General features: G+C 60.1%; 93 protein-coding genes, 2 tRNA genes and 1 riboswitch (2 of these 96 only partly in view). Of the genes, 68 read left to right on the forward strand and 27 right to left on the reverse strand.

Annotated elements, in window-relative coordinates; all coding sequences use genetic code 11:
* The 5 genes from trkA to BM036_RS09070 form a co-directional block, all read left to right on the forward strand.
* A protein-coding gene (trkA, locus tag BM036_RS09050) for a Trk system potassium transporter TrkA (RefSeq protein ID WP_091850698.1) crosses the window boundary here: on the forward strand, positions 1-220 show its 3' portion. Its footprint begins 1154 nt before the window's first position; the window shows 220 of its 1374 coding nt (coding positions 1155-1374); its start codon lies beyond the left edge, outside the window; its stop codon occupies positions 218-220.
* A 40-nt stretch (positions 221-260) separates the two neighbouring features.
* Complete coding sequence (locus BM036_RS09055) at positions 261-1709, forward strand: TrkH family potassium uptake protein (RefSeq protein ID WP_091850700.1); 1449 nt, start codon at positions 261-263, stop codon at positions 1707-1709.
* A gap of 132 nt (positions 1710-1841) precedes the next feature.
* Positions 1842-2834: a glycine--tRNA ligase subunit alpha gene (gene glyQ / locus BM036_RS09060; protein WP_091851011.1), complete on the forward strand. Its 993-nt coding sequence runs from the start codon at positions 1842-1844 to the stop codon at positions 2832-2834.
* A gap of 2 nt (positions 2835-2836) precedes the next feature.
* On the forward strand, positions 2837-4915 hold the full coding sequence (glyS, locus tag BM036_RS09065) for a glycine--tRNA ligase subunit beta (protein ID WP_091850702.1): 2079 nt from the start codon (positions 2837-2839) through the stop codon (positions 4913-4915).
* A gap of 89 nt (positions 4916-5004) precedes the next feature.
* Positions 5005-5081 (forward strand) — tRNA-Pro (locus BM036_RS09070).
* A 10-nt stretch (positions 5082-5091) separates the two neighbouring features.
* Here the strand turns inward: BM036_RS09070 and BM036_RS09075 are convergent.
* The 5 genes from BM036_RS09075 to BM036_RS09095 form a co-directional block, all read right to left on the reverse strand.
* The gene (locus BM036_RS09075; RefSeq protein ID WP_091850704.1) at positions 5092-5679 is read right to left on the reverse strand and encodes a GNAT family N-acetyltransferase; all 588 of its coding nucleotides are present in this window, start codon (positions 5677-5679) and stop codon (positions 5092-5094) included.
* Positions 5680-5715: 36 nt separating this feature from the next.
* Positions 5716-6207 (reverse strand): pyridoxamine 5'-phosphate oxidase family protein, encoded by a 492-nt coding sequence (locus tag BM036_RS09080; protein ID WP_091850706.1) that lies wholly within the window; start codon positions 6205-6207, stop codon positions 5716-5718.
* A 28-nt stretch (positions 6208-6235) separates the two neighbouring features.
* On the reverse strand, positions 6236-6676 hold the full coding sequence (locus BM036_RS09085) for a GNAT family N-acetyltransferase (protein ID WP_245742549.1): 441 nt from the start codon (positions 6674-6676) through the stop codon (positions 6236-6238).
* A 137-nt stretch (positions 6677-6813) separates the two neighbouring features.
* Positions 6814-8715 (reverse strand): carboxylesterase/lipase family protein, encoded by a 1902-nt coding sequence (locus BM036_RS09090; protein ID WP_177186034.1) that lies wholly within the window; start codon positions 8713-8715, stop codon positions 6814-6816.
* Between the two features lie 151 nt (positions 8716-8866).
* Positions 8867-9826, reverse strand: a complete 960-nt coding sequence (locus BM036_RS09095) for an alpha/beta hydrolase (RefSeq protein ID WP_091850712.1) — start codon at positions 9824-9826, stop codon at positions 8867-8869.
* 593 nt (positions 9827-10419) lie between these two features.
* Between BM036_RS09095 and BM036_RS09100 the strand changes: the two genes are divergently transcribed.
* Complete coding sequence (locus BM036_RS09100; RefSeq protein WP_091850713.1) at positions 10420-11706, forward strand: sensor domain-containing diguanylate cyclase; 1287 nt, start codon at positions 10420-10422, stop codon at positions 11704-11706.
* Here the strand turns inward: BM036_RS09100 and BM036_RS09105 are convergent.
* Positions 11697-12131, reverse strand: coding sequence for a MaoC family dehydratase (locus BM036_RS09105; RefSeq protein ID WP_091850715.1), 435 nt, complete (start codon positions 12129-12131; stop codon positions 11697-11699). The genes BM036_RS09100 and BM036_RS09105 overlap by 10 nt on opposite strands.
* Before the next feature lie 109 nt (positions 12132-12240).
* Here BM036_RS09105 and BM036_RS09110 point away from each other — a divergent pair, with 109 nt between their 5' ends.
* Positions 12241-13671, forward strand: coding sequence for an NAD-dependent succinate-semialdehyde dehydrogenase (locus BM036_RS09110; RefSeq protein ID WP_091850717.1), 1431 nt, complete (start codon positions 12241-12243; stop codon positions 13669-13671).
* A 6-nt stretch (positions 13672-13677) separates the two neighbouring features.
* On the opposite strand, the gene BM036_RS09115 is transcribed toward BM036_RS09110, so the two are convergent.
* Positions 13678-15495 (reverse strand): ABCB family ABC transporter ATP-binding protein/permease, encoded by a 1818-nt coding sequence (locus tag BM036_RS09115; RefSeq protein WP_091850718.1) that lies wholly within the window; start codon positions 15493-15495, stop codon positions 13678-13680.
* Between the two features lie 327 nt (positions 15496-15822).
* Here BM036_RS09115 and BM036_RS09120 point away from each other — a divergent pair, with 327 nt between their 5' ends.
* From BM036_RS09120 to nuoN, 14 genes are all read left to right on the forward strand, one after another.
* Complete coding sequence (locus BM036_RS09120) at positions 15823-17508, forward strand: ABC transporter transmembrane domain-containing protein (protein WP_245742551.1); 1686 nt, start codon at positions 15823-15825, stop codon at positions 17506-17508.
* A 467-nt stretch (positions 17509-17975) separates the two neighbouring features.
* Positions 17976-18383, forward strand: coding sequence for an NADH-quinone oxidoreductase subunit A (ndhC, locus tag BM036_RS09125; RefSeq protein WP_091850722.1), 408 nt, complete (start codon positions 17976-17978; stop codon positions 18381-18383).
* A gap of 70 nt (positions 18384-18453) precedes the next feature.
* A complete protein-coding gene (locus BM036_RS09130) occupies positions 18454-19131 on the forward strand; it encodes a NuoB/complex I 20 kDa subunit family protein (protein ID WP_091850724.1) in 678 nt (225 codons plus the stop codon).
* 39 nt (positions 19132-19170) lie between these two features.
* Entirely contained in the window at positions 19171-20937 is a 1767-nt protein-coding gene (gene nuoC / locus BM036_RS09135; RefSeq protein WP_245742553.1) for an NADH-quinone oxidoreductase subunit C/D, read from the forward strand.
* 2 nt (positions 20938-20939) lie between these two features.
* Complete coding sequence (nuoE, locus tag BM036_RS09140; RefSeq protein ID WP_091850726.1) at positions 20940-21452, forward strand: NADH-quinone oxidoreductase subunit NuoE; 513 nt, start codon at positions 20940-20942, stop codon at positions 21450-21452.
* Positions 21449-22831: an NADH-quinone oxidoreductase subunit NuoF gene (nuoF, locus tag BM036_RS09145; RefSeq protein ID WP_091850728.1), complete on the forward strand. Its 1383-nt coding sequence runs from the start codon at positions 21449-21451 to the stop codon at positions 22829-22831. Before nuoE ends, nuoF begins: the two co-directional genes overlap by 4 nt.
* 43 nt (positions 22832-22874) lie before the next feature.
* Positions 22875-25601, forward strand: a complete 2727-nt coding sequence (gene nuoG / locus BM036_RS09150; protein ID WP_091851017.1) for an NADH-quinone oxidoreductase subunit NuoG — start codon at positions 22875-22877, stop codon at positions 25599-25601.
* The gene (gene nuoH, locus BM036_RS09155) at positions 25598-26575 is read left to right on the forward strand and encodes an NADH-quinone oxidoreductase subunit NuoH (RefSeq protein WP_091850730.1); all 978 of its coding nucleotides are present in this window, start codon (positions 25598-25600) and stop codon (positions 26573-26575) included. The genes nuoG and nuoH overlap by 4 nt, the downstream gene beginning before the upstream one ends.
* An 8-nt stretch (positions 26576-26583) precedes the next feature.
* Positions 26584-27153 carry an NADH-quinone oxidoreductase subunit NuoI gene (nuoI, locus tag BM036_RS09160; RefSeq protein ID WP_091850732.1) on the forward strand — a complete coding sequence of 190 codons (570 nt, stop codon included), beginning with the start codon at positions 26584-26586 and terminating at the stop codon, positions 27151-27153.
* A gap of 15 nt (positions 27154-27168) precedes the next feature.
* Positions 27169-27708 carry an NADH-quinone oxidoreductase subunit J gene (gene nuoJ, locus BM036_RS09165; protein WP_091850734.1) on the forward strand — a complete coding sequence of 180 codons (540 nt, stop codon included), beginning with the start codon at positions 27169-27171 and terminating at the stop codon, positions 27706-27708.
* On the forward strand, positions 27705-28013 hold the full coding sequence (gene nuoK / locus BM036_RS09170) for an NADH-quinone oxidoreductase subunit NuoK (RefSeq protein ID WP_091850736.1): 309 nt from the start codon (positions 27705-27707) through the stop codon (positions 28011-28013). The genes nuoJ and nuoK overlap by 4 nt, the downstream gene beginning before the upstream one ends.
* The gene (nuoL, locus tag BM036_RS09175) at positions 28010-29878 is read left to right on the forward strand and encodes an NADH-quinone oxidoreductase subunit L (RefSeq protein ID WP_091850738.1); all 1869 of its coding nucleotides are present in this window, start codon (positions 28010-28012) and stop codon (positions 29876-29878) included. Before nuoK ends, nuoL begins: the two co-directional genes overlap by 4 nt.
* Entirely contained in the window at positions 29875-31407 is a 1533-nt protein-coding gene (gene nuoM / locus BM036_RS09180; RefSeq protein WP_091850740.1) for an NADH-quinone oxidoreductase subunit M, read from the forward strand. The genes nuoL and nuoM overlap by 4 nt, the downstream gene beginning before the upstream one ends.
* The gene (gene nuoN / locus BM036_RS09185) at positions 31407-32843 is read left to right on the forward strand and encodes an NADH-quinone oxidoreductase subunit NuoN (protein WP_091850742.1); all 1437 of its coding nucleotides are present in this window, start codon (positions 31407-31409) and stop codon (positions 32841-32843) included. The genes nuoM and nuoN overlap by 1 nt, the downstream gene beginning before the upstream one ends.
* Positions 32844-33359: 516 nt before the next feature.
* On the opposite strand, the gene BM036_RS09190 is transcribed toward nuoN, so the two are convergent.
* Positions 33360-33683 carry a DUF3135 domain-containing protein gene (locus BM036_RS09190; protein WP_091850744.1) on the reverse strand — a complete coding sequence of 108 codons (324 nt, stop codon included), beginning with the start codon at positions 33681-33683 and terminating at the stop codon, positions 33360-33362.
* A 275-nt stretch (positions 33684-33958) separates the two neighbouring features.
* Between BM036_RS09190 and BM036_RS09195 the strand changes: the two genes are divergently transcribed.
* On the forward strand, positions 33959-35434 hold the full coding sequence (locus BM036_RS09195; RefSeq protein ID WP_091850746.1) for a flavin-containing monooxygenase: 1476 nt from the start codon (positions 33959-33961) through the stop codon (positions 35432-35434).
* 270 nt (positions 35435-35704) lie between these two features.
* Positions 35705-38062, forward strand: a complete 2358-nt coding sequence (locus BM036_RS09200; RefSeq protein ID WP_143066588.1) for an NHL repeat-containing protein — start codon at positions 35705-35707, stop codon at positions 38060-38062.
* A gap of 4 nt (positions 38063-38066) precedes the next feature.
* Here the strand turns inward: BM036_RS09200 and BM036_RS09205 are convergent, their stop codons facing one another.
* The 9 genes from BM036_RS09205 to BM036_RS09245 form a co-directional block, all read right to left on the reverse strand.
* Positions 38067-38672, reverse strand: a complete 606-nt coding sequence (locus BM036_RS09205; protein ID WP_091850751.1) for a response regulator transcription factor — start codon at positions 38670-38672, stop codon at positions 38067-38069.
* 13 nt (positions 38673-38685) lie between these two features.
* Positions 38686-40860: a sensor histidine kinase gene (locus BM036_RS09210; RefSeq protein ID WP_177186035.1), complete on the reverse strand. Its 2175-nt coding sequence runs from the start codon at positions 40858-40860 to the stop codon at positions 38686-38688.
* A 410-nt stretch (positions 40861-41270) separates the two neighbouring features.
* Positions 41271-42062 carry a sulfite exporter TauE/SafE family protein gene (locus tag BM036_RS09215; protein ID WP_091850755.1) on the reverse strand — a complete coding sequence of 264 codons (792 nt, stop codon included), beginning with the start codon at positions 42060-42062 and terminating at the stop codon, positions 41271-41273.
* An 88-nt stretch (positions 42063-42150) separates the two neighbouring features.
* On the reverse strand, positions 42151-43722 hold the full coding sequence (locus BM036_RS09220) for a gamma-glutamyltransferase family protein (RefSeq protein WP_091850757.1): 1572 nt from the start codon (positions 43720-43722) through the stop codon (positions 42151-42153).
* The gene (locus tag BM036_RS09225; RefSeq protein WP_091850759.1) at positions 43719-44474 is read right to left on the reverse strand and encodes a GntR family transcriptional regulator; all 756 of its coding nucleotides are present in this window, start codon (positions 44472-44474) and stop codon (positions 43719-43721) included. Before BM036_RS09225 ends, BM036_RS09220 begins: the two co-directional genes overlap by 4 nt.
* Positions 44467-46128, reverse strand: a complete 1662-nt coding sequence (locus BM036_RS09230; RefSeq protein ID WP_091850761.1) for a dipeptide ABC transporter ATP-binding protein — start codon at positions 46126-46128, stop codon at positions 44467-44469. Before BM036_RS09230 ends, BM036_RS09225 begins: the two co-directional genes overlap by 8 nt.
* 10 nt (positions 46129-46138) lie before the next feature.
* Positions 46139-47041, reverse strand: a complete 903-nt coding sequence (locus BM036_RS09235; protein ID WP_091850763.1) for an ABC transporter permease — start codon at positions 47039-47041, stop codon at positions 46139-46141.
* A gap of 1 nt (position 47042) precedes the next feature.
* Complete coding sequence (locus tag BM036_RS09240) at positions 47043-48071, reverse strand: ABC transporter permease (RefSeq protein WP_091850765.1); 1029 nt, start codon at positions 48069-48071, stop codon at positions 47043-47045.
* Between the two features lie 25 nt (positions 48072-48096).
* Positions 48097-49710 (reverse strand): ABC transporter substrate-binding protein, encoded by a 1614-nt coding sequence (locus tag BM036_RS09245; RefSeq protein WP_091850767.1) that lies wholly within the window; start codon positions 49708-49710, stop codon positions 48097-48099.
* 356 nt (positions 49711-50066) lie between these two features.
* Here BM036_RS09245 and BM036_RS09250 point away from each other — a divergent pair, with 356 nt between their 5' ends.
* The 8 genes from BM036_RS09250 (at position 50067) to BM036_RS09285 (ending at position 58333) form a co-directional block, all read left to right on the forward strand.
* Positions 50067-50801, forward strand: a complete 735-nt coding sequence (locus BM036_RS09250; RefSeq protein WP_091850769.1) for a VC0807 family protein — start codon at positions 50067-50069, stop codon at positions 50799-50801.
* A gap of 303 nt (positions 50802-51104) precedes the next feature.
* On the forward strand, positions 51105-52718 hold the full coding sequence (locus BM036_RS09255) for a long-chain-fatty-acid--CoA ligase (protein ID WP_091850771.1): 1614 nt from the start codon (positions 51105-51107) through the stop codon (positions 52716-52718).
* Positions 52719-52886: 168 nt separating this feature from the next.
* Positions 52887-54116, forward strand: coding sequence for an ABC transporter substrate-binding protein (locus BM036_RS09260; protein WP_091850773.1), 1230 nt, complete (start codon positions 52887-52889; stop codon positions 54114-54116).
* 78 nt (positions 54117-54194) lie between these two features.
* Entirely contained in the window at positions 54195-55064 is an 870-nt protein-coding gene (locus tag BM036_RS09265; protein ID WP_091850775.1) for a branched-chain amino acid ABC transporter permease, read from the forward strand.
* Positions 55061-56008, forward strand: a complete 948-nt coding sequence (locus tag BM036_RS09270) for a branched-chain amino acid ABC transporter permease (protein WP_091850777.1) — start codon at positions 55061-55063, stop codon at positions 56006-56008. Before BM036_RS09265 ends, BM036_RS09270 begins: the two co-directional genes overlap by 4 nt.
* The gene (locus BM036_RS09275) at positions 56001-56774 is read left to right on the forward strand and encodes an ABC transporter ATP-binding protein (protein WP_091850779.1); all 774 of its coding nucleotides are present in this window, start codon (positions 56001-56003) and stop codon (positions 56772-56774) included. The genes BM036_RS09270 and BM036_RS09275 overlap by 8 nt, the downstream gene beginning before the upstream one ends.
* Complete coding sequence (locus BM036_RS09280) at positions 56771-57475, forward strand: ABC transporter ATP-binding protein (protein WP_091850781.1); 705 nt, start codon at positions 56771-56773, stop codon at positions 57473-57475. The genes BM036_RS09275 and BM036_RS09280 overlap by 4 nt, the downstream gene beginning before the upstream one ends.
* Positions 57476-57595: 120 nt before the next feature.
* Positions 57596-58333, forward strand: a complete 738-nt coding sequence (locus BM036_RS09285; protein WP_091850783.1) for a TetR/AcrR family transcriptional regulator — start codon at positions 57596-57598, stop codon at positions 58331-58333.
* Positions 58334-58413: 80 nt separating this feature from the next.
* Here the strand turns inward: BM036_RS09285 and gyrB are convergent, their stop codons facing one another.
* From gyrB to dnaA, 5 genes are read right to left on the reverse strand one after another with little or no spacing between them, the layout of a single operon-like run.
* The gene (gene gyrB / locus BM036_RS09290) at positions 58414-60828 is read right to left on the reverse strand and encodes a DNA topoisomerase (ATP-hydrolyzing) subunit B (protein WP_091850785.1); all 2415 of its coding nucleotides are present in this window, start codon (positions 60826-60828) and stop codon (positions 58414-58416) included.
* Positions 60825-61985 (reverse strand): DNA replication/repair protein RecF, encoded by a 1161-nt coding sequence (recF, locus tag BM036_RS09295; RefSeq protein WP_091850787.1) that lies wholly within the window; start codon positions 61983-61985, stop codon positions 60825-60827. Before recF ends, gyrB begins: the two co-directional genes overlap by 4 nt.
* Positions 61985-63268, reverse strand: a complete 1284-nt coding sequence (locus BM036_RS09300; RefSeq protein WP_091850789.1) for an ABC1 kinase family protein — start codon at positions 63266-63268, stop codon at positions 61985-61987. Before BM036_RS09300 ends, recF begins: the two co-directional genes overlap by 1 nt.
* A 39-nt stretch (positions 63269-63307) precedes the next feature.
* Positions 63308-64411 (reverse strand): DNA polymerase III subunit beta, encoded by a 1104-nt coding sequence (gene dnaN / locus BM036_RS09305; RefSeq protein ID WP_091850790.1) that lies wholly within the window; start codon positions 64409-64411, stop codon positions 63308-63310.
* A gap of 45 nt (positions 64412-64456) precedes the next feature.
* Complete coding sequence (gene dnaA / locus BM036_RS09310) at positions 64457-65938, reverse strand: chromosomal replication initiator protein DnaA (protein ID WP_091850792.1); 1482 nt, start codon at positions 65936-65938, stop codon at positions 64457-64459.
* Positions 65939-66601: 663 nt separating this feature from the next.
* Here dnaA and rpmH point away from each other — a divergent pair.
* The 8 genes from rpmH (at position 66602) to BM036_RS09350 (ending at position 74954) form a co-directional block, all read left to right on the forward strand.
* A complete protein-coding gene (rpmH, locus tag BM036_RS09315) occupies positions 66602-66736 on the forward strand; it encodes a 50S ribosomal protein L34 (protein ID WP_008172542.1) in 135 nt (44 codons plus the stop codon).
* Positions 66737-66749: 13 nt separating this feature from the next.
* Positions 66750-67133: a ribonuclease P protein component gene (gene rnpA, locus BM036_RS09320; protein ID WP_091850794.1), complete on the forward strand. Its 384-nt coding sequence runs from the start codon at positions 66750-66752 to the stop codon at positions 67131-67133.
* Between the two features lie 5 nt (positions 67134-67138).
* A complete protein-coding gene (gene yidD / locus BM036_RS09325) occupies positions 67139-67396 on the forward strand; it encodes a membrane protein insertion efficiency factor YidD (RefSeq protein ID WP_091850796.1) in 258 nt (85 codons plus the stop codon).
* 4 nt (positions 67397-67400) lie between these two features.
* Positions 67401-69104: a membrane protein insertase YidC gene (gene yidC / locus BM036_RS09330; protein WP_091850797.1), complete on the forward strand. Its 1704-nt coding sequence runs from the start codon at positions 67401-67403 to the stop codon at positions 69102-69104.
* Positions 69105-69176: 72 nt separating this feature from the next.
* Positions 69177-70547: a tRNA uridine-5-carboxymethylaminomethyl(34) synthesis GTPase MnmE gene (mnmE, locus tag BM036_RS09335; protein ID WP_091851020.1), complete on the forward strand. Its 1371-nt coding sequence runs from the start codon at positions 69177-69179 to the stop codon at positions 70545-70547.
* A gap of 118 nt (positions 70548-70665) precedes the next feature.
* Positions 70666-72897 (forward strand): TonB-dependent receptor domain-containing protein, encoded by a 2232-nt coding sequence (locus BM036_RS09340; protein WP_091850799.1) that lies wholly within the window; start codon positions 70666-70668, stop codon positions 72895-72897.
* Between the two features lie 145 nt (positions 72898-73042).
* Positions 73043-73735, forward strand: coding sequence for a DUF2959 domain-containing protein (locus tag BM036_RS09345; RefSeq protein ID WP_091850801.1), 693 nt, complete (start codon positions 73043-73045; stop codon positions 73733-73735).
* A 163-nt stretch (positions 73736-73898) separates the two neighbouring features.
* Positions 73899-74954 (forward strand): cytochrome-c peroxidase, encoded by a 1056-nt coding sequence (locus BM036_RS09350; protein ID WP_091850804.1) that lies wholly within the window; start codon positions 73899-73901, stop codon positions 74952-74954.
* Between the two features lie 78 nt (positions 74955-75032).
* Here BM036_RS09350 and thpD read toward each other — a convergent pair whose 3' ends face one another.
* Positions 75033-75965: an ectoine hydroxylase gene (gene thpD / locus BM036_RS09355; RefSeq protein ID WP_091850806.1), complete on the reverse strand. Its 933-nt coding sequence runs from the start codon at positions 75963-75965 to the stop codon at positions 75033-75035.
* A gap of 212 nt (positions 75966-76177) precedes the next feature.
* Between thpD and BM036_RS09360 the strand changes: the two genes are divergently transcribed.
* The 19 genes from BM036_RS09360 to BM036_RS09450 all read left to right on the forward strand — a co-directional run bounded on the left by BM036_RS09360 (position 76178) and on the right by BM036_RS09450 (position 96554).
* Entirely contained in the window at positions 76178-76756 is a 579-nt protein-coding gene (locus BM036_RS09360) for a DUF3833 domain-containing protein (protein ID WP_091850809.1), read from the forward strand.
* 27 nt (positions 76757-76783) lie between these two features.
* Positions 76784-77875: an efflux RND transporter periplasmic adaptor subunit gene (locus tag BM036_RS09365; RefSeq protein WP_091850812.1), complete on the forward strand. Its 1092-nt coding sequence runs from the start codon at positions 76784-76786 to the stop codon at positions 77873-77875.
* A gap of 3 nt (positions 77876-77878) precedes the next feature.
* Positions 77879-81031, forward strand: a complete 3153-nt coding sequence (locus BM036_RS09370; RefSeq protein ID WP_091850815.1) for an efflux RND transporter permease subunit — start codon at positions 77879-77881, stop codon at positions 81029-81031.
* 405 nt (positions 81032-81436) lie between these two features.
* The gene (gene mnmG / locus BM036_RS09375) at positions 81437-83323 is read left to right on the forward strand and encodes a tRNA uridine-5-carboxymethylaminomethyl(34) synthesis enzyme MnmG (RefSeq protein ID WP_091850818.1); all 1887 of its coding nucleotides are present in this window, start codon (positions 81437-81439) and stop codon (positions 83321-83323) included.
* A gap of 12 nt (positions 83324-83335) precedes the next feature.
* Positions 83336-83998, forward strand: coding sequence for a 16S rRNA (guanine(527)-N(7))-methyltransferase RsmG (rsmG, locus tag BM036_RS09380; RefSeq protein WP_091850821.1), 663 nt, complete (start codon positions 83336-83338; stop codon positions 83996-83998).
* Positions 83999-84000: 2 nt separating this feature from the next.
* A complete protein-coding gene (locus BM036_RS09385; RefSeq protein ID WP_091850824.1) occupies positions 84001-84795 on the forward strand; it encodes a ParA family protein in 795 nt (264 codons plus the stop codon).
* Positions 84796-84850: 55 nt separating this feature from the next.
* Positions 84851-85723 carry a ParB/RepB/Spo0J family partition protein gene (locus BM036_RS09390; protein WP_091850826.1) on the forward strand — a complete coding sequence of 291 codons (873 nt, stop codon included), beginning with the start codon at positions 84851-84853 and terminating at the stop codon, positions 85721-85723.
* Between the two features lie 227 nt (positions 85724-85950).
* On the forward strand, positions 85951-86343 hold the full coding sequence (locus BM036_RS09395) for an ATP synthase subunit I (RefSeq protein WP_091850829.1): 393 nt from the start codon (positions 85951-85953) through the stop codon (positions 86341-86343).
* Between the two features lie 16 nt (positions 86344-86359).
* On the forward strand, positions 86360-87214 hold the full coding sequence (gene atpB / locus BM036_RS09400; protein WP_091850832.1) for a F0F1 ATP synthase subunit A: 855 nt from the start codon (positions 86360-86362) through the stop codon (positions 87212-87214).
* A gap of 52 nt (positions 87215-87266) precedes the next feature.
* Positions 87267-87494 carry a F0F1 ATP synthase subunit C gene (gene atpE / locus BM036_RS09405; protein ID WP_091850834.1) on the forward strand — a complete coding sequence of 76 codons (228 nt, stop codon included), beginning with the start codon at positions 87267-87269 and terminating at the stop codon, positions 87492-87494.
* 85 nt (positions 87495-87579) lie between these two features.
* Entirely contained in the window at positions 87580-88050 is a 471-nt protein-coding gene (locus BM036_RS09410) for a F0F1 ATP synthase subunit B (protein ID WP_091850837.1), read from the forward strand.
* Positions 88051-88062: 12 nt separating this feature from the next.
* Complete coding sequence (locus BM036_RS09415; RefSeq protein ID WP_091850840.1) at positions 88063-88599, forward strand: F0F1 ATP synthase subunit delta; 537 nt, start codon at positions 88063-88065, stop codon at positions 88597-88599.
* Positions 88600-88627: 28 nt separating this feature from the next.
* Positions 88628-90172, forward strand: coding sequence for a F0F1 ATP synthase subunit alpha (atpA, locus tag BM036_RS09420; RefSeq protein WP_091850843.1), 1545 nt, complete (start codon positions 88628-88630; stop codon positions 90170-90172).
* 69 nt (positions 90173-90241) lie between these two features.
* Positions 90242-91102: a F0F1 ATP synthase subunit gamma gene (atpG, locus tag BM036_RS09425; RefSeq protein WP_091850846.1), complete on the forward strand. Its 861-nt coding sequence runs from the start codon at positions 90242-90244 to the stop codon at positions 91100-91102.
* 55 nt (positions 91103-91157) lie between these two features.
* Entirely contained in the window at positions 91158-92552 is a 1395-nt protein-coding gene (atpD, locus tag BM036_RS09430) for a F0F1 ATP synthase subunit beta (protein WP_091850849.1), read from the forward strand.
* A gap of 40 nt (positions 92553-92592) precedes the next feature.
* Positions 92593-93015, forward strand: coding sequence for a F0F1 ATP synthase subunit epsilon (locus BM036_RS09435; RefSeq protein WP_091850852.1), 423 nt, complete (start codon positions 92593-92595; stop codon positions 93013-93015).
* A 141-nt stretch (positions 93016-93156) separates the two neighbouring features.
* On the forward strand, positions 93157-94527 hold the full coding sequence (glmU, locus tag BM036_RS09440) for a bifunctional UDP-N-acetylglucosamine diphosphorylase/glucosamine-1-phosphate N-acetyltransferase GlmU (RefSeq protein ID WP_091850855.1): 1371 nt from the start codon (positions 93157-93159) through the stop codon (positions 94525-94527).
* Positions 94528-94552: 25 nt separating this feature from the next.
* A complete protein-coding gene (gene glmS / locus BM036_RS09445; protein WP_091850858.1) occupies positions 94553-96385 on the forward strand; it encodes a glutamine--fructose-6-phosphate transaminase (isomerizing) in 1833 nt (610 codons plus the stop codon).
* 93 nt (positions 96386-96478) lie between these two features.
* A tRNA-Thr gene (locus BM036_RS09450) sits at positions 96479-96554 on the forward strand.
* 25 nt (positions 96555-96579) lie between these two features.
* On the opposite strand, the gene metE is transcribed toward BM036_RS09450, so the two are convergent.
* The gene (gene metE / locus BM036_RS09455) at positions 96580-98856 is read right to left on the reverse strand and encodes a 5-methyltetrahydropteroyltriglutamate--homocysteine S-methyltransferase (protein ID WP_091850861.1); all 2277 of its coding nucleotides are present in this window, start codon (positions 98854-98856) and stop codon (positions 96580-96582) included.
* A 105-nt stretch (positions 98857-98961) separates the two neighbouring features.
* Here metE and BM036_RS09460 point away from each other — a divergent pair, with 105 nt between their 5' ends.
* From BM036_RS09460 to BM036_RS09495, 8 genes are all read left to right on the forward strand, one after another.
* Positions 98962-99852, forward strand: a complete 891-nt coding sequence (locus BM036_RS09460) for a LysR family transcriptional regulator (RefSeq protein ID WP_091850864.1) — start codon at positions 98962-98964, stop codon at positions 99850-99852.
* A gap of 50 nt (positions 99853-99902) precedes the next feature.
* A riboswitch (cobalamin riboswitch) is annotated at positions 99903-100129 on the forward strand.
* Positions 100130-100428: 299 nt separating this feature from the next.
* Positions 100429-103182, forward strand: a complete 2754-nt coding sequence (locus BM036_RS09465) for a ribonucleoside-diphosphate reductase subunit alpha (protein WP_091850867.1) — start codon at positions 100429-100431, stop codon at positions 103180-103182.
* Between the two features lie 172 nt (positions 103183-103354).
* Positions 103355-104413 (forward strand): ribonucleotide-diphosphate reductase subunit beta, encoded by a 1059-nt coding sequence (locus BM036_RS09470; protein ID WP_091850872.1) that lies wholly within the window; start codon positions 103355-103357, stop codon positions 104411-104413.
* An 81-nt stretch (positions 104414-104494) separates the two neighbouring features.
* Positions 104495-105268, forward strand: coding sequence for a CLCA_X family protein (locus tag BM036_RS09475; protein WP_091850875.1), 774 nt, complete (start codon positions 104495-104497; stop codon positions 105266-105268).
* A 155-nt stretch (positions 105269-105423) separates the two neighbouring features.
* Positions 105424-105774, forward strand: a complete 351-nt coding sequence (locus BM036_RS09480; protein WP_091850879.1) for a DUF3147 family protein — start codon at positions 105424-105426, stop codon at positions 105772-105774.
* Between the two features lie 31 nt (positions 105775-105805).
* Positions 105806-106339, forward strand: a complete 534-nt coding sequence (locus tag BM036_RS09485; RefSeq protein ID WP_091850881.1) for a hypothetical protein — start codon at positions 105806-105808, stop codon at positions 106337-106339.
* Positions 106340-106370: 31 nt separating this feature from the next.
* Positions 106371-107042, forward strand: a complete 672-nt coding sequence (locus BM036_RS09490) for a lysoplasmalogenase (protein ID WP_091850884.1) — start codon at positions 106371-106373, stop codon at positions 107040-107042.
* Between the two features lie 90 nt (positions 107043-107132).
* A complete protein-coding gene (locus tag BM036_RS09495) occupies positions 107133-108482 on the forward strand; it encodes a hypothetical protein (RefSeq protein WP_143066589.1) in 1350 nt (449 codons plus the stop codon).
* Positions 108483-108601: 119 nt separating this feature from the next.
* Here BM036_RS09495 and BM036_RS09500 read toward each other — a convergent pair whose 3' ends face one another.
* Entirely contained in the window at positions 108602-109054 is a 453-nt protein-coding gene (locus BM036_RS09500) for an Lrp/AsnC ligand binding domain-containing protein (protein ID WP_091850890.1), read from the reverse strand.
* Positions 109055-109350: 296 nt separating this feature from the next.
* Here BM036_RS09500 and putA point away from each other — a divergent pair, with 296 nt between their 5' ends.
* Both putA and BM036_RS09510 read left to right on the forward strand, forming a co-directional pair.
* On the forward strand, positions 109351-112977 hold the full coding sequence (putA, locus tag BM036_RS09505; protein ID WP_091850893.1) for a bifunctional proline dehydrogenase/L-glutamate gamma-semialdehyde dehydrogenase PutA: 3627 nt from the start codon (positions 109351-109353) through the stop codon (positions 112975-112977).
* Positions 112978-113076: 99 nt separating this feature from the next.
* Complete coding sequence (locus tag BM036_RS09510; RefSeq protein WP_091850896.1) at positions 113077-113517, forward strand: YqaA family protein; 441 nt, start codon at positions 113077-113079, stop codon at positions 113515-113517.
* Here the strand turns inward: BM036_RS09510 and atzF are convergent.
* Together atzF and BM036_RS09520 are read right to left on the reverse strand one after the other, a co-directional pair.
* Entirely contained in the window at positions 113509-115302 is a 1794-nt protein-coding gene (gene atzF / locus BM036_RS09515) for an allophanate hydrolase (protein ID WP_091850899.1), read from the reverse strand. The two genes, BM036_RS09510 and atzF, sit on opposite strands and share 9 nt — an antisense overlap.
* A 10-nt stretch (positions 115303-115312) precedes the next feature.
* Positions 115313-115343, reverse strand: partial view of an ABC transporter ATP-binding protein gene (locus BM036_RS09520; RefSeq protein WP_091850901.1) — the end only. 755 nt of this gene lie beyond the right edge of the window; only the last 31 of its 786 coding nucleotides appear in the window; its start codon lies beyond the right edge, outside the window; its stop codon occupies positions 115313-115315.

Raw genomic sequence — 115343 nt, forward strand, 5'->3', positions numbered from 1 at the left:
TGGCGATCACCGCTCATCCCGGGTGGTGGGCAAGCGGCTGGACGAGATCAAGCTGCCCCAGGGGACCACCATCGGCGCCATTGTTCGCCACAACGAGGTGCTCATCGCCCATGACCACCTGCGGGTGCAGCCGGACGACCACGTTATCCTGTTCCTGGTGGACAAGACCCGTATCCGTGAGGTGGAAAAACTGTTCCAGGTGGGGCTGACCTTCTTCTGATGATGACCAGGCCAATCGCAACCCAGGAGCGACGCTGACCATGCGCCTGCCGGTAATCGCCAAGGTACTCGGGCTGCTGATGATGCTTTTCAGCCTCACCATGCTGCCGCCCCTTGGTATCTCCCTGCTGTATGACGACGGCCAGTGGCAACGCTTCAGCAACGGCCTGCTGATGGTCATGATCGGCGGCCTGGTGGTGTGGCTGCCGTTCCGCAAGGTGGCGGGGGACCTGCGGGTACGCGACGGCTTCCTGATTACCACCCTGTTCTGGGTGGTGCTCAGTGTGGCAGGCTCCATCCCCTTCTATCTGAGCAACAACGCGCCCTACACCTATGTGGACTCACTGTTCGAGGCGGTGTCGGGCCTCACCACCACCGGCGCCACGGTGATCACCGGCATCGACTCCCTGCCCGAATCCATGCTGTGGTATCGACAGCAGTTACAGTGGCTCGGTGGCATGGGGATCATCGTGCTGGCGGTCGCCATACTGCCCATGCTCGGCATCGGTGGTATGCAGCTGTACCGGGCCGAGGTGCCAGGGCCAGTCAAAGACAACAAACTGACCCCTCGCATCGGGGAGACCGCCAAGGCCCTCTGGTACATCTATGTGGCCCTGACCGTGCTATGCGCGCTCGCTTACTGGGCCGCCGGCATGAGCTGGTTTGATGCCATCGGCCACAGCTTTTCCACCATCGCTATCGGCGGCTTTTCCACCCACGACGCCAGCATTGGCTATTTCGACAGCGCCCTGATTGAAATGATCGCCGTGGTCTTCATGATCATCGCCGGCGCCAACTTCGCCCTGCACTTCATGGCCTTCCGCCAGCGCAGCCTGAAATCCTACTGGCAGGACTCGGAGTTCCGGTTCTATTTCAGCATGCTGGCCGGGGTCAGCCTGATTACCGTACTGGTGCTGATCTACACCGCCACACTGGACCCCTCGACAGCGATCACCAAGGGCATCTTCGAGGTGGTTTCCATTGCCACCACCACCGGTTTTGGGGCGGCGGATTTCAGCCAGTGGCCGCTGATGCTGCCGTTCATGCTGTTCGTACTGGCCTTCATGGGCGGCTGTGCGGGCTCCACCGGCGGTGGCATGAAGGTGATGCGTGTTTTGCTGATCTACCGGCAGGGCTCCCGGGAAGTGAAACGTCTGTTACACCCCAATGCGGTGATACCGGTAAAACTGGGTAACCGGCCGGTATCCGACCGGGTGCTGCAGGCGGTATGGGGCTTCTTCTCGGTGTACATGTTCATGTTCGTCGCCATGCTGATCATCCTGCTGGCCACCGGCCTGGACCAGGTCACTGCCTGGACGGCCGTCGCCGCCGCCATGAACAACCTTGGCCCCGGCCTCGGTGAGGTGGCCTACCATTACGGCAACATCAATGACATCGCCAAGTGGGTACTGTGCTTTGCCATGCTGCTGGGCCGGCTGGAGGTTTTCACCCTGCTGGTACTGCTCACCCCCGCATTCTGGCGAAGATAACGTCACAGTCTTAGAAATACCCGGCCTTGACGCGTATAATACCGGCCTTTCGATGCGGGCCGGCTCCGTGCTCCTGTCTTCCAGCCTTCCCGCAACACTCAGACCGAACAGCAGGCAAACGTCGTGACAACCATGGCATCACAACCGTCAAAACCGGATCTGAAGACCTTCCAGGGTCTGATCCTGGCACTGCAGAATTTCTGGGCGCAGCACGGCTGCGTGGTTCTCCAGCCGCTGGATATGGAAGTGGGGGCCGGCACCTTTCACCCTGCCACCTTCCTGCGCTCTATTGGTCCGGAAACCTGGAACGCCGCCTACGTGCAGCCCAGCCGCCGCCCCACTGACGGCCGTTACGGCGAGAACCCCAACCGCCTGCAGCACTACTACCAGTTCCAGGTTGTGCTCAAGCCGTCCCCGGACAACATCCAGGAGCTGTACCTGGATTCCCTGCGGGCGTTGGGGCTGGACCCGCTGGTGCACGACATCCGCTTCGTGGAAGACAACTGGGAATCCCCCACCCTTGGAGCCTGGGGCCTGGGCTGGGAAATCTGGCTGAACGGCATGGAGGTGACCCAGTTCACCTACTTCCAGCAGGTGGGTGGCCTTGAATGCTACCCGGTCACCGGCGAACTGACCTATGGCCTGGAGCGCATCGCCATGTACCTGCAGGGTGTGGACAGCGTGTACGATCTGGTGTGGACCGAGGGTCCGGACGGTGTGGTCACCTACGGTGACGTGTTCCACCAGCAGGAAGTGGAAATGTCCACCTACAACTTCGAGCATGCGGACACCGAGTTCCTGTTCCACAGCTTCGATGTGTATGAACGCGAGAGTGCCCGCCTGATCGAAGCTGGCCTGGCCCTGCCTGCCTATGAGCAAGTGCTCAAGGCGTCCCATACCTTCAACCTGCTCGACGCCCGCCACGCCATTTCAGTCACCGAGCGGCAACGCTTTATCCTGCGGGTTCGTACCCTGGCGCGGGCCGTGGCACAGGCCTACTTTGACAGCCGCAAGGCCCTGGGTTTTCCGCTGGCGCCGGAAGCACTGCGCAAGGAAGTCCTGGCCGCTGACGAGAACGCCGGCAAGGGCAAGAAAGGCAAAAATGCCAAGAAGGGGAACGCGTAATCATGGCTACTCAGGATTTTCTGGTCGAGCTGGGCACCGAGGAGCTCCCTCCCAAGGCCCTCAAACCCCTGTCTGATGCATTTGCCGAGGGTATCCGCAGCGGTCTGGAGGAGGCTGGCATTGTTTTTGACGAGGTCGAAGCCTTCGCCGCTCCACGTCGACTGGCTGTGCGAGTGCGCAAGCTGGAAGACGCCCAGCCGGACAAGCCGGTGGAAAAGCGTGGCCCGGCGATCAAGGCCGCCTTCGACGATGATGGCAACCCCACCAAGGCCCTGAATGGGTTTGCCAGCTCCCTGGGCGTTACCCCGGAGCAGCTGGATACCCTGGAAACCGATAAGGGCGCCTGGGTCGTCTACCGCACGGTAGAGCAAGGCAAGGCCACCGTTGAATTGCTGCCACAACTGGTAGAGCAGGCCCTAGCCGGCCTGCCGATTCCCAAGCGCATGCGCTGGGGCGCCCACCGTACAGAATTTGTCCGGCCCGTCCACTGGCTGGTCTTCATGTACGGCAATACCGTGATCAACGCACCCATCATGGGCCTGGAGCCGGGCAACACCACCCGTGGTCATCGCTTCCATTGCCCACGCACGCTGATCGTACCGACCCCCAACGATTACGAGATCGTCCTCAAGCAGGAAGGCTATGTGATCGCCGACTTTGCCGAACGCCGGGCAGTGATCCGCCAGGGCGTGGCCGAGATCGCCGAGAAAGAAGTTGGTGGCAAGGCCGTGATCGACGAGGACCTGCTGGATGAGGTCACCGCCCTCAACGAGTGGCCGGTGCCCCTGCTGGGCCGATTCGAGGAGCGCTTCCTGGAAGTCCCCGCCGAGGCGCTGATCTCCTCCATGAAGGAACACCAGAAGTACTTCCACGTGGTGGACCGCGACGGGAAGATGCTGCCGGTCTTCATCACCCTGGCCAACCTGGAGAGCAAGGACCCGAGCCAGGTCATTGCCGGCAACGAAAAGGTTATCCGCCCACGCCTGTCCGACGCCGCGTTCTTCTATGAGACGGATCGCAAGACCCGGCTGGAAGACCGTATCGACCAGCTCAAGCCGATCGTGTTCCAGGAGAAGCTGGGCAGCATCCACGACAAGTCCGTCCGGGTAGCTGCCCTGGCCGCCAGGATTGCCGGGGCCATCAACAGCGACCCGGCCCTGGCCGAGCGTGCCGCCATGCTGGGCAAGACCGACCTGGTCACGGAGATGGTGCTGGAGTTCACCGACCTGCAAGGCATCATGGGCCAGTACTACGCTGCCAATGACGGCGAGCACGAGGATGTGGCCAAGGCCCTGAACGAACAGTACATGCCCCGCTTTGCCGGAGATGACCTGCCATCCACCCTGACCGGCTGCGCCGTGGCCATCGCCGACCGGATTGATTCCCTGGTGGGCCTGTTCGGCATCAACCAGCCACCTTCCGGCACCCGTGATCCCTTCGGGTTGCGCCGGGCATCCCTGGGTGTGCTGCGCATTATCATCGAGCGGGAACTGCCCCTGGACCTTCAGCAACTGTGCGATTGGGCCGAGCAGAACTTCAGCCAGCTGACCGAGGCAAACACCGCCAGCACCGTCGTGGACTACATGCTGGAGCGTTTCCGGGCTCACTACGAAGAGCAGGGCATCAGCGCCGAGGTCTACCTGGCGGTTCACGCCCGTCGTCCGACGCGTCCCCTGGACTTCGACCGTCGGGTGAAGGCGGTGGATGCCTTCCGCAAGCTGCCAGAAGCCGAAGCCCTGGCAGCCGCCAACAAACGGGTATCCAATATCCTCACCAAGCAGGGTGGCGATTCCATCGGTGAGCATGTGGATAATGCGCTGCTGCAGGACAAGGCGGAAATTGCCCTGTCAGAGCAGGTCAGCGCGCAGGCGGAGAAAGTGGTGCCACTGTTCGACCAGGGCGACTACGCCACGGCCCTGAGCTCCCTGGCCAGTCTGCGGGCGCCGGTAGATGCCTTCTTTGACGAGGTGATGGTGATGGCAGACGACGAGGCGGTACGCAACAACCGCCTGGCCCTGCTGAACCGCCTGCGCAACCTGTTCCTGCGGGTAGCGGACATCTCGGTGCTGCCGGGCGCCTGATAGGCAGAACCCGCAACGCCACCCCCCGGAAATTCCCGTTCCGGGGGGTGGTAAAGCGATCCGATTTACGTATAATACCGCCCGTGATTCGGCGTGTGGCGCAGTCTGGTAGCGCACTTCGTTCGGGACGAAGGGGTCGCAGGTTCAAGTCCTGCCACGCCGACCATTCCTTCCCGCTATTCCAGTTTTCCCAGCAGTCCTTTTTTGATCTTCGGCCAGTCCAGGTCCGTGATGCTGTACATCACCGAGTCCCGCACATAGCCATCCTGAACCACCATATGCCGCCGTAGTACACCTTCCCTTTGAGCGCCCAGCCGTTCGATGGCTTTCTGCGAACGCAGGTTCCGTGCATCCGTCTTCAGCTCCACCCGGTAGGCACCCAGTTCCTCAAGCGCATGCCTGAGCAGCAGGTACTTGGCCTCGGTATTTACCGGCGTGCGCTGGTAGTCGTGTCCCAGCCAGGTGTAACCGATCTCCAGGACATGGTCCCGGGGACGGACATTCAGGTAACGGGTACTGCCCATAAGAACCCCGGTATCCGGACTAACCAGCACATACGGGTAGTGCAGCTGCTTACTCGCCAGGTCCAGCGCCTGATGTACCCAACGCTCGGCATCGGGCCGGCTGGTGAAGGCGCCGGTGGGCAGGTACGCCCAATCCTCCTGCCTTTGGCCGATTTCGAACAGACCGTCCACGTGAGCTGCGGTCAGTGGTTCCAGCCGTACGTGTCCGCCTTCAAGAACCGGTTGTTCAATCCTGAGCATAACTCGACCTTTTTCCGTTTTCCTTGTGAGAATGACTTATTGCCAGAGTCCGTCACACATCACCGGATAGGTCGCCGGAGCAAAGCCGTCAAATCGGATATCCCGCACCCGGTTCAGGTCAGACCAGATCAGTTGGTGACCCTTCAACCGGCGGGTAATGCCGATTCTCTGCTGAAGCTTTTCGGCTTCCTCCGGAGTAGCGTCACGGACCTCGCCCACCTCCCCGAACAGGCGGACAGCCGGCGCAGAACAGAACTGCCCCCGGAACAGCGACTTCAGCCAGAACCCGGTACTGCTGTTGACCCCCATCAGGCAAATCCGCTTATTGTGCTCAAAGTTCTCCGGCATCGCCTTCGAGTAGGCATCGAAGTAATAGCCGGTCATATCGCCTCGGAAGAACACATGACCGATGGGGGTTACGTGGGGATTGCCGTCAACATCGACCGTTGCGATGGAGAAAAAGCGGTTTGATTTCCGAGCATTGTCCAGAACCTGCAGAATGGCAGGCCAGTTCTTTTGCAATTCCATTTCCTGGTCCTTCAGATTTCAGTTTCTATTACTCGCGCTTGAGCTGGTACACGATGAAATCACTGGGCCCACCGGTGTAGCGATCATAGAACCCGCGACCGCGTTCGTTGAAGTGCTGGGTAATCCAGCGGAGGGCACTCCAGCCGCGCTCCTGCGCCAGTTTGCTTAAACGTGAAAAGATGGCATCAGCGGCCCCCGTACCCCTCGCTTCCGGGGCTACGAACATATCGTCAAGAAAGCCGAGATATCCCCCGGCCAGCGAACGGGGACAGGCACGAACATGGGCAATCCCCAGCGCCTTGCCCCTCTGGTCGCGGGCGATCAGCCCCTCAAGTTCATGGGCAGGATCCAGCAGCCAGTCCCAGACCTGGTCGGCGATCTGGTCAGTGATGGAGGTTTTATAGAATTCGGCGTAGCCGTCAAACAGGGGGCGCCAGTCCGGCTTGTCGTCGGCGGTTACGAAATCCACCCGGAATCCTTCCATGATTCTTTATGCCTTTTGCCTGTGGGAGACACAAAGATTGGCACATTCCGGGGCACATTAGAACTTTGCAGGTCAGGTTGCTAGTCCGGGGGCTGACTATTCAGCCCCCGAAGCAGGCCAGGTCAGGGGGTTGGAATGGGGAACGAGATTTCCGGAAACGCTTCATCCAGCCCGGTTTCCACCGCGGGGGTCAGGTCGATGCGCAGGTAGGTATCGTTCTCGGCTGTGTACGCCGGCCAGTCCTGGCGGTCGATGGACGGGTCGCCGTTCCTGGCAAAGGAGGCCCACAGGTCCAGGGACAGTTGGCTGACGTGGTCGTATTCCGCGGGGTCGATGCCGGGGTTGTCCGTGGTGGCGAACTTCTCCGGTGTCGGGTCCGGGTGGCCGGTCAGGCCCAGCAGGTAATGGGCGACGAAGCTGCCCGGGTAGTCAAACATGTAGACCAGCTCCACCCCGTGATAGGCGGAGGTACCGAAGTTGCGCCAGCCCGCCGGTACATGGTCGAACACATAGGCGTACACGCCTGACTCGTTGTACTCGGCCATCCACGGCATATACCACTTGAGCCCTTCCACAAGCGGAGGCAAGTCCCCGGTGTTGGCACCGGCCATTATGGGTACGTCGTGGTGTTCGCCGGCCTCGAAGGGATCGCGGATACCCATGGTCTGGTACCAACCATCGATATTGGGCCGGGCGGCAAAGCGGGCCTCGTTGGCGGCGGCCACGATCTCGGGCCAGGGAACCTGCCGCATGGCGGCCAGTACATCCGGCTCATCAGCGACGCCCAGAGCCTCCGCCAGCTTGATACCTTCTGCCTCCTGCGCTTCCAGCGGATTTTCCACCGGAATGGTCTGGTCAGAAGGCGCTGCCATACCGCTCTGCACAATGGCCTTGTGGAACAGCCCCTCCGCCAGCGGTGAATGCAGCAGCGAAAGGGTCTTGCCACCGCCACCGGACTCACCAAATATGGTCACGTTGTCCGGATCACCGCCAAACCGGCTAATGTTCTCCTGCACCCACTGCAGCGCGGCCACCAGGTCCAGCTGACCGTAGTTGCCGGACGCATTGTTGTCGGATTCGTCCGTCAGTGCCGGATGGGCCAGATAGCCGAAGGGGCCTAGACGGTGGTTAACCGTCACCACAATGGTGCCTCTGCCTGGCAGTGAAGTGTTGTTGAAGCCCTTGGTGTTGCCGGTCAGGATGGCAAAACCGCCCCCGTGGAACCAGACCATGACCGGCAGAGGTTCATCGCCGGCATCTTTGGGAACGGTGACGTTCAGGTAGAGGCTGTCTTCACTCATGCCGCCTTCGCCGAAGGCCTCATTAGCCGGGTCCTGGGCGGACTGGTCGGCCCAGGCGATAGCCTCGCGCACGCCCCGCCAGCCGTCATGGGCTACCGGCGGCTTCCAGCGCAACTCACCTAGGGGCGGTTTGGCATAGGGAATGCCATAGAACCCCCAGGCCTGGTCATCCGTAGTGGTGAACCCCCTCAGCACACCGAGGCTGGTACGCACCACCTTGCGGTCACTCTGGGCCCGGGCTACCAGTTCCACTGCCTCCTCGGCATTGCGCAGTCGGCGAGGCCTGGGGTCCGTATCGTTGAATACCTCTTCGCCCGCGGCATTCAGCGCCGCCATTAGCTCCGCAACCGCCGTGCTACGGGCGAACTCTTCCGGTGGCTGATCCATCGTAAGCCTGTCGGCGTACCCGGCGACAATCTTCGCGGCCGCCCGGGAGACATCAATGCCATTGTTCAGGTCGCCATCGTGGTCAAGGGTCTGGATAAGCACCGCCAGGTTGGTGGCCTTGTCATCAAACGCTTCGGCATCGGGAAAGTGGTTCCATGCCGAGAGGTTACGGATACTGTCCAGCCGCTCCAGCCGGATACGGTCCAGGGCGTCCCTGATCTTTTGAAGACGTTCACCCGGGTTCCAGGCGGAACGCTCATGGGCGCGGTCCGAGGCCTGGTCCGACAAGGCATGGACGGTCGTACTGAGGCCACCAAGGGACAATCCGGTTGCCACGCAGGATATCAGGGAGGCCCGTCTGATTTGTCTGAACAGCCGTGATTTGCAGGAAGGAGCCATGCGTCTCTCCGTTTATCATCGAGAGGGGGGAATATCGGGACCGACGGCGTAACAGCCCCGGGTTGTATGAGCCAGAGCCGGCCAGGTGTTACGGGCTACCACAGCCTTCGGTATTAACGAACATCATCGGCAGCGTCAGGTGCAGCATGCGACGGAAGCTGTCCATGTCATGCCCGCCTTCATATTCTTCCTGGAGGTTGACCACGCCGTACTCATCCAGAATGTCGATGGTTGCTTCGGTATTGCTGTAGGCAATGTCGTCGTAGCCTGCACCCATCACGATCGGAGCATTCAGCCGATGGTTGGTCTGCGGATCCTCCAGTACGGATTCGAATTCCCGCTCGAACGCCCTGCGGGAGGTGGAAAACCAGCCCGAACCGTAGATGAAAACGTGGCTGAACAGGTCCAGGTTACCCAGGCCCACGTTGAAGGCCACGAAGCCGCCCTGGGACAGGCCTGCAATGGCGCGACTGTCACGGTCGGTACGAACGTTGTAGTTGGACTCCACATAGGGCATCAGCGTGTCCTTGAACAGACCGACGCAGCCGCCACGGGTGCCGGGGCTGACCGGGCTGCCAGAGGCACAGCCACTGGTATCCGGCATGACCACCACCATCGGGTCGATACGGCCTTCCGCGATGGCGTTGTCCAGGATCAGGTCGGCGCTGCCGCCCCAGTCCTCTTCACGACTGGTCCAGTTGGAGTCGTCCTGGCCGGCGCCGTGGCTGAGGTAAAGGACGGGATACCCGTTCGGATCGGATTCGCTGTAGCCCGGCGGGGTATAGATATGGACTCGCTCTCCACCGAAGCGGCCGCCAATAGTCACCACCTCGACGTTGCCATCAGGCACCTCCGGACGGTCCTGGTAAAACCCGGTGGCACCCCGGGGCAGCATATCCGGGGTTTCCGTCGGGCAGGAGGCAGGCACGTCCTCGGGAATACCATCGTCGCCGCCAGGTAGTCCGCCACCTCCACCGAGAGCAAGGGCGGAACCGGTCATGGCCAGTCCGCAGGTCAGTACGAGTGATCTCAAGCCGTTGCGTTGCATTGTTCTAACCCTCCAATGGTCGTTTCGAAATTGCGCCGGAACCCGGGAGAGGATTCCGCAGCTGGCAGCCAGCCAGGTGCCCGAGAGTTATAGCGCTGGCGCCAACCCGGTTCAAAATGTCCGGAATTTCATGCAGAAAGCTAAGGGTTCCGGTTTCGACTGATACTTGACTGTCTCTGTGAAGCCACTGGTTATGGAACCGAAGCACGCCAGAAACAGGCCAGTACTCACAGACCATTACGGGAAGCATGGGCGGTTACTGCAGGAGTGGACCCACCCGGCGCAGGAGCCTCAGGTCACACGAAAAGGCATGAAAGTCTCAGGAAATCAGCCGTTGGTGCTGTTCAAAACACACGGATGTATTACGCTTGAGTAACAAAGGTGTGCATAATTTGCATCAAATAATAATTCGGGACGCCGCCTCATTTGATCAGTTTGTGAGGCAGATCTCTGGCACATGACCTGACTCACTGCAGCTGCGGGGAGCCGGTGCTGGCTGACCGGAGGCCAAAGTACCCCGTGTATTGGCCCGGGCGCCAGGTTCTGGTCGAATGGCAACCGGGTTAATCAATAAGAGCAGACCGGAAGGTTTCATGGACAACGCCCCCCAACTTTCACCAGAAGCACGGCTCCAGGCCATCCTGGACGGCACCCGTGCAGGTACCTGGGAATGGAACCTTGATACCGGTGAAGTGCTCGTCAACCATCGCTGGGCCGAGATGCTGGGTTATGAGCCTGATGAACTGATGCCCATGACCTATGAACTCTGGCAGTCCCTCAGCCATCCCAGTGACCGGGAGCGCGCAAAAGCCCTTATGGCGCGGCACCTGCGCGGAGAAACACCCTATTTTGACTGCGTGGTCCGGCTACGCCACAAACGGGGCCACTGGCGCTGGATCCATACCCGCGGTCGCCGCCTGTCGGACAGCGATCCGGCCATCAACTGGGTGTGCGGCACCCACCTGGATATTTCCGGAGAAAGGGAAACCCAGCACCGTCTGCAACGACTGGCAGAGTCCCTGCCTGGCGTTATATACACCTTTGTGATGAAAGTGGATGGGAGCTTCGGGTTCAGTTACGTCAGCCAGAAGAGTATCGATTTTTACGGGATACCTCCGGAACTCGCACTGCAGGATCCTGACGCCATTTTTGACATCATCGTTAACGAGGATCTCGGCCACGTCCATGCATCAATAGAGCGTTCCGCCAGGAATATGGAGGAATGGCGCTGTCAGTATCGGGTGCAGCTGGCAGGTGAGGTCAGATGGATGGAGGGCGTAGCCCAGCCGGAAAAAGACGAGGTCGGGCAGATCATCTGGCACGGCATGATTACGGAAATTACCGAGCGTAAGCAGCTGGAGCTGGAGCTGGAGAGGCTGTCGATCACCGACGAGCTGACCGGACTGTATAACCGGCGCCATATGCTGCGAACCCTGGAAGAGCAGATCGCCCGTGCCAAACGCTATCAGGAGGTGTTCTCGGTCATCGCGCTGGACGTGGACCACTTCAAGCAGATCAATGACTCCTGGGGCCACCTGGTCGGTGACCAGGTGCTGATCCAGTTTGCCGGTGTGCTGTCGGCAAGGGTACGGCGGACGGATGTGGTGGCCCGCACTGGCGGCGAGGAATTCCTGATCCTGTTACCCAACACCACTAACCAGGATGCACACCGGGTTGCGGAAGCCCTTCGGGAAGCCACCGAGCGGGAAGACTTCCGCAACGAAGATAGCGAAACCTTCACCGTGACCATGAGCGGCGGTGTGGTGACCTGGGACGATGGCCTGGCTTCCATCCGTGAACTGTTGTCTCGATGTGACCAGAGACTGTACCAGGCCAAGCGCGAAGGCCGTAACCGGATCGTTGTTTCCGATCAGCCCTGAGGACGGCGGTCCACCATGTTGGTGGCGTAGCCGTCGGCGACGACCTTGCCCTTCACCGTACACACCGTCTTCACCTTGACCCTGCGACGGCGCTCGTCGATCTCTTCTATCGTAGCCGTGGCAGTCACGGTATCGCCAATATGCACCGGGGCCTTGAACCGCAGTTGCTGGTCCACGTAAATAGCGCCGGGGCCAGGCAGGCGCGTACCCAGCACGGTGGAGATCAGCCCGGCACTGAACATGCCATGGACAATGCGCTGGCCGAAGGCCGTTTCAGCGGCGAACTCCGCGTTCATATGGACCGGGTTATCATCGCCGGTAATACCGGCAAACAGGACTACGTCCGCTTCGGTGATAGTCTTGGCATAGCTGGCGCTCATGCCCACTTCCAGGTCTTCCAGGTAATAGCCGTGGAGGTCACTCATGCTCGTTTCCCTTGGTACGGTTGATCTTGGAATGGATTAGTAGGATGTTTATATAGGCGCTGACCTGCAGCGCAGCCCCCACCAATCCATAACAACACGGTAGCGAAGTATGTATATAAACGGCACCTGGGTCGACACTGACCACACCTTCGACGTCACCAACCCCGCCAATGGCGAAGTTATCGGCCAGGTGCCGGATGCCAGCGCCGCGCAGATTGACGAAGCCATCGGTGCAGCCCACGAAGCCTTCTTCAGCTGGCGCCGGACCACCGCCTACGAGCGCTCGGCCCTGCTGTACCGGGCCTGGCAGCTGATGATGGAACAGAAACGGGAACTGGCGGAACTGATGACCCGGGAGCAGGGCAAACCCCTGAAAGCCTCCCTGAATGAAGTCCAGTACGGCGCCGACTTCCTGCTGTGGTTTGCTGAAGAAGCCAAGCGCCTCTACGGCCAGAGCATCCCTTCCGCGCGCCCGGACCAGCGCTTCTGGGTGCAGCAGCAACCGGTGGGCGTGGTCGGCGCCATTACCCCCTGGAACTACCCCATTTCCATGATCACGCGCAAGGTGGGCCCGGCCCTTGCTGCCGGCTGCACCGTGGTACTCAAGCCTGCGGAAAGCACCCCGCTGTGCGCCATGGCCATGTTCCGCATCTTTGAGCAGGCGGGCTTTCCCAAGGGCGTGGTCAACCTGATCACCAAGAAGGACCCGGTGCCCGTGGGTACGGCCCTGTGCGAAGACCCCCGGGTACGAAAACTCACCTTCACCGGCTCCACCGCCGTGGGCAAATTACTGAACGAGCGGGCGGCCCGGCACATGAAGCGGGTGTCCATGGAACTGGGCGGCCACGCCCCGGCGCTGGTGTTTGCGGATGCAGACCCGGTCCATGCCGCCAAGGGCCTGTCGCTGGTGAAGTTCCTCAATACCGGCCAGGCCTGCATCAGCCCCAACCGGATCCTGGTGCAACGAGAGGTGATGGGGCCGTTCCTGGAGGAGCTGAGCAAACGCATCAACACCATGAAAGCCGGCAACGGTATGGAGGAGGGCGTTCGCATCGGGCCGCTGATCAATGACGTGGCCGTACGCAAGGTGGACAACCAGGTGAAGGACGCTGTCGCCAAGGGCGCCCGGGTACTGAACGGCGGGGAGCGACTGCAGACACCGGAGCTGGCCGGCGGTCACTTCTACGCACCCACGCTGCTGGCCGACGTCACCCCGGAAATGCTGATCTACCGGGAGGAGACCTTCGGCCCGGTGGCCGCAGTCATTCCCTTCGATACCGAGGAAGAAGCCATCGCCATGGCCAACGACACCCGGTACGGCCTGGCGGCGTACATCTATTCCGAGAACCTGTCCCGCTGCATGCGGGTGTTCGAGGCGCTGGATTTCGGCATTATCGGCATTAACGACATCAACCCCACCAGTGCTGCGGCGCCCTTCGGTGGTATGAAGGAAAGCGGCCTGGGCCGGGAAGGCGCACAGGAAGGCATCCAGGAATACCTGGAAACCAAGCTCGGCGGTATCGCCGTGGCCGGGGCCTGAACCCGGTCAGTCAGGTCCTGTCGGTGAGGCCCCGGCCTCGCCGTCTTCCTGCTGGCGCAGCCACAGATCCGCGTAGCGCCCGCCGGCAGTGAGCAGCTCCCGGTGGGTGCCCCGCTCCACAATCCGGCCTCCGTCCATCACCAGAATGGTATCGGCATCCCGCACCGTCGACAGACGGTGGGCGATGACCAGGGTGGTACGCTGTTCACTGACCTCCCGCAGGGCTTCCAGGATCACCTGTTCCGATACCGAGTCCAGGGATGACGTGGCCTCGTCCAGGATCAGGATTGGCGGATTCTTGAGGAATACCCGGGCGATGGCCACCCGCTGCTTCTCTCCCCCGGACAGCTTCAGACCCCGCTCACCCACCCGGGTCTGATAGCCCTGGGGCAAGGATTCGATGAAGTGGTCCAGGTGGGCCAGTTTCGCGGCCCGCCGCACCTCTTCCTCACTGGCACCCGGGCGGCCATAGGCCAGGTTCTGGTACAGGGTGTCATTGAACAGCACCGTGTCCTGGGGCACCACACCAATGGCGGAGCGCAGGCTGTCCTGGGTGACGGTGCGGATATCCTGGCCGTCGATGGTGATACGCCCGCCATCCACGTCGAAAAATCGGAACAGCAGCCGGGCCAGGGTGGACTTGCCGGCCCCGCTGGCCCCCACCACCGCCACCTTGTGGCCGGCAGGGATCTCGAAGCTCACATCATGGAGAATGGTGCGGTCGGGCTGGTATCCAAACCGCACTGACTCGAACCGAACCGAGCCACCCGCGGCACCAAGCTGGCCCGCATCCGGGGCGTCAGTCACCGCCGCAGGCTCGCCCAGAAGCCCGAACAGCCGCTCCACATTGACCAGCGCCTGGCGAATTTCCCGGTACACAAAGCCCAGGGCATTCAGGGGAATAAACAACTGGATCAGGTAGGCGTTGATCATGGTGAAGTCCCCCAGGGTGATGGCACCACTGGCCACCTCCTGCACGGCCATGGCCATGATGACGATCAGCGCCACGCCGATGATCAGGGCCTGGCCGGTATTAAGCGCGGCCAGCGACAGTCGGTTATTCAGCCGTGCCCGCTCCCACTCCTGCAGGTCCTCGTCGTAGCGCTGAGCCTCGAATTCCTCGTTGTTGAAATACTTCACCGTCTCATAGTTGAGCAGGCTGTCCACCGCCCGTGAGTTGGACTGGTTGTCCCGGGCGTTAGCTTCCCGAACAAAGCGGGTGCGCCATTCCGTGACGCGGATGGAGAACACCACATACACCACCACCGCCACCAGAATGGCCAGCACATAGCCGGGGCTGAATGCCCACAGCAGGATGGCAGACACCATCAGGATCTCGAGGATGGTGGGGATAATATTGAACAGGGTGAAGCGCAGCAGGAAGCTGATACCGTTGGTGCCCCGCTCAATGTCACGGGCCAGGCCGCCGGTCTTGCGATCCAGGTGAAAGCCCAGGGCCAGCTGATGCAGGTGACGGAACACCCGCAGCGACACCCGCCGCATGGCACGCTCTGCCACCCGGGCAAACACCGCATCCCGCAGCTCACTGAACAGGGTACTGCCAAACCGTAACAGGCCATAGGCCACCACCAGCATCACTGGAATCCACAAAAGGATCTGCTCTGAACTGGTAGTATCCAGGTAGTCAACGATGTACTTGAGCGCTACCGGCGTAGCCACGGTCGCCAGCTTCGCCATCACCAGCAAAACCACAGACAGCACCACCCGGCCCCGGTACTCTGCCAAATAGGGCCAGAGCCCGGCGATGATCTTCCAGTCCGGCTTGTGGTTGGCGGGGTAGTCGTTGTCGGCGTAGGCTCGCAAGGGTCAGTTCCGGTCAGAGGGTGGATCAATCGGGCATGATAGACCGTAGAATAGCGGTATACGACCCTGGATCCGATATCGGCAAACACCAAAGCGATCGCACGACAGTCCAGTAGAACGGGTCCGTGGAGGGCTTTCCGGAACAGTCAGAAAAACCCAAGTTTTTCGTTCCGGAAGGCCCTCCCCGGGACCGTTCCACCCCCAAACCAACAGGCGAAACAAACCAAAACCCGGACAGGAGTCAAAACCATAATACGCCAACACAGAAGCGCCTTCGCCCTGGCCCGGAACTTCATCCTGCCCTACCGCAAGGCCGTAGCCGGCGCCATGACCGCACTGGTGATCACCGCCGGTATCACCCTGTCCCTGGGGCAAGGTCTGCGTATCCTGGTGGACCAGGGCCTGGCCACCCAATCTCCTGAAATGCTGGCACAGTCGGTCGGGCTGTTCTTCCTGCTGGTACTGGGCCTGGCCGTGGGGTCGTTTACCCGCTTCTACCTGGTCTCCTGGATCGGCGAGCGGGTAGTGGCCGACATCCGCAAGCAGGTATTCAACCACCTCATAGACCTGCACCCGGGCTTCTACGAACAGAACCGCAGCCTGGAAATCCAGTCCCGGTTTACCGCCGATACCACGGTGTTGCAGTCGGTGATCGGCTCCACCGTATCCATCGCCCTGCGCAACCTGCTGATGCTGTTCGGTGGCATCGCCCTGCTGTTCATTACCAACCCCAAGCTGGCCAGCGTGATCATCTTCGGTTTTCCGGTGGTAATCGTGCCCATCCTGTTCTATGGCCGGCGGGTGCGCAAGCTCTCCCGGCTAAGCCAGGACCGGGTGGCGGATGTGGGCAGTTACGTGGGCGAGAACCTGGCCCAGATCAAGACGGTCCAGGCCTTCAACCACCAACCGGTGGACCGGGAGCGATTCGCCGCGGTGGCAGAAAACGCCTTCGCCATCGCCCGGGACCGTATTCGCCAGCGGGCCTGGCTGATGACCATCGCCATAACCCTGGTGATGGGTGCCGTCGGCATCGTGATCTGGATCGGGGGACTGGATGTGATCGCCGGGCGAACCAGCCCCGGAGAACTGGCCGCATTCGTGTTCTACAGCCTGCTGGTGGGCGTCTCCGCCGGCGCCCTCAGCGAGGTGATCGGTGAACTGCAACGGGCCGCCGGCGCCGCGGCCCGCATCTTCGAGCTGTTACAGACACAGACGGAGATCGACCCTGAGGCCACGGGCTCACGGACGCTGACCGAACCTGTGCAGGGCGAGATCGAATTCCGCAACGTGAGCTTTCGTTACCCCGCCCGCCCTGACGTGACCGTGATTCGGGATCTGTCCGTCACCATCCGGGCCGGCGAGACCATTGCCCTTGTCGGTCCATCCGGAGCCGGTAAATCGACGCTGTTTGATCTGCTGCTGCGATTCTATGACCCGCAGGAAGGACAGATCCTGATCGACGGCTTCGATTCCCGCCACCTCACCCCGGCGGACCTGCGCCGCTGCTTCGCCCTGGTACCCCAGACGCCGGCTCTGTTCCACGGCACCATCGCCGACAACATTCGCTACGCACGACCCGAAGCCAGCCTTGAAGAAGTCATCACCGCCGCCCGCACGGCCCATGCCCATAAGTTTATCGAGCGGCTGCCGGCGGGTTATGAGACCACGCTGGGCGACGTCGGCCTGGGCCTGTCCGGAGGACAGAAACAACGCCTGGCCATAGCCCGGGCGCTGCTGGCAGATGCGCCCATCCTGTTGCTGGATGAGGCCACCAGCGCCCTGGATGCAGAAAGTGAATATCTGGTGCAGCAGGCCATGCCGGAACTGATGGCTGGTCGCACCACCCTGGTGATAGCCCACCGGCTGGCTACAGTTCGACATGCGGACCGTATCCTGGTGATGGATCAGGGACAGCTATTGGATGCAGGGCGGCATGATGAGCTGGTTGGGCGTAACAGTCTTTATGCTCGCCTGGCTGCTCTCCAGTTTCGCGATTCTGCTGGGGAATCCTGAGTTTTCGACTTGGGGGTAGTGGGGTGTCGGGGGGGTAGGGGTTCAGAACGAAAAACTTATGTTTTTCTGACTGTTCTGAACCCCTACCCCCCGACACCCCACTGCGAACTTCGGTGCCAAGCCCGCTAAAAAACCAAAATTACTCCCGCCAAAGCGATCCCTCTGAAGTCTCCAGGAATGGGTCTGGGGGAGGCCTTCCGGAACAGTCAGGAAAACGTAAGTTTTTCGTTCCGGAAGGCCTCCCCCAGACCCATTCCACCCGCAAACCCTGCAGGCTACGAGGCCAACGAAAAGCAAAGAACCACCCACCCAATGATTCAAATCAACGAATAACCCACCAACAGGTTTGCCCATTCCCCAACCCGTTGCTAGATTTTTAACCAACAGACACCGAATTTAAACGCTCCGGAAGCAACCAGGGCGCCACCGTTAATCTCAACGACCGCCACCACGGTCACGGAGAGCACATGGCGGACACGGTTACCGATTTGCTGGCCCGGTACTGGGCCACCGGCTTCTTTATTGTCGCTACTCTGGGCCTGTGCGCCTTTATGGTAGGGGCCTCCAGCCTGCTCGGTGGTCGTAGCCGGGGAGTCAGCAAAAACCTCCCTTTCGAATCCGGCATCGTCGGCACCGGCGATGCCCGCCAACGGTTTTCCGTCAAGTTCTACCTGGTCGCGATGCTGTTCGTGATCTTCGATATCGAAGCCGTGTTCCTGTTCGCCTGGGCCATTGTGATCCCGGACGTGGGGTGGACCGGTTTCTGGGGCGCGGCGGTATTCATCTTCATCCTGCTCGCCGGCCTGCTCTACGACAGCCGCACCGGGGCCCTGGACTGGGCTCCGGAGGCGTCCGGCCGCAAACCGGCTGACTGAACCAACGTATCACCGGACGCATCCCGCGGTGGTCATGGGGCCACTGCAAGGGGTGTCCATGGAGGCACCAATGGCCTACACCCTGACCCGGGCAGAAGAACATCCGGGCGGCGACCGGCGCTACCCCACCGGTCACCGTGAACCGGCCGAGGATCCGGTAAAGCGCCAGCTTGAGCGCAATGTGTTCACCGGCAAGCTCAGCGAGGTGCTCAACAACGCCGTCAACTGGGGTCGCAAGAACTCCCTGTGGCCCTATAACTTCGGCTTGTCTTGCTGCTATGTGGAGATGACCACCGCCTTCACCGCGCCCCACGATATTGCCCGCTTCGGCTCGGAGGTCATCCGGGCCTCACCCCGGCAAGCTGACTTCATGGTTATTGCCGGCACCTGTTTTATCAAGATGGCGCCGGTGATCCAGCAACTGTACGACCAGATGCTGGAGCCCAAGTGGGTAATTTCCATGGGCTCCTGCGCCAATTCCGGCGGCATGTACGACATTTACTCGGTGGTTCAGGGCGTCGACAAGTTTCTGCCGGTGGACGTTTACGTGCCCGGTTGTCCGCCCCGGCCGGAGGCGTTCCTGCAGGGGCTGCAGCTGTTGCAGGATTCCATCCAGGAAGAGCGCCGGCCGCTGTCCTGGGTGGTGGGCGACCAGGGGGTGTACCGGGCGGAGATGCCTTCCCAGCGAGAGAAGTGGCGGGACCGGCGCATCCAGGCTACCGAGCTGAGGACACCGGACAAACTCTGACCCATTGCAGACCGACAACCCAGGGAATGGATCAGCACCATGACCACAGGCACCGTCGACAACCCGCAGGCTAACGCCGATAACGGCCACCTGCTGGACCAGTTCCGGGAGGATGTGCTGCACGTGCAGTCCACCCTCACCGGTATGCCTGTGTTCTGGGTACGCCGGGAGAGCCTGGTGGATATCCTTGCCCACCTGAAACAGGTACCGGCGCCGTTCAGCATGCTCTACGACCTGTCGGCGGTGGACGAGCGACTGCGTAGCCACCGGGATGGGCTGCCCGCATCGGATTTCACCGTGTTCTACCACCTGCTCTCGGTGGAACGGAACGAGGACCTGATGCTCAAGGTCGCCCTGGACGAGTCGGACCTGCGGGTGCCCACGGTCACTGGCGTGTTTGCCAATGCCAGCTGGTACGAGCGGGAGGTGTGGGACCTGTTCGGCATCCATGTGGAGGGCCACCCCCACCTGGCACGTATCCTCATGCCTCCCACCTGGGAAGGCCACCCGCTGCGCAAGGACTATCCCGCCCGGGCGACAGAATTCGATCCCTACACCCTCACCGTGGAAGGCCAGGGTGAGGAACAGGAGGCCATGCGCTTCGAGCCGGAAGCCTGGGGCATGCAACGGGAGCGGGACGGCGCGGAGTTCATGTTCCTCAACCTGGGGCCCAACCACCCCTCTGCCCACGGCGCCTTCCGTATCGTGCTGCAGCTGGACGGTGAGGAGGTGGTCGACTGCGTGCCCGATATCGGCTACCACCACCGGGGCGCCGAGAAAATGGCCGAGCGCCAGTCCTGGCACAGTTTCATACCCTATACCGACCGCATCGACTACACCGGCGGGGTGATGAACAACCTGCCCTATGTACTGGCGGTGGAAAAACTGGCCGGCATAGAAGTACCGGACCGGGTGAAAACCATCCGGGTGATGATGGCGGAGATGTTCCGCATCACCAGCCATCTGCTGTTCCTGGGCACCTACCTGCAAGACCTGGGGGCCATGTCGCCGGTGTTCTACACCTTCAGCGACCGCCAGCGGGGGTACGAAGTGATCGAGGGTATCACCGGCTTTCGCATGCATCCGGCCTGGTACCGCATCGGCGGTGTTGCCCAGGACCTGCCCCGGGGATGGGAAAAGCTGGTGCAGGGCTTCCTGGACTGGATGCCGCCGCGGCTGCGGGAATACGAAAAGGCGATGATGGAAAACGCCCTGGTGCGGGAGCGTACCCGCCACGTGGCCGCCTTTAACACCGCTGAGGCGCTGGAATGGGGCGTCACTGGCCCCAACCTGCGGGCCACCGGCTGCAACTTCGACCTGCGCAAACAGCGACCCTATTCCGGCTACGAGCATTTCGATTTCGAAGTGCCCCTGGCCCAGAACGGCGATGTATTCGACCGGGGCCAGCTACGCATCGACGAGATGCGCCAGAGCCTGCGCATCATCCAGCAGTGCGTGGACCACATGCCCACCGGCGACTACAAGGCCGACCATCCGCTCACCACGCCTCCACCCCGGGAGCGCATGCTGCAGCACATAGAAACGCTGATTACCCACTTCCTGCAGGTGTCCTGGGGGCCGGTGCTCAAGCCCCAGGAGTCCCTGCAGATGGTGGAGGCCACCAAGGGCATCAACAGTTACTACCTGACCAGCGACGGCAACACCATGAGTTACCGCACCCGTATCCGCACGCCGAGTTTTCCGCATCTGCAGCAGATACCGGCGGTGATGCGGGGCGGCTTCGTGCCGGACCTGATCGCCCATCTGGGCAGCATCGATTTCGTAATGGCAGACGTGGACCGCTAACCATGGCAGAGCCTGTAGCCACATCACAGATTATCGGCAGCGACGGCTTCGAGCTGCACCCGGCAGACGAGACCGCCATCCTGCGGGAACTGGAACATTACGAGCAGCCCCAGGCCGCCTGCATCGAGGCCCTGAAGATTGTCCAGCGCCGCCACGGCTGGGTACCGGATGAGGCGATCCCGGCGATTGCGCGGGTGCTCGGTATCGGCCCCGGTGCGGTGGAGGGCGTGGCCACCTTTTACAGCCTGATCTTCCGACAACCGGTAGGGCGCCATGTGATCCTGGTCTGTGACAGCAGCTCCTGCTTCCTGACCGGTTTTGACGAACTCAAACAGGCCCTGGTGGATCAGCTGGGCATCGATTATGGCGAGACCACTAACGACAGCCGCTTCACCCTGCTGCCGGTTTGCTGTCTGGGGGCGTGTGACGGTGCCCCGGCACTGATGATCGACGACGATACCTACGGGCCGGTGACTGCCGACGACCTGCCCGGCCTGCTGGAGGGCTACCCATGAGCGAGTCCATACCCAACCAGCGCCGGTCTGTGGGCTATCGCAGCCGGCTAATGCAAACGGAGGCTGAACGCCGTGCCGACACCCACCCGCTCACCTGGCGGCTGCGGGACGACGGCGAGGCGGTCTGGCTCGACGAGTACCTGCGCAAGGACGGCTACCAGTCCGTGCGCAAGGCGCTGTCGGAAGGGGACCCACATGCCATTATCGCCACCATGAAGGAAGCCAACGTCCGCGGCCGTGGCGGTGCGGGCTTCTCCGCCGGGCTCAAGTGGAGCCTGACCCTGCAGGGGGGCGATAGGCCCCGTGGTTACCTGATCTGTAACGCGGACGAGATGGAACCAGGCACCTTTAAGGACCGGTTGCTGATGGAACAGCAGCCCCATCTGCTCATCGAGGGCATGATCCTCGGCGCCCTGGCCAACAACAGCCGCTATGGCTACATCTTCCTGCGCGGCGAGTACGTGGAGGCCGCCCGGGTGCTGAACCGGGCCATTGAAGAGGCCAGAGAGGCCGGCTGGCTGGGGCCGGACATCAACGGCAGCGGGTTCGACTTCGACATTGCCGTACACACCGGCGCCGGGCGCTACATCTGCGGCGAGGAAACCGCGCTGATCAACTCCCTGGAGGGCAAGCGCGCCAACCCCCGGGCCAAGCCCCCATTCCCGGGGCAGTCCGGTGCCTGGGGCAAACCCTCGGTGGTCAACAACGTGGAAACCCTGTGCAACGTGCCGGCGGTGATCCTTAACGGCGCTGGGTGGTACCAGGGCCTGTCCGGCGACCGCACCGACGATGGCGGTAGCAAGCTCTACGGCTGTTCCGGCCCGGTGGACAACCCTGGCCTGTGGGAACTGCCCATGGGTACCACCGGGATGGAGATTCTCGACCGCGCCGGGGGTCTGCGGGACAACCGCCAGCTCAAGGCCTGGCTGCCCGGGGGTGCCAGCACCGGCTTCCTGCTGCCAGAGCACCTGGAGCTGCCCCTGGACTTTGACACCGTGGGCAAGGAGGGCAGTCGTCTTGGTACCGGCCTGCTCACGGTGGTGCCGGATGACATGAGCATGGTGTCGCTGATGCGCAACCTGGAGCAATTCTTCGCTCGGGAATCCTGTGGCTGGTGCACGCCCTGCCGTGACGGCCTGCCATGGGTCGTCAAGCTGCTGCAGTCACTGGAACAAGGGCAGGGCGAGCCTGGCGATATCGAGCTGCTGGACAAGCTGGCGGCGGACTGCGGTCCCGGCCTGACCTTCTGCGCCCATGCCCCTGGTGCCGCCATGCCGTTGCAGACGGCGCTCAGACATTTCCGCCATGAATTCGAACAAGGCGTGGGCAAGCCCAGGGGCGAAGCCCACCAGGACCCGATTCCGGTGGGGGAAGTATGAGAACAGAACACCCGGCTACGAACACAGGCGAACGGGAATGACCATGGCCATCATTCATGTGGACGGACAGCAATACGAGGTAAACGGGGCCCAGAACCTGCTCCAGGCCTGCCTGTCCCTGGGCCTGGACATTCCCTATTTCTGCTGGCACCCGGCCATGGGCAGCGTCGGTGCCTGCCGCCAGTGCGCGGTGCGTCAGTACAAGGACGCGGACGACGACAAGGGCATGCTGGTGATGTCCTGCATGAGCCCGGCGACAGATCAGACCCGTATTTCCATTGACGATGCGGAAGCGAAGGCCTTCCGCGCCAGCGTGGTGGAATGGCTGATGATCAACCACCCCCACGACTGCCCGGTGTGCGAGGAGGGCGGCCACTGCCACCTGCAGGACATGACGGTGATGACCGGCCATGACCGGCGCCGTTACCGCTACCGCAAACGCACCCGCCGCAACCAGTACCTGGGGCCGTTCATCGCCCATGAGATGAACCGCTGCATCACCTGTTATCGTTGTGTGCGCTTCTACAACGACTACGCCGGCGGCAGCGACCTGGGCGCCTTCGGCGCCAAGGACAATATCTATTTCGGGCGCTACGAGGATGGCACCCTGGAAAGTCCGTTCGCGGGCAACCTGACCGAAGTCTGCCCCACCGGCGTCTTCACCGACCAGAGCCATTCCGACCACTACACCCGCAAGTGGGACCTGCAGTTTGCGCCGGGCATCTGCCACCAGTGCTCCCTCGGCTGCAACATCAGCCCCGGGGAACGCTATGGCACCATCCGCCGCATCGAGAACCGCTACCACGGTGAAGTGAATGGTTACTTCCTCTGTGACCGCGGCCGTTTCGGCTATGGCTACGTAAACCGTAACGACCGCCCCCTGGTGCCCCTGTGGCGAGAAGGGGCCGGGCACCCGGCGGTAACGCTGGAAGTGGACACGGCCCTGAACCGCATCACCGATGCCCTCCGCCATGCCCGCAGGATTATCGGCATCGGCTCTCCCCGGGCCAGCCTGGAGAGTAATCACCAGTTGCGGGAACTGGTGGGCGCTGACAACTTCTCCACCGGTATCGAGGCCCGGGAGCAGGCCTGCCTCGACCTGATGAACCACCTCCAGCGCACCTCGGGCCTGCCCACACCGACGCCAAGGCAGATCGAAGACCACGACGCCATCCTGGTACTGGGCGAAGACCCGGTGCAGAGCGCCGGGCGCCTCGGGCTGAACCTGCGCCAGGCAGCCCTGGCCCGGCGCGAGGCGATGGGCGAGAAGATCGGCGTGCCGGCCTGGAACGCCGAGGCCCTGAAGACCCTGGGGCAGAACGTCTACCACCCCCTGCATATCGCCTGGCCCGCCACCACGGACCTGGACGACGTAGCCGCCGGTCGCTATTCCCTGGCCCCGGACGACATTGCACGGCTGGGCTTTGCCGTGGCCCATCTCATTGATCCGGCCGCACCGGCGGTGGATCAGCTTGACCAGGACACCCGAGAAACGGCCAGGCGAATCGCTGATGACCTGATGGCCGCTGAGCGCCCCCTCATTGTCAGCGGTGGCAGCCTGGCGTCGGAAGCCGTGTTGCAGGCAGCGGGCAATATTGCGCAGGCCCTGGCCCGGCGGGCCAAGCAGGGCGGCCTGGTGCTGATCCGCCGGGAAGCCAACAGTACCGGCCTGTCACTGATGGGTGGCCAGACCCTGGACTGGGCCCTGGACGAACTGAATGGGGGCCGGGCCGACGCCGTGGTGGTGTTGGAGAACGACCTTTACCAGCGGCTACCACCGGAGCAGGTGGAACAAGCCCTGGGGCGCGCGGATATCCAGGTGGTCGTGGACCACCAGAGCACTGCAACTACGGCAGGGGCTCACTTTACCCTGCCGGCGGCCACCTTTGCGGAAGGCGATGGCACCCTGGTCAACCTGGAAGGCCGTGCCCAGCGTTTTTTCCAGGTATTCGAGCCCGCCTATATGCGTCCGGAGGCCCGCATCCATGAAAGCTGGCGCTGGCTGCACGCCCTGACGGCCGGATTAAGGGGAGAGGCGGTCAGCGACATCAACCTGGACGCCGTAACCCGGGCCTGCGCCGAGGCCCATGCCGCACTGGCCGGTATTGTGGACGCCGCTCCCGGGGCCGATTTCCGCATCGAGGGCTTGCGCCTGGCGCGGGAACCCCATCGTTATAGTGGCCGTACTGCCATGCGGGCCAACCTGGCGGTGAGCGAAGTCCGCCCCCCGCAGGACCCGGACACACCCTTCGCGTTTTCCATGGAGGGCTACAGCGGTTTCGACCAGCCGCGCCAGCAGGTGCCCTTCGCCTGGGCCCCGGGCTGGAACTCTCCCCAGGCCTGGAACAAGTTCACCGACGAGATCGGCGGACACCTCCGGGGCGGCGACCCGGGGATTCGCCTGATTCAGCGGGAACCAGGGCACCGGTCCTACAGCGCAGCTGTGCCGCCCGCGCCGGGAGACACCACGGATGGATCGCTGCGGGCCCTGATATTGCCACGGCTGTTCGGCGGCGAGGAGACGTCGGCCCGGGCCGAGCCCATCCAGCAAAGAATGGCCACGCCTGAGCTTATCCTTAATCAAAAGGACGCCGAGGCATTGGGGGTCCGCGAGGGGGACAGTCTCCTCATCGGTGATGGACCGGCCCTGACCGTGCAAGAGCAGGGCGAGTGGCCCTCCGGTTGGGCTGGTCTGCCTGCGGGCCTGCTACCCGGCCTGGCTCAGGGCGACACACTGACCCTGCGCAAGGCTGAAGGAGGCACGCCATGAACTGGTGGACACCGGAGCTGGCTGCCATCCTCTGGGGAATGTTCCAGGCCCTGGTGATCCTGCTGGGGGCGGTGCTGCTGGGGGCAGCCCTGACCGTGGTGGAGCGTCGTTTGCTCGGCCTGTGGCAGGATCGCTACGGCCCCAACCGGGTGGGGCCCTTCGGTACCCTGCAGCTCATCGCCGACATGTTGAAGATCTTCTTCAAGGAGGACTGGATACCGCCCTTCGCGGACTGGCCCCTGTTCGTGCTGGCGCCGATCATCGCCTTTGCCTCACTGCTGCTGTCGTTTGTGATCATCCCCATCACCCCCGGCTGGGGCGTGGCGGACATGCACATCGGCTTGCTGTTCTTCCTGGCCATGGCGGGCATCAACGTCTACGCCGTTCTGCTCGGGGGCTGGGCCAGCGGCAACAAGTACGCCCTGTTGGGGGCACTGCGGGCATCGGCCCAGACCCTGTCCTACGAGGTGTTCATGGGGCTGTCGCTGATGGGGGTGGTGGCCCTGGCCGGATCCTTCAATATGCGCGACATCGTCAACGCCCAGGAAGGCCTGTGGTTCATCATTCCCCAGTTCTTCGGCTTTGCCACCTTCTTTATCGCCGGTGTCGCTGTTACCCACCGCCATCCCTTTGACCAGCCGGAGGCCGAACAGGAGCTGGCAGACGGCTACCATATTGAATACTCCGGCATGAAGTTCGGCATGTTCTTCATCGGCGAATACGTGGGCATGGTGCTGGTGTCCGCGCTGATCGTCACCCTGTTCTTTGGCGGCTGGCACGGCCCCTGGCTGCCACCGATTCTCTGGTTCGCAATCAAGACAGGCTTCTTCCTCATGCTGTTCATCCTGCTGCGGGCGTCACTGCCCCGGCCCCGGTATGACCGGGTGATGAGCTTCGGCTGGAAGGTATGCCTGCCGCTGACACTGATCAACTTACTGGCCACCGGAGCGGTCATGCTCCTGGTGGGTGGATAGGAGGCCTTATGGAGAAACAGAAGGTCCCGGTCATCCGTTCCGTACTCTGGCTGGTGCCGGCCACCTGGTCCCAGCTGCGCACCCTGGGCATGGTGTTCATGCACAGCTTCCGCAAGCGGGAAACCGTCAACTACCCCGAGGAACAGGTGTACCTGCCGCCCCGCTACCGGGGCCGCATCGTGCTGACCCGGGACCCGGACGGCGAGGAGCGCTGCGTGGCCTGCAACCTTTGCGCGGTGGCCTGTCCGGTGGACTGCATCTCCCTGCAAAAGGGAGAGCAGGAGGACGGCCGCTGGTACCCGGAGTTCTTCCGTATCAATTTCTCCCGCTGCATCTTCTGCGGCATGTGCGAGGAAGCCTGCCCCACCTCCGCCATCCAGCTGACACCGGATTTCGAGATGGGGGAATACGACCGCCAGCAACTGGTGTACGAGAAGGAAGATCTGCTGATCAACGGCCCCGGCAAGGACCATGACTACCATTTCTACAAGGTGGCCGGGCTGGCCATCGGTGGCAAGGACAAGGGGGAAGCGAAAAACGAGGAGGCACCGGAAGATGTGCGTTCACTGCTGCCATAGAAGGAGCCGGACCTAATGGAGATCGCCTTCTACCTCAGTGGCCTGGTGGCGGTACTGGCTACCGTGGGCGTGATCACCGGCACCAGCCCGGTGCATGCGGTGGTGTACCTGATCGTCTCGCTGATTGCCGTGGCCATGGTGTTCTTCGCCCTGGGCGCCCCCTTTGCCGGCGCCCTGGAGATCATTGTCTACGCCGGCGCCATCATGGTGCTGTTTGTGTTCGTGGTGATGATGCTCAACCTGCGCCCGGACGCGGAGCGGGAGCTGACCTGGACCCACCCCCGTTACTGGCTGGGACCGTCGCTGCTGGCGCTGGTCCTGCTGGGAGCCTTGCTGGCGCTGCTGCGCCAGGGTGGGGTAAGCGAGGTGATTGACGGAGAACTGCTCACCGCCAGGGCCGTGGGGCTGACCCTGTTCGGCCCCTGGCTGATGGTGGTGGAACTGGCCGCCATCCTGCTACTGGCGGCGCTGGTCACCGCTTCCCACGTAGGCCGGCGCAGCAACCCCCTGAACCGGAAGATGTCGGGCAACCGCAACCGGGGAGGCACGCCATGAACGGGATTCCCATGGAGCACGGACTGATCCTGGCCAGCATCCTGTTCAGCCTGGGGCTGGCCGGGTTGATGCTGCGTCGCAGCATGCTGTTCGTGCTGATGAGCCTGGAAGTGATGCTCAATTCGGCAGCCCTGGCCTTTGTGGTGGGGGCCACCGCCTGGAACCAGCCGGACGGCCAGGCCATGTTCCTGCTGGTGATCACCCTGGCGGCAGCAGAAGCCAGTGTCGGCCTGGCGCTGATGATCCAGCTCTACCAGCGTTACCGTTCCCTTGATCTCGATGCAGCCAGCAGGATGCGTGGATGATGGTTACACCGGTGGTACTTTCGTTCCTGTTCCCTCTGATGGGCACCCTGATCCTGGCCTTCTCCGCCGGGCGCCTGGGGCCCCGGGCCAGTTCCGTCATTGGCGTGGGCAGTGTCGGCCTGGCGGCACTGGCTACCCTGTGGGCGGTGATGGGCCATGGCGGCGGCACCGAGGGCGTCACCCTGTGGACCTGGATCGCCGTCGGCGACTTCCAGCCCACCATTGGCCTGGCGGTGGATGGCCTGGCCCTGGTGATGATGTCGGTGATCACCGGGGTGGGCTTCCTGATCCACCTGTTCGCTGCCTGGTACATGACCGGCGAAGCCGGCATCACCCGCTTCTACGCCTGGATGAACCTGTTCGTGTTCAGCATGATGCTGCTGGTACTGGGGGACAACCTGCTGTTGCTGTTCCTGGGCTGGGAAGGTGTCGGGCTGTGCAGTTACGGGCTGATTGGCTACTACTACCAGGGCCTGGACAATGCCCGGGCCGCCTTCAAGGCCTTTGTGGTGACCCGCATCGGGGATGTGTTCCTGGCATTGGGTCTGTTTCTGATCTTCATGGAGTTGGGCACCCTGGACATCGCCACGGTGCTGGCCCGGGCACCGGAGCTCTGGGCCGAAGGCAGCGCCACGGCCAACCTCGCCGCCCTGCTGGTACTCGGCGGCGCCCTGGGCAAGTCCGCCCAGGTACCGCTGCACACCTGGCTGCCGGACGCCATGGCCGGCCCCACGCCGGTGTCCGCCCTGATCCATGCCGCCACCATGGTCACCGCGGGGGTCTACCTGATCGCCCGCCTCAACGGGCTGTTCCTGCTGGCGCCGGATGTAATGTTGCTGGTGGGTGTGATCGGCGCCGTCTCCCTGCTGCTGGCGGCGTTTGCGGCCCTGGCCCAGACCGACATCAAGCGGGTACTGGCCTATTCCACCATGAGCCAGATCGGCTACATGTTCTTTGCCCTGGGGGTGGGGGCCTTCGACGCCGCCATCTTCCACCTGGTCACCCACGCCTTCTTCAAGGCCCTGCTGTTCCTGTCCGCCGGGGCGGTGATTATCAGCTGCCACCACGAGCAGGACATGGGCAAGCTGGGCGGCCTGTGGCGCAAGCTTCCGGTGGCCTATGGCGGCTTTGTCGTCGGTGGCGCCGCGCTGGTGGCGCTGCCGCTGGTCAGCGCCGGCTTCTTCAGCAAGGACGAAATCCTGTGGCAGGCCATGGCGGCGGAACGCACCGGGCTTCTGATCGCCGGCCTGCTGGGGGCGGTGCTCACCGGTATCTACACCGTGCGGTTGATCCTCGGCACCTTCCATGGCGAGCCTGGCAGCGACCATGCCCGCCACCCCGAGCCAGGCACCAGTGTGTTCACCCACCACCTGCCACTGGTGGTACTGGCAGTGCTGTCCACTTTCATCGGCGCCTGGATTTACCCGGGCCTGGGAGGGCTGTTCCCGGAAGCGCCAGGGGACACCGTCGAAACCGGCCACACCCTGCTGCAGGTACTGGCCATGGGCGCGGCCATCGCCGGCCTGGCGCTGGCCGGATGGCTGTTCCTGATGCGCCGGTCTTGGCTGGACAACATCACTGACAAGGGCGCCGGCGCGGGACTCTGGAAGCTGTGGCACCACGCCTGGGGCTTTGATGCCCTGTTCGACCGGGCACTGGTGCGGCCCTGGCAATGGAGTGTACGAATGCTGCGGTTCGACTTTATCAACCTGTTCATGAACCTGCCGGCACTGATCGCCCGGGCCTTCAACGCCGGCCTGGTGCGCAGCCAGAACGGGCGTACCCGCAGCTATGCGGTGGTGATGGTATTTGGGACCACGGTGATATTGCTTGCGCTGGCCCTGGCACCGGGAGGTGGCGCATGATCCTGGTGTGGCTGATCCTGATCCCGTTCCTGGGCGGCCTGCTGTGCTGGCAGGCAGAGCGCTGGGGTGAACAGGCCCCCCGCTGGATTGCCCTGGCCACCATGCTGTTCGTGCTGGTGATCAGTGTGCTGCTATGGCTGGGGGGCAACTTCAGCCTGCCTGGGAACGGTGAGAGCCAGTGGCTTCTGGAATGGCGTGTGGACTGGATTCCCCGCTTCGGTATTGAGATCCACCTGGCCCTGGATGGCCTGTCGCTGATCCTGGTGGCGCTCACCGGCTTCCTCGGTGCCCTCGCGGTGCTCTGTTCCTGGCACGAGATTGCCCACCGGGTAGGGTTCTTCCACCTCAACCTGCTGTTTATCCTCGGCGGCGTGGTGGGCGTGTTCCTGGCGCTGGACCTGTTCCTGTTCTTCCTGTTCTGGGAAATGATGCTGGTGCCCATGTATTTCCTGATTGCCCTGTGGGGCCACAGTGGCTCCCCCGGCCAGACCCGCATCCGCGCCGCCACCCGCTTCTTCATCTACACCCAGGCCAGCGGCCTGCTGATGCTGGTGGCGATCCTCGCGCTGGTGTTCGTCCATTACAGCAATACTGGCGAACTGTCGTTCAGCTATGACGTGCTGCGGGGTACCGATGTGCCGGAACCGCTGGCGTTCTGGCTGATGCTGGGGTTCTTTATCGCCTTCGCGGTGAAACTGCCGGTGGTGCCCTTCCACGGCTGGCTGCCGGACGCCCACGCCCAGGCGCCCACGGCTGGCAGTGTCGACCTGGCGGGCATCCTGCTGAAAACCGCCGCCTACGGCATGATCCGCTTTGCCCTGCCGCTGTTCCCGGAACAGTCCGCCGCCTTTGCACCGGTCGCCATGACCCTGGGGCTGGTGGGCATCATCTACGGGGCGGTACTGGCCTGCGGGCAGCAGGACATCAAGCGACTGATTGCCTATACCAGTATCTCCCACATGGGCTTTGTGCTGATTGCCCTGTATTCCGGCTCGGAACTGGCGATCCAGGGGGCCATTATCCTGATGGTGGCCCACGCCTTCTCCAGCGCCGGGCTGTTTATCCTCAGCGGCCAGCTTTACGAACGCATCCACACCCGGGACATGCGCACCATGGGCGGGCTGTGGAGCCGGATACCGGTGCTGCCCGGGTTTACCCTGTGTTTTGTGGCCGCCTCCCTGGGCATGCCGGCCACCGCCAACTTTGTGGGGGAGTTCATGGTGCTGTTTGGCACCTTCCCCAGCGCGCCGGTGGTGGTGGTCATCGCCAGTGTGGGGCTGGTGCTGGCGGCCATCTACTCCCTGCTACTGATGCAGCGGGTGCACTACGGGCCCGAGTACCGCCCCGGTCCGCTGAAGGGTCCTGACGCCCGGGAGTACGGCATGATGCTGACCCTGCTGGTGCTGACCATCGCCGTGGGGCTCTACCCGCAACCCCTGCTGGATACCACCGCTGCCGTGGCCGCACCGGTTGCTGAACTGTTCACCGACGGCGCCGATCTGGCCGCCCGGGCAGGGGAGGTGAACTGATGCTGACCCTGGAAAGCCTGATTTCCCTGCTACCACTGATCATTGTCGCCACCACCGCCGTGGTAGTGATGCTGAGTGTGGCCTGGCAGCGGCATCACGCCGGCACCGCCATGGTGTCCGCCGGTGGGCTGGTGCTGGCCTTGCTGAGCGTACCGCTGGCCGCCGGGGCCCTGATATCACCGCCGCTGATGACGGTGGACGGCCTGGCGATCATGGGCAGCGTACTGGTACTGCTGTGTGCCCTGGTGACTGTAGCCCTCAGCCACCACTACTTGACTGGCTATATCGGTCCCCGGGAAGAGTTCTATCTGCTGTTGCTCTGTGCCGTCACCGGCGCCCTGGGGTTGGTGGCGAGCGACCACCTGGCGACCCTGTTCATCAGCCTGGAGCTGCTGTCCATGCCCTTGTACGGCATGCTGGCCTACAGCTTCCGGGCGGAACGGTCCCTGGAGGCAGGCATCAAGTACCTGGTGCTATCCGCCGCCGCCACTGCCTTCCTGCTGTTCGGCATGGCGCTGATCTACGCCCGCACCGGCCGCATGGACCTGGCCGGCCTCGCTGCCGGACTGGCCGCCTCCCCGGATGCCTGGACCCTGGCTGGCGCCGTGCTGATGGTGGTGGGCCTGGGCTTCAAGCTGTCCATCGTGCCTTTCCACCTGTGGACCCCGGACGTGTACCAGGGCGGCCCGGCCCCGGCCACAATTTTCCTGGCCACGGTGAGCAAGCTGGCGGTATTCCTGGTGTTGCTGCGGTTGGTCATGGTCGCACCCATTTTTGATAGTGAGTGGTTACGTACCCTGTTTACACTGCTAGCCCTCATCACCATGCTCGGCGGCAACCTGCTGGCCCTGTTCCAACCCAACCTGAAACGGCTGCTGGGCTACTCGTCCATCGCCCATTTCGGCTACCTGCTGGTGGCGATTGTCGTAGGGGGACAATTGGCCGTGGAAGCCACCGGGGTCTACCTGATCACCTACCTGGTCACCACGCTGGCCGCCTTCGGCGTGGTCACCCAGGTGTCCAGCCCCTTCGGTGGCGAAGACGCCGCCGGCCTGCACCACTACCGGGGACTGTTCTGGCGCCGGCCGTGGCTGGCTGCCGTCATGACCGTGAGCTTTCTCTCGCTGGCCGGAATTCCGCTGACCGCCGGGTTTATCGGGAAGTTCTATGTAATTGCCCTGGGCGTGGCGGATGCCCGGTGGTGGCTGGTGGGCGGCGTAGTCGCCGGCAGTGCTATCGGCCTGTTCTATTACCTGCGGGTGATGGTGACGCTGTATATGCCGGAGCCTGGGATGCGTCGGCGGGATGCGACCGAAGACTGGGGGAGCCGTGTTGGTGGCCTGACCCTGATAGTGGTAGCTGTGCTGATCCTCGTCATCGGGGTTTATCCGGCGCCGGTTATTGACTGGGTTGTTGGCTTTTCCGGGGTATTGTGACTGAGTTTATTCAGCTCTCTCTTGCCTGCTGCTTTAGAGGTGGTGCCGATCCGGGGCCGGGGTGCCAGAACGAAAAACTTCGTTTTCCTGACTGTTCTGGCACCCCGGCCCCGAATCGGCACATCTGATCGGGAAAAGTCGGAATTACCGAGAACTACCCGTCCGCTCGAATTCAGGGAGTGTTTGAGAGTCGTCAGCCGGCATCCGGATACGTCCGAGATCCCGGATGAATAAACAGCTGCAGGTGATGCTGACATCCGTCTCGTATCGAAAGGCGTTATCCACCAAGATCAGTAGAAAGGGCTCCGGGTACGCCTTCCGGAACAGTAAGGAAAACGAAGTTTTTCGTTCCGGAAGGCGTGCCCGGGGCACTTTCTGCCCCCGGAACCTTTCCACCCGAAAAGCAGCTGGCAGAGCCAATCAATGGGACCCCTAAGTAATTTTCATTGCTCACCGAAGGATCCCCGCTTGCCGACCGAGGCTATCCCGGTGCTTCCAGCGTTGACATTGTTTCGATCAGCGGCCTGGCCGCTGAAAGGGCAAGATTCGAGCTCCCGTCGACACAGAGGGCTCAAGGTGTAGCCGCTGCCCCTGAATGGCCAGGCGCAGGTCCAGAAACGAGTCATGCATCATGGCCTGGATATCCAGTAGGGCCTTCATTGGGCTGCCAGCCACCCGTCGCCGGGCGTCAATCACAAACTGGATACCACGCAGCCGGCGTCGACTGCACCCGGAACTTTGTCGGATACAGTCTTCAATCAACTCCGTGCGCAACACCTCAAATCCTTCCGGGTCACGTCGGGCCAGGTCCCTGAGTTCTTCAAACGTGGGCATGTCCATAAATTATCTCCTTCCATGGCTAAAGTAATAGACCAGAACAGTGAGCCAGTCACTGCCAGAAGGTGGCCTGGTCGATACACCTCGAGTACCGCTACTGGCCGCCGCGCGACAAATCATTGCCCGGCTAATCCGACAGCCAGAATGAAAGGTTCCGGGATGGCCTTCCGAAACAGTCAGAGAAACAACGTTTTTCGTTTCGGAAGGCCATCCCGGAACCTTTCCACCCCCTCCAGCTCTATGCTACAAAATCAGCAACACTGAAAAGCGAACCATCAATGAGCAGCGAACAAGAACAACTCCAATCCTCGCCGCTGGATGTCCTTATCATCGGAGCCGGCCTGTCCGGCATAGGCGCCGCCCGTGCGTTGACCGAAAAATGTCCAGGCAAGCGCTACCTGATTCTCGAACGCCGACAGGCGATCGGGGGAACCTGGGACCTGTTCCGGTATCCCGGCGTCCGCTCGGACTCCGACATGTACACGCTGAGCTACAGCTATAAACCCTGGACCCAACGCAAGGCCATCGCCGACGGCCCGGACATCAAACACTATATCGAGGAGCTTGCCGAAGAGTCCGGCGCCGTCAGGAACATCCGTTTTCAGCGCTGTGTGGTGTCTGCCAGCTGGTCAGGTAGCGATGGTCTCTGGGCCGTCAAGGCCATCGCCACCGATTCTGAGGGCAAGGAACACGAGGAGACCTACCGGGCGCGTTTCATTGCTTCCTGCTCCGGCTACTACAGCTATGATGAAGGCTACCGGCCGACGTTCCCGGGAGAAGAGACCTTCGAGGGACAGATCATCCACCCTCAGTTCTGGCCGGAGCATCTCGATTACCAGGACAAGCGTGTGGTGGTGATTGGTAGCGGCGCGACTGCTGTCACCCTGGTGCCAGCCCTGACACAGAAGGCACGCCATGTGACCATGCTGCAACGCTCACCCAGTTATGTGGTCACCCGCCCACAGAATGACGGGGTCGCCCTTACTCTGCAGAAATGGCTACCACTGCGACTTGCGCATCAATTCACCCGCTGGAAAAACGTGCTGCTGGGGTCGTTCTTCTATCACGTTGCACGAACCAGGCCTGAAATGTTCAGGCAGCGACTGCTGAACATGGTGCAGGACCAGGTTGGCAGCGACGTCGACATAAGACACTTTACACCCTCGTACAAACCCTGGGATCAGCGTATCTGCGCCGTGCCTGACGGTGACCTGTTCCATGACCTGAGAGCAGGGCGGGCCTCTGTGGTTACTGATAACATTGAACGGTTTACCCCCGGTGGCATCCTCCTCAGCTCCGGTGAAGAACTGGAAGCCGATATCATCATTACCGCTACCGGCCTGAAGCTCAATGCCCTGGGTGGCATGGCTCTGACGGTAGACGGCCAACCCGTGACTCCCGGTGATTGCATGTCCTACAAGGGCATGATGCTCAGCGATGTGCCGAACCTGATCATCACGTTCGGCTACACCAACGCCTCCTGGACACTCAAAGCTGAGCTGACCTCAAACTACACCTGTCGCCTGCTGCGTTACATGGATCGCAAAGGCTATCGGATGGCTGTCCCCCGGGGAGATCCCTCGGTAGGAGCCAGGCCGTTCCTCGACTTCACATCCGGCTATGTACTGCGGGCGACGGACATCCTGCCCAGGCAGGGCGACCGCGAGCCGTGGCAGGTTCACCAGAACTATCTGAAGGACAAGCTGGCGATACAGTACAGTCGTTTAGACGACGGTGTTATGGAGTTCCTGTGACATAAACCTCAGCACCGGCGTGTCCCAATCCCCTGGATTACCAGTTCTCGACGAGTTCGGCGTAGACCACCTGCAAGTTATCAATGTGTTTGCCTGAGCGCCCCTGGAAGCCCAGGAAGGCATTGCCTTCCGGCAAGCTAAAAGTGTGTGGCGGTGCGCGAGCCGGACGATTGACTGCCCCTTCCATCCCGACATCTGTCGGGTACCCGCCGTCTTACCCGAGCCGTAAAGTGACCGACTTTGGCCGTAAGAAAACTGGGGAGTGGTTGCATGAGGATGCTAGAGAGCGCGTCACGGTGGCTGGCGATGGCTGGTCTGGTAGTACTGCTGGGGGCCTGTGGAGGCGGCGGAGGCGGTGGTTCCGATGGGGCGAATAGCCCCGCGCCACCGGAATCAGACGATCCGACACCGCCGGAAGACGAGAACCATGCCCCAACCGCGTCTGTCCAGTTCCCGCTTTCGGGCAGCCTGACCACCGGAACCGATATCCCGGTCCGGGGCACTGCTACCGACCCGGATGGCGATGCCATCACAGCCGTCACCGTCCATGGCGTGCTGGCGGAGACAGACGACGGCTTCGCCACCTGGCAGGTGCCGAACGTGCCGTTGCAGGCTGGTACCAATACGCTGGAAGGCGTAGTCCAGGACGCGCGGGGTGGCGTAGGGCGTTTCAGCCTGACCCTGGAACAGGTCGAAAACCCCGGTCCCGCCCTGCACAGCCCTAAGGGCCTGGCTCTCGACACCGTCAGCGGCGAAGCGCGTTTGCTGGTCATAGATCAAGTCCTGGACGCTCTGTTCGCCCTGGACCTGAGCGACGGGCCAACCCTGGGGCATCGCACTATCCTCGGTCAGACAGGGGACGGCCATGGCACTAACTTTCTCGTACCGAGTCAGGTGGTGGTGGATACCGCCGAGAATCGCGCCCTGGTGCTGGATAGAGGCTCCATCCCAGGCACCGGCAAAGTGATTGCGGTAGATCTGGCGACCCTGGCGCGCACGGAGCTGGTATCCGGGTTCTCCTTTGCCTCGTCACTGGCGCTTGATACCACCAATAACCGGCTGCTGATCGGCGATTCCGGCACCGACCGGCTGCTGACTGTCGATCTGGATAACCTGGCGGCGGGCACCACCAACAATGTCAGTATCGCCTCCCCGGTATCCATCGACGTGGATCCGGCCAGCCCGGAGCGCGCCCTGGTGGTAGACACTGTCGTTGGCATCGAGGCTTTGTTCGAGGTCGACCTGGCAGGCAAAAGCAAACGCAGGGTGGCCACCTTTAACAACCCCAAGGCGGTGAGGTTTGATCCTGCAGGTGGTAGCGAACTGGCGGTGCTTGCCAGCAGGGAAAACGTTTTCAGTGATAATCTCTTCAGTGTCAACCTCGGCAACGGTAGCACGACCCTGCTCTCCGGCCTGGACGAGGAAGACACCGTGATCGGCACAGGCTCTCGCCTCACACAGATCAGCGATATGCTGTTTGACCCCAGAGACGCCAACCGTCTCTGGGTTGCCGACTCCAGCAGTAGAGCTGTGTTTGTAGTGAATCTGGGCAACGGCGACCGCCTCGCGCTGGGGAGTCGCCTGGGTAGCGGTCCGGACTTTTTGGCACCTGCTGCCGTGGCCCTGCTGCCCAATGCCGACGCCCGCCAGCCGATGGTGGTCGTGCTTGATGACATCCTGAACGATGGTAGCAGTGAGATCTACGGCGTGAACCTGGCCCCGGGCGACACCTTTGGCGACCGCGTCACACTCTCCGGCTTCGATGCGGACAACCCCAATCAAGTTCGCGGGCAAGGCCCTCGGTTACTCGACGCTCGAAACCTGGTGGCAGATACCGCCAACAACCGCTTGCTGGTCGCGGATGCTTCGGCGAATACAGTGGTAGCAGTAGATCCGGAAAGCGGGGACCGCTCCACCCTGTCCGGTGATGACGTGGGTGAGGGGCCGACATTCGACAACATCCGGGCGCTGGCCGTGGATGTCGCCAATAACCGGGTGCTGGTGGCCCAGCGTGGCAGCCTGGTCGCCGTGGATCTGGACAGTGGCGATCGCACCCTGATCTCGACCGGCAACGGCAGCGGGGAGACCGACATCGGCACCGGTCCGGCAATTCGGTCGCCCATATCCGTGGCTCTGGATGCCCGGAACAATCGCCTGCTGGTGCTATTGTTCGACATAAACGATGAGGAGCTGGGTGGTTTGATAAGCGTGGACCTGTCCAGCGGCGACCGTACGGTGATCTCGGATCCGGCTACCGGCAGTGGCAATATTCTCAGGATCCCGGTGTCTGTCGCCCTGGATGCGGCCAACAACCGCGCTCTGGTACTGGATAGCGCATTCGGATTCAGCATCGATCAGGTACCACCCAGCATCGTCGCCGTGGACCTGTCCAGCGGCGACCGCAGCGTGGTTTCCGGCCACGACCGGGGCCCGGATGGCGAATTCGACAGCGGCGATGACCAGCTGATCGGCGGCGGCAGCCCCTTCAACCCGACATCCACCCCGGCCGACGCCGCATTCGATGCCGAGGCGCGGATTCTGTATGTCACTGACCAGAGTACTGGCAGCCTGATCGCGGTGGATGTGGACAGCGGCAATCGGGCCCTGGTGTCGGGGTTCGGGTTCTGAATCATCAGTCGAGAATATACCCAAGCCGCCGTGCCTTCAGCACGGCCTGGGTCCGGTTAGCACAATCAAACCGAACCAGCAGGTCCGACACGTATTCCCTCACCGTGGCGGGGGAGATCGTGAGCTGGGCGGCAATCTCCTTGTTGGACAGGCCCAGGGCCATCAGCTCCAGGGTGGCCAGCTGACGGGGCGGCAGGGAGGGTGTGTGGTGGCCCTCCTGGCCGCCGATAATCACGGATTCCCCGGCCATGACGTCTCGCAGCGCGCGGACCATCACCGCCCGGGAACTCGTCTTGGCAATAAACCCGTCTGCCCCCAGTTGCAGCATCTGCTGGATGCTGGCCTGGTGGTCGATGGTGGAGACCACGACTACCGACAGTGCCGGATAGCAGGTCTTGATGTCCCTCAGTCCGTCAAGGCCGCGAGTGCCCGGCAACTGGATGTCCAGCAGCATCAGGGCAATGTCCGGGTGCCGGGAAAGGGCCTCCAGGGCCGCGGGGAAGTCTTCCGCCTCAATCACCTCCATGCCGGGTATGGCTTCCTCAAGCAACAGGCGCAATCCGTCTCGGTAGAGTTCGTGGTCCTCGGTGATCAGTACCTTGATGGTCATAGGGGTCGGTTCATCAGGTTGGGGCGGTATGGGGAACGTGAGAGGGGTCGTCTGCGATCCCGGTGGATCGGCACGCCGCTGTCGCCGGCTGCCGGCGCCCGGCGGTATTCAGCAACGCCCTCAATTGCACGGGCAGGGCGTGTGGGGAGAGGGCCGTCCACGATTCCGGCAGGGGTGTGCCTGGCTTACAGACACACGCGAGGGCGGTGCTTTGGGCGACCGACCGGGCCTGCTCCATCGACAATATCGACCTCTCCAGGCTGTCCTGATCGCACAGCAAAACGGTGATAGCAGCGTCCGATCCGAGGGCCTGGCCCAGGGAGTCGAACACCACCGGGGTCTGCTGCCACCGACGCAGGTAGCCTGAAACGGTCTCGACCAGTTCCCGATCCGTGAACGCCAACGCCACTACTGGCGCGGGTGCCTGCCGCAATGGTTTGGTGTCCGTCGCCCCTTCGTTCAGGAGCGGCACGGTCACCGAGAACCGGCTTCCACGACCGGGTGTTGATGCCAGGGAGAGCGGATGATCCAGAAGATCGGCGAGATGGCGGACGATGGACAGGCCAATGCCGGAGCCTTCCGCCACGGTGTCTCCTCCAGCCGATCGATGATAGATGTCGAAGATCTGCTCCCGTGCGTGGTCGGTGATACCGCACCCGGTGTCCAGTACCTGCAGAATCGCCGCCTGCCCCTGGCGCCGACAGCCTACAAGCACCTTGCCCTGATCCGTGTACTTGATGGCGTTGGAGAGCAAGTTGTGCAACAGTCGCTCCAGCAGCACCGGGTCACTGAAGACGGTCAGCGAGCAGTGGCAGACGCTCAGTTGGAGACCTTTCTCCCGTGCCAGCACCCGGTAGTCCTGCTCGAGTCTGGAGAATAGGTCTGAGAGCCTGACTGCCCTCGGCTCGGGACGGATCACGCCGGACTCCAGCTTGCCAAGGTCCATGATGGCCCGGAAGGACTCGTTCATCTGCCGGTGGGTATGCCGCAACCGGTGGAAGATTTTCTGGCCTTGCTGCCCCTGCACATAGGGCTTCAGGTACTCCAGGAACACACTCATCGAATGCAGGGGTTGCGCCAGGTCGTGGCTGCTCTGGGCGATAAAGCGGGATTTGGCCAGGCTGAGGAACTCCGCCTTGAGCTTTTCCCGGCGCAGTGCCCTCAACCTCAGGACCAGGGCCACCGCATGCAGCAACAGGTGCAGGATCTGGATGTAGACCACGTGGATCATCTTGTAGGAGGCGGTGATTTCGCCACTGCTACTTCCGGGCCCCTGGACTACCCAGGCCACCTGCAGGATGGACAGCACCATGGGAAACCAGCCCAGCAGGTAGATGAAATAGTAACTGCCCTCGGACCGGACCCGGCAAACCCCGGAACCGAGGACAACCACAGCCACAACAAGGTAGTTCAGGGCGGCCAGTCGCATATTGGCCTCAAATGAGAGAACCTGGCTGGCAACAGCCAGAATGGCGGTAACCACCATGGCTCCGGCAAAGGCGTAGTACCATCGCCCGGAGCCTCGCCGGATACCCAGGAAGCTGCCTGCGAACGCCAGTTGCGACAGCATGGTGGCAAACATCAGCGCCCAGAAGAACCCATTTTTCTCGTAGCTGGACTGCCACAACAGGGCCGGAAGGCTGCTGTGTTCCAGGTGATAGACCAGCATCAGCAGGGCAGACAGCGTAGCCCACCAGAAGGGTGTCTCCCAAGTGACCAGCCAGCAGGTCAGCCCCAGCAGGATGAAGCCCAGTATGATGCCCACCGCCGTCTTGTAGGCCAGGTCCTGCGTAATCTTCCAGCCCTGGTAATAATGGTCGCTCATCAGGCCGATGTAGGGCTGCCACGCCGCTTTGTAGGCGGTCAACTCCACTACCAGCCGGTAGTCCTGTCCCGGTTCGAGCTGGATCCTGACGGCGCGGCCAATGGTGTTGATGTCAGTGCCAGCCTGGTAGCCATTGTTACTGAAGGTTCTGATCACCTGCCCGTCTTCCCCCTGGACCAGGACCCTGGGGTCCAGAAATCCGAAGTTGCTGATATGCAGCATCCAGTCCCGATTGTCGGAACGATTTCGGAGATTGGTATAGAGCCAGTAGCGGCTGTACTCTCGGAAATTGGGAGTCAGGCCGAAGGTCTCGTCCTGCGGGGGCTGACCAAGCGCGTCCTCCAGCGCCAGGTTATCGGGCACGGGGACAAAACCGGATGAATGGTCAAGTGAAGCGAGGGAATAGCGGGTATCAGTGACGGAAAGTTCAAGCGGAGTCCATTGACTGTCTGTGGCAAGGATGTTGCCTGAGGATCGAGCCTGAGCCGAAGGGCCCGTCAACAGTAATACAATGACGCAGAGCACAACAATCGCGCTGATTGCCCGAGACGACTGGAGCAACACGGGTCCGTTCATGACTTCCAAAGTCCTTCTGGAAACGGTCTGGCTATCACTGGCACAGGTGGAAATTCGGGGTTCGCGGGGTGGTGGAGCCAGCCGGGACCGGTACGGTGGAGTTCCTGGAATGCTACGAGCGCCGAACGAGGCTTAACATGCAGGGATCCCGGAGGTAAGTCAACCTGGAGCAACTGAAACAATGACTACCAGCAGCCTCACAACCCGTTAAACAACATCCGCCCCGCCACCAGCAGCAATAACCCGCCAAAGCACCGTTTCAGCGTAGGTGCCGGAATCCTGTGACTCAGCGATACTCCCACCGGTGCCAGTAACACCGTAAAAACCGCAATCAGCGCCACCGCCGGCAGGTAGACATAGCCCAGTGACCAGTCTGCCGCGGACCGGCCCCAGCCGGAGATGATATAGCCCAGGGTGCCCACTACCGCCAGCGGAAAGCCGAGGGCACTGGAGGTAGCCACCGCCCGTTGCATAGGTACGTTAAAGAACACCATCAGCGGCACCATCACGTTGCCCCCGCCGATCCCGGCCAACCCGGACAGTACCCCACTGAACAGACCCAGGCCCGTGGTACCGGCCTTGCCCGGCATGGTCCGCGCCGGGTCCGGCACCCAGCGACTGAGCATGATCACGGATATCACCAGCAGGAACACCGCAATACCAGTCTCCAACACAATTGCAGGTAAACGCGCCGCGATAAAACCACTGAGGAAACTGCCCATCACCACCGTGGGCGCCCATAGCCTGAAGATGGTCCAGTCCACCGCCTGGCGCTTGATCTGGGCCCGGGCGGCCGAGATCGAGGTGAAGATAATGGTGCACAGGGACGTGGCTACCGCCGTGATCACGATGAATTCCGACGGAAAGTCCTGGGCCGAGAGTATCAGCACCAGGGCGGGCACGATAACGACACCGCCACCAATCCCGAGCATGCCGGCCAGTATCCCGGCGACGATACCCAGCAGGGTGCAGGCGATGATCATATCCATGGTATGTCCTTCTTTCGTTGGTTGGCGGGTGCGTTGCTGTGAAGATTACTGGCGGCTGGATGCTTGCGATGGGCGCAAGCACCTACTGTCACTGCCCCAGGGCGATACCTTCACCTCGGGGATCATGCATGGCTTCACGGCGGCCATCGGGGTATATCGCGATGGCTCCGGCGAGGCCGGTAAAGGGACTAAGCTCCGGTATCCATTCGATATCGTGCCCCCTTGCAGTCAACGACGCCGCCACCGCCGGCGCAATTGTCCGCTCCAGCTTCAGATTCTCACTACTACCAAAGAAACTGCGCCCCTGCAGAAAGCGGGGAGCCGACAGCGCCCGGTCCACAGGTTGGCGGTAATCCACCAGTTGCGCCGCCAGTACCAGCTGGGTCTGGGGCTGGCCGTCGCCACCCTGGGTACCGAAATAGAATTGCCGGCCATCGTCCGCCAGGTAGGCCGACGGGTTCAGGGTGTGGGCCGGCCGCTTGCCGGGAGCCCAGCCGTTGGCATGGGAGGGGTCCGGATTGAAGCCTGCGGCGCGATTGAGCCACAGGATTCCGGTATCGCCAATCATGCAACCGGAGCCGAAATCGTGGAAAAGGCTCTGCATCAGGCAGGCAGTGCGACCCTGGCTGTCGGTGGCGGCAAGCCAGACGGTGTCAGCGGGCCGGCCTTGCTCCTGCCAGGGCACGGCAATCTCAGGGTCAATGGCCGCATAATCGACAGCCGCCCGCGACCGGCTCAGCAGGCGCCGAATATCGAGGGTGCCGCCTGCGGGATCACAGAGGTCACGGTTACGCCGTCTGAGCTGCGCCTTGACGGCCTCAACCAGGTAGTGGAAATAGTCAGCGCCGCCGTTCTCCAGCGCCCCCATGTGGACAAAGTTAAGGGCATTCAGGGCACTGAGGGTATACAGCCCCTGGCTGGGAGGGGGGAAGTTGTACAGGGTTCCCTGCCGGTAGCGAATGCTCAGGGGCTCACTATGCCAGGCCTTCGTCGTGACAAGGTCATCCCGGGTCAGGCCATTGCCCAGCTTGCAGAATCCCTCCGCCAGGGCCGTCGCCAGTTCCCCTTCATAGAAATCCTCCATACCCGCCCTGGCCAGGTGCATCAGGGTGGTTGCCAGTTCCGGGCGTGTGACGGGTGTACCCGCGGTAAGGAGCTCGCCGGTTGTATCACAACACAGGGCACTGAGGTCCGGCAGATCATCGATCAGACCCCGGCGCTGCTGTTGCCAGAAAGCCTGGTTGCCGGCCACCTCATAGCCATCCCGGGCTAGGCTGATCGCTTCCTCCAGCAGGTCAGGCCAGGTCATGGTCGAACCCCAACGGTGTCGACTCCAGTCGTGGGCCAGGGACCAGGCCCGCAGGGCGCCCGCCGTGGTGGCTGTCGAAGCCGGACCACGCATGGTAATCGCCCCGGATTCGGGCAGGCGGCGGCCGGCCTGGCCCAGCCCCATCAGCATATCCACCTTCATGCCATTGCTCAGCAACCAGAGGGCGTCACCGCCGATACCACTCATATGGGGGCAGACCACCGACAGCACCGCGCCGGCTGCCATGGCTGCGTCAATAGCGGTGCCACCAGCCTGAAGTACAGCCTGCCCCGCTGTTGTGGCCCGGGGGTCGGGAGTGGTAATCACTCCCGTTAACGATTCAGCCTTCATGCCGAGGCCCCCCGGGTGGCGGTAAGGGGCTGGTGCTCCGCTACAAATTCCGCCGACATGGCGCTGACAGTCTGGACGTGAACGCGCATCAGACGGGCCACCCCATCGGCATCACCGGCGAGGATACCCTGGACAATCGCATCATGCTCTTCCCAGGACTTGCTGACCCGGTTGGCCAGTCGGAACTGGGCCCGTCGAAACGGCGCCAGCCGGGTGCGGGTAGCCTCGGCAAGCTGCCTTAACTGGGCGCTCTGGGCCCCTTCAAAGATAAGGTTATGGAACTCCTGGTTGTAACGGGCATAGGCATCGGCCGTACCGTCCCTTACCAGGTGGACCGAATCCTGATGCAGGGTCAGTAAACGTTGCCTCTGGCTACTGTTCATCCTCAGTGCCGCCAACCGCGCCAGGGCCGCTTCCAGCTCTGCCATGGCTTCGTACAGGTCACCAAGGGCGGCCGGTGACAGGGTCGCCACCATCACCCCACGGTTGGGCCGGTGCGTCACCAGGCCCATGGCCGCAAGGTGGCCGAACATTTCCCGGATCGGCGTACGGGAGACGCCGAAACGCTCGGCCAGGGCCCGGGCATCCAGCTTGGTACCGGGTGGCAGGCGACCACTTACGATGTCGTCTGCCAGGGTCTGGACCAATGTGTCCACTACGGTGCCCTTACGGACGGGAGCCGATTCGATTTTCTCGCCCCCGGAATGCTCTGCCCTGTTCAGGTTCAATGGCCAGCTTCCTTGTTCAGTCATTAGCGGCAGCCTGCGGCGGGTGGGGGATGGCCGCCAGCAGGGTTCGGGTATAGTCAGTCGCGGGGGCAGCCAGCAGCTGGCGAGCATTACCTTCTTCAACGATGGCGCCGTTCTGCATCACCATGATCCGGTCGCACAGTAGCCGCACCACATTGAGGTCGTGGGAGATAAACAGGTAGCTCATACCCAACCGGTGCTTCAGGTCTTCCAGCAGGTTGAGGACAATGGCCTGCACGGATACGTCGAGAGCGGCAGTAGGTTCATCGAGGATCAATAATCTGGGATCCAGGGCAATGGCCCGGGCGATCCCCACCCTGGCTTTCTGACCACCGGACAGCTGGTGGGGAAAACGGTCAAGCAGGTTAACCGGTAAACCCACCAGGGCCGCCAGTTCGAGGATGCGCGCCTCCCGCTGCTGCCGATTCATATGGCTTGCCAATCGTTGCAGGGGGTCCCCGATGGACTGGGCCGCACTCCAGCGGGGGTTAAGGCTGTCAGTGGGGTCCTGAAACACCATCTGCAGCTTGCCGCGCAGGGGGTGGGCGGCGAACTTCGCCGCCGGAATCGCGGCAATGTCTTCTCCCAGAAACTCAATGGCTCCCCCGGTCGTATCCAGCAGGCGCATGACCATGGCGGAGGTGGTCGACTTGCCACAGCCGCTCTCACCCACCAACCCGAGACTTTCCCCTTCGCGAATGGTAAAGGACAGGTCCTGAACCGCCAGGTGGCCGTTATCCGCACCGGGCTTTCCGAACTGTTTTTTCAGACCTTTGACGGTCAGTAGCGGCTCACCGACGTCGTGGGTTTCCGGAAGGGGCATCGCCGTCGCCCGCAAAGCGGCGGGCAACAGGTCCCTTACCTCAGAGTCGATTCGGGGGGTCGCCTGCAAAAGTTGACGGGTATAGGCCTCCCGGGCGCCATGGAACAGTTCGGCAGAACCATTGGCTTCTACAATCCTGCCCTTTTCCATCACCACCAGCCGATCACAGTAGGCAGCAGCCAGTCCCAGGTCATGGGTGATGAGAATGGTGGACATGTCGTATTCCCGGGTAAGGTCAACGATCAGGTCCATCACCGCCTTCTGTGTCGTCACGTCCAGCCCGGTGGTGGGTTCATCAGCGATCAGTAGCCGGGGCCGACAGGCCAGCGCGATCGCGATGACCACGCGCTGACACATGCCGCCTGAGAGTTCAAAGGGATAGGCATCGTAGCGCTGTTCCGGGTCGCGGATCTTCACGGCTCTGAGCATCTCGACGGCCTTTTCCCGTGCATTACCACGGGTTGCCTGACTGTGCTGAACAAGCACATCCGCCACCTGCTGGCCAATTCGGCGGATCGGGTTCAGGGCAGCGCGGGGGTTCTGGAAAACCATCGAGATCTCTCGCCCGCGAATGTCCCTCATGTCCCTTTCCCGTGCCTTGTGCAGGGCCATGCCGCCATAGGTGATGCGTCCACCGGCAATACGGCCGGCCCGGTCGAGGATACGCATGACGGCATAGGAGGTTACCGACTTGCCGGAACCGGATTCACCGACAATGCCGAGGGTTTCACCCTTGCCCACGACCAGGGAAATATCATCGATAGCCCGGACTGTGCCGTTACGGGTAGCGAAATCAACACTCAGGTGCTGAACATCCAGCAATGGAATGGTCATGGTGATTTCCTCAGGTGCGACGCTGGGGATCCACCAGATCCCGCAGACCGTCACCAATCAGGTTGAAGGTGAACACAGCCAGCATCAGGGCCAGGCCGGGGAAGATAACCAGCCACCATTCGCCGGAGATAATGAAGTTGGCGCCTTCGGCCACCATGATCCCCCACTCCGGAGACGGTGGCTGCACCCCCAGCCCGATAAACGACAGCCCGGCGGCATTGAGGATGGCCCATCCCATATTGAGTGAGATCTGCACCATCATCGGCGGCATGATGTTGGGGAAAATGTGGCCGAACAGCACCCGCAGCTCCGAGTTTCCGGACAGGCGGGCAGCCTGGACATAACCCACATTGCGACGAATGCTGACCTCCGCCCGGGCCATCCGGGCGTAGAAAGGCAGGTTAATGATGGCGGTGGCGTAGACGATGTTTTCCACCGTGTTGCCAGCCGCGGCAACAATGCCCATGGCCAGCACGAACAGCGGGAAGGCCATGATGGTGTCCACCAGGCGTCCGGTGATGCGGTCGGTCCAGCCTCCGAAGTAGCCGGCGAGTGACCCGATCACCGATCCCACCACGAAGGAAATGGCCACGGCAGACACAGAAATCAGCAGGTCCAGCCGGGTCGCCACCACCACCCGGGAGAATACATCCCGACCTAGGTGATCCGTACCGAACCAGTGCGCCAGGCTGGGAGGCTGAAGCGCAGCGCCCACACCGGTGGCAAGGGGGTCGTGGGGCACCAGGTAAGGCCCGAACAAGGCCGCCAGGATAATCAGGGCGAACAGGCCGAAAGCCAGGCCGGTGACCGGGTTCTCAGACATCACATACTTCAGGTGGCTCCAGTAACTGCTGCGGGGCCGGGTGGGAGCAGTGGCAGACGCAACGGTGGATCCGGGGGTCATGCTGGTCATGTCAGCTCTCCTCCCCCACTCGGGGATCAATCAGGGTGTAGATCACATCAATCAACAGGTTGAGCAGTACAAACAGCAACGCCATGGAGAGCACAAAACCCTGCACCGCCGCGTAGTCCGATACCACCAGTGCCTCCACCGCAAAGGAACCGATGCCCGGCCAGGCAAACACTTTCTCCACCAGTACGTTGGCCCCCAGCAGGAAGGAAAACACCATGCCAAGGGTGGTCACCACCGGCAGCAGGGCGTTGCGAAAGGCATAGGTGACCAGCACGCGGCGCCCGTTAAGGCCGGCCGCGCGGGCGGTGCGAACAAACTCGCTGCCCAGGGTCTGCAGCATCGCAGCACGGGTCATCCGGGCAATGGGAGCCAGGGTGAAGAGGGCCAGGGTGATCAGCGGCAGTGCCATCTGGGCAATCGCGGCACGGAAGGTTTCCCAATCACCGGCGATCAGTGTATCGATGGTGTAGAAGCCGGTTACCGTCTCTGGCGGCAGGTACATCATATCGATCCGGCCCATGGGCGCAGGTGCCCAGCCCAGCAGGTAATAGAAGATGTACATCAGGGCCAGGCCGGTAAAGAAGGTGGGCAGGGACACCCCGGCGGTGACCAGGAAGCGACACAGGTGGTCAACCCAGGTATTGGGCCGGGTAGCTGCCATCACCCCAAGGGGAACGGCGATCAGGAAGGACAGCAGCAGTGCTCCGAGGGTCAGCTCCAGCGACGCAGGGAGCCGGGTCGCCAGCTCCGCCACCACCGGCTGACCGGTGGAAATCGCCATGCCCAGGTTGCCGGTCAGCAGATCGGTCACATAGTTAACGAACTGCACCGGTAACGGCTGGTCCAGGCCCAGGTTGCGTCGCACCTGTTCAATGGACTCCGCATCTGCCATGGGTCCGGCAAAATACGCGGCCGGATCACCAGGCAGCGCCCGGGTCAGCAAAAAGCAAACCACCAGAATACCGATGACCGTTGGAATCGCTTCCAGCAGGCGCAAGCCAACCTTGCGGGCTTTGAGGGCCAGGGACATGGCGCTTTCTCCTTTTGTGACCAGGTCAGGCAGGTTTCAGGGAGCGAATATCCATCTGGCGATGGAACCAGAACTGGTAGCCGTTTGCGCCATTGGTCAGTGCCACGTTAAGCGTTGGCTGCCATAAGGGGATGCGGGGCACATCCTCCTGGGCCAGCTCGATCATCCGCTTGACGTTGGGTGCGTACTGCGGGTGGTCCATGGCCATGTCCAGGGTATCGTCCACCAGCTTCGCCATTTCGGCATTGTTGTAGTTGGATGAGTTAAAAAGGTTGCCCTTGATATAGGCCCAGTAGAAGTAATAGTCCGGGGTGTTGAGCCAGCCGCCGAAGTTCTCAAGATGCAGGGGAAGACGCTTCTCCACCAGGGCGATGGTTCGCCAGTTGGCACCGGGGATCTTTTCGATGGTGACCTCTATGCCGATCTGGGCCAGGCTCTGCTGTATCAACAGCGCAGCGGGTTCGGCCCAGTCTGCATGGGAAAGGTTGAACGACAGGGGTACGGTGAAACCGTCCTTGTACCCGGTTTCAGCCAGCAAGGCCCTGGCCTTGTCGAGATTGGTGGAGTAGGGCGAGCGACGGGGCCAGGCAATGTCGTCAACGGTTTTCGATCCGCCCCAGGTGGGGACACCCAGGCCGTAGGCCGCCTGTTCAAAGATCCGCTCATAGGGCACCGCCCAGGCAATGGCCTGGCGCACGCGCTTGTCCTTGAAGGGCTCGAAATCCAGGTTGGGGCACAGGCAATAAATGCAGTTCTCGATGGGCGAACTGACCACCTGGATGTCCGGACGACTGGCCAGTTCCTTCGCGTCCTTGTTGGGAATGTTGTGGGCCGCCGTAATACTGCCTCTTTCCAGGAGTGCTCGCCGGGTGGCCTGGGACGGTACCTCCCGCAGGATTACCCGCTGATAACCGGGCAGGGCGCCACCTTTCCAGTCCTCATTCCGCTCGTATACCAGTTGTTGGCCGGCATCCCAGCGGGCGACCTTGTACGCCCCCGAGCCGGCCGGGTTGCGGTGCAGGTACTCCGTGGCCCAGGGGTCTGCCTCGGTGGCATGGGCCCGGGCCACTTCCGAGTTGATCACCACCGGTATCGGCGTGGCCAGGTCCGGCAGCGCCAGCTTGGACGAGAACGGCAGGGTAATGCGGAAAGTATGTTCATCCACGACCTCGAACTGCTCCGGTGACTCCAGCCGCCCGGCTTTCATCTGAACGGTAGGAAACCCACCAAGGGACACGGAGCGGTCAAAGGACCATTTCACATCGTGGGCGGTAACCGGCTTGCCATCCCAGAAGGTGGCGCCCTTGCGCAGGAAGAAGGTCATGACGGTGCCATCCCCGCTGATCTCCCAGGACTCCGCCAGCTCTGGCTGCACGTTGTCGTAGTCGTAGCTCAGGGAGCCATCATCGAGGGTCTTGGTGCCAAAGGTCACCAGGCGGTCATAACAGTTGATGGCCACCTGGTAGCTGTCCCGGTTGGTACCACTGCGGTGAATATCCAGGCTGTTGATGGTGCCGCCAAATACCACTACGGCGGTTTCGCTGGTCGCAGCGCTGGCAGGCAATACCTTGAGGTATGGCAGCAGGCTGGCGCCCAGCCCCAGGCTTGCGGCTCCCTTCAGAAAGTGACGACGATCCATTTTGCATACTCCTCGGCAGGTTTGTTGCCAAATGTGTATGCAACCGAAAGGCCAATCCCCGGCCAAAGCGAACAGGAATTTTAATAAATTTTTATTTTACAAGAACTTATATTACGTCTGAAACAACGCCAACGGTGTTCATTAAAGGTAACAATGCAGGCCTGGACCTGTCTCCGGGTGGTACATGCACTGTTTGAGAGCGCTCTGCCCGATAGTGAAACCCGCTACACATCCACCGGATCGATGCAATGGAAACCAACATGGTATGATCCGGTCTGAACCAATGCCTGGCCCTGTCCACAGTCGGGTAAGGCGGACAAGACATCTCATTCCAGAACCAGGCCCGGGCCACCCATATGACAACAGCTCGCAAGGATATCCCCGACCACAAGCCCCGCCCCTGGGTGGACCTGCTGGTCAGTATCATCATTCCCTCGGTCATCCTGATGAAACTGAGTGGTGATGAATACCTGGGCAATACCTGGGCGCTGCTGATCGGTCTGGCGTTTCCACTGGGGTGGGGTCTGTTTGAACTTGTCCGGTATCGCAAGAAAAACTTCATTGCGGTGCTGGGGGTGATCAGCGTGGGGCTGACCGGGGGCATTGGTCTTATGGAGATTGATGCCCAGTGGCTGGCAGTCAAGGAAGCGGCCGTGCCCCTGGTGATCGGCCTGGCTGTACTGATATCCACCCGCACCAAATACCCGCTGGTGCGCACACTGCTTTACAACCCCAATGTACTCGATGTGGACAAGATCCAGCAGTCCCTGCAGGAAAGGGGCTGCGAAGCGGAGTTCGAGAACCGGCTGATGAAGGCCAGTTACTTCTTCGCCGGTACCTTCCTGTTCTCCGCAATCATGAATTACATTCTGGCCCGCTGGATCGTCACCAGCCCCTCTGGTACCCAGGCGTTCAATGAAGAGCTTGGCCGCATGACCCTGGTGAGCTATCCGATGATCGCCATTCCCTCCATGGTGATGATGATTGCCATCTTCTTCTACCTGTGGCGTACCATTCGCCGGCTCACCGGGCACACCCTGGAAGAGGTCATCTCTCCGGCCGCCAGCGGGCAGGGCAACAAGGGCAGTTGAGCTGCCCTCACTCGGGTGTGCCGCCATCTGGTAGTGAGACCCACCCATTTATACGAAAGTATGATTGTTAGCACTTACTATCGCTGAAAATCCGGTATAGCCTCGATTCCTGAAAAGCACTACCTCTGACAACCTCCCCCGATAGAAAAAATCAATCAGGTTTCTCATTGCGTATTTCGAACGCTCGCTCTAATTTCAGGGGGATGAAAGAACAAAAATTAAGCAATGAGTATCGCCGCTGGAAAAGAAACATCCGCTAAGAGGTATGTAGCGTAACAGTACAGACATAAAACGGTTGGACCCATGAACAAATACAATGAACTGGGCAAAACCGTGGCCAACTACGCCACCCTGAGTCCGGTGAGTTTTCTCAGGCGTTCGGCCACTGTCTATCCCCACAAGACTGCGGTCATCGACGATGACATGACCCTCAGCTACCAGCAACTGCTGGAGCGGAGCACCCGCCTGGCCAGCGCCCTGGCGGACGCCGGAATCGGCCACGACGATACCGTAGCGATGCTCTGCCCGAACAGCCACGAGATGCTGGAAGCCCACTACGGCGTACCCATGGCAGGGGCCGTACTCAATACCCTCAACATTCGGCTTGATGCCGCCACCCTGGGTTTTATCCTCAACCACGGCGAAGCCCGGGTGCTGATGTACGACACCGAGTTTGAACCGGTGGTACGGGAGACCCTGGCCTCTGTGGATCACCCGCCATTACTGATCGCCATTGAACGGGACGCCGGCCCTACCGACGGCCTTGCCGGCCAGGACTATGAAGCCCTGCTCGTCTCTGGCAACCCCGATGCCGCCTGGTCCGGCCCCCGTGATGAGTGGGACGCCATCAGCCTTAACTACACCTCCGGTACCACCGGTAACCCAAAAGGGGTGGTCTACCACCACCGGGGTGCCTACCTGGCTGCCATGAGCGATGCCATGGCCTTCAACATGAACGACCAGACCGTCTATCTGTGGACCCTCCCAATGTTCCACTGCAACGGCTGGGGTTATACCTGGGCCATCACCGCCGTTGGCGGTACCCATGTGTGCCTGCGCAAGGTGGATGCGGACGATATCTACCAGCGTATTGAACGCTACGGCGTTACCCATATGTGCGGTGCCCCCATCGTCCTCAACATGGTACTGACGGAACTTGGCCGTCAGGGCAGGCGGCTGTCATTCCCGGCCCAGTTCGCCCTTGGCGGTGCCGCACCCCCGAGTGCCGTGATCCGCAAGGCAGAGGAAATCGGCTTCGTGATTACCCACCTCTATGGCCTGACGGAATCCTACGGTCCGGCAAGTCTCTGCGTGCCGCAACCGGAATGGGCAGACCTGCCCCTGGAACAGAAAGCGGTGAAGATGTCCCGTCAGGGTGTGCAGACACTCTCTGTGGATGAAATCACCGTGCTGGACCGGGACACCGGGGAACCTGTACCCCACGATGGACAAACCCTGGGGGAGATCTGTATCCGGGGCAATACGGTGATGAAGGGCTACCTGAAGAATCCCGACGCCACCGAAAAGGCATTCAACCGCGGTTGGTTCAATTCCGGCGACCTGGCGGTGGTGCACCCGGACAACTATATAGAGATCCGGGACCGGGCCAAGGACATCATTATTTCCGGGGGAGAGAACATTTCCAGCCTGGAGGTGGAGGAAGCCCTCTACCTGCACCCGGACGTGTCGGAAGCAGCGGTGGTGGCCATGGCCGACGAGAAGTGGGGAGAGGTGCCCTGTGCCTTCGTCGCGCCGGTCAACGATGATGGCAGCCTCACCGAGGACGCCATCATCGCCCACTGCCGGGAGAAGCTGGCCCGGTTCAAGGTGCCCAAACGGGTAGTCATCGGTGAGCTGCCCAAGACCGCTACCGGCAAGATTCGCAAGAACCTGCTGCGGGAGCAGCTGGGAGACTGAGGCGGGGCCGTTGCCCCAAATTCATTCACAACTCGAACGACAACTGATTACAGGGAGGTCCTGGACAACCCGGGAACCTGGGCGACAGACATCGCGCAGACTCCCGGGGAAGGTATCCGGAAAGTCGCTTCCAGTGACAACAAAGACAACAACGAGGAGCAATCCCCTATGAAGACGTTCAATCCGAAAAATCTCATGGTATCCGCCATGACCGCCGCCACCCTCAGCCTTGGGGCAGGGGGCGTTATGGCTGACGATCATCCCATCCACTTCGGTGGTATCTACATCCTCTCCGGCAGCGCGGCCACCTATGGTGAGTTTGCGCAGGAGGGCATCAACCTCGCCATCGACGAAATTAACCAGAGCGGTGGCATCCTCGGAAGGCAAGTCGAAGTCACCTTCGAAGACAGTCAGGGCAAGGCGGCTACGGCTATCCAGGCTGCCCGCAAACTCGCCTACCAGGACAATGTCGATGCATTGCTGGGCCTGGACAGCTCCGGTGTCGCCCAGGGCATGGTGCCAACGGTGCCAGAGTTGCAGAAACCATTCATTATCACCCACGCCGCAACACCCGATGTCACCGGCAACCTCTGCAACGAGTTTACCTACCGTATCAGCGTCAACGTACCGCAAAACCAGAAGGCCGCGGCCCGCATTGCCGCAAAGACCGATGCCAAACGGTGGACCACCATTGGCCCGGATTACGCCTTTGGTCACCAGACCTGGGAATACTTCGGCAACTACCTGAAAGAGCTGAAGCCGGATGTCGAGCTGATGGAACAGACCGCCTTCCCGCGGTTCGGTGCCGAAGACTTTACTCCGTTCATCAATGGCATTATGGATGCGGATCCCGACGGGGTCATTATCTCGGTCTGGGGCGGCGACCTGGTTAACTTTGTGCGCCAGGCTACCAACCTGGGGTTCTTCGATCAGGGCTATGAGCTGATGTTCACGGTAGGCGCCGCCACCGAGGTGCTGGACGCCCTGGGCGACCGCATGCCGGAAGGCGTCTGGCTTTCTACCCGCTACTGGTATGACGCCTACGATAATGAGCTCAACCAGAAGTTCGTCAAGGCCTACATGGATCGCTACGACCATGCCCCTAGCTATAACGCACAGGGTGCCTACTCGGCCATCTACGCCTACAAGCAGGCGATGGAAGCCGCCGGAACCACCGACGGCCCGGCGGTTGCCAAGGCGCTGTCCGGCATGACCATGGAGGCAACGAATGGCACGGTGACCTTCCGCAAGGCCGACAACCAGGCCATGGTTTCTCCCACCTGGGGTAAAACCGGTCCGATGCATCCGGAACACGGTATCCGGACCCTGACCGATATCCAGGTCTTTGACGGCGAGGACATCTCAAGGGCACCTGAGGAGACCGGCTGCTCCCTGTAATGACAGCGACGCGCAACCGGTGGAGGGCCGGCTAGTTGCCGGCCCTCCAGTCTTCCATTTCTCCTTATAGAGGTGCCTATGTCTGGCCTGGGTCCCGCACTACTCAACAGCCTCGAGATGGGCCTGCTGCTGTTTGTGATCGCAGTGGGGCTGAACATCGTGTTCGGGGTGCTTAACATCATCAATTTCGCCCATGGTGCCCTGTATATGCTCGGTGCCTACCTGGCTTACACCCTGATGTCCCTGGCAGGATTATCCTTCTGGGTGGCGCTGATTATCGCGCCATTGGGTGTTGCGGTGATTGCCGTCGTTATTGACCGGCTTATGCTGAGATTTATTTACCACAGGGACGTAGCCGACAGCCTTCTGCTGACATTTGCCATTTTGCTGATCATTGCGGAAAGCATCCGCAGCATCTTTGGCTCCAATATCCAGGCGGTCTATCCGCCGGACGCCCTTCAGGGCACCGTGAGCCTTCTGGGTGGCTCCTACCCGGTGTACAGTCTGTTTGTGATTTTTTCGGGCCTGGTGATCCTGGCCGGGCTCTGGTACCTGTTCAACCGCACACGCGTTGGCAAGATCATGCGTGCCGCAGCCCTCGACCGCGACATGGCGGAAGCCCTGTGCATCAACACACGCATGGTGGTTACCGGGGTCTTCGCCTTCGGCGCCTGGCTGGCCGGTGTTGGCGGTGTGATTGCAGCCCCGATGCGTACCATTGACCCCGGCATGGGCGACAAGATCATCATCGAGTCCTTCATTGTGGTGGTCATTGGCGGCCTGGGCAGCTTCCCCGGCGCCTTGCTTGGCGCTCTGATCCTGGGCGCCATCTACGGCTTTGGTGGCCGTTATTTCCCTGAGTTCAACCTGCTGCTGCCGTTCCTGGGTATGGCCCTGGTGCTGCTGTTCAAACCCACCGGACTGATGGGCAAAGGAGCCAACGCATGAAGCAGAATATCCTCCTCGGGGTCCTGCTGGTGGCCATCGCACTGCTGATTGCGCTCCCCTGGTACGCTCCGTTCTTCTATATCTTTATCTTTACCGAGATTCTGATCCTCGGACTGTTTGCGGTGAGCTTCAACCTCATCTTCGGTTATACGGGGATGCTGAGTTTTGGCCACGCCGCCTACTTCGGCATGGGGGCCTATACCACCGCCATGCTGTTACTGCACCAGGACTGGCCTTTCGTCTATACACTCTTTGCTGCCATGGCCCTGTCCGGTCTCCTGGCCCTGGTTATCGGTTTTCTCTGTGTGCGGCTCAGCGAGGTTTACTTCGCTATGCTGACCCTGGCCTTTGGCATGATGGTGTTCACCATCGCACACTCCTGGCGGGATGTGACCAATGGCAGTGACGGCATTGCCGGCTTCCGCATCAAGGAGTTCGGCCTCGGACTGGATCTGACCATCGGTAACCCGGCGGTTTATTACCACGTCACATTGGTCGTGGTTGGTATTGCAGCGCTCATCCTGTACATCATCAGCCGTAGCTCCTTTGGCATGATCCTCAAGGCCATCCGGCAAAATCCCGAGCGGGTCTCCTTCTGTGGCCTGAACATCCGTAGCTATCGCCTAGCATCGTTCACCATCGGCGGCATCTTCGCCGGCCTGGCCGGTGCACTGATTGCACCCTTCCTGCGGGTCGCGAGTCCGGAGCTGATGCACTGGTCCATGTCCGCGGAGCCGGTGCTCATGTCCATCCTGGGCGGTACCGGATATTTCCTGGGTCCGTTTGTCGGCGCAGCCATGTTCGTGCTGCTGGAAACCTGGATCACCAGCTTCACCGAGTCCTGGATGCTGTTCCTGGGCATTGTGCTGGCGCTGATGGTGATGTTCTTCCGCAAGGGTGTTCTCGGCACCTTCCTGGACTGGTGGATGAATAAAAATGACTGATCCAATCCTCAAAATCAGCAATCTGACCAAGCGTTTCGGTGGCAATACCGCCGTTTCGGACATCAACCTGGAAATACAGCCGCAGGAAACCGTGGCGATTATCGGCCCCAACGGTGCCGGCAAGACGACCTTCTACAACATGGTCTCCGGGCGTATGACACCCACCGAGGGCAAGATCGAGCTTGAGGGGCAGGACATTACCGGCCTGCCTCCCCACAAGATCAGCCGGATGGGGGTTTCCCGGTCTTTCCAGATCAACAACATCTTTCCGGAAATGACCGTCCAGGAAAACGTGGAAGTTGCGGTCACCGCCTTTCACGGCCACAGCCGCAAGCTGTTCAACTTCGCCAGTCGTAACAAGGCCGTTCAGGAAGAGGCGAGGGAACTGCTGGCCAAGTTGCAAATCCTTGAACTGGCTGATCGCCGCGCCGAGGTCATCAGCTATGGTGACAAACGCCTGCTGGAGATCGCCGTGGTACTTGCCACCCGTCCACACCTGGTGTTGCTGGACGAGCCGACAGCGGGTATGACCCCGGATGAAACAAAGCGTACCACCTCACTGATCCGGCAACTGGCGGATACCGGCGAGTACACCTTTCTGATTACCGAGCATGATATGGACGTGGTGTTTGGTCTGGCAGACCGCATCCTGGTGATGCACCGGGGTGAGAACCTGTTCGTCGGAACGCCGGACGAGGTGAAAGCCCATCCGGAGGTACGTCGTGCCTATCTGGGCGAAGAAGAGGAAGAGGAGGCCAGCGCATGATTCTGGAAGTGAACGATATCCACACCTATTACGGAGAAAGCCTGGCACTGCAGGGACTCAGCTTTTCAGTCAATGAGGGCGAGACCGTCTGCCTCCTTGGCCGCAACGGCGCCGGCAAGAGCACCACGCTCAAGAGCATCATCGGCTTAACGCCCCCCCGCAAGGGGACCATCGTCTTTGATGGCCAGACTATTTCGGGTAAACCCGCCCACAAGATCGCCCGGATGGGTATTGGCTATGTTCCGGAGGACCGGCGTATTTTCCCCGGCCTTACCGTGAGGGAGAACCTTGAGGTTGCTGAGTATCGCCGCTCCGGGGAGACGCCAGCGTGGACCGTGGAGCGTGTCCTGGACGAGTACCCCATGCTGGCTGAACTGGTCAACCAGGATGGTGATACCCTCTCCGGTGGTCAACAACAGATGCTGACAGTAGCCCGGTCGTTGATGATCCAGCCCAGGGTATTACTGCTGGACGAGCCCAACGAAGGGTTGGCACCGGTTATTGTCCAGCAGATCGGCAGGCTCATCGATGAACTCAGCAAGACCACGACGATCGTGTTTACAGATCAGAGTGTCCATTTTGCATTGAAGCACGCCCAACGCGCGTTCATCCTGGAACGGGGTAAGGTCGTGCATGAGGCCACCAGCGATGATCTGCGCAATGATCACGAGACCCAGGAGCGTTATCTGTCAGTGGCATAAGGGTCGTGTCCCTGGCTTCGTTTGGCGGGCAGGGATCCAGGCCACATCCTGCGAAGGTCGACTCGGCATAAGCCCTGTGGCTGTCGTATACTGCTCACTTCGCAAGCGGGCGAGCACACCATGATTCAGGATTTTGAGACATTCAAGGCAGAACTGAGTCTCTCCAAAGAAGAGATTTGCAGGGAGCTGTACCAGGAAAATACGGACAAGATCCGTATCAAGAAAGAAACCACCGCCACAAGGAACCTGGCGCGGATTATTGATTCCACCTTGCGGCTGGCCAATTCCAAGGGCTTTCATGCTATGACCCTGCGCGACCTGTGTTCTGACTCAGGACTCAGCATGGGAGGGCTTTATGCCTATATCCGCAACAAGGATGACCTGATTCACCTCATCCAGAGTCATGGCTTCAAACTGACCCGACGTACGGTGCTACAGTACATAGCGGACATCCGGGATCCAGTGGAAAAACTCTCCCAGGCGATCCGCGCCCACGTCTTTCTCAGTGAACTGATCCGGCCCTGGTTCTACTTTTCCTATATGGAAGCTAAGAGCCTGCCGCCAGTGGAAAAACAGAATGCGGTTGCCACTGAAAGGGAGATCGAAACCATCTTCTGCAACATTATTTCGGAAGGAATCGAACAGGGCGTTTTCCGGCAGATCAACGCCCGCCTGCTGTCTTCCCTCATCAAGGCAATGATGCAGGATTGGTACCTGAAGCGTCGCAAGTACCGGGAGCAGGGTGTGTCTGTGGAAGACTTTGCCAATCAGATTCGTGACCTTCTACAAGCCTATTTGTTACCCGTTGCCAGCGGCAAGCTGGCCGTCTCCCATAAGGCCACCAGTTCCGCAACTTGATAGTTCTGGGGGTGGCGAGCCGCCCAATAAAAAGCCCCGGAAGGACAGGCCTTTCCGGGGCTTTTTTATGACGGTGTCATTTACACATCAAGGTTGGTAACCGCCAGGGCGTTGGTTTGTATGAAGTTACGCCGTGGCTCTACATCATCGCCCATCAAAGTCGAGAAGATCTGATCCGCAGCGATGGCATCTTCGATCGTCACCTTCATCATCCGACGGGTTTCCGGATCCATGGTGGTTTCCCACAGCTGCTCAGGGTTCATTTCACCAAGCCCCTTGTAGCGCTGAATATTCAGGCCACGCTGGGCTTCCTTCATCAGCCACTCAAGGGCGCCTTCGAAGCTCAATACCGCCTGTTTACGCTCACCCCGCTGAACATAGGCACCATCTTCGATCAGGCCGTCGAGGGTTTCCCCCAAACGTGCGATTGCCTTGTAGGAAGATGACTCAAAGAAGTCGTGGCTGAACACGTGGGTGTAAGGGATGCCATGTACGTAGATGGTCACCTTGGGCAGGAACAGGTTCCTTTCCGAATCCCTCTCTACCGAGAAGGTGTACTTGGTACCAGTACGGGTATCCAGGTCGAGGCCTTCACCGAGACGTCCAACCCAACGGGTAACCGCTTCTTCGGAGGACAGATCTTCCGGTGACAACGTCGTGTTATAGACCATCTGACGCAATACCATCTCCGGGTATGCCCGTGCCAGGCGGTCAATCATGGCCATTACCGCCTGATAGTCCTTGACCATGGTTTCCAGCGCGGAATCCTTGATCGCCGGTGCTTCCGGATTCACGAACAGCTGGGCGTTCTCCAGAGCCGTCTGGGTAAGGTATGCCTCTTTTGCCTTCTCATCCTTCAGGTACTGTTCCTGCTTACCCCGCTTGACCTTGTACAGGGGCGGCATAGCAATAAAGACGTGTCCCCGTTCGATAATTTCGCGCATCTGGCGAAACAGGAAAGTGAGCAGCAATGTACGGATGTGGGAGCCATCCACGTCGGCGTCGGTCATGATGATGATGGAGTGGTAGCGCAGCTTGTCGGGATCAAACTCCTCCCGGCCGATACCACAACCCAGCGCGGTAATCAGCGTCCCAACCTCGACAGATGACAACATCTTGTCAAACCGGGCCTTTTCCACGTTCAGGATCTTACCCTTGAGTGGCAGGATAGCCTGGGTGCGACGCTCACGGCCCTGCTTGGCTGAGCCACCCGCAGAGTCACCCTCCACAATGAACAATTCGGAGAGTGCGGGGTCTTTCTCCTGGCAGTCAGCCAGTTTTCCGGGAAGACCGGCAATGTCCAGGGCACCCTTGCGACGGGTCATGTCGCGGGCCTTTCGTGCAGCTTCCCTTGCCCGTGCCGCTTCGATCATCTTGTTCACAATCGCCTTGGCTTCGTTCGGCTGCTCCTGGAGGTAATCCGAAAAGCTCTGGTATAGCTCCTGTTCAACCGCGGTTTTCACCTCGGAAGAAACCAGCTTGTCCTTGGTCTGCGACGAGAACTTCGGATCAGGCACCTTCACACTGACAATCGCGGTAAGTCCTTCCCGGGCATCGTCACCAGAGGTGTTCACCTTGGCTTTCTTGCCCAGGCCTTCATGTTCGATGTAATTATTCAGTGAGCGGGTAAGCGCAGCACGGAACCCGGCGAGGTGAGTACCACCGTCACGCTGGGGAATATTGTTGGTAAACGAGTAGATATTTTCCTGGAAGGAGTCGTTCCACTGCATCGCTACTTCTACTGCGATGCCGTCTTCCCGTTCCCGGTCAAAATGGAATACACGGTTCAGAGGCGTCTTGTTCTGGTTGAGGTGTTCAACGAACGCCCGGAGGCCCCCTTCATATTCGAAAACTTCCTCCTTCCCACTCCGTTCGTCCTGTAGTCGGATGCGTACACCGGAATTCAGGAAGGCGAGTTCACGAAGGCGCTTCGCCAGGATGTCATAGTGGAATTCGATGCTGGTGAAAGTATCGGGGGAAGGGATGAAATGTACTTCAGTACCGCTACGATCCGTATCGCCAACAACGGACAAAGGCCCATTGGGCACCCCATGGGTATAGGTTTGCTCATGGACCTGGTTATCACGACGGATTGTGAGCTTCAGGGAAGAAGACAGGGCATTAACCACCGAGACGCCAACACCGTGCAGCCCACCGGAGACTTTGTAGGAGTTATCGTCGAACTTACCACCGGCATGGAGGACAGTCATGATGACTTCTGCCGCGGAAACCCCTTCCTCTTCATGGAGGTCGACTGGGATCCCGCGCCCGTTGTCCTTCACGGTTACCGACTCGTCTGCATGGATCACCACGCCGATCTCGGAACAGTGGCCTGCCAGCGCTTCGTCGATGGAGTTGTCCACCAGTTCAAACACCATATGGTGCAGGCCGGTGCCATCGTCCGTGTCGCCAATGTACATGCCAGGGCGTTTACGCACGGCATCCAGGCCCTTGAGAACCTTGATACTGGAGGAATTGTAGCTCTGTTCACTCATTCGGACGCTCCTGAAGCGCTGGTTTGTTCTTCCGTTAGCCGTCCATGTTCCACGTGGAACATCTTGTAGTCCGACGGCGGGACCTCCCATAGGAGGGAAGGGTCCGGTCTCTCGATTGCTGTCATGAAAACCTGACTACCCAGGCGATTGAGCCTTTCTGCCAGCAGGCGGCGATGGACCAGATCCAGCTCGGCATTAATATCGTCGAGCAGAAAGGTCACCTGTTTACCCCGGGTTGCCAATACCTCGCCCTGACTAAGCTTCATAAGAATAACCAGGGTTTTTTGTTGTCCGCGGGAAAACAGCTCGGCCACGGCATGACCGTGGTAGCGAAGCCTTATATCAGCGCGGTTAGGGCCATAAAGGGTATGACCAACCTTGCGTTCCTGCTCGCGATGTTCGATCAACGTGGTTGCGAGTCCCTTCTTTCGATCCCAGCCCGGACTGTATTCGACCTTCAGCGCTGCCGCCCACTCTCCATGAACCTGCTCAAGTACCGAGCGAAGGTGGGTCGCAAGCTCTGAGAATACTCTGAGACGAAGCTCATCAACCTGCTGTGCCAGCTCGACAAACTGGCGGTCCCAGACCTGCAGCTGGTGATCGTCTATTCTACCACTTCTGAGGATTTGATTCCGCTGTGATATGGTTCTCTGGCATTGCTGCCAAAGCGGAGCAAAAGAAGGTTCCACGTGGAACACCAACCAGTCCAGAAACTGACGTCGCTTGCCAGGCCCACCTGCAACGATGTCGAAAACCCCGGGATCAATGACGGAAACCGGAAACAGCGAAGCCAACACCGACAAGCTGTAGACATTCTCCCCGTCAACACGCAAACGGGTTTCCCGGGATTGAATATCCCTTGAAAACCCCAGCCTTGCCGATGTCGCCGTGTCGGCTCGACCGGGCTCCACCACCGCTGGCACACTGCGTTCCGAGACTGCCCCGAACACCACAAACCGCTGCTGGCCTTCACGGCAGACCACCTGGTGACGATTCTGACGGAAAGAACGCCCTAGCCCGAGATAGGCAATAGCTTCAAGCAAGCTGGTTTTGCCACTACCGTTCGCTCCGTAGATCAGATTGACCCAAGGGGAAAACTTGAACGGGCCTGGGGCAAGGTTACGGAAATTCTCAGTCTGGAGGGAAAGCAGGGCCATCAGTGCAGCATGGTCAGTCGATCGTCCATAAAGACGTCCATCTCCGGGGCAAGGATGTGTACGTAACGATCGAAATAGAGGAACTGTTTTAGCAACAAGGCGAACTCGCGGGGGAAATGTAGACCATGATCCTCACCAATCCGCACAACTTCCATAAGGATGTTGTTCACTTCATCATCGGCTTCGTTGACTTGCCAGTCAGTCGCGGACTCATCCGGAACCATACGATCCATATTCCGGTATAGCTGCTGCAGATCATGGGCGAGGGCATCGACGTTCACCGACTCCCGGGTAACCCCGATGCGTACCATGGCATCAGCCATACCCTCAAAATTGCCTGCCATTACAGCCGCAATAAAGTCTGAAACCGCCTGCCAGGTCTGAGGCCGGATTCGACCGACGATTCCGAAGTCGATAAAGCCAATACGACCATCGTCAAGCACCATAAGGTTGCCGGCATGTACGTCAGCATGGAAGAACTCGCATTGGGTCAGGCTGGCAAACCAGGTGTTCATCGCCGTAATCAGGGTTCTCTCCGGATCGTTGGTAACCCGGCGGATGGTATCGAGGTCGGTCAGCGGAACACCATGGAAACGCTCCATAGTCAGCACCCGGCGCGTGCTGTAGTCGTGGTAGACACGGGGAACCACGACATCCTCATTATGGGTGTTCTGCAGGAAATTTCGGAAGGTATCCAGGTTGCGGGCTTCCATGATGAAATCGCACTCTTCCATCATGGTCTGCTGGATCTCCTCGACAATACCGGACAGCGATGTCCACGAGAGGCGAGGCGCCAGGGTTTCCACTACCCGAGAAGACAGGTAAAGAAAATTCAGGTCAGTCAGCAGAACTGTCTCGACCCCCGGCTTTTGTACCTTGATAACCACTTCTTCGCCCGTCACCAGCGTCGCCGCATGGACCTGGGCTATGGACGCCGATGCCAGTGGTACCGGGTCAATCTCTCGGTAGACGTCCTCTAGCGGGCGCCCGAGTTCCTCCCGAACGATGCGTCGGATCGAACTGAAGGGGATACTCGGAGTTCGATCCAGACAGCCCTGAAATTCATCCACATATTCCCGGGGAAAGAACGTCGGAGAGCTGGCTATGAACTGGCCGAGCTTGATATAGGTCGCCCCCAGGGATTCGAAGGTCTCTCTCAACAGCCGTGGCGCAGGAGGTCGGTGACCACCTAGCCAGCCCAGCCCGGTGCGCCCGAGGACGGTCATGGTCTGACCAATTCGCAGAGCGCCCTTCAATCCCTGTGAAACTGATACTTTCGCCATCACCGACACCTCCTTTTATAAAGTGCGCTCGCGCGGCTGCTACAATCGCATCGGCATGACGACGTAAAGACTGCGGCTATCACTGTCCGACTCGATCAGTGCACTACTGTTTGGATTGGACAATGTGATCCGTACCTGATCATCATCCAGGGCATTCATGACATCCACAAGGTAGCCCACGTTAAACCCGATCTGAAGCGCTTCTCCCTGGTACTCAACCGAAAGCGCATCTTCCGCCTGTTCCTGGTCCGGGTTATTGGCGAACACTTCCAGTTTGTCCGGGGACAAATGCAGGCGAACACCACGGATATTCTCGTGGGACAGGATGCCCGCCCGTTGCAGGGTATTCTTGAGTGTCGAGCGGTCAGCCAGCACGACCTTGTCACCACCGCGGGGAATCACACGGTTATAGTCCGGGAACTTGCCCTCAATGAGCTTGGAGGTAAATGTATAGCTTCCTACCGTAACCCTCAGATGGTTATCTCCGATCACCAGGGTTGCCGGCGCCTCGACGTCATCCAGCAAACGGGCCAGTTCAAGAACACCCTTGCGGGGCACAATGACCTGTCGATCTTCGTCAACGCCGGTCGCCATATCGAAATGGGCCATCGCCAAGCGGTGTCCATCGGTCGCTACCGTGCGCAGGAATTCGGGAGAAACCTCCAGCAAAAGGCCGTTCAGGTAGTAACGAACGTCCTGCTGTGCCATGGCAAACGCAGTCGCTTCCAACATCCGGCCCAGCTCTTTCTGGGGAACATCCAGGCGTACACTGGCCTCCTCATCTTCAACGTTGGGAAAGTGCTGCGCCGGCAGGGTTGAAAGCGTAAAGTGACTGGCGCCACAACGAAGATGAAGGCGGTCACCCTCCAGGGCAAGCTCGATGGGAGCTTCATCTCCCAGGGCCCGACAGATATCCGACAGTTTCCTGGCCGGCACGGTAATCGCCCCGGGCTGGTCTACATGAACCGGCGTTACCCTGGCCACGAGCTCCACTTCCATATTGGTGCCTGTGAGGGTCAGGTGATTGTCCTCGGCAACCAACAGGACGTTGGAAAGCACTGGCATGGTCTGCTTGCGCTCCACGACACCGGCGATGGACTGGAGTGGCGTGAGCAGGGCTTCTCGGCTGATGGTCAGTTTCATGTCACTCAACGTTCCTGTGGCTGTATTCCGATCATTCACTCAACGTCAGCTGGTCAGCAGACGCATGAAATTCTGATAATCCTCCCGGATGCCCGGGTCACTTTCCCGCAGCTCAACAATCTTCTTGCAGGCATGCAGGACGGTGGTATGGTCGCGGCCACCAAAGGCATCGCCGATTTCCGGCAGACTGTGATTGGTGAGTTCCTTGGACAGCGCCATAGCCATCTGCCGGGGCCGGGTAACGGTACGGGTCCGGCGCTTGGACAACAGATCCGCCACCTTGATTTTGTAGTACTCCGCGACCGTGCGCTGGATATTGTCGATACTGACCTGCTTTTCGTGGAGCGCAAGCAGGTCCTTAAGGCTCTCCCGGATAAAGGGCGGCGTTATCTCCGATCCGGTAAAGTGGGCATTGGCAATCACCAGGCGCAGTGCCCCCTCAAGCTCCCGCACATTGGAGCGGATTTTCTGGGCGATAAAAAAGGCAGCCTCGCTGCTCAGTCGCACCTTGGCCTGCTCGGCCTTCTTCATAAGGATGGCCACACGGGTTTCCAGCTCCGGCGGTTCCACCATGACCGTCAGCCCCCACCCGAACCGGGACTTCAGGCGCTCTTCCATGTCCGTAATTTCCTTGGGAAACCGGTCACAGGTAACGATAACCTGCTGCCCACCTTCCAACAAGGCATTGAAGGTGTGGAAAAACTCCTCCTGGGAGCGCTCCTTGCGGGCAAAGAACTGGATATCATCAATCAGCAATGCATCAACCGAACGATAGTAGCGCTTGAACTCATTAATGGCGTTCAACTGCAACGCCTTGACCATGTCCGCGACGAAACGTTCGGAACGCAGGTACGCGACCTTGGCCCCTGGATTTCGACGAACGATCTCGTTTCCGATGGCGTGCATCAGGTGGGTTTTACCAAGGCCAACCCCACCGTAGAGAAACAGGGGGTTATAGGCACCACCAGGGTTTTCTGCCACCTGCATGGATGCCGCCCGGGCCAGTTGGTTCGACTTGCCTTCAACGAAGGTATCGAAGGTGAATCCTTCGTTGAGAAAAGACTGGTGTTTGATGTCTCCTTCCACCTGGACAGACGAACGTTTCGGACTGGACGACGGCACCGACGCAGCCACCCCTTTCTCTTCCTCGGTAACGGGACCGGAATTGTCCTCACCGACCGGAATTGAGCGAGGCACCTGACCCGTTCCGGACGTCACAGCCGCGCGGGCCTTGGCCGCAGTTACGCCGCCAACCCCCTCATTGCCTGGCCCCGACAGTTTCGAGGCGGAACCAACTTTCATGTTTACCCGGGGTGCCTGCCCCCCTTCCAGATCCTTGATCACCTCTTCTATACGACGCAGGTATTTCTGGTTGACCCAGTCCATCACGAATCGGTTAGGGGCAAAGAGCACCAGGTTGCCCTCATCCAGCTGCGGCTGAAGCGGTCTTAGCCAGGTATTGAACTGTTGTGCCGGAAACTCATCCCGGAGTACTTCAAGACATTGATGCCAGATACTCTGCGGCACGACCGCCTGCCTCCGATGCTGATGGATCAGAAATGGGATACGCCTGCGTTTCGACGAATCACGGGACCGGAAATTCTACCCCTCCACTGCCCTCAGGAAAAGCCCGAAACTTGCGACCATGAACACCCTGTGGAAAGTTTTCTCTTTTTTTATCAATTTTTTACAATCTTACACACACGGTTGTGTACAGAAAATCAGTTGCAAATACTTATCCACAGATACCTGTTCACCACCTGTCCGCAACCCTGTTCACCAACACGGGACGAATCCGGGATAAGATCGATTTTTCGGCATCGGACGACTTTTCCCCATTTCATACTGTCTTCATCCACAGCCTCCAAGCCCACCTACCTACAGTCTTACCCATAGTTCAGTTTGTTGATTTAGGGCCCTTTTCCTTACCTGTCCACAGAAAAGCTGGTGCCTAATAACAGTAATTACAGAAAAGATTTAAAAGAATCAGAAAGACCTATTTAAGTTATTACCGAATCCGCCAGGCATCCCCGGACTACCCTCCGGCTTCTCACTGCCAGAGCTCTGTCAAACCCCAACCGGAAAGCATTGAAATCCCCTGACGATTTGCTTAGAATGCCGCTCCTGTTTTGACTGTTCATTTTGCAGCCAATTACTGCAGATCAACCACCGATTTATGAGAGCGTAATCATGAAAAGAACGTTTCAACCGAGCGTCCTGAAGCGTAAGCGTGTTCACGGTTTCCGTGCCCGCATGGCCACAGCCAACGGCCGCAAGGTGATCTCACGTCGCCGCGCCAAAGGCCGCGCACGTCTGTCAGCCTGATCCGGATTTCAGTGTGGGGGATCACTCGTTTCCCAAGACGTCCCGTTTGCTTCGACCTGCAGATTATTCAGGCGTTTTCAACGACGTACAGGTGCGAGTACCCCACCGGCACTTCCTGATTCTGGCGTCCCCGAATTCCCTTGGGCGACCCAGACTCGGTCTGATTTTCTCGAAACGGAATCTCAGGCATGCTGTTCAGCGAAACCGGGTCAAACGCCTGGTCAGAGAAACCTTTCGTCATCGTGACGATCTGGGTTCCCTGGACATTGTCGTTCTCGGCCGCCAGAACCTGGCAGGTCAGGACAACCAGGTCCTGCACCGCGCACTGAACGACATCTGGCAAAAGCTGGCCAGGAAGTCACCTGGTAACGATACCGGTCTGAACCGGTCAGGATAGGCACTATGCGATCTCTCCTGGTCATCCCCATCCAAGTCTATCGTTACGCCATCAGTCCGATGATGGCCAGTCACTGCCGCCATATCCCCAGCTGTTCTACCTATGCACTCGAAGCTATCGAAACCCATGGCTCGTGGAAAGGTGCTCTGCTGACAGCACGCCGACTGTCACACTGTCATCCCTGGGGCACACACGGATATGACCCGGTGCCCGGTACAGACCGGTCCACCACACCAATAAAAGCCAACCCAACTGCAGACTAAGTTTATGGACATTCAGCGCATCGTATTATTTGCCGGTCTTGCCATTGTCAGCTACCTGATGGTTCTTGCCTGGAACGAGGATTACAACCAGCCTGCCGAGCCCGTCGCTGTCGAGGAGCAAACTGCCAACCTGCGCGATGCCGCCACCGATGATGAAATGTCCCTTCCTGACAGCAGTGGCTCAACAGACAGCGCCACCGTTGATGAATTCTCTGCTCCGGGTGACGCTACCACCGCAACTCCTTCGGACCTTTCTGCAAGTGACCGCGTGGTAACGGTGAGAACCGACGTGCTGGAACTGAAGATTGATCGTATTGGTGGCAATCTGGTGGAAGCGTCTCTGCTGGACTACGATCGAACCCTCGATAGTGCAGAGCCTCTTCGTGTACTTCAGACCTCGGATAACCGCACCTATTTCCTGGAAAGCGGGATGATTGGTCAAAATGGGTTCGACAGTCGCCGCAATGGTGAGCCTCCGGTCTATCAGGTCGACAACCGTGAAATCACCCTTGAGGATGGCCAGGATTCCCTCCAGGTTGATCTGAGGTACCAGACCGAACAAGGTATTGCCGTTATCAAGCGCTATAGCCTTTCCCGGAACAGCTATGAAATCGATGTGGAATACCTCATCGACAACCGTTCCGAGCAACCCTGGCAAGGCAACTTCACCGGCAAGATCGTGCGCGATGAAGCGCCCGACCCGACCGCACAGAACAGCATGGGCATCCGTGCCTTCCTGGGCCTGGTCATCAGCTCACCGGAAGATCCCTACGAGAAGTTTGATTTCTCCGACCTGGAAGATGATCGCATCAACCAGCCTGTGACCAATGGCTGGCTGGCGTTTTTGCAGCACTATTTCATTTCCGCCTGGATTCCGCCACGGGACCAGACGCACCAGTTCCAGACCACCCGTCGTGGTAACCTCAATGTGATGGGTTTTGTCAGCCCGGCCACTGTCATTGAACCCGGCGAGACCGGGCGTGCCGGCGCCCGTATCTACGTCGGTCCGAAAATTATCGAACGCCTGGAAGGCGTGGCGCCGAACCTGGACCGCACCGTCGACTTCGGCTTCCTGTTCTTTATTTCGCTGCCACTGTTCATCTTCATGGACTGGATCCACAGCCTGGTCGGCAACTGGGGTGTGTCCATCATCCTGCTTACTGTGGTGGTGAAGGCCGTCTTCTTCAAACTGTCTGCAACCAGTTACCGCTCAATGGCTCGTATGCGGGCGGTGGCACCACAGCTGACCCGTTTGCGTGAACTCTACGGCGATGACCGTCAGCGCATGTCCCAGGAAATGATGGCCCTGTACAAGAAGGAGAAAATCAATCCTCTTGGTGGCTGTTTACCCATCCTGGTGCAAATGCCGGTATTCATTGCCCTGTACTGGGTACTGTTCGAGAGTGTGCAGCTGCGCCATGCCCCGTTCATGTTGTGGATCCAGGATCTGTCCCAGATGGACCCCTATTTCATCCTGCCGATCCTGATGGGTGCGAGCATGATGTTGCAGATGCACCTGAACCCGACACCACCGGACCCCATGCAGGCCAAGATCATGAAGCTGATGCCGATTATCTTCACCGTGTTCTTCCTGTGGTTCCCGGCCGGTCTGGTACTGTACTGGCTCACCAACAACATTCTGTCCATTGCCCAGCAGTGGTACATTACTCGGAAGATCGAGTCAGAGATGGCGACACGAAAGGCCTGACAGGCCGGGTCTATGTCACCAACAAAGCGGGGCTCCTCAGGGAGCCCCGCTTTGTTTGTATCGGAGGAAAGCGTGCAAGGTATAACTGAAACCATCACAGCGATTGCCACGGCACCCGGCCAGGCGGGCGTCGGTATCGTGCGTGTCTCCGGCCCGGGCGTCAGGGCCATTGCTTCGTCAATTCTGGGCTTTGAACCAAAACCCCGGTACGCCCACTACGGTCCCTTCCTCGACAACAACGGCCAGCTGATCGATGAAGGGATTGGTCTGTTCTTCCCCAATCCGCACTCCTTCACCGGCGAGGATGTGCTGGAACTCCAGGGCCATGGCGGCACAGTCATCCTCGACCTGCTGCTCAGGCGGGTCTGTGAACTGGGGGCACGCCTGGCACGTCCCGGGGAATTTTCCGAACGGGCCTTTCTCAATGACAAGCTCGACCTGGCGCAGGCCGAAGCGATTGCGGACCTGATCGAGAGCAGTTCCGAGCAGGCAGCAAGGTCTGCCGTGCAATCGTTGCAGGGAGTCTTTTCCCGCCGGATCAACGAGCTTGTGGATTCGGTCACCCATCTACGCATTTATGTGGAAGCGGCGATCGATTTTCCTGAAGAGGAGATCGACTTCCTCGCTGACGGCAAGGTTGCGGCCGACCTGGAACAGATTCTGGCGGACCTTGAGAAGATCCTTGCGGAGGCCCACCAGGGCAGCCTGCTTCGTGACGGTATGAAAGTCGTCATCGCGGGACGCCCCAATGCCGGCAAGTCCAGCCTGCTCAATGCCCTTGCCGGCCGGGAAGCGGCCATCGTCACCGCCATTGAGGGTACAACCCGGGATGTTCTGAGGGAGCATATCCACATCGATGGTATGCCGCTGCATATCATTGATACCGCCGGCCTGCGTGATAGCCCGGACGAGGTGGAACAGATTGGCATTGCCCGGGCCTGGGAGGAAATCCGCCAGGCTGACCGTATCCTGTTAATGGTGGATGCAACCACCACGGCAGAAACCGAACCCCATGCCATCTGGCCGGACTTTATTGACCAGTTGCCAGATAGTGCACCGGTAACGGTCATCCGGAACAAAGTGGACCTTTCCGGGGAAACCGTGGGCATCTCCGCAGAACCCCATGAATCGGCGCCGGTTATCCGACTTGCGGCCAAGTCGGCGGAAGGGCTTGAGGTATTGCGGGATCACCTCAAGCAGTGCATGGGCTTTGCTACGACGACGGAAGGCGGCTTCCTCGCGCGGCGTCGTCACCTCGATGCCCTGGAACGGGCGCTTACCTCCCTCAGGACGGGACAGGAACAATTGCAGGGTTATGGTGCCGGTGAGCTGTTGGCGGAAGACCTCCGTACCGCCCAGGATGCCCTGGGTGAAATCACCGGGGCCATGACCTCGGACGACTTGCTGGGCAAGATCTTCAGTAGTTTTTGCATCGGCAAATAGCTCGTGACATGTGCCATTAAATAGCACGCATCGTCCCGGAATCTGACCTGTTAACCTTAATTAATAATTATTATCATTTGCTCCTGAAAATTGATCCAGACATCATTCAGGAGCCACCATGTTCACTCGACCTTCTCTTCTGGCAAGCGCTGTCGCGTTTGCTACCTCGGGTATCAGTCTGCAAGCTACCGCCCAGCCAATAGAACTTGATGAACTGGTGGTTTCGGCCTCTGGTTTCGAGCAGAAGGTCACCGATGCCCCTGCAAGTATCAGTGTCATCACTCAGGAGCAATTGAGTTCCCGGGCGTTCAGCAATATTGCGGAAGCGCTGGACGGCGTTGAAGGCGTCGACATTCGCCAGGGGACTGGAAAAACCGGTGGCCTGAACATCAGTATCCGGGGGCTGCCCAGCGAATATACCCTGATTCTGGTTGACGGCCGTCGTCAGAACACCGGCGGCAATGTTACTCCCAATGGTTTCGGTGAAACCGCCACCAGCTTTATACCACCCCTGTCTGCGATCGAACGGATTGAGGTAATCCGCGGCCCGATGTCGACCTTGTACGGCTCTGATGCCATGGGCGGTGTGATTAACATCATTACCAGGAATGTCGCTGATGAATGGACCGGCTCCGTTACCGTTCAGCAAACCCTGCAGGAAGATCGCGAATTCGGTAACGACACCACAACCGAGTTTTTCACCACCGGTCCTTTGGTCGAGGGCATGCTGGGACTGCAGGTTCGAGGCCGTGTTTATGATCGTGGTGAGTCAGATTTGCGGTTCGAGGACGGTAGCATTGTCAACCGACGGGGAGCTGCTCCCGTTGAAGGTCGTACTTATAGCATCGGCTCTCGTCTGACCCTGGCGCCGACCAGCAATCACGATCTGTATCTGGATTTTGAGCGTGGCCGTCAGGTGTATAACAACGATGACTGTCAGTTGGGAAATCTCGATGGGTATGAAGGTGGCAGTAACACGGCGGGCTGTCTGGATGTTGATCCGGACAAGATTAACGGCTACGACGATGAACTGCGTTTCTACCGCGATCAGGTAGCGCTCGGCCATACCGGTCGTTTCCAACTCGGTACGTTGACCAGCACCCTTACCCATAACAAGACTGAAACGCTGGGCCGGACCATTCCTGGTACCCGGGGTGATGCCTATGCCGCGCCATTCGATTACATGGTCGCAGGTGACGAACGTACCCTGGAATCCAGGGACCTGGTGCTGGACAGCAAGTTCGTCACCCCGCTGGGTGAGTCGCATATCGTTACCGTGGGTGGTCAGTACTGGGACGCGGAAGTGACCGACGGTATTGCCGGTGAAGACTTCGAGCGCACCTCCTGGGCCGTATTCCTGGAAGACGAATGGAGCCTGACCGACGACCTTTACCTGACTCTCGGTGCCCGGCACGAAAAATACGATGGTTTTGACGGCCAGGTCAGTCCGCGGGCCTACCTGGTATGGAACCCTCTGAGTCAGTGGACGTTCAAGGGCGGTGTCAGCCGTGGTTTCCGAGCGCCGTCGGTGAACGATCTGCACGATGGCATCTCCTCCGTCAGTGGTCAGGGAAGCACGATTGCATTCGGTAACCCGGATCTGGAGCCGGAAATTACCACTAACACCGAGTTGGGCGCGTACTACGACAACCTGGACGGTTTTAAGGCCAATGTGACGGTCTTCCATAACCGCTTTAAAGACAAAATCGATTCCGGGACTCCGATCCCCAACTGTTTTGCCGAAGACGATCCTGGTCTCCCCGGCTGCATCAGCTACGGTCCAGGCTTTACTCAGGAAGACTTCACACAACAGATCAACATAGGCAAAGCCGAAACCCGTGGAATCGAACTGGGTAGCAGCTGGCAATTTGCGCCCGAGTGGAGCGTGTCCGGTAACTACACATTCACTGATAGTGAACAGAAGAGCGGAGAGAACAAGGGCGCCCCCTTGACCAATACTCCGGAACACCTGGTGAATGCTGCCATTAACTGGCAGGCGACCCCCGCTCTGGATCTGTGGTTCAAGGGGGAATACCGCAGCAAGCGTGAGCGTTTTACCGACAAGTACGAGAACCTGTCCCCGGCAAACAAGCTGATCGACGATCAGGTTGGCGATCTGAAAGGCTATTCCGTATTCCACCTGGGGGGCTCCTACCAGGCAGCCGAGAATATTACGTTGAATGCAGCCATCTACAATCTGTTTGACAAGGACTTTACGGAAGGCGAGCGCTACCTCAACGGGAACGGGGAGGAGGCCTTCGTTTCCAGCTACATTCAGTCTGGCCGTTCGATTGACGGTACGATTGAAGACGGCCGCAGGCTATGGCTGTCAGCAACGGTGGGTTTCTGAGGGTTCCAGGCAACCTGAGACCAAAGATGCAGAGCAAAGGGGGCGGCCTTCGGGCTACCCCTTTTTTGTTTCAGTGTTCCATGTTTCCCCTCCATGCCCGGGCACGCTAGCATAGCTGGACATATCCCCCTACTGGAGTCCGTTCATGTTCCCAGCGGCGTTCATCCCTTTCCGTTCAAGTACCGTCCTTGGTTCAATTCGTCCCACGGTGGCGCTGTGCTTGCTGCTTGCCCTGACCGGTTGCAGTACCGTGTATTACAACACCATGGAAAAACTGGGCTTTGAGAAACGAGACATACTGGTGGACCGGGTCGAGAATGCCCGGGATTCGCAGGACGAGGCGCAGGAGACGTTCCGTTCATCCCTGGAACGGTTTCAGAGTGTGGTGGATACACCGGATACACCCCTGAAGGAGAAGTACGAGGAGGTTCGGGATGCCTATGGCGATAGCGAAGCAGCAGCCGAAGATGTACGCGACCGGATTGACTCCGTGGAAGACGTGGCTGGTGCCCTGTTTGAAGAGTGGGAGGATGAACTGGGTCGTTACGAAAGCCAGTCCCTGCGTCGTTCCAGCGAACAGAAACTTGTGGAAACCCGCCGCCACTACGATCAGTTGATGGCCCGGATGCACGATGCTGAAGACCGGATGGAGCCGGTGTTGCAGGCATTCGAGGATCAGATGCTGTTCCTCAAGCATAACCTCAATGCCCAGGCCATTGCTGCGCTGGAGAGTGAGCTCGGCCGGATCCGGCAAGATGTGGACTCCCTGATCCGGGAGATGGAAGACGCCATTGCCGAATCTGACGCGTTTATCCAGCGTTTTCGTGATCAGCAATAGTGGTAACTGACTAAAACGGTTCGATTAAGGGGCTTGGCAGCCCCTTTTTTGTGTTAAGTCAATTTTCCCGTCGATACGGGTTGAATCCCGTTCTGGAGAACCCGGGGCATTGCTACTATGTTTATGAAACCTTGGTAATGGTCCGGGAAGAGGGAGAGCTGCAATGAAACTATCCACCGCTATAATGCTGACCGCGGGACTCATGACCGGGGCCCAGGCTGCCCTGGCTAACAGTGAATTGAGAGACCGTGCGTCGACCATGTTCAGTGCCGTACCCAAATATCCACCTGTCATTGACGGCAACGAACTCACTGCTGCCAAGGTTGAGCTGGGCAAGATGCTGTTCTTTGAACCGCGCCTGTCCTCCAGCCACCTGATCAGCTGTAACACCTGTCATAACGTGGGTATGGGCGGCCATGACTACCTGCCGACCTCCATTGGTCACGGCTGGCAGAAAGGGCCACGTAACTCTCCCACCGTGTTTAATGCGGTGTTCAACAGTGCCCAGTTCTGGGACGGCCGTGCCGCTGATCTGGCTGAACAGGCCAAGGGCCCGGTTCAGGCCGGTGTGGAAATGAGCAGTACCCCGGAACGTGTGGTAGCAACGCTGTCATCAATGCCAGAGTATGTCGAGCGTTTCAAAGATGCCTTCCCGGGTGAGGAAAATCCGGTGACCTTTGACAATATGGCCACTGCCATTGAAGCATTTGAAGCTACGCTTATCACACCAGACGCAGAGTTTGACCAGTTCCTGAGGGGCAATGACAGCGCGCTCAACGAGGAAGAGCAGGAGGGTCTGGCCCTTTTCATGGACAAGGGCTGTGCCGCCTGTCATGGCGGGGTCAACTTCGGAGGTGAAGGTTACTACCCGTTCGGGCTTGTTACCCGCCCGGGTGCAGAAATCCTGCCGGAAGGGGACAAGGGTCGGTTCGCAGTCACCGAAACGGCCTCTGACGAATATGTTTTCCGTGCTGCGCCCTTGCGGAACATCGAGCTGACCGCCCCTTACTTCCATTCCGGCGCAGTCTGGAGCCTGGAAGAAGCGGTGGCCGTGATGGGGACTGCCCAGCTTGGTACGGAGTTGAGTGATGACGAAGTACAGTCCATCGTCGCGTTCCTGAAAACGCTGACCGGTGATATCCCGGAAGTCCGTTATCCGGAACTGCCGCCGAGCACTGACGAAACGCCGCGTCCGGCACCCATGTCGGCCCTTAATTAAAGGCAGTGAAAGAAACAGAAAGGGGAAGCCTGCGGGCTTCCCCTTTCTGCGTTTACGGGCGTGTGGTGGCCCGGGTATTCAGCAGGTTCGGCGCACGTCCTCGCGCACCGGCTGCAGCGCGCGGGTATTGGTGCGGTTCCCCAGGAAGTCCGGACGCGGCTTGTTGCCACAGAATGGCTCCACCAGCTGGTTCTCCACACTGTTGAACACGAAGAACAGGTTACTCCGCGGCCAGGGTGACATATTGGCGTTGGAGGCATGGAGCGTGTTGCACTCGAAAATGATCAGCGAGCCGGCAGGGCCGGTGGGTGCCTTGATGCCACGGGCATCTGCCATCTTCGCCAGGTCCCGGTCGTTGGGTACACCCAGTTCCTGTTTTTTCAGGGAATGCTGGTAGTTGTCCTCCGGAGTGCGACCGACGCAGGGGACGAACTTCTTGTGGGAGCCGGGGATCAGCATCAGGGGACCATTGAAGGGCGTGTTGTCGGTCAGGGCGATGGAGAAGCTGACCGCACGCATACGGGGCATGCCGTCCTCAGTGTGCCAGGTTTCGAAATCCGAGTGCCAGTCAAAGCCCTTGCCATGGAAACCTGGCTTGAAGTTGATCCGGGACTGGTGAATGTATGCCTCACTGCCCAGCAACTGGTGCACCATGTCCAGAATCTCGGGGTCCCGGGTTAGCCGATCAAAGCGCTCGGATAACTCGTGCACACCAAAAACAGACCGGATTTCCTGCTTGCCGGGTTCGGTGATGGTGCCTTCCGCACGCAGGATATCTGGGTCATTTTCGTAGTCCCGCAGGTCCTGGCGGAACCGGGCGACGGTTTCCTGGTCGAGGAAGTTCGGGAAGGCGAGAAAGCCGTCCCGCTCGTACCGGGCCAGGTCGGTTTCACTCAGGGGACCGTGGGTCCGGACGGCGCCGGTGCTGTGCACCACCGGGTCAAGGCGGTCAAATGACGGGGTTGGGCGTTCAAGGCGACTGGGGTATAGATCCTGAGAACGAGTTTCCATATTCGAACCTCCTTCCAGTAGGACTCGATGACTCAACTCACGCAATGAATACGATTAAAATCCTTTAAAAATAGAAAGTTGCAGATTTGCCGGGATGGCATTTGGTATCTATGGATGATGCTCCGCAGTTTCAAGGCCCGTTAGTCACGACAGAACCGGCAACCGGTGCGGGTCGTATGTCTTCGCAATCAGCCGGTTGGAGTGTAAAGGTTATGCAAACCCCTGTTTTTGCGACACGTAGTGGTGGTTTCGGTCACCGTATCTGGGTATTTTTGACGGTACTCATTCTTGCCGGTTGCGCCAGTCCGTCCATTGACGACTACAGCAATCGTGCACCTGAGCTGGTTCCGGATCAGTTTTTCCGGGGATCGCTGATCGCCCGGGGAGTGGTCAAGGACTTCTCGGGTGAAGTCATTCGTACCTTTGATGCGGACATCCAGGCCCGCTGGGACGACGCTGGCGTCGGTACCCTGGACGAAGTGTTCCGGTTCGACGACGGCGAGGTCGACACCCGGGTCTGGACCCTCACCCCGGAAGACGGTGGTTACCGTGCAGAGGCCGGGGACGTTGTGGAGCCGGGCTTCATGACCTGGCGCGGCAACGCCCTCAACATGAATTATGTCCTGCGGGTACCGTATGGGGACGGCACCATTGATGTACGCATGGATGACTGGATGTACCTGGTGACACCGGACACCCTGATCAATGAGACCGCCATGAGCAAGTGGGGCATACCGGTGGGAGAAGTCGTGCTGGTCATCAGGCGCACCGGTGATACGGATAACAACTGAAACTGATGTAAACAGGTAGTCGTTCCTATGTGGAAACAGTGGCTGACCGCCATCGTGCTGGTGGCAATTGCAGTGGGTGGCGCCTGGATCTGGCGCTCCATGGACTCCGGGACCGGTGCCGAAGAAAGTACCCAGTCCTCCGCCAGTGCGGTGAACGTGGTATCGCCGGAACGGGATATGGTCCGTGACCAGGTCAGCGCAGTGGGCAGCCTGCAGGCACTGGAGGCAGTGGAACTCACCACCGAAGTCAGCGGCCGCGTGGTGAAACATAACCTGGCGGCCGGCCAGCGTGTGGACAAGGGCGAGCTGCTGCTGCAACTCGATGATCGCCAGGCTACGGCGGACCTTCGTGTTATCGAATCACAGCTGGCCGACGCCCGTCGCCAGTTCGAGCGTGCCAACCGGCTACGTTCCAACAACAGTATTTCCCAGTCCCAGGTGGACGAGTTGCGTACCGCGGTGGACGTGGCCCTCGCCGAGCGGGAGGCTGCCCGTGTGCGCCTGGAGAACCACCGGATTGTCGCTCCCTTCAGTGGCGTGCTGGGTCTATCGGACCTGAGCGTGGGCGCCTATGTGACGCCCGGTACCGCCATCACTACGCTGGATGCAACGGATCAGATGGAGCTCACCTTCTCGGTACCGGAACGCTTCCTGGGGCAGGTGTCCCTGGGCCAGGTGGTCCGCGGTAACTCCCCGGCGTGGCCGGAGGAGATATTCCATGGCGAGCTCGTGGAGCTGGGCACCCGCATCAGTGAACTGAGCCGGTCCCTGCCAGTGCGGGCTCTGATTGATAACCCGGAAGGCCGGTTACGCCCCGGCCAGTTCATGTCCGCAAGCCTGACCCTGCGCGAGCGCGAAGCGTTGGTCATTCCGGAACAGGCGGTGCTGATTCGGGGTGACGACAAGTACGTGTTTCTCGCCGAAGACGGCGTAGCCCAGCGTACCCGGGTAACACTGGGCTCGCGCATGCCAGGACTGGTGGAAGTGGTCAGTGGTATCAGCGATAGTGACCGGGTGATTATTACCGGCCAGGATCGCCTCAGCAGCGGCGACCGGGTGGAAATCAAGGATGAAGGCAACGCCATACCGGATAACCGTTTCCAGGCCATGGAGTCCTGATCCATGGTGCTGTCCGATGTGTCCATCAAGCGACCGGTCTTTGCCACGGTACTCAGCCTGCTGATCGTGGTGTTCGGGGTTGCTGCCCTGCTGGATCTGCCGGTGCGGGAATACCCCGACATCGACCCTCCGATCGTCTCCATATCTACCGATTACACCGGCGCGGCTGCGGAAGTGGTGGATACCCAGATTACCCAGATCGTAGAAGGTGCGATCAGTGGCATCGAAGGCATTCGTTCAATCGAGTCCTCCACCGAACAGGGTGAATCCCGCACCAGTATTGAGTTCAACATCTCCCGGGATGTGGACATCGCCGCCAACGACGTACGTGATGCCGTATCCCGTATTGCGGATCAACTACCGGAAGAAGCCGACGCCCCGGTCGTCCAGAAGGCCGATTCCGATGCCCGGCCCATGATGTGGATAACCCTGCGCAGTCAAGTCTGGGACAGCGCCGAGCTGAGTGACTTCGCGGACCGGGTTTTGGTCGACCGCCTGTCAGTGCTTGATGGCGTGGCCGATGTGCGTATCGGGGGTGAACGCCGATATGCCATACGGGTATGGCTGGACAGGGACCGGCTCGCCGCGCGGAATATTACCGTGGCGGAGGTGGAGCGGGCCTTGCGGGCCAATAATGTGGAGTTACCGGCGGGGTCGGTGGACTCGTCCACCCGTAACTTTACGGTACGTGCCGAGGGACGCCTCAGTGACGTGGAACAGTTCCGTAACCTGGTCGTGCGCCGTGATAACAACGACCTGATACGGCTAGGTGAAGTGGCTAACGTGCAGATGGGCGTGGAGTCGGATGTCAGTCGCCTGCGGGCGAACGGTGAAACCGCCATAGGCATGGGCGTTATTCGCCAGTCCAAGGCCAATACCGTGGCCGTCTCCGATGCCGTGCGGAAAGAACTGGTGAATATCCGGGAAACCCTGCCGCCGGAGGTAACCATCGCCGAGAGCTACGACGAGTCCATTTTTATCCGGGCATCCATCCGGGAGGTCATCACCACCCTGGCCATTGCGGTGTCCCTGGTGATCCTGGTGATTTTCCTGTTCCTTCGTTCCTGGCGGGCCACGCTGATTCCCGCGGTGACCATACCGGTAGCCGTTATTGGCGCCTTTATCGGGCTGGGTTTCCTGGGCTTCTCCATCAACGTGCTCACCCTGCTGGCCATTATCCTGGCCATCGGCCTGGTGGTGGATGATGCCATCGTCATGCTGGAGAACATCCAGCGTCGCATCGACAACGGTGAGCCGCCATTACTGGCATCGTTCCGTGGCGCCAAGCAGGTGGCCTTTGCCATCATCGCAACCACGCTGACCCTGGTAGCGGTGTTTATCCCCATATCCTTCATGGGCGGCAACATCGGCCGCCTGTTTGCCGAGTTCGGTTTCACCCTGGCCGCAGCGGTGGTCTTCTCCAGCTTCGTCGCGCTGACCCTGGCCCCCATGCTTTGCTCCAAGTGGTTGCGGCACAGCCCGGAATCCGCTGAAGGCCATCGGCTGTGGGCGGCAAGCGAGAAGGCCCTCAACGGCCTGACAAACGGATATTCCCGGCTGCTGCGTTTTTCCCTGCGCCAGCCCGGGCTGATCATCGGCCTGGGCCTTGCCGGTCTGGTCGTGGCCGTTGTGGTTTTCCCGAAGCTGCCCCAGGAGCTGGCACCTATTGAGGATCGTGGTGTGATTATCATGCCGACCGACGCACCCCGGGGGTCGACGGTCGAGTACACTGACCACTACGTTCGCCAGGCGGAAGAGAGACTGCTGCCCTACCTGGACGAAGGCATTGCCAACCGGTTGCTGTCCATCGTCGGTTTCCGGGATGAAGAGGACAATGCTTTCATGATCATGGGCCTGGAGGAATGGGACCAGCGGGATGTAAAGCAGCAGCAGATCACCAGCGAGATCCGTAACAAGCTGTCCGATATTTCCGGGGTGCGGGTAATTGCGGTCAATCCGCCGGGTCTTGGCCAACGGGGGTTTAACCAGCCGGTAGAGTTCGTGGTAGCGGGGCCCGACTATGATGCAGTCCAGCAATGGAGTGAGGAAATCGTCAGCAAGGCGAAGGAAAACCCCCGGCTTCTCAACGTTGATACCGATTTCGAGCTGACCCGTCCGGAACTGCGAGTCACCATTGACCGTGAACGGGCAGCGGACCTGGATATCACCGTGGAGGATGTGGGCCTGACCCTGCAGACCATGCTGGCGTCACGCCAGGTGACGACCTACCTGGACCGGGGACAGGAATACGATGTGATCGTCCAGGCTACGGATGCGGACCGGGCGACACCGTCCGACCTGAGCCAGATTTTTATGCGGCCGAGGGAGGGTGGCGACCTCATCCCCCTGGCAGCCCTGGTAAATATGGAGGAGATCGGCGCCAACCCGGATCTGCGCCGGATTGATCGCTTGCCGGCGGTGGTCATCAGCGCCTCGTTGGCGGATGGCTACGACCTGGGCAGCGCCCTGAATTACCTGAACAACCTGGCAGCTGACAACCTGCCCCCGGAAGCCCGGATCAGTTACAAGGGGCTGAGCCAGGAGTTCCAGGAGTCCTCCAATGCTATCTACCTGACCTTTGGCCTGGCGTTCATCATCGTCTTCCTGGTGCTCGCGGCCCAGTTTGAAAGCTGGATTCACCCCCTGATCATCATGCTCACGGTACCCCTTGCGGTCACCGGCGCGTTGATGGCCCTGTACTGGTCAGGCATCAGCCTGAACATCTACAGCCAGATCGGCATCGTGATGCTGCTGGGCCTGATGGCCAAGAACGGGATTCTGATGGTGGAGTTCGCCAACCAGTTGCGGGATCAGGGCTATAACGTGCGGGATGCAATCCTGGAAGGCTCGATTCTGCGCTTCCGGCCAGTGCTGATGACCACCATATCCACGGTGTTTGGTGCGGTGCCCCTGGTGATCGCGACCGGCGCCGGTGCAGAGAGTCGCGCCGCTATTGGTATGGTGATCCTTGGTGGCCTGGTGTTTGCCACTACCCTGACCCTGTTCCTGATTCCCGTGCTGTATGACCTGCTTGCCCGGTTTGCCAAGTCGGCTAACGCGGTTGAGAGGGAGCTGGAGCAGGAGGAACAAGCGGAACGGTCTGGCGGTAATGGCGCCTTTTCAGCTGCCCAGAGCCCGGAACGGCCCATCGAATGACATCATGGCATATCTTGCTCATCTTCGGGCTGGATGTGCGGTACTTTGACGTGTCGGTGGGTTCTTGTCTCAATTAACCCGGAATTCTGTGGATAAAATCATGGATAATCTGGGAATGAACTTTTGATAAATTCAAATTTTATCTTTAAAAACAATAAATAAGAGGTTTAAAAGTTCCATTTTTGAGCTTGTCGTTCTGTGGATAACTCTCTTGAAAAGTTTTGTGAACAGTTTTTTTCAAGCCCATGAATTACCGGGATAATTAGGTAAATTCACGTACCTCAACCAAGCCGCCCTCTACAATCCCGTCCTGTCTGGTTAAAATTTACCCACTGACACTGCAAAGCCATTGCACTTGCAGGTATACTGCCCTGCTGATTTTTTCCCCGCTTTCGAGGTGATTCTGTGGATTTTCCGACCCGTTTCGACGTCATTGTCATTGGTGGTGGCCATGCCGGTACCGAGGCCGCCCTGGCCGCGGCCCGCATGGGCTCGCAGACACTGCTGCTGACCCATAACATCGAGACCCTGGGCCAGATGTCCTGCAACCCGGCCATTGGTGGCATCGGCAAGAGCCACCTGGTCAAGGAAATCGACGCCCTCGGCGGCGCCATGGCGAAGGCGACGGACCACGCCGGCATACAGTTCCGTGTACTTAACAGCCGCAAGGGTCCGGCGGTGCGTGCCACCCGCGCCCAGGCTGACCGGGTGCTGTACAAGGCGGCAATCCGTGAGATCCTGGAGAACCAGCCCAACCTGATGCTGTTCCAGCAGGCTGCCGATGACCTGGTGGTGGAAAACGACCGGGTGACCGGGGTGGTTACCAACACCGGCATTCGCTTCAATGCAAAAACCGTTGTGCTTACCACCGGTACCTTCCTGGGTGGCGTTATCCACATCGGCATGCAGAACCATGCCGGCGGTCGTGCCGGCGATGCGCCCGCCAATGCGCTGGCAAAACGTTTACGGGAGCTGCCCTTTAACGTCGGCCGCCTGAAAACCGGCACCCCGCCCCGCATTGACGCCCGCACGGTGGATTTCTCAGTGATGGACGAACAGTGGGGTGACAACCCGACGCCGGTGATGTCCTTTATGGGCTCCCGGGACCAGCATCCCCGTCAGGTATGCTGCTACGTCACCCGCACCACTGCCGAAACCCATGACATCATCCGCAGTGGCTTTGACCGCTCGCCCATGTTTGCCGGTGAGATCGAAGGCGTGGGTCCCCGGTACTGTCCCTCCATCGAGGACAAGGTGAATCGGTTTGCAGACAAGGACTCCCACCAGATCTTCGTGGAGCCGGAGGGGCTGAATACCCACGAGCTCTATCCCAACGGTATCTCCACCAGCCTGCCGTTTGATATCCAGATTGCGGCGGTGCGTTCGATCCCGGGTTTCGAGAACGCCCATATTACCCGTCCGGGTTATGCGATTGAGTATGATTACCTGAATCCCCAGGATCTGCGTCATACCCTGGAGACCAAGTTTATTGGCGGCCTGTTCTTCGCCGGCCAGATCAACGGCACCACCGGCTATGAAGAGGCTGGCGCCCAGGGCCTGCTCGCGGGTCTGAATGCTTCCCTCCAGGCCCAGGACAAGGAACCCTGGTATCCACGCCGGGACGAAGCCTATATCGGCGTACTGGTGGACGACCTGATCACCATGGGCACCTCCGAACCTTATCGCATGTTCACCAGCCGCGCGGAATACCGTCTGATCCTGCGCGAAGACAACGCCGACCTGCGACTGACCGAAGCCGGTTATCACCTGGGCCTGGTGGATGAGGCGCGCTGGTCGCGCTTCAATGAAAAACGGGAGGCCATCGCCATTGAGCGCCAGCGCCTGGAAACCACCCGTATCCATCCGGACACGGATCAGTCATCGATCGCTGACGGCTACCTGAAGCAGCCAATGAACCGGGACAATACCCTGGCGGAGCTGCTGCGTCGGCCGGAGATCAGCTATAGCGAGATCGCCGAGATCGGCGGTCAGCGTGCCGGCGCCGATGACGTTGAGCAGCAGGTGGAGATTGAGATCAAGTATGAAGGCTATATTTCCCGGCAGGAGGATGAGATCGAGCGCCTGCGTCGGAACGAGGAAACCCGCCTGCCGGATGACTTTGACTTTGATGCGGTGGGTGGCCTGTCTAACGAGATCCGCCAGAAGTTGAAAGACGTGCGCCCGGAAACCATCGCCCAGGCCTCCCGCATCCAGGGCGTAACCCCGGCCGCGGTCTCCCAGTTGCTGGTGCACCTGAAAAAGCGGGATCTGCTCCGCAAGCAGTCGGCCTGACGGAGGGCCGGCATGAGCGAAGCATTATGGCAGTGGCAATTGTCCGATGGACTGGCCGCCATGGAACTGGACTTGTCCACAGGCCAGCAACAACAACTGCTGGCCTTTCTGGCGCTGCTGAACAAATGGAACCGGGCGTATAATCTCACTGCTGTGCGGGAGCCCCGCCAGATGGTGCCCCGGCAATTGCTCGACAGCCTGACCCTGGTGCCCTTCCTCAGCGCGGACCGGGTACTGGACGTGGGCGCGGGCGGTGGCCTGCCGGGGATTCCCCTGGCGATTGCCTGCCCCGGGCGTCAGTTCACCCTGCTGGACAGTAACAGCAAGAAAACCCGCTTCCTCACCCAGTGCAAGCTGGAGCTTCGGCTGGATAACGTTGAAGTGATTCATGGTCGTGCCGAGGATTGCGAGCTATCGCAACGGTTCCGGCAAATTACCAGCCGGGCCTTTACCGCACTGCCCAACCTGGTGACCTGGTGCGCAGACCTGCTGGCGGGTGACGGCCAGTTCCTTGCCATGAAAGGTCAGTTCCCGGATGATGAAGTGTCTTCCCTGCCAGCAGGCTGGCAGCTGGCCGAACACCATCGCCTGGACTACCCGGGCTGCGATGGCGAGCGCCATTTGCTGGTGATCAGCCGGATATCGGCACCACAGGATTCCACAACAGGAGGCTAGCCATGGCTCGCGTTATCGCCGTGACCAACCAGAAAGGAGGGGTCGGCAAGACCACCACCTGCGTCAATCTGGCGGCCTCCCTGGCAGCCACCAAGCGCCGTGTACTGTTGGTGGACATGGACCCCCAGGGGAATGCCACCATGGGCAGTGGCGTGGACAAGAATGGTGTGCAGCTGTCCGGCTATGACGTACTGACGAAACGGGCCGGTGCTAGCGAGGTAATCGTGTCGGTGGAAAACGGCGGCTTCGACCTGCTGCCGGCCAATGGCGATCTCACGGCGGCGGAAGTGGAGCTGATGAACGAGATCGGCCGCGAACACCGGCTGCGGCTTTGTCTGAATACCATTCGTGAAAACTACGATTACATCCTGATCGACTGTCCGCCTTCCCTGAATCTGCTGACCGTGAATGCCCTGTCCGCTGCAGATACCGTGCTGATTCCCATGCAGTGCGAGTACTACGCCCTGGAGGGCCTGGCGGCCCTGATGAACACGATCGAGCAGATCCAGGAAACGGTGAACCCGGACCTGCAGATCGAGGGCATCCTTCGTACCATGTACGATCCCCGCAACAGCCTGACCCTCGACGTGTCTGGTCAGCTGTCGGAATACTTCGGCGACAAGGTCTACAAGGCCGTGATCCCCCGCAATGTCCGGCTGGCAGAAGCGCCAAGTTACGGACTGCCCGCCCTGAAGTATGACCGCGCCTCCAAGGGTGCGGTGGCATACCTGGCCCTGGCCGGTGAGATGGTTCGGCGCCATGGCAGCCGCAAGACGACGGGCAGCGTTGCGGTGTAACATAGGGCGCTTTGACGACCGACGAATTCTTCATTGTGGATAAATGACAACGACCATGGCGGCAAAGAAACGAGGATTGGGTGAACGGGGTCTCGGTGCCCTGCTGGCGAACTCCCGGGTGAACCTGGAAGAGGAACCCCGCAGCCACGATGGCGAACTGCGGGAGATTCCCATCGACCTGATCCAGCGTGGCCGCTACCAGCCCCGCCGTGATATGGACCCGGCTGCCCTGCAAGAGCTGGCGGACTCCATCCGGCAACAGGGTATCATGCAGCCGGTGGTGGTCCGCCCGGTCCAGGAAGGCCGCTATGAGCTGATTGCCGGCGAACGCCGCTGGCGTGCTGCCCAGCTTGCGGAACTGGACCGCATGCCCGCGATTGTCCGTGAAGTGCCGGACGAAGCTGCCATCGCCATGGCGCTGATCGAAAATATCCAGCGTGAAAACCTTAACCCCATCGAGGAAGCCTTTGCCCTGCAACGCCTCCAGGACGAGTTCGGGCTGACCCAGGCAGAGGTCGCAGAAGCGGTCGGCAAGTCACGCACCACCATTACCAACCTGTTGCGCCTGATTGGCCTGTCTGAAGACGTGCGTATCATGCTTGAGCATGGCGACCTGGAGATGGGGCATGGCCGCGCCATGCTGTCACTGCCACCGGAGCAGCAACTGCAGGTTGCCCGGCAGGTCGTCGCAAAGTCCCTGTCCGTTCGTCAGACGGAAGCGCTGGTGCGTCGGATACAGAGCGAAACACCCGGAAAGAAGCCCCGTAAGGGCGCCGTTGACCCCAACATCCGGGCGTTGCAGGATGACCTGGCCGAACGTCTCGGCGCCCGGGTCTCTATCGATCATGGCCAGCGAGGCAAGGGTAAACTGGTTATCGAATACAGTTCGCTCGATGAACTGGATGGAATCCTGGGCCACATCCGCTGATCGTCATTTTATTTTGCCGGCTTTGCACTTCCCTTTTTGAAACAGGTTTTCATATGGAATACCACATCTCGTGATAAGAAGTGGTATCAGGCACAAGTTGTGTAAATCGCGTCAGAAGGGCGCCTGAAGTGGCCAAAAAACCACCAGATTTTCGCACTGCCTGAGTTGAACAGCTTTCGGTTAACACATATAATTCCCGCGCTTGGAATAGCGGCAGGTTTTCAGTCATGGCAAAGTCCGGACATCGTCTTAACCGGGTGCCGCTGCTCCGCTGGCTGGTCATTGAAACGACAGCCATCGTTGTGATGGCCCTCTTGTGGGCCACTCAGGGTGTTCTGGCCGGTTATTCCGCCCTGGTTGGCGGTCTTATTTTTCTGGTGCCAAACACCTGGTTTGCCTACCAGGTTTACAAGGTTGAAGGGGCACGGAACATGTCCCGGATGGTAGGTAACCTGTTCAGGGCGGAGTCGATCAAGATCGCCCTTACCGCAGTCTTTTTTGCGGCCGTTTTCAACTTGATGGAGCCGATCCATGTGCCGGCTCTGTTATTCACTTTTGCTGTGATGGTTGTGATGGGCGCAGCCCTGCGCTGGTTCATGCGGCCAAAACCACAGCGATGACTGGACGAGAAGCAGTATGGCAGCTGATACCCCAGTAGATTATATAAAGCACCACCTCACCAACCTGACCTATGGCAAGTTGCCTGAAGGCTATGAGCGTGCGGACGGTTCCGTGGTCGAGGAGACCACCTGGACCATGGCCCGTACCGCCCAGGAAGCTGCAGACATGGGCTTCATGGCCGTGCATGTGGATACCATGGGCTGGTCTATCGCCATGGGCGTGCTGTTCCTCGGTCTGTTCCGCTTTGCCGCGAAGAAGGCCACATCCGGCCAGCCTGGCGGCCTCCAGAACATGGTTGAGATGACCGTCGAGTTTGTTCAGGGCATTGTCCGTGACGTCTTCCACGGCAACAATCCTCTGATTGCACCGCTGGCGCTGACCATGTTCGTGTGGATCCTGCTGATGAATACCCTCAAGCTGATCCCGGTCGACTACATTCCGACTATCGCCCATGCCATGGGGCTTGAATACTTCAAGATTGTTCCGACTACCGACCCCAATGGCACTTTCGGTATCTCCATCGGTGTGTTCCTGTTGATCCTGTTCTACAGCTTCAAGGTCAAGGGTCCGGGTGGCTTCCTCAAGGAACTGTCGTTCACGCCGTTTAATCACTGGGCGCTGGTGCCCTTCAACCTGGTGCTGGAACTGCTCGCGCTGATCATCAAGCCGGTCAGCCTCGCACTGCGGCTATTCGGTAACATGTACGCCGGTGAGGTTGTGTTCATCCTTATCGCTCTGCTACCACTGTGGATCCAGTGGACGCTGAACGTGCCCTGGGCGATCTTCCATATCCTGGTTGTTACCCTGCAGGCCTTTATCTTTACAACGCTGGCTGTGGTCTACCTCAGCGCAGCACACGAAGACCACTGATACATTTTCAATCAATAACCCTTAACCATCTGAGAAAACTGAGGAGCCTTCAATGGAAATGGTATTTATCGCAGCTGCACTGATCATCGGTCTGGGTGCCCTGGGCGCTGGTATCGGCTTTGGTCTGCTGGGCGGCAAACTGCTCGAGTCCACTGCACGTCAGCCGGAAATGGCTAACCAGCTGCAAACCAAGACCTTCATCATGGCCGGTCTGCTGGACGCGGTACCCATGATCGGCGTTGGTATCGCGATGTACCTGATCTTCGTTGTTGCTGGTTAATTTCGGCCGTCAAGGACGGGCGCCAGAGACCGGCGCCCGATTTTACGGACACCAGGACGCAACGAATAGCTAGAGGTATATTGCCGTGAATATAAACCTTACGTTGATAGGGCAATCGATTGCCTTCGCTATTTTCGTCTGGTTCTGCGTCAAGTACGTCTGGCCTCCGATTACCGAGGCCATGAACGCACGCCAGAAAAAAATAGCCGATGGTCTGTCTGCTGCAGACCGCGCTTCGCTGGACCTTGAGCTGGCTCAGGAAAAGGCCGCCCAGGAACTGCGCACCGCGAAGGAAGAAGCCGCTGCCCTGATCGAACAGGCCAACAAGCGGGCAAGCCAGATTGTCGAAGACTCCAAGAGCGAGGCTCGCACCGAGGGTCAGAAACTCATCGATCAGGCCCATGCTGAAATCGAGCAGGAACGTGTCAAGGCGCGTGATGCCCTGCGGGCTGAAGTGGCTGCCCTGGCCGTCGCCGGCGCCGAGAAGATCCTGGAAAAATCTGTCGATGCCAACGCACACAGCGAGATGCTGGACAAGCTCGCTGCCGAACTTTAAACGAGGTTCATCATGGCAGAACTGACAACGCTGGCACGCCCCTACGCCCGGGCAGCCTTCGAGACTGCGGAGAGCCAGGGTTCCCTGGCTCACTGGTCCGAGGTGCTGACACTGGCCGGACAGGTGGCTGCCAACAGCGACGTGAAAGAGCTTCTCGCGCATCCGGGTGTCGACCGGTCAACCAAGGCAGACATCATTCTCGAATTTGCCGGTACCGAGGTTTCCGAACCGGTCCGCAACTTCTTCGCCATTCTCGCTGAAAGAGGCCGTCTCGCGCTGCTTCCGCAAATATCCGAACTGTTCCGCAAGTTCCGTGCGGACCTGGAACGCACCGTCGAGATCGATGTCACCGCAGCCTTTGAGCTGACGGAAGAACAGCAACAGAAACTGGCCGAGGCCCTGTCGAAGAAACTCGAGCGGCAGGTAACGCTTTCCACCCAGGCAGACAAGGCCCTGATCGGCGGCGTCATCGTACGCACCGGCGACATGGTGATCGACGCCTCTGTACGTGGAAAGCTGGAAAAACTCGCCGACACACTGGGCGCCTGATTTCAGCACAAGGTTTGAGGACAAAGGCATGCAGCAACTGAATCCATCCGAGATCAGTGACATCATCAAGAAGAGAATCGAAAAGCTCGATATCTCTTCCGAAGCAAAGAATGAAGGCACCATTCTGTCGGTTTCCGACGGTATCGTGCTGATCCACGGTCTTGCCGACGTCATGTACGGTGAGATGATTGAATTCGCCAACGGCACCTTCGGCATGGCTCTGAACCTGGAGCGCGATTCCGTTGGTGCGGTTGTACTGGGTGACTACGAAGACCTGGCCGAGGGCCAGAAAGTCCGTTGTACCGGTCGTATCCTGGAAGTCCCGGTTGGCCCGCAACTGATGGGTCGCGTGGTTGACGGTCTGGGTAACCCGATCGACGGCAAGGGTGATCTGGGTACGTCCCTGACTTCCCCGGTCGAGAAAGTGGCGCCCGGCGTTATCGCCCGTCAGTCTGTTGACGAGCCGGTTCAGACTGGTCTCAAGGCCATCGACACCATGGTGCCGATCGGTCGCGGTCAGCGTGAGCTGATCATCGGTGACCGTCAGATTGGTAAGACCGCTGTCGCCATCGACGCGATCATCAACCAGAAGAACACTGGCATCAAGTGTATCTATGTGGCAGTGGGCCAGAAGCAGTCCTCCATTGCTGCCGTAGTGCGCAAGCTGGAAGAGCATGGCGCCATGGACCACACCATCGTGGTCGCCGCCGGTGCCGCCGATCCTGCATCCATGCAGTTCCTGGCTCCGTACTCCGGTACCTCCATGGGCGAGTACTTCCGTGACCGTGGTGAAGATGCCCTGATCATCTATGATGACTTGTCCAAGCAGGCTGTGGCCTATCGCCAGATCTCCCTGCTGCTGCGTCGTCCGCCGGGCCGTGAAGCCTACCCGGGTGACGTTTTCTATCTGCACTCCCGTCTGCTGGAGCGTGCGTCCCGTGTCAATGCGGACTACGTTGAGAAGCTGACCAACGGTGAAGTGAAAGGCCAGACCGGTTCCCTGACCGCACTGCCGATCATCGAGACCCAGGCTGGTGACGTTTCTGCGTTCGTTCCGACCAACGTGATCTCCATCACTGACGGTCAGATCTTCCTGGAAACCAACCTGTTCAACTCCGGTATCCGTCCGGCGATGAACGCCGGTATCTCCGTATCCCGGGTTGGTGGTTCCGCCCAGACCAAGATCATGAAGAAGCTCGGCGGTAACATCCGTCTGGCCCTGGCTCAGTACCGGGAACTGGCGGCTTTCGCCCAGTTTGCTTCTGACCTTGACGAAGCAACCCGTAAGCAGCTCGAGCACGGTCAGCGCGTTACCGAGCTGATGAAGCAGAACCAGTACAGCCCGATGACCGTTGCGGAAATGGGCACCGTACTGTTCGCAGCTAACGAAGGCTTCCTGGACGACGTCGATGTCGAGAAAGTGGTCAAGTTCGAAGCGCAGCTCCTGGACTGGATGCGTGCCGAACAGAAAGAACTGCTCGACAAGATCGGCGCTGAAGGGAACTACAACGACGATATTATCGCCGGCCTGAAAGCTGCTCTGGAGAAATTCAAGACCACTCAAAGCTGGTAAATCCCCTGGCCCGCCCCGTTGCGGGCCAAGTGGTTCACATGAGTGTCTAACTTGAAAAGGCAGTGACTTATGGCCGTCGGAAAAGAAATACGTAACCAGATCGGAAGCATCAAGAGCACGCAGAAGATCACCTCCGCCATGGAAATGGTGGCGGCGAGCAAGATGCGTAAGGCTCAGGAACGTATGCAGGCGACCCGCCCGTATGCGGAAAAGATGCGTCAGGTTATTGGGCATATCGCGCTGGCCAATCCGGAGTACCGTCACAGTTTCCTGATGGATCGTGAGGTTAACCGGGTCGGTTTCATCGTGATTTCCTCTGACCGGGGACTGTGTGGTGGCCTGAACAGTAACCTGTTCCGGCTGCTGGTCCGTGAAATGCGTGACTGGAAAAACAAGGGTGTTGAGTCCGACATCTGTGCAATCGGTCAGAAAGGCGCCTCGTTTTTCCGCAACTATGGCGGCAACGTTGTCGCGGCACTGACCCACCTGGGCGACACCCCCAGCGCGGAACAGCTTATCGGTAACGTCAAGGTAATGCTGGACGCGTTCGAGGAAGGTCGTATCGACCGGCTGTACGTGGTTCACAACGAGTTTGTGAACACCATGACCCAGCAGCCGAAGGTGGAGCAGCTGTTGCCCCTGCCGCCGAGCGAAGACGAAGAGATCAGAAGCCAGTGGGATTATCTCTATGAGCCTGCCGCGGCTCCAATCCTGGATGGCCTTCTGCCACGTTACATCGAGTCCCAGGTTTACCAGGGCGTGGTGGAAAATCTGGCCTGCGAACAGGCTGCCCGGATGATTGCCATGAAGAGCGCAACCGACAACGCCGGCAGCATTATTGATGAGCTCCAGTTGGCCTATAACAAGGCCCGTCAGGCAGCCATCACCCAGGAAATTTCGGAGATTGTGAGCGGCGCGGCTTCGGTCTGACCCGGATCACGATCCAACTGGCTTTAGTGACTATTGAGATAACGAGGAACCGAGCATGAGTAGCGGACACATCGTTCAGATCATTGGCGCGGTTATCGACGTGGAATTTCCGCGTGACTCCGTACCCAACGTGTATGACGCACTGCTGCTTGAAGGTGGCGAAACAACTCTGGAAGTCCAGCAGCAGCTGGGTGACGGCATTGTTCGTACCATCGCCATGGGCAGCACCGAAGGCCTCAAGCGTGGCCTGAAAGCAGAAAATACCGGCAAGCCGATTTCGGTGCCGGTTGGTACCCCCACTCTGGGCCGTATCATGGACGTTCTGGGCCGTCCCATCGACGAACAGGGCGAGATCGGCGAAGAAGAGCGCTGGGGAATCCATCGCAAGGCTCCGGGCTATGCCGACCAGGCGGCCTCCGCCGACCTGCTGGAAACCGGCATCAAGGTTATCGACCTGATCTGCCCGTTCGCCAAGGGTGGTAAGGTTGGCCTGTTCGGTGGTGCCGGCGTGGGCAAGACCGTAAACATGATGGAACTGATCAACAACATCGCGAAAGAGCACTCCGGTCTCTCCGTATTCGCGGGTGTTGGTGAGCGGACCCGGGAAGGTAACGACTTCTACTACGAAATGAAGGAGTCCAACGTTCTCGACAAGGTGGCCATGGTTTACGGCCAGATGAACGAGCCCCCCGGAAACCGTCTGCGGGTAGCCCTGACCGGCCTGACCATGGCCGAGAAGTTCCGTGACGAAGGCCGTGACGTACTGTTGTTCGTTGACAACATCTACCGTTACACCCTGGCTGGCACCGAGGTATCCGCACTGTTGGGCCGTATGCCTTCAGCGGTAGGTTACCAGCCGACCCTGGCCCAGGAGATGGGCGAGCTGCAGGAACGTATTACCTCCACCAAGACTGGCTCCATCACGTCCATCCAGGCGGTATACGTACCGGCGGATGACCTGACTGATCCGTCTCCTGCCACCACGTTCTCTCACCTGGACGCAACCGTGGTACTGAGCCGTGACATCGCCTCCAAGGGTATCTACCCGGCGATTGATCCGCTGGATTCCACCTCCCGCCAGCTGGATCCGCTGGTGATCGGTGAAGAGCACTACGAAGTCGCCCGTGGCGTGCAGACCAACCTGCAGCGTTACAAGGAACTGAAGGACATCATCGCCATCCTGGGTATGGATGAACTGTCAGAAGAAGACAAGCTGACCGTTGCCCGCGCCCGTAAGATTGAGCGTTTCCTGTCCCAGCCGTTCCACGTTGCTGAGGTATTTACCGGCTCTCCCGGCAAGTACGTTTCCCTGAAGGAAACCATCAGCAGCTTCAAGGGCATTCTCAATGGTGACTACGACGACCTGCCTGAGCAGGCCTTCTATATGTGCGGTACCATTGAGGAAGCGGTCGAGAAGGCGAAGGAACTGAAGTCCAAGGGTGACAAGTAAGTCACCCTCCCTTCGCTGACCGACCTGAGAGGCAACCGAGATGGCTATGACTGTACATTGTGACGTCGTAAGTGCCGAAGAAAAGATCTACTCCGGCCTGGTGGAAATGCTGATCGCCAATGGCACCGAGGGTGAGCTGGGTATCCAGCCCGGCCACGCACCGTTGCTGACTGCGCTGAAGCCCGGCCCTGTCCGCTTCTTCAAGCAGGGTGGTGAGGAAGAGATCATCTATGTCTCGGGTGGCTACCTGGAGGTTCAGCCCTCCGTTGTCACCCTGCTGGCTGACACCGCTGTCCGTGCCAAGGACGTGGATGAAGCCGCAGCGCTGGAAGCCCAGCGAGAGGCCGAGAAGGCACTGGCGAACAAGACTGGTGAGTTCGAGTACTCTCGCGCCGCTGCCGAACTGGCAGAGGCGGTTGCACAGCTCCGTACCCTGGAAAAGCTGCGCAAGAAAGTACGCTGATACCGTTCCTCTGGAACGGGCTCACCCGGGCCGCATCATCGTGGCGTACCGGCCGGATTTGAATCTGGCGGGTACTGTCATCGTGAGTGCGGCTTTTTTTGTTAGAGAATGACCCGATTACACAGAACTCAGGGACCAGCCATGACAGCCCCGCTCCACGTGATCATCCTGGCCGCCGGCCAGGGCTCCCGCATGAAATCCAGCCTCCCAAAGGTACTCCACAAGGTGGCCGGCAGGTCCATGTTGCACCATGTCATGGATACCGCCCGCACACTGGGCGCGGAAGGCATCCACGGTGTTATCGGCCATGGTGCAGATCAGGTAAAAGCGGTCACTCCGGCGACTGACGTCACCTGGGCGTTGCAGGAGCAGCAGCTGGGCACCGGCCATGCTGTGGCGCAGGCGTTGCCGGCGGTGCCCGATGGAGCCGTTGTGCTGGTCCTTTATGGCGATGTGCCGCTCATCAATCCGGAAACCCTGGTGGCCTTGGTGTCCCGGGTGAACCAGCAAAGCCTTGGGCTGCTCACTGTCGACCTGGCCAACCCGGATGGTTATGGCCGCATCCTGCGAAATGAGCAGGGGAAGGTGATCGCCATCGTTGAACAGAAAGATGCAACCGAATCCCAGAAAGCGATCTGTGAGGTGAATACTGGCATCCTGGCGGTGACCTCGGATCACCTGAAGCGCTGGTTGCCGCAACTGTCCAACAGTAATGCACAGGGCGAGTATTATCTGACCGATATTATCGCCATGGCGGCGGGGGAAGGCATGACCATCGAAGTGGCCCAGCCTTCCCACGAACAGGAAGTGCAGGGTGTGAATAACCGTCTGCAACTATCAGTGCTGGAGCGCTGGTATCAACGCTGTGAGGCGGAGCGCCTGATGACCGAAGGCGCCACTCTGGCCGATCCGGACCGGATCGACGTGCGGGGTAACCTGACCGTCGGCCAGGATGTGCTGATCGATGTGAACGTGGTGTTTGAGGGCGAGGTAACCCTTGGTAATAACGTGTCCATCGGCCCTAACTGCCTGATCCGGGACGCCCGGCTGGCTGATAACGTCACCGTGCACGCTAACTCCGTGATCGAAGGTGCGGACGTGGCCGAGCAGTGCCAGATCGGCCCCTTTGCCCGGTTGCGCCCGGGCACGCGCCTGGCCCGTACTGCGAAGGTGGGCAACTTTGTGGAAACCAAGAAGGCCGAGGTGGGCGAGGGTAGCAAGATCAATCACCTGAGCTACGTCGGCGACGCCACCCTTGGCCGTAATGTGAATGTGGGTGCAGGCACCATTACCTGTAATTATGATGGGGTGAACAAGTTCCAGACGGTGTTGGGAGATAACGTATTCGTGGGTTCCAACACCGCGCTTGTAGCACCGGTCTCGGTGGCAGCGGACGCGGTTATTGGCGCCGGTTCCACCATTACTACCGACGTAGCGGAAAAAGACCTGGCCGTGGCCCGAGGTCGACAACGGAATATCAAGGGCTGGAAGCGGCCTGAAAAGAAAGCCTGACCTGACTCAAGAGCGGAAGAATCTTATGTGCGGCATTGTTGGAGCAGTCTCGCAAAGGGACGTTGAAGGGATCCTGCTGGAAGGGCTGCGACGCCTTGAATATCGGGGTTACGACTCCGCCGGCCTGGCCACCCTGAACGGGGAAGGTAACATCCACCGGGCCCGTGAACTGGGCAAGGTGGCGGCGCTCGCAGAATCCATCGCTGCCCAGCCATCACCGGGCCCGATCGGCATTGCCCATACCCGCTGGGCGACCCATGGCGAGCCGTCACGTATCAATGCCCACCCCCATATGTCCGGGGAGCGCCTGGCGATTGTCCACAACGGCATCATCGAGAACTATCAGGAACTCCGGGAAGCGCTGCGGGCAGAGGGCTACGAGTTTACCTCCCAGACCGACACTGAAGTGGTTGCCCACCTGATCGAAAAGCAGTACCGCAACGAGCAGGACCTCTTCAAGGCCGTTCGTGCGGCGATCAGCCAACTACGCGGGGCCTTCGCCCTGGCAGTCCTCCATGCGGATGAACCGGACCACCTGGTGGTTTGCAGAGAGGGTAGCCCGCTGGTGATTGGTGTGGGTATTGGCGAAAATTTCATCGCTTCCGATCAGCTGGCACTGTTGCCGGTCACCGACCGTTTCATGTTCCTGGAGGAAGGGGACATTGCCGATGTGCGCCGGGATCGGATCGATATAGTCGATCGGAACGGTCAAACCGCCGAGCGGGAAGTGACCCGTTTCGAACATGGCCATGATGCGGCCGACAAGGGTGAGTACCGCCACTATATGCTGAAGGAAATCCACGAGCAGCCGGCGGTTATCAAAGCCACCATGGAAGGCCGTCTCACCGACAGCCACGTGCTCGAGCAGGCCCTGGGTACAGACGCCGGGAAACTGCTGGAAAATGTCCGTCACGTCCAGATCATCGCCTGTGGTACGAGTTACCACGCTGGCATGGTCGCGCGCTACTGGATCGAGGAGCTGGCGGGTGTTCCCTGTTCCGTGGAAGTGGCCTCTGAGTTCCGCTACCGCAAGCACGTGATCCAGCCGGACACCCTGTTCCTCTGCATCTCCCAGTCCGGCGAAACCGCCGACACCCTGGCCGCCCTGCGCCAGGCCAAGAAGGCGGGGTTCCGCGCCGCCCTGGCGATTTGTAACGTACCGGGCAGCTCACTGGTGCGGGAGTCGGACCTGGTGATCATGACCCAGGCTGGCCCGGAAATCGGCGTGGCCTCCACCAAGGCCTTTACCACCCAGCTGACTGCACTGCTGATCTTCACCCTGGCTCTGGCCCGGCACAATGGCCTGTCGGAGGAAAAGGAAGCCGAAATCGTCCAGGCCCTTAAACTGGTACCTGGCCAGGTAGCGGATGTACTCGCGCTGGATGACGCCATCGCCGAGCTCAGCGAAGCCTTCGTGGACAAGCACCACAGCCTGTTCCTGGGGCGTGGCTCCCAGTTCCCGGTGGCCCTGGAAGGCGCCCTGAAACTGAAGGAAATCTCCTACATCCACGCCGAGGCCTACCCGGCCGGCGAGCTCAAGCACGGCCCCCTGGCACTGGTTGACAGTGAAATGCCCGTGGTCACCGTTGCCCCCAATAACGACCTGGTGGAAAAGCTCAAATCCAACCTGGAGGAAGTCCGCGCCCGGGGTGGTGAGCTGTTCGTCTTCGCTGATCGCGAGGCCGACGTTAAGTCCGAAGACGGCATCCATGTCATGCAGATCCCCTCAGTGCACCCGATTACGGCACCCATCGTCTTCACCGTGCCGCTGCAGCTGCTGTCCTACCACGTGGCAGTACTGAAGGGCACCGATGTGGACCAGCCCAGGAACCTGGCGAAAAGCGTCACGGTCGAATGAGCTAACGCCTGTCTGCCGTAGATCCTGCATCTATGGCAGACAGGCCCCGACTCCTTGAATCCCTCTTCCCGGCCTGTAAAACCTGTCCTGAGTGCTGCAGTAGCTCAGGCAGCAGAGCAACTGATTCGTAATCAGTAGGTCGGGGGTTCGACTCCCCCCTTCAGCTCCAGCCGCCTGATCAGAAGGAGCAGGCGTTAACCGGCGGCTTCCCGCAACTCCCGCGCCGCAGCCACCATATTCTCCAGGGCCGGAATCACTTCTTCCCACTGCCGGGTTTTCAGGCCGCAGTCCGGGTTTACCCACAGGCGTTCTGCCGGCACCCGTTCCGCTGCCTTGCTCATCAGGCTGACGATCTGATCCCGGGACGGAATGTTCGGTGAATGGATGTCATAGACTCCCGGGCCGATTTCGTTCGGGTAGCGGAACGCCTCGAATACATCCAGCAGTTCCATGGCGGAGCGGGAGGTTTCGATGGTGATGACGTCCGCGTCCATGCGGGCGATATCTTCAATAATGTCGTTGAACTCCGAATAGCACATATGGGTGTGGATCTGGGTAGTGTCCTTCACGCCGTTGGCGGTGATGCGGAACGCATCGATAGCCCAGTCCAGGTAGTCCTGCCACTGTGACCGGCGCAGGGGCAGGCCTTCCCGCAGGGCGGCCTCGTCAATCTGGATGATGTTGACGCCGGCGGCCTCCAGGTCCAGCACTTCCTGGCGGATGGCCAGGGCCAGCTGGAAGGCGGTGTCACGCCGGGGCTGGTCGTCCCGCACAAAGGACCAGTTGAGGATGGTGACCGGGCCGGTAAGCATGCCTTTGAGGGGCTTGTCCGTAAGAGAGCGGGCGTAGGCAATCCACTCCACGGTCATGGGACCGGGGCGGTGGATATCACCATAGAGAATCGGCGGTTTTACACAGCGGGAACCATAGGACTGTACCCAGCCAAAACGGGTGAAAATGTAGCCCTCTAGTTGCTCACCAAAGTACTCCACCATATCGTTGCGCTCTGCCTCACCGTGGACCAGCACGTCCAGCCCCAGCTTTTCCTGTTCGCGGATGGCTCGCTCGATTTCTGTCTTCATGGTCGTGACATAGTGTTCCCGGCTGATTTCCTGCTTGCGGTACGCCAGCCGCGATTTGCGGATGTCCGTGGTCTGCGGGAAGGAGCCGATGGTGGTGGTGGGATAGCGGGGCAGCTTCAGATGTTGAGCCTGCTTGTTCGCCCGAATGGAGTAGGGGCTCTTGCGCTGGCCCAGCTCCGGCGTGATGGCCTGCACCTGCTGTCTGATGTCCGGATTATTGACCCTGCCTGATGCCCGCCGGCTGGCAATGGCCCGGGCGTTATCGGCCAGGGGTCCTGCCACAGCGTCAGTCCCCTCATTGAGGGCGCTTTTCAGCACACGGAGTTCGTCCAGTTTCTGGGTGGCGAAGGCCAGCCAGCTGCGGATCTCAGGATCCAGGTCGCTCTCCAGGGCCAGGTCCACGGGTACGTGGATCAGCGAGCAGGAGGGGGCCAGCCACAGGCGGTCACCGAGCTTGTCGTGGACCGGTGTCAGCCATTCCAAAAGACCGTTGAGGTCCGTCTTCCAGATATTGCGTCCGTCGATCACCCCCAGGGACAGCACCTTGTGGGGGGGCAGCCAGTCGACCACCGCCTGCACATCCTGTTTGCCCCGTACCGCGTCTATGTGGAGACCGGCCACTGGCAGGTTGCAGGCCTGCTGCAGGTTTTCCGCGAGGGTGCCGAAATAGGTGGTTAGTAGCAGTTTGCTGCGGCTTCCCTTGAGGGCGTGGTAGGCGGTTTCCAGGGCTGCTTTCCAGTCGGCGTCCAGTTCGGTGACCAGGACGGGCTCATCCACCTGAACCCAGTCCACCCCCAGGTCCGCCAGCTGATCCAGCAATTGCCCGTAGACCGGCAGCAGGCGCTCCAGCAGTTGCAGGCGGTCGTCGCCTTCCCGGGCCTTGCACAGCCACAGGTAGGTGACCGGACCGATGATTACCGGCTTGGGGGAAACACCGGCACTGCGCGCCTCGGCAATCTGGTCTAACAGCCTCTGGTTGTTGAGGGAGAATGCCGTGTCCTCGGACACTTCCGGGACGATGTAGTGATAGTTGGTGTCGAACCACTTGGTCATCTCACCGGCCGCAATGCCGCAACCGCAGTCCGCCGGTGACCGGCCCCGGGCCACGCGGAAGTAGTGGTCCAGTTCGCTGCCCTTAAGTCCCTGAACCCGCTCCGGTAGATGGCCCAGGGTGAAGCTCATGTCCAGGACATGGTCGTACAGGGAAAAGTCCCCCACCGGCGCGTAGTCCAGGTCGGCCTGGGTTTGCCAGTTCTGCTGCCGCAGGTGTTTCGCCGTGTTCAACAGGTCGTCCGCGGTGGTTTTCGGCTTCCAGTAGTCTTCCAGTGCGAATTTGAGTTCTCGCCGGGTGCCGATGCGGGGAAACCCGAGGTTGTGTGTCAGTGCCATGCTGGTGCTCCTGTTAATCAATAAGTGGCAGGAGCATAACCACTGAAGTTCATGACGAAAAATGGTTAAATGTCACCAATCCATGACATCGATTCATAAATAGCCATGATCGAACGAAGCCATCTGAAAATCCTGCGGGAAATCGACTGCCAGGGTTCCCTGACCGCTGCCGCCAGGGCATTGCACCTGACCCAGTCCGCCCTCAGTCACAAGATCACCCGGCTCGAGCAGCTACTGGGTACGCCCTTGTGGCAGAAGGAAGGTCGGGGCCTCAAGCTCACCCAGGCTGGTGATTACCTGTTGCAACAGGCCAACCGCCTGCTGCCCCAGCTGGAACGGGTGGATGAGCGCCTGTTGCAGTTTGCCCGGGGCGAGCGGGGGGCGCTTAACATTGGCATGGAATGCCACCCCTGTTACCAGTGGTTGCTGAAAGTGGTGGACCCCTTCCTGGCCCGGTGGCCAGGGGTGGATGTGGACGTCACCCAAAAATTCCAGTTCGGTGGCATGGCGGCGCTGTTCAACCACGACATTGACCTGCTGGTGACCCCGGATCCGATCGTTCGCGAAGGCATCCACTTCGAACCGGTCTTTCCCTACGAGCAGGTGCTTGTGGTCAGCCGTGACAGCGAGCTTGCCGGGCTGGAACGCGTCACCCCGCAGCAGGTGGCCGCCCAGACCCTTTATACCTACCCGGTGGCCATCGAGCGCCTGGATATCTTCCAGCAATTCCTTTTGCCTGCCAGTTGCCTGCCCAAAAAGCACAAGGTACTGGAAGCCACCGAGATGATGCTGCAGATGGTCGCCGCCGGCCGGGGTGTGACCACACTGCCTTTGTGGCTGGTGGAGGAGTACGCCGAAACCCTGCCCATTACTCCAATCCGGCTCGGTGACGAGGGCATCCACAAGCACATCCATCTGGGTGTCCGAACGGGAGATCTCGACGACCGCCACACCCGGGCGTTTATCGAAATGGCGGGTGAAACCTCGCTGGTGTGATCCTGATCCCTCTGTCGCTCAGCATGGTTGTTGTCGGTGGTTTCTCTGTATATAGTGTTTATGTTCTTGGCGTAATACCAGATATTGTGATTAATTGATGATCAGTCTGGTATTGGGAATCCGGTGAGAGTCCGGAACTGACGCGCAGCGGTATTGGGGAACGAGCGGGCACCACGACACTGGCAAGGAGGAACTCCAGCCGGGAAGTCGCCCGCAAGGCCGAACCGGAAGGTTTACGCCCCTGAGTCCGAAGACCGGCCAAGGACAGAGTGCTGTGCCTTCGCGTTTTAAAGGCGAGCGGACGGGTTCCAGTTTTTTGCCACGGAATCCACGGAAGAACACGGAAAAAAGCAAAAGACCAAGACGTTATTGGGCCACGAAATCCACGAAAGAACACGAAATTGAAAAAACCAGACCTGTCTGTTCAGTAATCGTTTTTTCGTGTTCTTTCGTGGGTTTAGTGGCTAAAAAATCTTTTCATCTTTTTTCCGTGTTCTTCCGTGGATTCCGTGGCTGACCAGCCCCTCCTGCAACGCGAAGCCAGTAACCCCCAACGCGTTGTAAAGGAGAGCACCCATGTCCACAGCCCTGGCCGAGGCACCCCCAGCCACTACGGAATCCCTCCAGGTCATCAAGCGCAACGGCACCCTGGTGAGTTTCGACCCCTCCAAAATCAGCGTCGCCGTCACCAAGGCCTTCCTTGCCGTCGAGGGCGACCAGGCCGCCGGCTCCGCCCATATCAACCATGCCGTCAAAGCCGTGACTGAGCAGGTGGTCCAGGCCATCAGTCGTCGCCTGAAGGCCGGTGGCAAGGTCCATATCGAGGACATCCAGGACCAGGTGGAGCTGGCCCTGATGCGTGGTGAAGAACAGAAAGTCGCCCGCGCCTACGTCCTCTACCGGGAGGAACACGCCCGCCAGCGGGCGCTGGACGAGCCAGTGGAAGCGCATCCGCACCTGACCGTGAAAAAGGCCGACGGTTCTTCAGCGCCCCTGGACCTGGGCCTGATGAAACTGCAGGTGGAACAGGCGGCTACGGGTCTGCAGGGCATCAATGGCGAATCCCTGGTGGAAGACGCCCTGCGCAATCTCTACGACGGTATCGAGGAAACCGGCGTACTTTCTGCGCTGGTCATGACAGCCCGTGGCCGTATCGAACAGGAGCCGGACTACAGTGCGGTCACCGCCCGTTTGCTGCTAGAACAGATCCGCCTGGAAACCGCCGGGGAGCTGAACCTGCCCACCACGTTCTCGCTGGCGGAGGTTTACCCACAGGCGCTGACTGCGTTTATTCACGAAGGCATCCGCTACGAACTGCTGGACGAAGCCCTCGCCGCCTTTGACCTTGAACGCCTGGGCGGCGCCCTGAAGCCGGATCGGGACCAGCAGTTCGGCTTCCTCGGCCTGCAGACCCTGTACGACCGCTACTTCCTGCACTGGAACCAGGCCCGCCTGGAGTTGCCCCAGGTGTTCTTTATGCGTGTCGCCATGGGCCTGGCCCTGCGGGAGGATGACCCCAACACCCGCGCCATCGAATTCTATGAGCTGCTGTCCAGCTTCGACTACATGGCCAGCACCCCCACGCTGTTCAACAGCGGCACCCGACATTCCCAGCTGTCCTCCTGCTACCTCACCACCGTACAGGATGACCTGGAGAGCATTTATGGCGCCATCCGGGATAACGCCATGCTCTCCAAGTGGGCTGGCGGCCTGGGCAACGACTGGACCCCGGTGCGCGCGCTGGGCTCCCACATCAAGGGCACCAACGGTCAGAGCCAGGGCGTGGTGCCGTTCCTGAAAGTGGTCAACGACACCGCCGTGGCGGTGAACCAGGGCGGTAAACGCAAGGGCGCCGTCTGCGCCTATCTGGAAAGCTGGCACCTGGATATCGAGGAATTCCTGGAGCTGCGCAAGAACACCGGTGACGAACGCCGCCGCACCCACGACATGAACACCGCCAACTGGGTACCGGACCTGCTCATTGAACGCATGCGAGAAGATGGCGACTGGACCCTGTTCTCCCCCAGCGATGTGAGCGACCTGCATGACCTATACGGCAACGCCTTCCGGGAACGCTACGAGCACTACGAAAAACTGGCAGAACAGGGGGAAATCACCCTGTACAAGACTGTCTCCGCCAAGCAGCTCTGGCGCAAGATGCTCACCGTGCTGTTCGAAACCGGCCATCCCTGGATCACGTTCAAGGACCCCTGCAACCTGCGTTCACCCCAGCAGCATAAAGGGGTCGTGCACAGCTCCAACCTGTGCACCGAAATCACCCTCAACACCAGCGAAGATGAAATCGCCGTGTGCAACCTGGGTTCCGTGAACCTGGCGGCCCATGTGCAGGATGGCGAGCTGGACGTACAACGGCTGGAGCGCACCGTCACCACCGCCGTACGCATGCTCGATAACGTCATCGAGATTAACTACTACGCGGTGCCCCAGGCGAAGAACTCCAACCTCAAACACCGCCCGGTGGGGCTGGGACTGATGGGCTTCCAGGACGCCCTCTACAAACTGGGCGTCCCCTATGCCAGCCCGGAAGCCGTGGCGTTCGCCGACGTGGCCATGGAGCAGCTCAGCTACTTCGCCATCCGTGCCTCCGCCACATTAGCCGGCGAACGGGGCGCCTACGAAAGCTACGAGGGTTCCCTGTGGGACCAGGGCATCCTGCCCATCGACTCCCTGGACCTGCTGAGAGCGAACCGTCGCGACGGCGACGTCTCGGTCAACACCGAAACCCGGCTGGACTGGACCCCCGTTCGGGAGCTCGTTGCCAGAAACGGCATGCGCAACAGCAACGTCATGGCCATCGCACCGACGGCTACCATCTCCAACATCGTCGGCGTCTCCCAGTCCATCGAACCGGCCTACCAGAACCTGTTCGTCAAATCGAACCTCTCCGGCGAGTTCACCGTGGTGAACCCTTCACTGGTCCGTGACCTCAAAGCTGAGGGCCTGTGGGACAATGTCATGGTCAACGACCTGAAGTACTTCGACGGCAGCGTGCAACAGATCGACCGCATACCGGCAGAACTCAAGGCCCGATACGCCACCGCCTTTGAGATCGATGCAAGATGGCTGGTGGAAGCCGCCGCCCGACGCCAGAAATGGCTCGACCAGGCCCAGAGCCTCAACCTCTATATGGCCGAGCCCAACGGCCGCAAACTCGATGACCTGTACCAGCTGGCCTGGGAGCGCGGCTTGAAAACCACCTATTACCTGCGCTCCCTGGGTGCCACCGGCGCTGAAAAAACAGCCCCGGTTGCCGCGCCACAGCCGCAGGTGTGCTCTATAGACGAACCTGACTGCGAGGCGTGCCAGTAGGCGGTTACCCACCATAGTGCGACCGGGATCTGGTCGGGTGCTTTTGGAGCAGCGCCATGGATGGCGCGGTGCAAGGTCGGCCCAGGGACGGGCCGTGAATTGCAGCGGAAAAAGCACCCGGCCAGGTCCCGGCCCCCAAAGTCCGGCCAACGAATCAGAGGATAGAAACGACATGCTGAACTGGGACGACCAACCAAGCACCGAGTCCACCAAAACTACAACCGAAGGCCCGGCCCCGGTCAACGTCGACGACAAACGCGTCATCAACGGCGAAACCGACATCAACCAGCTGGCGCCGTTCAAGTACCCCTGGGCCTGGGAGTACTTCATGAACGCCAACAAAAACCACTGGACCCCGCTGGACGTCAACATGGCCCAGGACGTCCACGACTACCACCACCGCCTGACCGCGCCGGAGAAGCACGTGTACGAAAACGTGCTGGCCTACCTCACCACCTCCGACATCCTCGCCATGCGCAACATCGGCCTGGCGGTGATGGAGAAAATGAGCGCCCCGGAACTGCAGATCTACCAGGCCCGCCAGGTGTACGAGGAAGCCATGCACACCTGGGCTTACCAGCACTGCATTGAAACCCTCAACCTGGACCAGAGTGAAATCTACAACCGCTACCGGGTGGTGCCGGAAATCAACGGCAAGATCCAGATGGCCAACCGCCGCCTGGATGCCGCCATGCGCTCCGACCTGAACCTGCGCAACCGGGACGACCTGCAGGAATTCATCATGAGCTACCTGTTCTTCGCCGCCGTGTTCGAAGGCACCTGGTTCTACAACGGCTTCAGCCCCATCTTCGCCCTGCAGCGCCGGGGCCTGATGCGGGGCACTGGCGAGCAACTGCAGTACATCCTGCGGGACGAAGCCATGCACTTCTCCTTCGGCCTGAAAGTGGTCAACCAGATCCTCGACGAGGAAAACATCACCCTCGATCCCAAGGCGGTGCAGGACATGTGGGATGAGTCGGAAGCGGCAGAGAAAGCCTATGCTGACTATATCCTGCGGGATCCCATCCTCGGCTATTCCGCCGAATACCACAGCGAGCAGTTCCGGTTTGTCGCCAACCGCCGGGCGAGAACCGTGGGCCTGGAAGAGCCGTTCCCCGGGGCGAAGAACGTCTCCCCCTGGCTGGACGAACAGGCCACCCTGCGCAAGGAGAAGAACTTCTTCGAGACCCGGGTGATCGAGTACCAGACCGGCGCGCAGCTGGAGTGGTAGGTCATTGGGCTGCGTCGCCAGGGCTTCAGGGAAACGGTCATTGGCAGTTACACTGTCGCTGAACCCGAAGCGTGAGACCCCATGCCCAGATCCTTCTATCGCCGCGGGCCGGACCACCGCGGCGGTGCCCCGGTGACCTTCCTGGATGTCCGGCGCCGATTTCAGTTCCGCACCGTCGAGATCGGCCGCTGGGTGACTGAGCCGGAAAAGCAGCGTAGTGCCGCCCTGTTCTACGACGCCCTGTGCGATCTGATGACTATACTGGGCGGCACCGAAACCCTGATCTCCCTGCGGGGCACCCTGGCCCTGCAGTACGGCATCGGCGGCCAGCCGGGCGTATCCGCTCACTACACCCCGGCCACCCGCAGCTTTGCCCTGGCCAAGAATGCCGGTCCCGGCAGTATCGCCCATGAGTGGTTCCACGCCTTTGATCACTACATTGCCGACAAGCTGTTTGAACAAGGCAGCAAAGGCGCTTTCGGCTCCACCCTATGGCTGACCCGGGACGATCCGGTTTCACACCCCCTCAACCAGCGCCTGCAGGCCTGTTACAAGGCCATTCTGCTGAACCCGGCCGGTACCGGACCCAGCGATCTGTTTCGCCAGTCCGCGAAAGCCGACAAGGCCGCCGGTGTCCTCTACTTCAGCAAGCCCGAAGAACTCTGTGCCCGGGCCTTCGAGGCATTTGTGCAGGACGCCGACTGCAAGAACGAATTCCTGGTCAAGGGTACCCGGGAAACCGACGAAGCCAGGATGGGGCTGTACCCGCGGGGTGAGCAGCGGGAGGCGATCAACTGCGCCTTTCAGAACTACTTTTTCAACCTTGGTCATGCACTGCAGCGGATCAAGGTCTGAGGAGCGGGATTGACACACACAGGCTGGTATATTGCATTCAGGTTGGGTGTCTGACGGCTATGCTATCAGGGATGGACCAGAGTCCGACCAGAGGTTCGTGTGACCCGCGAACCGTGCGCCCGGCTCCATGCATTTGCTGGTGAGAGGTAGAATAATTGGCCTACTACATAACAAAAGTCTTGGTAACTGCGGTTCTGGTTGTGCTGATCTCGGAGATATCAAAACGCAGTTCATTTATCGGGGCGGTTCTTGCATCCGTGCCTTTGACCTCTGTTCTGGCATTGCTTTGGTTATACATCGACACCGGGGATATCGACAGGGCCAGCGAACTTGCCAGCAGCGTATTCTGGCTGGTCATCCCATCTTTGGCATTATTTGTCGCTATGCCGTTACTCCTTAAGCAAGGTGTCAACTTCTACCTCAGCCTCGCGGTATCGATTGGCATTACCACAACCTGTTACTGGTTAATGATCATTGTTCTCCACCATTATGGCGTAGACCTTTGAACTATCGATCATTGCGTTTGGGGAGATATCCATGCGCTTGATCCTGGTCAGTCTGCTGCTCGCAACCCTGTTAACCGGCTGCGCCAACGTCTCACGTTTCGAGAAAGGACCGTTGGTGGCCCATGGTGAACAAATTGATGGCTCCGGCGAACCTCTTTATTACGTGGTAGGGATAGATCTGGGGAAAGCAGGGGATTCAAGGCCTTTGGAGGCTCTGCTGAGACTGTCACCGGACAGTCCACCGGTTTCCATTGGTGCTCTGCGACCGCAACAGGTTGCCCGTTACCTGCCACCCTTTGTACCGCCTCCACAGTGGCCTGACTCATGGAAGCAAAAATCCAGAGAGAACGATGCCTATACGGGGGGCGGATTCCACATCGTGTTCAGGGAGGGACGTCTGTTGTCGGTCGGGATCTGTTCCCATTGCGCCGGGGAAAGGGAGGAGCCAGTAGTTGGCACGCCGGATGGTCAGCATTGGTACGCCTTGCCGCTTACCCGGCAGCAGGTCATCGATGTATTTGGTCATCCGGACCGGGTACATAAAGTGAATGAGGTTCGATACTGAGTGAGGTGAAGATGTGTTGGAAGCAGAGCCAATGAAACCATCTCGTGTTACCGCAACCCGCCTGGTGCCATCGCTTGCCTGGCTGCTGGCCTTTGCCCTCTTTGCTCTGCTTTATATCTCCCTTCGGGACGTTTTCCCCCACGGCGTGGGGTGGTTTTTCAAGGTCATCCCTATTGCACTGCTCCTTCAGTTGGTGGTGGCAAAGGGCGCGGGGAGAACCCGTAACTTCCTGATTGCCGCGCTGGTGCTCTCGGGAACCGGGGACATTCTGCTCAGTCTGGACGGCCTGTTTATTCCCGGGCTGGGCGCCTTCCTGCTGGCTCAACTGACTTACACAGCGTTATTTCTCACACAGTTTCGCTGGCGGGTGGGTCGATTGCCCTGGGCGGCCGTGATCCTTGCCTACGCCCTGGCCTGCACCCTGTTTATCATTCCACAGACTGGTGACCTGCAGCTGGTAACTTTGGTTTATATGATTGCCATCAGCCTGATGGCGATCTCCGCCGGTTTCCGGGATGACAGTCAATTTCTCTGGGTGGCCCTGGGTGCGCTGATCTTCATGGTCAGCGATACCCTGATTGCCATCGACAAGTTTGTCTCGCCCTTTGCCGGATCGGGTGTCGCCATTATGGCCACCTACTATATTGCCCAGTTGCTGATTTGCGTTGGTGTGATCAGGCATGGCCGTGACCCAGGCGGTTAGATTTTTTTCCCCGTTGCTTCCTGCGATTAGTCGAAATGCTTACCCCTGATGCATATGATTGGCGTACATGAAGAAACCGCCGAGAGAACGATGACGAAAACAGCAGGGCCATCAAGCAGGAAGAGTTACACCTACCTGGGAACGGTTGATGACTCGGTGTTCCGCTACAAGTGGGATATCGACATTGACCTGAAATACCTGAACAACATGCTCCTGCGCAAGGCGGTCATGGGTGAGCGGATTGTGCTCAACGATGGCTATCTTCTCAACCTGCCTGCGGCCCGCGAGGCCCTGTTGAATCCCTCGAAATCACCCCTCAAGCTCCTGATCGAACAGAATTTTGTCCGCATTTTGCAGCGTAACGAGTCCCTGGCCGAGTTGCCGGAAGCCATGGCTTCCCAGGGTGTGGAGTCCTTTGAAGGTCTGCGCAAATCTGCCGAATGGAGCGACCTTGGCCCCATGCTCAAGCGTTGGGAGCCGGTATTGCAGCAATATCAGAATTTCCTGCCCTGGCCGAAAAAGGATATCAGCCATGGCTTCACCCTGATGATGCAGCGATTACAGGGGCACACGGTGCAGGGTCTGGGGCTGAACCATGTCAGTGATGACCTCTGGCGCCGGGTACTGGATACCTACCTGGAGCAATCAGAGCAATCCCATGCCGCAGCGAGAACACGGTGGGAAAACCTGGTGCTCGAACTGGCCGGACAGGAGCCGCAAGCAAAGTCCCTGGTGGACGAACTGATGGGCCTGGCGAACCAGGTTTACCACTACAATTTCGGCGTATGCCTTTCTGCGGTCAGGGACCCGGCCCAGGCAGGCAGTTCCCTGGACTCATCCACCATCGCGGTCGAAACCCGATACAGCCCGGCTTTCGCCGACCTGTTGCAGGTCGATTCCGTTATGGACACCGTAACGTTTGATGCGCCAACGCTGAAGCTGCCCAGGCGGGTTCCGGTGGACGCCAGGGATTTCTGGGAACAGCTGGTGCGGCCGGATACCGAGCTGGGCGAGAAACGGGCGGGTTTCGTCGACAGTTATGAGGCTTATCTCAATGGTGAAATCGACCGCAAGCAACTGGAAGATATTGCGGATGACTATTCCCGCAGGCTTCTTCGCAGTTGTGGAGAGGTGGAAACCCGGTCAAGGACCGCCCGACTGGGTCGCACTGCCATGAGCCTCGGTTTTGTCGGCGCCGGGACGTTACTGGGGGGACCGGTGTTTGCGTTGTTGTTATGGGTGGCTGAGAACGCCGCGGTCCCCACCGTGATGAAAGTACTGCGACGCAGGGGGCAGGAGGTTGAGCTGCCGGTTGCAGGGAGCAAATCCCGAACCCCGGAACCGGTAAACGCCGGTGGTGCTGGTACCCAGTTGGCGTCTGTTCAGCTGGACCCGGCGAAGGCGTCCGAGCTGGTCAGTCAGATCAGGGACTTTGGCTAGTGTGCCTTTATCGCCATTTCGTGTGCCGCTGAGAAGCTGGGTACTCCTGCTTGGGGGCAGGAACCTTTTCATGGAACTGTAGTTACCTGCCGGTCCGCGAGAACCATGGCCCGGACCGGTCAGAGGGCCCCGTCCCGCACACTTTCCATGACCACGAACGTGCTGGTCTGCAGCACGTGGGGCAGGGCCGAGATCTGCTCCCCCAGCACCTGCCGGTATTCGGCCATGTTGCGGGTGCGGACCTTTAGCAGGTAATCGAAGTTGCCGGCGATCATGTGGCACTGCTCAACGGCAGCAATGCCCCGCACCGCCTCGTTAAAGGCGGCCAGGGCCTTGCTGCTGGTGTCGTTGAGGGTCACCTGGGCAAAGGCGATATGGCTCATGCCCATACGGGTCTGGTTGAGCAGGGCGGTGTAGCCGGTGATATAGCCCTGCTCCTCCAGCCGACGCATGCGTACCTGGCAGGGGGTCTTGGACAGCCCCACCCGGGAGGCCAGCTCGGTGATGGTAATGCGGGCGTTTTTCTGCAGTTCCCGCATGATGGAATGATCGATACGGTCTGGCTCGGTCATAGGCTTTCGTTGTTGGTGGTTTAAAAACCGGTAGTGGATTACCTGCGTACCTCCCCATAGCGTTCTAGACTGAAATTTGTACAGGTTTGACGTCAGGCATTCCCGGATCAGTCACCTGGAAAACGGTTGGTTAAGGTCACTTTTCCTGTAATTTACAAAATCAAAGCCCATATTATAGTTCAATTCGGTATAAAACGGGCTTATTTACTAATGTATAGAATTAATACAGGAAAATGGCCTGCCCCCCTGTCGGTAGAATGCCTGCAAGAGAGACACATGACGATGAGGTTACCGCTATGAAACCGCAGCAGTCAGAGAAACCGACACTGGCCGAAAGCCGCCAGGCTGTCCGCAACTACTATCTCGCCGATGAATACAAGGTGATCCATGAATTGATTGCGGAGGCCGGCCTGACAGCGGAGGAGCGTCGTGCTATCTCCGACCGGGCCGCTGACCTGGTGCGGGATGTGCGTTCCAGCGCGCGCTCCACCATTATGGAAAAGTTCCTGGCGGAGTATGGCCTGACCACCAAGGAAGGGGTGGCCCTGATGTGCCTGGCAGAGGCCCTGCTGCGGGTGCCGGACAACATGACCATCCACGCCCTGATTGAGGACAAGATCACCTCCGGTAACTGGGGCGCCCATGTGGGCAAGGCGTCGTCCTCGTTTATCAACTCCACCACCGTGGCGTTGCTGATGACCAGTAACCTGCTGAAGGATTCCGAGCGCCAGAGCGTGGGGGACACCCTTCGGAAGATGGTCAAGCGTATGGGCGAGCCGGTGGTTCGTACCGTCGCCGGCCAGGCGATGAAGGAGATGGGCCGTCAGTTCGTATTGGGCCGGGACATCGAAGAGGCTCACAAGGAAGGCAAGGAGTACGTGGCCAAGGGCTACACCTATTCCTATGACATGCTGGGGGAGGCGGCGAGAACCGACGCCGATGCCCTGCGTTACTACGATGCCTACGAGAACGCCATCGACTATATCTCTCGGTTCTGCGATGGCGATGTGCGCAAGAACCCGGGTATTTCGGTCAAGTTGTCCGCACTGCTGGCGCGCTATGAGTATGGCCAGCGTGACCGGGTCATGAACGAGTTGATGCCCCGGGCCCTGAAACTGGCGAAGAAGGCCGCCGCTGCCAACATGGGCTTCAACATCGATGCCGAGGAACAGGACCGGCTTGACCTGTCGCTGGATGTGATCGAGGCGATCCTGTCCGACCCGGAACTGGCTGACTGGGAAGGCTTTGGGGTGGTTGTGCAGGCCTTCGGCAAGCGTGCGTCGAAAACCCTGGACTGGCTCTACGCGCTGGCAGAGAAGCTGGACCGTCGCATCATGGTGCGCCTGGTCAAGGGCGCCTACTGGGATGCGGAGATCAAGCGCGCCCAGGTGATGGGCCTGACCGACTTCCCGGTGTTCACCCGCAAGGCCTGCAGTGATGTCGCCTTCCTCGCCTGCGCCCATAAACTGGTGAACATGGCGGATCGCATCTATCCCCAGTTTGCCACCCACAATGCCCATTCGGTGTCCGCCATCCTGGAGATGGCCCGTACCGCTGGCCTGGACAACTACGAGTTCCAGCGCCTGCATGGCATGGGGGAGTCCCTGCATAACGAAGTCATGAAGAGCAGCGGCGTGCCCTGTCGCATCTATGCGCCGGTGGGTAAGCACAGCGACCTGCTGGCCTACCTGGTGCGGCGGCTGCTGGAGAACGGCGCCAACAGCTCCTTCGTCAACCAGATTGTTGATACCAGTATTACCCCGGAGGAGATTGCCCGTGACCCCATCGAGACCGTGGAGTCCCTGGGGGAGAACCTGTCCAGCAAGGCCATCGTCAAGCCGGCGAAGATATTCGGTGAGCAGCGTCGCAACTCCAAAGGCTGGGATATTACCGACCCGGTCACTATTGGCGAGATCAACCGCGGCCGCGACCGATACCGGGATTTCCAGTGGCAGGGTGGCCCGGTCACCCTGAACGGTCCGGCGGGTGGTGACAGCCAGGAGGTGCGTAACCCGGCAGATCCCGATGACCTGGTGGGCCAGATTACCTGGGCATCGGAGCAGGACATCGATGTCGCCATTGATGCCGCACAGCAGGCATTCGGGGACTGGTCGGCACAATCGGCGGCCGACCGCGCCGCCTGCGTTCGCCGGGTGGGTGATCTCTATGAAGAGAACGCCCACGAACTGTTTGCCCTCACCACCCGTGAGGCCGGCAAGTCGTTGCTAGATGCAGTCGCCGAGATCCGCGAGGCGGTGGACTTCGCCCAGTACTACGCCAACGAGGCGGAACGCTACGAAGGCAGTGGTGCCCCCCGGGGCGTTATGTGCTGTATCTCACCCTGGAACTTCCCGCTGGCGATTTTCACCGGGCAGATCCTGGCCAACCTGGCGGCGGGCAACACCGTGGTGGCCAAGCCGGCGGAGCAGACCTCATTGTTGGCCGTCCGTGCCGTAGAGTTGATGCATGAGGCAGGTATTCCCAGGGGAGCAATCCAGTTGCTGCCGGGCACTGGCAGCACGGTAGGTGCCGCCCTGACGGCCGATCCGCGTATTGCCGGTGTCTGCTTTACCGGCTCCACCGCCACGGCCCAGCGTATCAACCAGTCGATGACGGAGACCATGGCGCCGGACGCGCCGCTGGTGGCGGAAACCGGCGGCCTCAATGCCATGATTGTGGATTCCACGGCACTGCCCGAGCAGGTGGTCAGGGACGTGCTTGCCTCGTCCTTCCAGAGTGCCGGTCAGCGCTGTTCCGCCCTGCGTATGCTCTACGTGCAGAAGGACATCGCTGACCACTTGCTGGAGATGCTCTATGGTGCCATGGACGAACTGGGCATCGGCGACCCCTGGCAGCTGTCCACCGATGTGGGGCCTGTGATCGACGAAGACGCCCAGAAAAAGATCCAGGATCACTGTGATTACTTCGAGCAACAGGGCCGGTTGCTGAAAAAGGTTCCGGTGCCGGACAAGGGCCGGTTCGTGTCACCGGTGGTACTCAAGGTGAGCGGCATCGAGGAGATGGAGGAGGAGATCTTCGGCCCGGTGCTGCATGTGGCGACCTTCGAGGCGAAGGATATCGACAAGGTCGTCGATGCCGTCAATGCCAAGGGCTACGGCCTGACCTTCGGTATCCATAGCCGTGTGGACCATCGGGTGGACCAGATTTCCAAACGAATCCACGTGGGCAACACCTATGTGAACCGCAACCAGATCGGTGCCATTGTCGGCTCCCAGCCGTTTGGTGGCGAAGGGCTGTCCGGTACTGGCCCCAAGGCGGGTGGGCCGCAATACGTGCGTCGCTTCCTGCAGGCGGACGTCCGGCGGTGCCCGGCGCCGGAGGCTGGTGCCGTTGATGCCAGCGCCCTGACCGACTTGATAAAAGAGGCGGGCAAACCGGCGTTGAAAGCCCCCGCTGAGCGCATGGCGGCGCTGACGCCGATATTCGGTGAGGCACCGGCCCCACTGGACGCCGAGTCGGAGGAGTTGCCAGGTCCCACCGGCGAACTGAACTGCCTGTCCAACCATCCCCGCGGCCTGGTGCTGTGCCTGGGACCGGACCGGGAGAGTGCGCTGGAGCAGGCGGCCACCGCCCTGTCCCAGGGCAACCGCGTGGTGTTGATCGCGCCGGGGGTCGAGGACACCGTGAAGAAGGCGGCGGAGGCGGGCCTGCCCGTAGCCGGCCGTGACGGTCTGCTGGTGCCTGAGGCCCTGGCCACCGTCGATGGTTTCCACGGCGTGGCCACCTGCGCCGAGACGGATCTGCTCAGGCAGTACCGGCAGGCCCTGGCAAAGCGTGATGGGGCGTTGTTGCCGCTGATCACCGAGCACACCCTGGATCAGCGTTATGTGATCGAGCGGCACCTGTGCATCGACACGACCGCCGCCGGTGGTAACGCCAGCCTGATTGCCTCAGCGGAGTAACTCCGCAGCGGGAGCAAGGACGCTCCTCGCATTCCTCTGCATCCCGGATTAAAGTGGCAGATCGTTACCCGCTGCATCGTCCGGAGTTCCGGAAGCTTCATGGCCTATCTCAGCCTTTTCATTGCCGCATTTGCCGCTGCCACCTTCTTCCCGTTCCAGTCGGAAGCGCTGCTGGTAGGGCTGCTGGTGGCAGATACCTACTCGATAGTGGGTCTATTGCTGGTGGCCACCGTCGGCAACGTGCTGGGTTCGGTGGTGAACTGGTATCTGGGGCTGTATATCGAACGGTTCCGCTACCGGAAATGGTTTCCCTTCAAGCCTGCCAGCCTGGAAAAGGCCCAGGTGCACTACCACCGCTGGGGGCACTGGTCGCTGCTGATGAGCTGGGCGCCCTTTATCGGCGATCCGCTGACGCTGATCGCTGGTATCATGCGGGAGCCCTTCTGGCGGTTCGTGGCCATTGTTACCCTGGCCAAGGGCGGCCGTTACCTGATCACCGCCATGCTCACCTTTGGCTGGCTGAACAGCGGATCAGCGTGACGCCAGGAATCCCCGCCAGCCCCCCAGGTGGGTAATGTCCTCCGCTCCTTCCAGCCCGACGGGTTCGCAGATGAAACCGGGCACCCAGCGCCCGTCATTCAGCTCCACCTTGCCGATGCCCAACGGAGCCGGGATGCCCGCCACAAAGCTGCCGAAGCGGTCTGCCGGTACCCGCCAGATCTCCACGGGTATTGCGGTGCCTGCATTTTCATCGCGGATAAGGCCCGGACGCAGTGGCGGGCCGCCGGCCAGCCGATACATGCGGTAGGTGCTGGAGGTTTCGGTGGTTTCCACGAGCACGGCGTTACGGTCGGTAAGCTGGTGGTTCAGGGGCAGGCCGGACAGGTGTGCGCCGCAGACCAGCACATCGATGGTGCCTTCGGTGGCGTTAAGGGCCGGGCTGTCGAGCAAGTCAGTCAGCGCTCCGACAGTATCGGTGGCAAGTGGGTGCAAGCGACTGGCCAGGGCCAACAGGGCCTCGTCCTGGAAAGCCGGGGCAAACAGGGTGCAGCCCAGGGGCAGGCCGTTATCAAGGAAGCCGGACGGCACCGCGACGGCACTGTAGTCCAGCAGGTTCATGAAGTTGGTGTAGGTACCCAGGCGGCTGTTCAGGCTGATCGGGTCAGCGTCTACCTGTGCCCGGGTATAGATAGTGGGGGTGCTGGGTGTGACCATCACGTGTACCTGTTCCCAGACCCGGTCTGCCTGCTTTTTCAGTGACTGGAGCCGGTAGCGGGCGGCGAACGCGTCCCTGGCACTCCCCCGGGTGCCCTGACTGATAATGTTCCGGGTCACCGGCAGCAGTGCGTCTGGCTGGTCCTGGATCAGCGGGCTGGTGGCCAGGTACCGTTCCGCGACCCAGGGTCCTTCGTAGAGCAGTTTTGCGGCGTCCAGGAAGGGCTGGAAGTCCACTTCGACCGGTTTACCACCGAGGCGTTCAAGCTGCGCAACGGAACGGGCAAACAGGGCCCGGGCGCCGTTATTACCATCGAAGTCCAGCTGGTGGTCGAGGGGAACCCCGAAAAGGAACTCCCCTGCTATTGGCCTGCGGCCAATGGGTTGGGGGCGTTGCCACGGATCAGCGGAGTCGCTGGCCGAGGCTATGGAGAGCACGGTCTGTGCCTGCTCTGCCGAGCGCGCAAAGATCGAGACACAGTCCAGGCTCTGGCAGGCGGGTACGACGCCACGAACACTGAGCCGACCCAGGGTTGGCTTGAGACCGACCAGGTTGTTGAAGGCCGCCGGCACCCGGCCGGAACCGGCGGTGTCGGTGCCCAGGGCAAAGCTCACCAGGCCCAGGGCGGTGGCTACGGCGGAACCGGAAGAGGAGCCACCGGAGATATAGTCCGGGTCGAAACTGTTGCGGCAGGCCCCCCAGGGTTCCGGTGAGCGGGTACCCACCAACCCGGTGGCAAACTGGTCCAGGTTGGTCTTGCCGATGGGTATGGCGCCGGCATTGACCAGGGCTTCCACCACAAAGGCATGGCACTCCGGCTGGTAGCGAAAGGCTTCACAGGCAGCGGTGGTTGGCATCCCCGCCACATCGATGTTGTCCTTGACCGCAAAGGGGATGCCATACAGCGGAAGGTCACCGGGTTCCGACTGGCTCAGTCGCTCCAGGTAGGGTTCCAGTTCTTCCAGGCTGGCCAGGTGGATCCAGATGTTGCGGTCGCTGTATCCGGCGGCACGTTCCAGCACATGGGAAACGACGGCGGCGGGAGTCAGGTCACCGTTGCGGTAGGCCTGCAGCAGGGCCGGGATATCGAGTTTGATGGTGGTGGTCATCACGGGAGCCTCATGCAGAAAGGGCCCGTGCCGTTTCCGAC

The organism is Marinobacter segnicrescens, from assembly GCF_900111555.1.
Taxonomy (GTDB): domain Bacteria; phylum Pseudomonadota; class Gammaproteobacteria; order Pseudomonadales; family Oleiphilaceae; genus Marinobacter; species Marinobacter segnicrescens.

Bases quoted from the DNA above. Each gene is read 5' to 3' on its own strand.
- BM036_RS09055 (WP_091850700.1), top strand. From the start codon at position 261: ATGCGCCTGCCGGTAATCGCCAAGGTACTCGGGCTGCTGATGATGCTT.
- glyQ (WP_091851011.1), top strand. From the start codon at position 1,842: ATGGCATCACAACCGTCAAAACCGGATCTGAAGACCTTCCAGGGTCTG.
- glyS (WP_091850702.1), top strand. From the start codon at position 2,837: ATGGCTACTCAGGATTTTCTGGTCGAGCTGGGCACCGAGGAGCTCCCT.
- BM036_RS09075 (WP_091850704.1), bottom strand. From the start codon at position 5,679: ATGCTCAGGATTGAACAACCGGTTCTTGAAGGCGGACACGTACGGCTG.
- BM036_RS09080 (WP_091850706.1), bottom strand. From the start codon at position 6,207: ATGGAATTGCAAAAGAACTGGCCTGCCATTCTGCAGGTTCTGGACAAT.
- BM036_RS09095 (WP_091850712.1), bottom strand. From the start codon at position 9,826: ATGCAACGCAACGGCTTGAGATCACTCGTACTGACCTGCGGACTGGCC.
- BM036_RS09100 (WP_091850713.1), top strand. From the start codon at position 10,420: ATGGACAACGCCCCCCAACTTTCACCAGAAGCACGGCTCCAGGCCATC.
- BM036_RS09105 (WP_091850715.1), bottom strand. From the start codon at position 12,131: ATGAGTGACCTCCACGGCTATTACCTGGAAGACCTGGAAGTGGGCATG.
- BM036_RS09110 (WP_091850717.1), top strand. From the start codon at position 12,241: ATGTATATAAACGGCACCTGGGTCGACACTGACCACACCTTCGACGTC.
- BM036_RS09120 (WP_245742551.1), top strand. From the start codon at position 15,823: ATGACCGCACTGGTGATCACCGCCGGTATCACCCTGTCCCTGGGGCAA.
- ndhC (WP_091850722.1), top strand. From the start codon at position 17,976: ATGGCGGACACGGTTACCGATTTGCTGGCCCGGTACTGGGCCACCGGC.
- BM036_RS09130 (WP_091850724.1), top strand. From the start codon at position 18,454: ATGGCCTACACCCTGACCCGGGCAGAAGAACATCCGGGCGGCGACCGG.
- nuoC (WP_245742553.1), top strand. From the start codon at position 19,171: ATGACCACAGGCACCGTCGACAACCCGCAGGCTAACGCCGATAACGGC.
- nuoE (WP_091850726.1), top strand. From the start codon at position 20,940: ATGGCAGAGCCTGTAGCCACATCACAGATTATCGGCAGCGACGGCTTC.
- nuoF (WP_091850728.1), top strand. From the start codon at position 21,449: ATGAGCGAGTCCATACCCAACCAGCGCCGGTCTGTGGGCTATCGCAGC.
- nuoG (WP_091851017.1), top strand. From the start codon at position 22,875: ATGGCCATCATTCATGTGGACGGACAGCAATACGAGGTAAACGGGGCC.
- nuoH (WP_091850730.1), top strand. From the start codon at position 25,598: ATGAACTGGTGGACACCGGAGCTGGCTGCCATCCTCTGGGGAATGTTC.
- nuoI (WP_091850732.1), top strand. From the start codon at position 26,584: ATGGAGAAACAGAAGGTCCCGGTCATCCGTTCCGTACTCTGGCTGGTG.
- nuoJ (WP_091850734.1), top strand. From the start codon at position 27,169: ATGGAGATCGCCTTCTACCTCAGTGGCCTGGTGGCGGTACTGGCTACC.
- nuoK (WP_091850736.1), top strand. From the start codon at position 27,705: ATGAACGGGATTCCCATGGAGCACGGACTGATCCTGGCCAGCATCCTG.
- nuoL (WP_091850738.1), top strand. From the start codon at position 28,010: ATGATGGTTACACCGGTGGTACTTTCGTTCCTGTTCCCTCTGATGGGC.
- nuoM (WP_091850740.1), top strand. From the start codon at position 29,875: ATGATCCTGGTGTGGCTGATCCTGATCCCGTTCCTGGGCGGCCTGCTG.
- nuoN (WP_091850742.1), top strand. From the start codon at position 31,407: ATGCTGACCCTGGAAAGCCTGATTTCCCTGCTACCACTGATCATTGTC.
- BM036_RS09190 (WP_091850744.1), bottom strand. From the start codon at position 33,683: ATGGACATGCCCACGTTTGAAGAACTCAGGGACCTGGCCCGACGTGAC.
- BM036_RS09195 (WP_091850746.1), top strand. From the start codon at position 33,959: ATGAGCAGCGAACAAGAACAACTCCAATCCTCGCCGCTGGATGTCCTT.
- BM036_RS09200 (WP_143066588.1), top strand. From the start codon at position 35,705: ATGAGGATGCTAGAGAGCGCGTCACGGTGGCTGGCGATGGCTGGTCTG.
- BM036_RS09205 (WP_091850751.1), bottom strand. From the start codon at position 38,672: ATGACCATCAAGGTACTGATCACCGAGGACCACGAACTCTACCGAGAC.
- BM036_RS09215 (WP_091850755.1), bottom strand. From the start codon at position 42,062: ATGGATATGATCATCGCCTGCACCCTGCTGGGTATCGTCGCCGGGATA.
- BM036_RS09220 (WP_091850757.1), bottom strand. From the start codon at position 43,722: ATGAAGGCTGAATCGTTAACGGGAGTGATTACCACTCCCGACCCCCGG.
- BM036_RS09225 (WP_091850759.1), bottom strand. From the start codon at position 44,474: ATGACTGAACAAGGAAGCTGGCCATTGAACCTGAACAGGGCAGAGCAT.
- BM036_RS09230 (WP_091850761.1), bottom strand. From the start codon at position 46,128: ATGACCATTCCATTGCTGGATGTTCAGCACCTGAGTGTTGATTTCGCT.
- BM036_RS09235 (WP_091850763.1), bottom strand. From the start codon at position 47,041: ATGACCAGCATGACCCCCGGATCCACCGTTGCGTCTGCCACTGCTCCC.
- BM036_RS09240 (WP_091850765.1), bottom strand. From the start codon at position 48,071: ATGTCCCTGGCCCTCAAAGCCCGCAAGGTTGGCTTGCGCCTGCTGGAA.
- BM036_RS09245 (WP_091850767.1), bottom strand. From the start codon at position 49,710: ATGGATCGTCGTCACTTTCTGAAGGGAGCCGCAAGCCTGGGGCTGGGC.
- BM036_RS09250 (WP_091850769.1), top strand. From the start codon at position 50,067: ATGACAACAGCTCGCAAGGATATCCCCGACCACAAGCCCCGCCCCTGG.
- BM036_RS09255 (WP_091850771.1), top strand. From the start codon at position 51,105: ATGAACAAATACAATGAACTGGGCAAAACCGTGGCCAACTACGCCACC.
- BM036_RS09260 (WP_091850773.1), top strand. From the start codon at position 52,887: ATGAAGACGTTCAATCCGAAAAATCTCATGGTATCCGCCATGACCGCC.
- BM036_RS09265 (WP_091850775.1), top strand. From the start codon at position 54,195: ATGTCTGGCCTGGGTCCCGCACTACTCAACAGCCTCGAGATGGGCCTG.
- BM036_RS09270 (WP_091850777.1), top strand. From the start codon at position 55,061: ATGAAGCAGAATATCCTCCTCGGGGTCCTGCTGGTGGCCATCGCACTG.
- BM036_RS09275 (WP_091850779.1), top strand. From the start codon at position 56,001: ATGACTGATCCAATCCTCAAAATCAGCAATCTGACCAAGCGTTTCGGT.
- BM036_RS09280 (WP_091850781.1), top strand. From the start codon at position 56,771: ATGATTCTGGAAGTGAACGATATCCACACCTATTACGGAGAAAGCCTG.
- BM036_RS09285 (WP_091850783.1), top strand. From the start codon at position 57,596: ATGATTCAGGATTTTGAGACATTCAAGGCAGAACTGAGTCTCTCCAAA.
- gyrB (WP_091850785.1), bottom strand. From the start codon at position 60,828: ATGAGTGAACAGAGCTACAATTCCTCCAGTATCAAGGTTCTCAAGGGC.
- recF (WP_091850787.1), bottom strand. From the start codon at position 61,985: ATGGCCCTGCTTTCCCTCCAGACTGAGAATTTCCGTAACCTTGCCCCA.
- BM036_RS09300 (WP_091850789.1), bottom strand. From the start codon at position 63,268: ATGGCGAAAGTATCAGTTTCACAGGGATTGAAGGGCGCTCTGCGAATT.
- dnaN (WP_091850790.1), bottom strand. From the start codon at position 64,411: ATGAAACTGACCATCAGCCGAGAAGCCCTGCTCACGCCACTCCAGTCC.
- rpmH (WP_008172542.1), top strand. From the start codon at position 66,602: ATGAAAAGAACGTTTCAACCGAGCGTCCTGAAGCGTAAGCGTGTTCAC.
- yidD (WP_091850796.1), top strand. From the start codon at position 67,139: ATGCGATCTCTCCTGGTCATCCCCATCCAAGTCTATCGTTACGCCATC.
- yidC (WP_091850797.1), top strand. From the start codon at position 67,401: ATGGACATTCAGCGCATCGTATTATTTGCCGGTCTTGCCATTGTCAGC.
- BM036_RS09340 (WP_091850799.1), top strand. From the start codon at position 70,666: ATGTTCACTCGACCTTCTCTTCTGGCAAGCGCTGTCGCGTTTGCTACC.
- BM036_RS09345 (WP_091850801.1), top strand. From the start codon at position 73,043: ATGTTCCCAGCGGCGTTCATCCCTTTCCGTTCAAGTACCGTCCTTGGT.
- BM036_RS09350 (WP_091850804.1), top strand. From the start codon at position 73,899: ATGAAACTATCCACCGCTATAATGCTGACCGCGGGACTCATGACCGGG.
- thpD (WP_091850806.1), bottom strand. From the start codon at position 75,965: ATGGAAACTCGTTCTCAGGATCTATACCCCAGTCGCCTTGAACGCCCA.
- BM036_RS09360 (WP_091850809.1), top strand. From the start codon at position 76,178: ATGCAAACCCCTGTTTTTGCGACACGTAGTGGTGGTTTCGGTCACCGT.
- BM036_RS09365 (WP_091850812.1), top strand. From the start codon at position 76,784: ATGTGGAAACAGTGGCTGACCGCCATCGTGCTGGTGGCAATTGCAGTG.
- BM036_RS09370 (WP_091850815.1), top strand. From the start codon at position 77,879: ATGGTGCTGTCCGATGTGTCCATCAAGCGACCGGTCTTTGCCACGGTA.
- rsmG (WP_091850821.1), top strand. From the start codon at position 83,336: ATGAGCGAAGCATTATGGCAGTGGCAATTGTCCGATGGACTGGCCGCC.
- BM036_RS09385 (WP_091850824.1), top strand. From the start codon at position 84,001: ATGGCTCGCGTTATCGCCGTGACCAACCAGAAAGGAGGGGTCGGCAAG.
- BM036_RS09390 (WP_091850826.1), top strand. From the start codon at position 84,851: ATGGCGGCAAAGAAACGAGGATTGGGTGAACGGGGTCTCGGTGCCCTG.
- BM036_RS09395 (WP_091850829.1), top strand. From the start codon at position 85,951: ATGGCAAAGTCCGGACATCGTCTTAACCGGGTGCCGCTGCTCCGCTGG.
- atpB (WP_091850832.1), top strand. From the start codon at position 86,360: ATGGCAGCTGATACCCCAGTAGATTATATAAAGCACCACCTCACCAAC.
- atpE (WP_091850834.1), top strand. From the start codon at position 87,267: ATGGAAATGGTATTTATCGCAGCTGCACTGATCATCGGTCTGGGTGCC.
- BM036_RS09415 (WP_091850840.1), top strand. From the start codon at position 88,063: ATGGCAGAACTGACAACGCTGGCACGCCCCTACGCCCGGGCAGCCTTC.
- atpA (WP_091850843.1), top strand. From the start codon at position 88,628: ATGCAGCAACTGAATCCATCCGAGATCAGTGACATCATCAAGAAGAGA.
- atpG (WP_091850846.1), top strand. From the start codon at position 90,242: ATGGCCGTCGGAAAAGAAATACGTAACCAGATCGGAAGCATCAAGAGC.
- atpD (WP_091850849.1), top strand. From the start codon at position 91,158: ATGAGTAGCGGACACATCGTTCAGATCATTGGCGCGGTTATCGACGTG.
- BM036_RS09435 (WP_091850852.1), top strand. From the start codon at position 92,593: ATGGCTATGACTGTACATTGTGACGTCGTAAGTGCCGAAGAAAAGATC.
- glmU (WP_091850855.1), top strand. From the start codon at position 93,157: ATGACAGCCCCGCTCCACGTGATCATCCTGGCCGCCGGCCAGGGCTCC.
- glmS (WP_091850858.1), top strand. From the start codon at position 94,553: ATGTGCGGCATTGTTGGAGCAGTCTCGCAAAGGGACGTTGAAGGGATC.
- metE (WP_091850861.1), bottom strand. From the start codon at position 98,856: ATGGCACTGACACACAACCTCGGGTTTCCCCGCATCGGCACCCGGCGA.
- BM036_RS09460 (WP_091850864.1), top strand. From the start codon at position 98,962: ATGATCGAACGAAGCCATCTGAAAATCCTGCGGGAAATCGACTGCCAG.
- BM036_RS09465 (WP_091850867.1), top strand. From the start codon at position 100,429: ATGTCCACAGCCCTGGCCGAGGCACCCCCAGCCACTACGGAATCCCTC.
- BM036_RS09470 (WP_091850872.1), top strand. From the start codon at position 103,355: ATGCTGAACTGGGACGACCAACCAAGCACCGAGTCCACCAAAACTACA.
- BM036_RS09475 (WP_091850875.1), top strand. From the start codon at position 104,495: ATGCCCAGATCCTTCTATCGCCGCGGGCCGGACCACCGCGGCGGTGCC.
- BM036_RS09485 (WP_091850881.1), top strand. From the start codon at position 105,806: ATGCGCTTGATCCTGGTCAGTCTGCTGCTCGCAACCCTGTTAACCGGC.
- BM036_RS09490 (WP_091850884.1), top strand. From the start codon at position 106,371: ATGAAACCATCTCGTGTTACCGCAACCCGCCTGGTGCCATCGCTTGCC.
- BM036_RS09495 (WP_143066589.1), top strand. From the start codon at position 107,133: ATGACGAAAACAGCAGGGCCATCAAGCAGGAAGAGTTACACCTACCTG.
- BM036_RS09500 (WP_091850890.1), bottom strand. From the start codon at position 109,054: ATGACCGAGCCAGACCGTATCGATCATTCCATCATGCGGGAACTGCAG.
- putA (WP_091850893.1), top strand. From the start codon at position 109,351: ATGAAACCGCAGCAGTCAGAGAAACCGACACTGGCCGAAAGCCGCCAG.
- BM036_RS09510 (WP_091850896.1), top strand. From the start codon at position 113,077: ATGGCCTATCTCAGCCTTTTCATTGCCGCATTTGCCGCTGCCACCTTC.
- atzF (WP_091850899.1), bottom strand. From the start codon at position 115,302: ATGACCACCACCATCAAACTCGATATCCCGGCCCTGCTGCAGGCCTAC.